Genomic DNA, 112481 nt, shown 5'->3' on the forward strand with positions numbered 1-112481 from the left:
CCTCACCAAACTTATAAACACCAACCGCACCACTGACGTTTATTTAGAGCCGGTGGTTTTCCGTGGTGGGGGGGTTAACCCCCGCGGGCGCCCCACACTTTTTGGTGCGGCCCGCCGTCGTCGTTGGGGTGCTGTGGGATGGCGCGGGGTTAGCCGACCAGCATGGTGCGGAGGTCCTTCAGGATCAGCTGGGCACCTGTGGGGCCGAGGCCGAGGAACCAGACATCGTCATTCACGGATTTCGCCTGGCCTGCCTTGACTGCACTGAGCTTGGGCCAGACCGCGCCTTCCACCACGGACTTTTCACCCGTCGCCGAGGGTTCGCCGTAGCTGCTGTAGAAGATCCAGTCGGCGTCGCCTTGCTCGATGTTCTCGGCGGAAATCTCAGCTGCCAGCTCGTCGATGTTCTGGTTCTCCGGACGGGCCAAGCCGGCGTCCTTCAGGATGACGCCGATCAGGGACTTGTTGGCATACAGGCGGATCTTGCCCGGCAGGAAGCGGACCAGGGAAATCTTCGGATCGCCCTTCACATCTGCCTTGAGGGCGTCAGCTTCCGTCTGGTAGTCGTTGAGCGCCTTGACGGCCTTGTCTTCCTCACCCAGCGACTTGCCCACCAGGAGGAAGTTTTCCTTCCACGGGAAGCCTGGGCGGATGCTGAAGACCGTCGGCGCGATGGACGACAACTGCTTGTACAGCTTGTCGGCGCGGAGCTTGCTGCCGAGGATGAGGTCCGGCTTGAGCGCAGCGATCGCTTCGAGGTTGAGGTCCTGGATGGTACCGACAGAAGCCACGTCCTTGACCTTGTCAGCCAGGTAGGTGGGCACCGGGTTTGCCCCTTCGGTGGTGGCCATGCCCACCGGAGTGATGCCGAGGGTGACGACGTCGTCGAGTTCGCCGGTGTCCAGGACCACCACGCGCGTGGGCTTCTTGTCCAGGGTGGTTTCACCATTGGCGTGCTTCAGCGTGCGCGGGAAGACGCCGGGAGCAGCATCCGTGCCTAGCTTGGCCGTTTCCTGGTCCGCGGTGGTGAACTTGGAGCCGCCGGTTGCGACGTCGGCGTTGCCGGCACCGGAACCAGAGCCGGAACCTGAGCCGCTGGTGCCGCAGCCTGCGAGGAGGCCCACCAGCAAGGCGCCACCCACAACCTTCATCGCAAGGTTTCGTACACGGGAGCGCTTGGGCGGCCGAACTTCAAAATCGTCATTTTTCACTGGGTAAGGCTAACCTAATTAGGGCACACTTCTGTGACGTTGTGACAACAGTCACGAATTGCCCCGCTTTCCTTGCCCCTCTCCGAAATGGTCCCTGTTGTGTCCCGACTGATGGCTCCCGCTCCCAGACCCCCTGCCGGCGAGCCAGCAACCACCGCCCCTCCGGCCGACGTCGCGGGCCCGGGCCACGGCGTCGTAAAGCGGCCCGGTTGGCGGATACTCTTCCTGGTTGTCGCGGCCGCAGTCCTTCTTGGAGCCGGGCTGCTGAGCCTGGGCGTGGGTGCCAAGTTCATCCCGGCTTCCACTGTCCTCCAGGCGTTCGTAAACCCGCAGGACACCGCCGATCACGCGATCATCCTGGAGAGCCGGCTGCCGCGCACGGTGATGGGAATCGTCGTCGGGGTCGCATTGGGTGTGGCCGGTGCGCTCATGCAAGCCATTACCCGGAACCCCTTGGCCGATCCCGGCATCCTCGGGGTCAATGCGGGTGCCTCGTTTGCGATGGTGCTGGCCATTGGCGTCTTCGGCGTTGGTTCGCTTGGCGGGTACATCTGGTTCGCATTCGCCGGCGCCGTCCTCACCGCGGCCGCCGTGTATCTGATCGGGACTTCGGGACGGAACGTGGTGAATCCCATCCGGCTCACGCTGGCTGGCGTCGCACTCGGCGCTGTCCTCACCGGTGTCGGATCCGGGCTCACACTGCTGAACCCCAAGGCCTTCGACCACCTGCGTTCGTGGAGCATCGGCTCATTGGACACGCGCACCATGGACTCTGTTGCCACGGTAGCGCCGTTCATCGCGACCGGGCTGCTGCTCGCGCTCTTGTGTGTCCGGGGCCTGAACGCCATTGCCTTGGGTGACGACCTCGCCACGTCCTTGGGCGCCAACGTCAACCGCACCCGCATCCTGGGCGTTGTCGCCATCACCCTCCTCAGCGGTGCAGCGACAGCCGGAGCCGGGGCCATCGGTTTCGTGGGACTCATGATTCCCCATGTGGCCCGATGGATCGTGGGTCCGGACCAGCGTTGGATCATGGCCACGACGGTCCTGCTCTCCCCCATCCTGCTGCTGGTGTCCGACGTCGTAGGCCGGGTCGCTGCCCCGGGCGAACTCCAGGTGGGCGTGGTGACCGCGTTCATCGGCGCTCCGGTGCTGATCGCTTTGGCGCGCCGACGGAAGGTGAGTGGGCTATGACGCGCTTGGATTCCATCGACTTCGGCCGCCCTGTTGCTGTGCTCCGCAGCCGGTCACTGAGCATTCGCTTCGACGTCCGCAGCATCCTCGTCTGCCTTCCGCTCCTTCTCGCCGCGCTTGCCGTCGCTGTGGTGTCCTTGGCAACAGGTGACTACGACGTCTCCATCCAACAGGTTCTCCAGGCCTTCACCGGAGATGCCCCCGGGCTCGCCCAGACCATCGTGATGGAGTGGCGGCTCCCCCGCGTGCTGTCGGCACTCGTGTTCGGCGCGGCATTGGGAATGAGCGGGGGCATCTTCCAATCCATGACCCGCAATCCACTGGGCAGCCCGGACATCATCGGCTTCAACACCGGCGCGTATACGGGCGCGCTGATCGTGATGCTGACTGTCGGCGGCGGGTACGCGGGGGTCGCTGCCGGGGCCCTTGCGGGTGGCGTCCTCACGGCACTCGCCGTGTACCTGCTGGCCTACCGACGCGGATCCCAGGGCTTCCGGCTCATCATCGTGGGCATCGGCATCAGCGCGATGCTCGCCGCTTTGAACCATTGGCTCATCCTGCAGGCCGAACTGGAGGCCGCGCTGGCAGCCGCCGTCTGGGGAGCCGGGTCGCTCAACGGCATCACGTGGGAGCAAGCGGCGCCTGCCGCCGTCGTTGTTGTTGTGGTCGGCTTGGCCACGCTGGTTGCCGCGCGCCGGATGCAGCTTTTGGAGATGGGCGACGACGCCGCTCGCGCCTTGGGCGTGCGGGCGGAACCAACCCGTTTGCTGCTGCTCATTCTGGGCGTGGCGCTGACGGCGGCCGTGACTGCCGTCGCGGGTCCCATCGCGTTCGTGGCCCTGGCCGCACCCCAGTTGGCCCGCCGGCTGACCGGAAGCGCCGGCATCAGGCTGCTGCCCTCAGCGGTGATGGGTGCGTTCCTGCTGGCGGCCAGCGACCTTGCCGCCCAGCGTCTGTTCGCTCCGATCCAGCTCCCTGTCGGTGTTGCGACGGTGTGCATCGGCGGTATCTACCTCGTCTGGCTGCTGGCCAGGGAAGCAAGGAAATCATGAGCACTCTCTCCATGGCGCCGCAGCTCCACGCCGAAGCGTTGACTCTCGGCTACGAGCAACGGGTGATCTCCGAAAACCTCACCGTGCGCATCCCGGAGGGGCAGTTCACGGTGATCGTCGGGCCGAATGCCTGCGGTAAATCCACGCTGCTCCGCGCCCTGGCCCGGCTGATCAAGCCCCGCAGTGGGCAGGTGTTGCTGGACGGGAAGTCCGTGACCTCATTGCCCGCGAAGGAACTGGCGCGGCGCCTTGGTTTGCTGCCGCAGTCCTCCATCGCCCCTGACGGCATCACTGTTGCCGACCTCGTGGCCCGCGGTCGCTATCCCCACCAGAAGCTGCTGCGGCAATGGAGTGTGGAGGACGAGTCCGCGGTTGTTGCCGCCATGGAGGCTACCGGGATTTCCGCACTGTCCGGACGGCTGGTGGACGAGCTCTCAGGTGGTCAGCGGCAGCGCGTGTGGGTGGCCATGGTGCTCGCCCAGCAGACGCCGCTGCTGCTACTGGATGAGCCCACCACGTTCCTGGATATCGCGCACCAGATCGAGCTGCTGGAGCTCTTCCGCGAGCTCAACCTGGACAAGGGCCACACCCTGGTGGCCGTGCTCCACGACCTCAACCACGCCAGCCGCTACGCCGACCACATCATTGCCATGAAGGACGGGGTAGTGGTTGCCGAAGGCGCTCCCGCGGACGTCATCACCGAGGCCTTGGTGGAGGACGTGTTCGGGATGGCGTGCCGGATCATCGACGACCCCGTGACACACACCCCGCTGGTGGTCCCCCTGGGCCGCCCCCGCTTACCCAACTGAGTAACAGCAAACGCTCCACTGACGCTTCATTGGAGCATGTGCTGTCACCCAGTTGGGCGGGTTGACGACGACGGCGACCCTCGCCTATTCGGTGAGGGCCGCCGTCGTTTATTCTTTTGTCGCGTCAGCCTAGCGGGCTTCGAGCGCTGCCTTGGCCTTGGGGTCCGAGTCGTTCAGGAACTTCTCGATCCGCTCCGGTTCGTCAGCTTCGCCGATCGCAGACGCTGCCCGGCCCAACGCGTAAAGCGCCCGCAGGAAGCCCTGATTGGGCTCGTGCTCCCACGGGATGGGTCCGACGCCGCGCCAACCGTTGCGTCGCAGGCTATCCAGGCCGCGGTGGTAGCCGACGCGGGCGTAAGCGTAGGACTCGATGGTCCGGCCCTCGGCCCAGGCTTCCTCGGCGAGAATGGCCCACAGCAGTGACGATGTGGGGTTCTGGGCCACGAGGTCCAGTGCTTCCTTGCCCAGGGCCAGGTGCTGGTAGATCTCGTTTTCGGCGGGCAGGAGCGTGGGCTCCGGCCCCATCAGGTTCTTCCGGAATTCGTCGGACATTAGAAGGTCTTGCCAACCGATCCGAGCTGCTGGGCTGCCTCAACGATGCGCGCGGCCATTCCGGCCTCAGCCGAAGCGCCCCATACGCGGGGGTCATAGGTCTTCTTGTTGCCCATTTCGCCGTCGACCTTCAGGACGCCGTCGTAGTTGGAGAACATGTGGCCGGCAACCGGGCGGGTGAACGCGTACTGGGTGTCGGTGTCGATGTTCATCTTGATGACGCCGTAGGAAACTGCGTCAGCGATTTCCTGCTCCGTGGAGCCCGAGCCGCCGTGGAAGACCAGGTCAAACGGGTTTTCCTTGCCGATCTTGGCGCCGACCTCAGCCTGGATCTGCTTGAGCAGTTCGGGGCGGAGCTTCACGTTGCCCGGCTTGTAGACGCCGTGCACGTTGCCGAAGGTCAGGGCGGTGAGGTAGCGGCCGTTTTCGCCGGCACCCAGGGCCTCGATGGTGGCCAGTGCGTCCTCGGTGGTGGTGTAGAGCTTCTCGTTGATCTCGTTCTCGACACCGTCTTCTTCGCCACCAACGGTGCCGATTTCAACCTCGAGGATGATCTTGGCGGCCGCGGCGCGCTGCAGCAACTCGCGACCGATGCGCAGGTTGTCTTCCAGGGTCTCGTGCGAGCCGTCCCACATGTGCGAGTTGAAGATCGGGTCCTTGCCGGCCTTGACGGCTTCCTCGGAAGCTGCGAGCAGCGGGAGGACGAAATCCGCCAGCTTGTCCTGCGGGCAGTGGTCCGTGTGCAGGGCGATGTTGACGTTGTAGTTCTTGGCAACTTCACGGGCGAACGCGGCAAAGCCGAGGGAACCGGCCACCATGTCCTTGACCGAAGCGCCGGACCAGTAGGCTGCGCCACCGGTGGAAACCTGGATGATGCCGTCGGATTCGGCCTCGGCGAAACCGCGGATCGCAGCGTTCAGAGTCTGCGACGACGTCACGTTGACCGCGGGGAAAGCGAATCCGCCAGCCTTTGCGCGGTCGATCATCTCGGAGTAAATCTCTGGGGTTGCAATGGGCATGGTGACTCCTATGCTGAATTCGTCTGTGGGTTGGTAACCCTGGAGTAGACCGCTTACGGCTAGCACCCATCCTAGCGATATCCGCCGGGACGCCGTGTTTCCGGTCACTGGGATCCTTAACACTTCCGCCGAGTTGGCACTTAATGGCAATCCGGCGGCCCTGGATTGTCATTAAATGCCACCTCGGCGCGGCGGTTGCTCACCTCTCCGCCAACCACGGCTTTGGAGCGCGCGGCGGACTTTATGCACGACGGCGGGCATGTCACCTTGGAGATCGTGCTTGGAGATCCGGACCTCGAGCCAGCCATGGGCGAGGGACTTCTCCTGCCGATCAATGTCTCTCAGGTGCTGTTCGGCGCCGCCATGATGCTGGCCGTCGTATTGGAGTGAGACCCGCTGTTCGAGATAGGCGGCGTCCGGCCACAGCACGGCTTTACCAAAGGGGTCGCGGACCACGAAGTTGAGCACAGGCTCGGGTAGCCCTGCGTTGATGAGTGCCATGCGCATCAGGCTCTCCGGTGCGGAGTCAGCTCCTACCCGGATAAGTTCCAAAGCTGCCCGGGCTGTCCGCACTCCCCGCATGCCAGGGTGGCGGTTCACTGTTTCAGTAAGCTCTTCGATGCTGCACACAGGGTCCTTGGGAACAGGAAAATCGGAACCGTGGGAACACACCAGATAGTCCCCGGCAGCCACCAGGTCCTCCACGGACAGCACCTTGGCCAAGTCGAGCCAGGTCCGCGGCGGCGAGGTGAGCCTGACGTCGTCGTGCTCCGCCGTTTCCTCCGGAAGAAGCGTCAGGAGGTGACCCACAACGTTCACCCGCCGTGGAAAGCTGAATCCACGTCGCCGGGCAAGATGGATGCGCCAATCCCCGTTGAGCACTCCAGGCAAAGGGATCCCCCAGAGCCGCGCCGCTGAGAGCGACACCAGGACGGAGGAGTCGTCCAGGTCCGTGTAGGCCCGCAAGGCGGCTGCCCCCGATGCACCAGACGCCGCCGGGACCCTGACTCCCCGGGACACCAGCACCAAATCCTTGGCCAAGGTCCGGGACCTGGGCACGCCGGCTTTGTCCGATGCACGCACAGAAAACGAACCTGTCGTGAGGTGTTGAGGTAGCTCTTTCCTGCGCATCCCCCATTCTGGCCTGTCCCGCGAAAGCCGGGCTGGGTTATCCACAGCTTTGCCCGTCAACCCCTCCGCGAGTTGGCATTTAATGACAATCCGCGGCCTCGGGATTGTCATTAAATGCCATCTCGGCGGGGGGGCGGGGGGCGGCGGCGGGGGTTACACGGGCTGCTGGAACACGTGCCGGCGCACCCACGCGTGCATGGCGATCGCCGCCGCGGAAGCCGCATTCATGGACCGCGTGGAGCCGAACTGCTCGATGGACAGGGTCGCGACGGCGGCATCGTGCACCTCAGGCGTGAGGCCCGGGCCTTCCTGCCCAAACACCAGGACGCACTTTTTGGGGAGGTCGTAAGTCTCCAGCGGCACCGAATCCGGGAAGATGTCGATCCCGATCACAGCCAGCCCCTCCCCCTGCGCCCACTGGACGAAATCCTCAACGGTGGGGTGGTGACGGACGTGCTGGTAGCGGTCGGTGACCATGGCTCCGCGACGGTTCCACCGCCGTCGTCCAATAATGTGCACTTCTTTGGCGAGGAAAGCGTTGGCCGTCCGCACCACGGTGCCAATGTTGAGGTCGTGCTGCCAGTTCTCAATGGCGATGTGGAATTCGTGCCGCTTGGAGTCAAGGTCGGCAACGATTGCCTCGTGCTTCCAGTACCGGTACTGGTCCACCACGTTGCGCCGGTCACCATCCCTCAACAGGTCCGGGTCCCAGTGCTCGCCTTCCGGCCACTCGCCTTCCCAGGGCCCGACGCCGACCTCCGGTTTCGCTTCGGCCTCACCTTCCGCAGTGGTCTCCCCGGGAATTTCGGCAGAGGTGGGCAGGGCTGTATTGGGGGGAAGGTCAGTCACACCTCAACTTTAGCCCTGCCCGCCGGGCCCAGGATGAGCAGGGACTTAGCCCATCTTCCACTTGTTGATGCAGTACGAGTTGCCCAGCTGCTCGAAAAGGCCCGGGTGCGCATCCCAATATTCCTTGTGCCCACTGACCCCAAGCATCTGCGGGGTTCCCCAAGGCGTCACAGAGAACAGGTTCACAGCCTGGATCGCTTCGCCGCGGGCGTTGGTGCAGGTGAAGCCAATGACCACAGCGGCACCGCGACGGAACTCGCGGATTTCCGGCATGGTGGTCTTGAAGTCGGACGCGCACTTGTGGCCCACCAGATTCTGCGGCAGTTCAGTGGCCGTCATGCCCTTGTACCTGGCCTCGATGTCCTCCAAAGCCTTCTTGATGTCCGCCGGGTCCTTGCCGAACTTGCCCTCCTCGGACTCGGCAAAGAACGCGTACGCGAGCGCGATACCGTCGCCGTCGGTCTCCACAGTGCCTTGGGCCTTCTTCTGGATCTCTTCGCCCGTGGTGGGATCCTTGGTGATGCCGAACGACTCGTCGTGCGTCCATTCCGCCAGGTACTGGAAGGACGATTCTCCCGTGACCCACTTGCTGAACAGCGGATCGCCGTCGGCAGGAACGTTGCTGGGGCCGGCGAGCTCTTCCCACGTTGCCGGCAACGGAATGGCGCCTGCGGGAATGTCGCTGGATCCCGAGGCCTCGCTCGAAGGTGACGCTTCCGCGGAGGGTTCAGCTGCGGCATCGGAGGCTTCGTCCGTAGCCGTCACGGAAGGTGACTCCACCGCAGTGGGTTTGGTCATCGACGGAATCAGCCAGGTGAACGCCACCACCAGCGCAATAATGACGACGACGGCGACGCCACCCAGGATGAGGAAGAGTGACTTTTTGTTGTGGTCGCCCGGGTTGTGGCCGGGTCCGGCCGGCTGGCCCGGGTAACCGGGATAGTCCGGCTGATTCGGCTCCGCCTGCGGATAGCGGTGGACGGTCTCGGCATACTGGCCGTCGGGGTTGTTGAAGGGTTGTCCCTGCTGCGTGGGGAAGGCCTGCGTCGGCGCGTCCTGCGGCTGGTCGGGCCGCGGCTGGCCCTGCTGCGCTTCCGGCTGGTACATGGGCTGAGTCTGCCCCGGCTGGTACTGCCGGTACTGCTCCTTGGCCGTGTCATAGCGCGGCTGCGGCACGCCGTCCGGATTGTAGGGAGGCTGGGGTGTGCCGTTGTTGTTGCTCATGACAAGGCCCTTTCACATGCTGTGGGCACCGGAGCATCTTGCGGACGCAACCGGTGGTCTATCCGGAACGAGGGACCTGCGCAAGCGCGACTATTTTGAAACGCACCGTGCCGATCCCCCGACCCACGGCGTTGCCCGGCCCACGGCATTACCCGTACCGCGCAGCCCCAAGCGTAGTGCAGGTCGCCATGCGCGGCACAAGTCAAAGCCCCTGGCGCACATGGGCAGAATTACCCACCTGTACGGGAATTCCGGGACGCCTGCTTATCAATTACTCGAAACGGGTGGCCGTCAGGGCAGTGTTGCCGCGGGCCAGACCGAAAGTGCCCGCCACGGCGCAGCACGCAAGGGCCAGGCTCATCCCCAGTGCAACAAAGTAGCCGGGCTCCGGCCAAGTCACGTGGTAATCGTGGTTGATTGCCGTCACCAGGAGCCAGGCGGTCAGGAAGCCAAGGCCCACAGAGAGCAACAACACGCTGAGGAGCGGGACGGCTGCTTCCCGGACGACGATTCCGCGAAGGACGGATGTCGGCATTCCCATCAGCCGCATCAGTCCCAGGACTCTTCGCCTGTCCATGATGGCAGCGGCAGTCCCGACAGCCAGGGATAACCCGGCGATCGCTACCGAAACGAACATGCCCAGGTATGCCAGGACGGCCAGGCCTTGGACCAGCCGGCGGGAGGACTGCAGTTGAGTGTCCGGAGTTGCACTGGCGGGAGTGGCTGTCACGCCCGAGCTGTCCAAGACGGTACGGGCGCGGTCCATGGCTTCAGGCGTACCGTCCGTGCCGAGCACCAACACCACCGGGACCATCCCTTCCAAGGCTCCGCTGGGCGCCGGTTTCAATGCCAGGGGTTGCGTAGTCCAGAAATAGAGGAACGTGCCATCCACGGCGACGGTCTCGGAGGAAGGTATGTCCTCAAAGCCCAATGCGCGGGCGTCAGCGGGAGTGAAGAACAGCTCAGGTCCGGCACCTTCAGCAGAGAACGCGGCGGGGCCGTACCCCGTCACAGCGTTGCGGATGCCAGGCTTTGATGTGGCGTCCATGACGGTCTTGGCCACAGCCGCCTGGAGCTCTCCCGATGGTGCCGATTCGCCGGAACGCAGCGTAGCCATCAGGCTCGAAGGATGTAGGAGACCGGGACGTGCCACAGGCTCGTCGGTGGATTGGATGACGCTGGATCCTCCGGCAAAAACGGACACCACGAACACCGCGATAACCAGCCCGGAGACAGAGCGGAATGTGGCAACAGGGGTGCGCTGGATCCGGCTTGCCGCTATGACCGCGGCCGCTCTCCTGGCGTGCCGCAACCCTCTGCGGCTCACGGTTCTGGTCAGCCAAGGTCCGATCACCACGATGCCCGCCAGGACAGCAAGGAAGCCAACCACCAGCATGGGTGACTCGAGCCATGGCAGCCGGATCTCCAGGACACGGATGGTCACTACCGCCGTCGCCATGAGGGCAATGCCCAGCAGCAGGGGCACAGTTCGCCAAGCCGTGAGTACCCTTTCGTGCACGGCCCGGTTCACCCCCAGGGGTCCGACGTCGGCACGGGCTGTCCGGACGCCGGCCACAAGCGCAGAAGCTGCCACCACCACCGCCACAACCATCACTGCGGCAAGCCACCCCGCGTGGAGGTCGGAGGCGAACATCCTGGTCCCGTTGACAGGAATCTCCGCCGCTGCCGGGGTCAGCAAGGCGGCCAAACCCACGCCCACCATCGCGCCCGCAAAGCTTGGAATGGCGACCTCGACGGCGGCGATCCACGCGACCGTGCGTGGCGGCGCTCCCATAAGCCTCAACGTTGCAAAGCGTTCCCGACGCTGCGCGGCCCCCAGCCCAGTAACGATGCTGATCAGCAGCAGCACGGGAAAGAACACCGCAATGGCGCCGATCGTCAGCACTGTGACGTAACTGGCGGCACTTCCTCCGTAAGGGTTGCTGGTGAAATCTGAGACAAGGGACGCGTTCCCGCCGCCCCGAAGCTCGGACTCCGGTGCCCCCGTGATGACAATCAGGGAGTCCGGGCCAGGAAGCGCGGAGGAGTCAATAATGCCGGCAAATTTGCCGAAGCGATCTCCTAGCTGGTCCGCCGGCGTCGATTCAATGAGCCGCTGCAGGGCAGGCGAGGCGTAGTAGCTGCCAGGCTCTGGGGGCTTGCCGATCCCGGGGACGCGCACGGTTGCCGATGGCAGCGCGGCAAAGTCCCTGCGTTCAATGAGTTGGTCCCGGAAAACCTCGGCGCCCCGGGTGCGCATGAGGGCGGTCCCGGGTGTCAGGGGTATGGGCGCCAGTGCTCCCGAAGCATCGAGGGAGGCGGACATTGAGGGGTTCCCCGTTTCGCGCAACCAAGCACCGCGGTCATCGCGGGCTTGGAGGCCGTTCGCTCCACCCCAGAGCAGCAACAGCAGGCAAACTCCGACTGCGACTCCCCCAGCGATGCCGGCGAGCCTGCCGTAGGCGGACCGGCCGCCAAGCACCGCGACGCGGAACAGTCCCGTGTTCGGGCGGAACTTAGCGATGCTCATGGAGACACCCGGTATCCGGCACCCAGGACTCCGTCGCGGACCACGACTTCCCTGTCGGCGTAGGCAGCAGTACGGGCATCGTGGGTGATCATCACTACGGTGGTTCCCGCCTGGCGCACAAGTTCGAGCATCAGGGTCAGCACGTTTTCCGAGGCCAAGGAATCGAGCGCGCCGGTGGGTTCGTCCGCGAACAACACAGCAGGTGAGGTCACCAGTGCACGGGCAACGGCCACCCGTTGGGCCTGGCCGCCGGACAGTTCTCCGGGGAGCTTCCCGCCCATTCCGCCCAGTCCGAGTTGCTCCAGCAGATTGGCGGACTTACGGAGCGCTTCTGGGCGGCTGACCCCGTCCAAGAGCAAGGGGAGGCTGACGTTGTCCACTGCTGTGAGCTCCGGCAGGAGTTGGCCGAACTGAAAGACGAATCCGAACTCTTTCAGCCTCAGGCGCGAACGCCGGGGTTCACGCAAGGAACTGAGTTCCAGGGGATCCAGCCCGGCAGGTCGGTAGGTGACGGAACCGGCGTCGGGCGTCAGGACGCCTGCCAGGCAGTGCAGCAGTGTGGACTTGCCGGACCCGGAGGGGCCCATGACGGCGAGTACTTCACCCGCGTGGACATCGAGGTCGATGCCACGCAGTGCCTCGGTTGGGCCGAAGGAGTGTTGCAGTGCGCGCGCACTGAGGATGGGTGTTGTGGTGTCGGTGATCATGCGCTCTGCAGTTCCTTCTTGAGTTGGGTCAGCCGGGCGCTGGTGAGGTCCATCCACCGCAGGTCGGCCTCGATGTGGAACAACCCGTGGTCGCACATCAGGACTTGCACTATGTCGGCATCCTTTTTCAGGCGGGTGAGTTCTCGCATCCGGGCCATGTGCTCGCTGCGCTGCAGGTCCAGGAGGTGCTCGGCGTCGTCGTGGAGTAGCAAGGCGATCACCGTCTTGGCGAAGAGGTTGCTTTGCAGGGACTCCGAAGGGACGTCCGGGGTAAACAGCCATTCGCGGACCTTGGCCTGGCCGGCAACGGTGATCTCGTATTTCTTCCGGTCCGGGCCTCCCCCGGTTTCTTCACCCAGCGCCCGGATCAGTTCGTCGCGGACCATGCGGGCAAGCGTGGAATACACCTGTCCGAAGGCCAGCGCCTTTCCGGCGCCGAAGTACCGGTCATAGGAGTGCTTGAGGTCGTAGCCGTAGCTGGCTTCGCGGTTCAAGAGACCCAGGAGGGTCAGGGAGTTGTTCACGACTTCATCTATACACTCAGTTTATAGTTAAAGCCACTACCCTCCCGGGATGTCCCCGCGCCCGAATAATGAAAGACTGGGTGACAGTGCATGAACAACCCCAGCCGGAGGTAAATATGGCAGAAGAAACCACGCCCCAGACGTCCACATCGGTTTACCGCAACGGCCACGAGATCGAATGCTGGCTCACGGACATGGACGGCGTCCTGGTGCATGAAAACCAGGCGATCCCCGGCGCAGCGGAGCTCATCCAGCGCTGGGTGGATACGTCCAAGCGCTTCCTGGTGCTGACCAACAACTCCATCTTCACTCCCCGCGACCTCGCTGCCCGTCTCCGGGCGTCCGGCCTCGAGGTTCCGGAGGAGAACATCTGGACCTCGGCGCTGGCCACGGCACAGTTCCTCAAGGACCAGGTCCAGTCCTCGGATTCGGGCAACCGCGCCTACACGATTGGTGAGGCCGGGCTCACAACCGCGCTCCACGAGGCCGGTTTCATCTTGACCGATACCGAACCCGATTTCGTGGTCCTCGGCGAGACCCGCACCTACTCCTTCGAAGCGATCACCATGGCCGTCCGCCACATCCTGGCCGGCGCACGCTTCATCGCCACCAACCCGGACGCCACCGGCCCGTCCAAGGACGGCCCCATGCCCGCGACCGGCGCCATCGCTGCCATGATCACCAAGGCCACTGGCCGCGAACCGTACGTCGTTGGCAAGCCCAACCCCATGATGTTCCGCTCGGCCATGAACAGGATTGACGCCCATTCCGAAACCACGGCCATGATCGGCGACCGCATGGACACCGACATCATCGCCGGCATGGAAGCGGGCCTGCACACGGTCCTGGTGCTCAGCGGCATCACGCAGCGTGAAGAGATCGTTTCCTTCCCGTTCCGGCCCAACCAGATCCTCAATTCCGTGGCCGACCTCAAGAGCCAGATCTAAGAAGGTATAACCGTGGCTGTCCTCAATCTGCGTCCCCTCGCCGGTGGACGGATACTTAGGGGGAGCCAGCCGTTCGGCTTGGACGCCGCTGCAACGTCGGGTTTCCTGGCGGAGCACGGCATCCAAGCCATCGTTGACCTGCGCAGTGAGCTGGAGCGGTCTCTCGTTCCGTGGTTGGTTCCGGAGAACGTGAATCACGACGGCGGCCACGCACCTGCCGCGGTAGTCCCGCCCGCCGTCGAACTCATCAACAACCCGCTGGACCCGAACGCCATAGCCGGTTCGCTCCAGGCCGTGCAAACTGCCGAGGACCTGGGCGAGCTGTATTTGGGTTGGATCCGGCTTCGACCCGGCTGGGTTGCTGATGCCCTGAGACCTGTGGCGCAGGGCAAACGAACGTTGGTGCACTGCTCGCTGGGCAAGGACAGGACCGGCGTGGTGTCCGCGATCGGGCTCCTTGCCGCCGGCGGGACCGAGGACGAGGTAGTGGCGGACTACGCCGCAACAACTACCAATCTGCCGGATGTCCTGAAGATCATGGCGGAAACGTGGCGCCTTAGCGTGCCCTCCACGCCGGCGGAGTATTTCAGCCCGGACCTCATGATCCTGCAGAGCCCTGAAGCTGCGATGCGGCATTTCCTGGCAGGATTCGCCAAAGAATTTGGTGGCGTCGGCGGCTTCTTGCGGGAGGCGGGCCTGACCGCCGTCGAAGTTGAAGCGCTGCGCTGACGCCCCTTACACGGGCCTGATCACCTTGCCGTTTGGCTCTTGGTAGAAAGGCTCCTCCGGTTCCGGCGGCAGGGGAAGGAGCTCATTCTGGATCTGTTCCAGCAACGGCCGGTACACGCCGCCGTTCCACTGGGGGCTGGCATGCGCGGGCCGTGCGCCCTCGGTGCTGAGCGTGGGCATCACCATGTTCGCGCCGAAAACCTTGCTCCACCCGGCACGTGCCGATTCGTAGTCCACGGTGCCGTCGTTGGAGTTGCCCATGAACGCCATCTTGACCCCGCCGATCTTGCCCGCGAACCGCAGTCCGTCAAAGTGGTAGATGTAGGCCGACTCCGTCTGGATGAGCACGCTGGAGGGAGCAATGGGCGACAGCTGCTCCGTGGTCTGATCCAGGATTTGCCGCCACGTGCGCTCGTCCTTATGGACCACGCGCTCCCCCAGCTCATAGCCTCCGCGCAGCACGGACGGTATGCGGAACCCATTCTCGTAAAGGAACACGACGCCGTCGAACCAGCTTTGGTCCAGAACGTCCGCACGGCTGAACGGACTCGAATCCAGGACAATCACTTGCGTTTCCATACCGTGCAGTTCCAGCAAGCGTGCGGCCACCTGGGTTGCCAGCATTCCGCCGAAACTGTGCCCGTAAAAGTACAGCTTCTCCAACCCAAGCTCGCGGACATGCAGGATGATCTCGCGGACCACCTCGTCCACGTCCAGGCCCAGGTTGGAATACCCGACGGCGGCAAGGCGGGCACGTTGGTGCAGTGCGGGACGCAGTGAGTTCAGGATCCACTGGGCCTCTTCCCAGCTGGTCTTGTACCCGGGAAACAGGATCCAACTGGCTTTGGGAAAGTACAGGTCCGAGTACGGATCGGGCACGCGCAGTATCTTGGTAGCCCGGCGCTCGGCCTGGACGCGGCGGGTGAAGAGCATGTCCCCGGCAAGCGCGGCGGAGATGCCTGCGTAGGTGAGGAAGTTCCGGCGCGAGGTCTTCTTGAGCCGGGCAGCGTAGGGCAGGATCCTGGCCCAGGCGGCCGGATCCTGTTCCTTGTCCGGTTCCGGAATCACGGGCGCCGGAGGGTTTTGACCCACCTCCGGCGGCGCCGTGAGCTTCCCTACTTGAACGTCCACGCAGCAAGCATAGGCTTCAACGCGGGCACCTCACATCCCCGCAGTTTGTGTACAGCTAATGCCCTTAAGATGCGCTCATAAGGGCATTAGCTGTACAAAAACTCGCTAGTTGAGGCCGAGTTCGTCCTTGCCGAAAGCGAAGAGGTAGGGAACGCCGGTTTCAGCTTCGATCTTCTCTTTCGCGCCGGTGTTGCGGTCAACGATCACGGCGACGGCCACAACGTTGCCGCCGGCCTTCCGGACACCTTCGACGGCGGTCAGTGCGGACCCGCCCGTGGTGGACGTGTCTTCGAGGACCACAACGTTACGCCCTTCAACCGAGGGGCCTTCCACCTGGCGGCCCATGCCGTAGGACTTCTGGGCCTTGCGGACAACGAAGGCGTCCACGGCACGGCCGGCGTCGGCGGCAGCGTGCATCACAGCGGTACCGACGGGGTCGGCACCCATGGTGAGTCCGCCCGCGCACTCAACCTGGACACCGGCGTCGTCGATCATTGCCAGCATGACCTGGCCCACCAGCTTGGAGGCCTCGTGGTGCAAGGTGATGCGGCGGAGGTCGATGTAGTAGTCAGCTTCCTTGCCGCTGGAGAGGATCACCTTGCCACGGACCACCGCCAGCTCTTTGATGAGTTCAAGAAGGCGGGCACGGGCAGCTGAGGTGTCAGGCGAGGAAGTCATGGCTCCTAGTTTAGTGTGCCGCGTTTAGTGTGCGGAGTTCAGTGTGACGGCGCCGCCGTTGTGGCCCGGATGACCAGGCGCGGATCCACGATCTGGTCACGGGTTCCCTCCTCTCCTTCCACCTGGCGCAGCATCTCTTCCATGCATTTGCGCCCGAGTTCTTCGAAGTCCTGTTTGATGGTTGTCAGCGGCGGCATGAAGAAGCCGGCTTCCGGCTGGTCGTCGTATCCCACCACGCTGAGGTCGCCCGGAACTTGGCGTCCGGCCTCCTGGACAGCACGGAGGACCCCGACCGCCATCTGGTCGTTTGCCACGAAGACGGCGGTCACGTCGTCGTGCTGGATCAGTTCCAACCCCGCCCGGTAACCGGAGGCAGCATCCCAGGCGCCCTGGAGCAGGACGTCCGCTTCAAGTCCCGCCGTCTCCAACGCTTCCCGCCAGCCTTCGATGCGCTCCGCGGCGTCGATCCAGTGGGGCGGACCGGAGATATGCGCGATGCTGCGATGGCCCAGTCCGATCAGGTGCTCAACGGCAAGCCGGGCGCCCAACCGCTGGTTGAGGGATGCCCCCTTCAGCGGGTTTCCCGCACCTGCCCCCACGGCCACGATGGGCACGGGAACTGAGACGTCGCGCAAGGCCGCCAGGACATCCGGATGCGGGACCAGGATGACGATGCCATCAACTGACTGGCTGCTGAAATGCCCCATGGCATCGTTGATGCTTTCACTGGTCACCTCGCGCAGGCTCGCAATACTGACGAAATACCCGGCTTCCCTTCCCGCCTGCTCAACCCCAAGGAGTGTGTTGGCTGGCCCGAACTGCCCCGTTTCGCAGGCCAGGACACCGATGGTTCGGGATCGCCGCGTCACCAGGCTTCGCGCCGCCGTGTTCCGCCGATACCCGAGCCGGGCTATCGCGGCCTCTACCCGCTCCCTGGTGTTGTGGCTGACGTTCGGGTGGTTGTTCAGGACCCGTGAAACCGTTTGATGCGAGACGCCGGCCATCTTGGCAACATCCCCCATGACCGGTGGCCGGGGTGAAGAATCGGGCGCGGCCCCGGGCAGTACCCGGGGCCGCGTCGTGGGCGGCTGTTCACCGCGTGGCATCGGAGGCTACTTCGCGTCTACGCCTACAGGCTCCGCTTTTGAAGCGGGGGCCGCTTCGGTAGCTGGAGGCGTGGTCTTCCACTTGAAGCGGCGGCCCATCCCGGATCCTCCGCCGGCACCGGTCCGGTTCTTGTTGAAGATGTCGAAGCCGACGGCCAACAGGAGCACCAGGCCCTTGATGAGCTGCTGGTAGTCAGTGCCCAGGCCGAGGATGGACATACCGTTGTTCAGGACACCCATGATCAGGCCACCGATCATGGCTCCGGCTACTGTGCCAATGCCGCCCTGGACAGCCGCGCCACCAATGAACGCTGCAGCAATCGAGTCCAGCTCGAACCCGGTACCACCGGCTGGCTGAGCCGAGTTCAGGCGTGCGGTGAAGACCAGGCCCGCGAGTGCGGCGAGGACGCCCATGTTGACGAACAAACGGAACGTGACCTTCTTGGTCTTGATGCCGGAGAGCTCTGCGGCGTGGAGGTTGCCACCGATGGCGTACGTGTGGCGGCCGAAGATGCTGTTGTTCATCAAGGCCGAGTACAGGATCACCAGGACGGCCAGGACGATCAGCACAATCGGAGTTCCGCGGTAGCTGGCCAGCAGGAAGGTGATGATGAGCATCAGGACGGCGATGAAACCGTTCTTGAGGGCGAACCAGGCCATCGGCTCGTTCTCGAGGTTGAACTTGCGGCGGACGCGGCGTTCCTTCAGTGCCTGGAAGAGGATGGCTGCCGTGCCGCCAACACCCAGGATCACCGTCAGCCACTCAAGGACGGAGGCGCCACCGGAAATGTCCGGCAGGAAGCCGCCGCCCAGCGCACGAAGTTCGTTCGGGAACGGGGTGATCTGCTGGTTCTTCAGTGTAATCAGGGTCAAACCACGGAAGATCAGCATGCCTGCAAGGGTGACGATGAAGGCGGGGATGCCGACGTAGGCGATCCAATAGCCCTGCCATGCACCCACCAAGGCACCGACCAGGAGGCACGCCGGGATGGCAAGCCACCAGGCCCAGCCCCAGTGCACGATCATCACGCCTGCCACAGCGCCGATGAAGCCTGCGATGGAGCCGACGGAAAGGTCGATGTGCCCGGCGATGATGACCATCACCATGCCGATGGCCAGGATCAGGATGTAGCTGTTCTGGACCACCAGGTTGGTCACGTTCTGGGGCTGGAGGAGGATGCCATCGGTGAGCACCTGGAAGAGGATAACGATCAGGATCAGGGCGACGAAGATGCCAACCTGGCGGAGGCGGCTTGTGAGGAAGCCAAGGGATTCTCGTAGGGCGGACATGGTGCCTATTCCTTCTCTTGAGTCATGTAGTGCATGAGGGTTTCCTGGGTCGCCTCGGCGATGGGGACCTCGCCGGTGATGCGGCCCGCGGAGAGCGTGTAGATCCTGTCGCAGATGCCCAGGAGCTCGGGCAGTTCGGAGGAGATCACGATGACCGCTTTCCCGGATGCCGCCAGCTCGGCGATGATCGTGTAGATCTCAAATTTGGCGCCGACATCGATTCCGCGCGTGGGTTCATCCAGAATCAGGACATCGGGATCGGAGAACATCCATTTGCTGAGCACCACTTTTTGCTGGTTTCCGCCCGAAAGCTTGCCGGTGATGGCAGCAACCGAGGGAGCTTTGATGTTCATGCTCTTCCGGTAGTGGTTGGCCACCGCGGTTTCCTCATTGCTGTCCACCCAGCCGCGCTTGGCCAGTTTGCCCAAGGCGGCCATGGAGATGTTCCGCTTGATGTCCTCGATCAGGTTCAGGCCGTAGTGTTTCCGGTCCTCGGTGGCGTAGGCAATACCGTGTTCGATCGCATCCGAAACCGTGGAGGTGTTGATCTCCCGGCCGTACTTGTAGACCTTGCCGGAGACGGCACGGCCGTAGGTCCTTCCGAAAACACTCATGGCCAGCTCGGTCCGGCCCGCGCCCATGAGTCCGGCGAGGCCAACCACTTCGCCCTTGTGTACTTTCAGGTTTGCGTTGTTGACGACGGTGCGCGAGTGGTCCTGCGGGTGCTGGACGGTCCAATCCTCGATGCGCAGGACTTCTTCGCCAATGTTGGGGGTCCGGTCCGGATAGAGGCTTTCGAGGTCGCGTCCCACCATGCCGCGGATGATGCGTTCCTGGGTGATCTGCCCTTGGTCCAGGCGCAGTGTCTCGATCGACTTGCCATCGCGGATGATGGTGACGGCGTCGGCCACTTTGCGGATCTCGTTGAGCTTGTGGCTGATGATGATGCTGGTAACGCCCTGGCCCTTCAGGTGCAGGATAAGGTCCAGCAGGTGGTCTGAGTCTTCGTCGTTCAGTGCTGCGGTGGGTTCATCCAGGATCAGCAGCTTGACCTCTTTGGACAGCGCCTTGGCGATTTCCACCAATTGCTGCTTGCCAACGCTGATGTGCTGGATGGGCGTTACGGGGTTCTCGCTCAGGCCCACACGGGCCAGCAGCTTGGCGGCTTCGAGGTTGGTCTTGCGCCAGTCCACCCAGCCGTTCCTGGCTTGCTCGTTGCCGAGGTAGATGTTTTCGGCGATCGACAGGTACGGGCTCAGGGCCAGTTCCTGGTGGATGATCACGATGCCGCGCTTCTCGCTGTCCGTGATGCTCGAAAATTCGCAGGGCTCATTCTCGAACAGAATGTCGCCGTCGAAGGTGTTGTGCGCGTAGACGCCCGACAACACCTTCATGAGGGTGGATTTCCCGGCGCCGTTCTCACCGCAAATGGCGTGAACCTCACCTCGGTTGACGTCCAGGGTGACGTCCTGAAGGGCTTTTACACCGGGGAAAGTCTTGGTGATTCCTCGCATTTGAAGAATGGGTACGTTCATCGTCAATTCCCGCTGACTGGTTGAAAACTTGGCCGGGCCGAGGACTCGACAGGCTCTGGGGATGCTGTGGCCCCGCCGCACTGCGCTCAGGACGGTGGGGCCACAGGGGGAAGATGGTTACTTGACGTCGGATTCCTTGTAGTAGCCCGAGTCGATGAGTTCCTTCTTGTAGTTGTCCTTGGTGATGATGACGGACTTCAGCAAGTAGGCCGGAACAACCTTGACCTTGTTGTTGTAGGTCTTGGTGTCGTTGGTTTCAGGCTCGTTGCCCTTGAGTACTGCGTCTACCATTTTCACGGCCTGGGCGCCGAGCTGGCGGGTGTCCTTGAAGATGGTGGAGTACTGCTCGCCGGCGATGATGGACTTGACGGAACCCTTTTCGGCGTCCTGGCCGGTGACGACGGGGAGCTTGCCGGTGGAGTAACCGCCGGTGCTGGTCAGGGCGGAGATGATGCCGATGGACAGACCGTCGTACGGCGACAGCACGCCGTCGAGCTTGGTGCCGGAGCTGTAAGCGGAGGTGAGGATGTCTTCCATGCGCTTCTGGGCTACGGGTGCCTGCCAGCGGAGGATGGCTGCCTGCTCGAACTTGGTCTGGCCACTGGGGACCTTCAGGGTGCCTGCATCCAGGTACGGCTTGAGCGTATCCATGGCGCCGGTCCAGAAGAAGTTGGCGTTGTTGTCATCCGGGCTGCCCGCGAACAGTTCAACATTGAAGGGGCCCTTGCCCTCTACTTTGTTGCCGCTGGCGTCAACCAGTCCCAGTCCGGTCAGCAGTGACGTGGCCTGCTGGACACCGACGGTGTAGTTGTCGAACGTGGTGTAGTAGTCCACGTTCGGGGTGCCGTTGATGAGGCGGTCGTAGGCGATGACCTTGACGTTCTGTTCCTTGGCCTTGGCCAGGACATCCGTCAGCGTCGTGCCATCAATGGCCGCGATGATGAGTGCCTTCGCACCCTTGGTCAGCATGTTTTCGATCTGGGAAACCTGCGTGGGGATGTCATCGTTGGCGAACTGCAGGTCTGTCTTGTAGCCAAGATCCTTCAGGGACTTTTCAACGTTGGCGCCATCGGCGATCCACCGCTCCGACGTCTGGGTCGGCATGGAAATACCCACCAGCGAATCGCTGGGTTTGGCAGCGCTGCTGGAGGGCTCCGCCGCGCCTCCCCGGCTGCCGCAGCCGGTGGCTCCGACGGTCAAGGTAAGGACAACCGCTACGGCGCCCAGGAGTTTTTTCAATCTCACGATGCTCTCCTTCCGCGGCAGCAGTGCCGCGAACTCTGATGCAGCCGGAGCATCTGCGCGTCCGGCACGGTGAAGCTGGGTGCGGCCTGCATGCTGGGGGCTGTACAGGCCATCGAAAAGGTATTGCGAATGCCATTGTGAACGCTAACAACACGGGCGGTCAAGTGCTGCGGATCTCAAAATGATTGCAGCTCATTAGCCCGTCAAGAGTACTTGATTTACAACGTTGTTAGCGTTCACAATGCCCCTCGCCGCTGTCCGGACGCAGAAAAGCCCGGCACCGCCGTCGTGGCAGTGCCGGGCTTTCGGCCCCTAGGCCTGGAGCAGGGACCCCGCCAGGGATGCCTGCACGTCGCTGACGATGACCTCCACCGGAGAGGTAATGTCCGCCGCGATTCCGGCTTCGTCCTCCTGCAGAGGCTCAAGGGTAGCCAGCTGGGAATCGAGCAAGGCCGCCGGCATGAAGTGTCCCGGCCGGGAGTTCATGCGCTCGTTGAGAACCTCCCGAGGACCGTGCAGATGCACGAACACCACGGACGGGTCACCGCTGCGGATGATGTCCCTGTAAGCGCGCTTGAGCGCGCTGCAAGCGATCACAAGGGAAGCGTCCGACGCCGGGAAGCGCCTGCCGATCTCGGCAAGCCAAGGTGCCCGGTCGTCGTCGTTCAACGGGGTGCCGGCGGCCATCTTGTCGATGTTCGACTGCGGGTGCAGCGCGTCGCCGTCGAGAAATTCGGCGCCGAGCCGTTCGGCGAGGGCGGCGCCGACCGTGCTCTTGCCACAGCCGGCCACCCCCATGACCACGATGTGATGCGGTTTACGAGTCATGGCCAAATCACCAGTCATGGACAGTGCCATCCACAAGCCGGTTGTAGGGCAGGTAGGCCTGCTGGTACGGGTAGGCCGCGGCGGCTTCCTCGTTGAATTCGACGCCGAGGCCCGGGTTGTCACCCGGGTGCAGGTAGCCGTCGGTGAAGGTCATGGACTGTTCGAAGACCTCGTTGGTCTTGTCCGAGTGCTGCATGTACTCCTGGATGCCGTAGTTGTGGATCGCCAGGCCGACGTGCAGCTGGGCGGCGAAGCCCACCGGGGAGATGTCCGTGGGCCCGTGGAAGCCCGACTTGATCTGGTACTGCGCGGCGAAGTCCATGACCTTCTTCAACGGCGAGATGCCGCCGAAGTGGGTGGACGCGGCACGGACGTAGTCGATCAGCTGTTCCTTGATGAGCGTCTGGAAGTCATACACGGTGTTGAAGATTTCACCGATGGCCAGCGGAGTGGTGGTGTGCTGGCGGACCACCCGAAGTCCCTCCTGGTTTTCGGCCGGCGTGCAGTCCTCGAGCCAGAAGAGGTCGTACGGTTCCAGGGCCTTGCCCAGCTTGGCTGCCTGGATGGGCGTCATGCGGTGGTGGCCGTCGTGCAGCAGCGGGATCTCGGGGCCGAACTCGTTGCGCACGGCTTCGAATACTGTGGGCAGGTGGCGGAGGTAGGCGCGGGTGTCCCAGTCCTCCTCGAGGGGGAACGCGCCACGGCCGGCGGGTTCGTAGTCGTACCGCTCCCCCGAAGCCTGGGCCTGCGCCGCAACACCGTACACGGCCTTGATGCCGGGAATGGCGGTCTGGATACGGATGGACTTGTAGCCCAGCTCCAGGTGCTCGCGGACCGAGTCAAAGAGGGACGGGATGTCAGAACCGGACGCGTGTCCGTATGCCCGCAGGCCGTTCCTGGAAGCGCCGCCCAGCAGCTGGTACACCGGCAGCCCGGCCACCTTGCCCTTGATGTCCCACAACGCCATGTCGACGGCGGCAATCGCCGCCATCGTGACCGGACCCCGGCGCCAGTAGGAGCTGCGGTACAGGAACTGCCAGGTGTCCTCGATCCGGTGCGGGTCCTTGCCGATCAGCAGTTGCGCGACATGCTCCTTGAGGTAGGCGGCGACGGCGAGTTCCCGGCCATTGAGCGTAGCGTCGCCGATGCCCGTTACACCATCTTCGGTGGTGATGCGGAGCGTGACGAAGTTGCGGGTAGGGCTGGTCACGAAGACTTCAGCGGCAATGATTTTCATGGGTGTGGCGTTCCTTCCAAGGGTTCAGGCGTGGGTGCTGGCAGCGGCAATGCCGTCCTGCTGCCGGTGAAGGTGGGTAACCAGGGCATTGTCCCCGGCAAGGTCAGGGCTGATGAGGGCCAGCAGAGCAGCGGTGCGGTGTTCGCCGTCGTGCTTTTTTGCGGTCCGGATGTCCTCGGCCAGGGGGTCCTGGAAGTCGTCCGTGGCGGAAACGTAGGCGATCCAGGCCGCGATCATGCGGGCAGCACCGTCTCCGGGACGGCCATCGGCGCGTTCGGCGGCCAGCACGGGCAGGGCGCGCATGCGCAGCTTGGTGGTTCCATCCATGGCAATCTGGGTCAGATGGTGGGCGATCCGCGAATTGCCGAACCGTTCCAGCAGGGCTTGCCGGTATCCCGGAATGTCCAGGCCTTCCTCCGGCAGGTGCCGGGCAGCTTCATCCCAAAAGGACTCGACGGCGGACCGGCAGACGTCGTCGGACAGGGCTTCCGCCACGGTCGAGTGGCCCCTGACCAGGCCCGCGTACGCGAGGATGGAGTGCGCTCCGTTGAGCAGCCAGAGTTTGCGGTTCTCGTACGGCTCGATGTCGTCCACAAAAACCGCGCCGGCATCTTCCCAGCGCGGACGCCCGCCCGGGAAGTCACCGCTGAGGACCCAGTTGCTGAAGGGCTCAGCCACGACGGCGGCCTCGTCCCGGTAGCCGCACTGTTCGGCCACTTCCACGAGGTCATCAGGCGTGGTCCGCGGCGTAATCCGGTCCACCGAGGTGCCAACGAAGCTCACCTGTGCACTGATCCATTCAGCCAAGGCTGGGTCCAGCGCTTCCGCGATGGCAAGTACCGCTTTGCGGGCAACCGGGCCATTGTCAGCGAGGTTGTCGCAACTGACCACGGCGATGGGTCCGGCACCGGCATCCTTGCGGGCCGCAAGCGCGGTGACCAACCGGGCCAGCGGGGTGTGCCCGCCCGTGGCCGCATAAGCGGCTTCCGTGATGGTCAGCGTGACAACCGCCGTCGCGGGCGCGGCCACGAGCTCGGCGAGCCGCTGGACGTTGGCACCATCCACCGCTTCCACGATGCTGCCGATGACTTCAAATGCGTCTCCGGTACCGGACCTCTCCACCACGGTGAACACGCCGTCCTGTTCCGCAAGGACATCCGCGGCGTCGGGCCGGCGCCCGGTGAACGCCGCAATGCCCCAGTCGGCTGCGTCCCCCGCGTGGTGGGTGTACCAGGCCTGGTGGGAGCGGTGGAAAGCCCCGAGGCCCAGATGCACCATCCGGACCGGGGGCGAGGCCTGCCCTGGAAATGCGGCGGCACGGTTGAGCCGGGGAGGCCCCTGGTGGGCACTCATAGCTTGAAGACCCGTCGCGGGGAAGAATCGACGACGTCGACAATCAGCTCGTGCGCGCGGTCCTCGCTGAGGCGGTGCTCGGCAACGAGCCGCGCCAGGAACGAGGCTTCGATCCTGCGGGAGGCGTCGTGCCGGGCCGGGATGGAGCAAAAGGCCCGCGTGTCATCGATGAACCCGGAGGACCGTGAGAAGCCAGCGGTCTCCGTAACGGCGGAGCGGAAGCGCAGCATGGCGTCCGGCGCATCCAGGAACCACCACGGAGCCCCGATGTAGACCGAGGGGTAGAAACCGGCCAGCGGTGCGAGTTCGCGGGAGAAGACGGTCTCATCCAGGGTGAACAGCACCAGGTGGAAGTCCTTGGCTGTACCGAAGTCCTGAAGCAGCGGCCGGACGGCCTCGGTGTAATTGACGGCGAAGGGGATGTCGTGGCCCGTGTCCGCGCCGAAGGCCTCGAACGTGGGCTGGTGGTGGTTGCGGTACGAGCCTGGATGGATGGTCATCACCAGGCCGTCTTCCACCGACATCCGCGCCATCTGGTACATCATGTGGGCCTCGAACGCGTCGCGGTCCTGGGCGTTTGCTTGTCCCGACACGGCCTTGTCGAACAGGGCCTCCGCGTCGGACGGGTCCAGCTTGAGGGTAGCGGGAGTCCTCACACCATGGTCTGCCGATACGGCACCGTGGTCCACGAAGTACCGGCGGCGATTCTCCAGGGCGGTGAGGTAGCCCCGGTAGCCGCTGCCGCCGTCGGACGCCTCTGCGAGGAGCCGTTCCACGTTGGCCCGCCAGGACGGGTGCGCGATGTTGATGTACGCGTCCGGGCGGAACGTGGGCAGTACGCGGCCATGGAACGACGCGTCAGCGGCGAGCGCACGATGGCTGTCCAGGCTGTCCAAGGGATCGTCCGTGGTGGCCAGGACCTCGATGTTGAAGTCCTTGAACAGCTCACGCGGGCGGAAACCCGGCTCCGCGAGCTTGGCGGAAATCGCGTCGAAACTGGCGTCCGCGGTGTCCGCGGACAGCTCGCCCTGCCACCCGAACACGGACTCGAACTGGGTCCGCAGCCAGTACCCGGACGCGGTGCCGTCGAACAAGGGCCACGCCTGGCAAAAGGTCCGCCAGATGTTGCGTGCCCCTGCCTTGGGCTGGAGCTTGTCCAGTGGAACTCCGGAAGCGTGGATCAGCCGGGTGACGTAATGGTCGGGGGTGACCAGCAACGCAGCCGGATCGGGAAAGGGTGTGTTCTGCTCGATGACGGCCGCGTCAACATGACCATGCGGAGAAATGATGGGCAGGTCCTGGACCCGCTCCAGCAAGGCACGCGCGATGCTGCGCGTCCCCGGATCCGCCGGAAGCAAGCGGTCCGGGTGGGTGGCAAGGGTCTTGGACATGGAGTCAGCCTTTCGGGGTGGAGCCGGCGGAGAGATCGGCACTGGCAGGAACCGTCAGTCCTGCCAGCTCTGCCACCCGGCGCAAGTACTGGAGGTTGCCTGCCGTACGCTCGGCCAACGGAAGGTCGGTGGAAAAGTCCTCCACGGTGACCCAATCGTCGTAACCGACCTCGGCCAGGGCCCTGAAGTACGCCAGGACACTCCCCTGGCCTTCAGCCAGCGGGGCCCACTGGTTGACCCACACGGCGGCTCCGGATTCGTCGCGCTCCGGTTCCTGCACCCAACGGGCATTCTTCACATGGACGTGCGCCAGGTACGGTCCCAGGAGTTCGAGGGCAGGCAGCGGAGATTCCCAGCCCTCGATCAGCAGGTTGCCGAGGTCGTGGATGACGCCCACGTGCTGGGGATCCAGGCCCTCCAGAAGGCGGCGGGCGGCCGAGGCGGACGCCGTCACAGTCCCGTGGTGCAGCTCAACGAGTGCCTTGACTCCATGGTGGGCCGCTCGGGAGGCAACCCACTCATAGTGTTCGCGGGTGGCCGCAAACAACTCCGGGTAGGACAGGCCGCTGGGTTCGCCCCCGCCCATGGTGGAGTTGCCCAGCGGCAGGACGTTGACCCTGACCTGGCGTGCACCCAAGGCGGCTGTGGCGGCGAGGACGCGCTCGACGTCGTCGTGGTTGTCACAGCGGGCGTACCCGCCAAGGCCTGAGTATTCCAAGCCGGCGTCGGCGGTGAGCCGGGCGATCTCCGGCAGCGACTCCTCCAAACCGGTCATGGGCCAGGTGGCCTTGTTGCCGGCCCAAAAGCCGGGCTCCGGGGATTCGGCCTGGTCGGTGACCCGCCATTCGATGCCGTCCCAGCCCTGTGCGGCGAGCTCAGTGGCGGCTTCCTGCGGAGTCCAGTCCGGCGTCGAGGCCGTAAAGACTGAGAACTTCATGCGCTGACCTCCTCGAAGTGTCCGTTGCCGGTGCGTACCTCAACGTCGTTGTACTTGCCCGCAACCACGTCGGCTATGAGCACGGGGCGGCCTAGCGTGGCCGAAACGTACAGGGCGCGTACGGTGGCCAATGCACGCACGGCGTCCTCGATGGTGACGCCCGCGCGACGGCCGTTCCGGATCGCATCCACCACGTCCCGGTACTGACGGATGTGGCCGGCGGGGTAGACGGTGGGGTCCAGGTTGGTTTGCGGTGCCGGTTCTGCGAACCGGGCCAGCTCCTCCTCCGCCTGGTTGCTCGCACCGGGCATCCCCATGGGTCCGCTCTGCGTCTCTTCTTCGGAAGCTGCAGCGTGGAAGAACTGAAGGTTGTCACTGTCGATCACGGCCGAACCCTTGCTGCCCATGACCTGCAGCCTGACGCTGAGCCCTGGGTACGCGGCGGTGGTCGCGTGGAGTACTGCAAGGGCACCGGATTCGAACGTCACGGTGGCCACTGCGGTGTCCTCGACTTCGACTCCTGTGTGCGCCAGAAGGGCTGTCTTGGCACTGATTTCCACCGGGGTGCCCAGGAACCACAACAGCAGATCAACGGTGTGAACGCCTTGGTTCATCACCGCCCCGCCGCCGTCCATGGCCCAGGTGCCACGCCATGCGCCGGAGTCGTAGTAACCCTGGCTGCGGTACCAGCTCACCGAGGCAATGGCCGAGGTCAGCTTGCCAAAGCGCCCGGCGCGGCGGGCTTCGTCCACCACAATGGACGCAGGATCGAAGCGGTGCTGGCTGATGACACTGGCCACCAGCCCCTTCGCTTCTGCCGCTTTGGCTGCCGCCATGATCTCATCGGCACGGTTCAGGTTCACGTCCAGCGGCTTTTCGATCACCACGTGCTTGCCCGCGTTGAGTACCTCCAGGGCCTGCTCGATGTGCAGTCCGCTGGGGGTTGCGATGATGGCAAGGTCGACGTCGGCACCCGCGAAAGCTTCCTCGAGGCTTCGGAAGGTGGCCGGCCGGGCGGCGCCCTGGTCCTCGATGTGCTGGGCCAGGGCATCCGCGGCGTCGGTGATCTCATCCACCAGCGCCGTGACCTGCAGGTCCTCAATCTCGGCAACAGAGGCCGCATGGGTGCGTCCGATGGTGCCGCATCCGGCAATGGCGACGTTGATCGTGGGCTTGGACGTTTCGGTGCTCACTTGGTTTCCACTCCTGCTTCGTTAACGACTTTGGCAAAGGCACGGGCTGCCATCCCGAAAGCGGTCGGTCCGGAGAAACCGCCCAGGCCATGGGCGCCGGCCAGGTGCGGTTCCAGGCTTGCGAAACCAACGAAACCGTCCGCTTTCAGCGCCTCCACGGTGCGGAGCAGATCACCGTCGCCCTCACCGGCAGGAACCACGACGCCGTCCGCGAACCGCGCGTCCTTGACCTGCAGGTATTCGAGGTGGGGACGGAGTTTTGCGTAGCCCTCGTCGAAGGGCTTCACGCCCACCTGGACGAAGTTGGCCGGATCCCAGGCCACTTTCAAAGCCGGCGAGTCTACCGACTCGATGATGTCCAGCACGCGGTCGGGGGTGTCTCCGAAAATGTCTTTCTCGTTTTCGTGGAGCAGAACCACTCCGGACTGTTCGGCAACCTCGGCCAAGGCACGCATGCGCTCAATGACGTCGTCCCGGATACTGTCCACCGCCACGCCTTCCCCGTAGTAGAAGGAGAAGATGCGGATGTAGCGGGCGCCCAGGACCTGTGCTGCGTTGGCGGCCCGGCGGAGGCGCTCCACCTCGTGCTCCACGGGCAGCGTGACATCGACTTTGCCGATGGGCGACGCGATGGCTGAAACGCCCATGTCCGCCGCGTCCAGGAGCTTCTTCAGTTCGGTCAATTGCCCGGACGTCAGGTCCACGATGTTGGTTCCCCACGCACTGCGGACTTCGATATGGTTCGCGCCCAAGGCCTGGAGTACGGCGATCTGCAGGACCGGGTCGTCGTCGATCTCGTCTCCGAAGCCCGAAAGCGTCCACTGGACTGTTGCTGGTCCGGTCATTGCTACTTAACTCCTCCGGCGGTGAGACCGCCCACTAGGTAACGTTGGAAAATGAGGTAGAGAATCACGACGGGCGCCGCGCAAACCAGTGAGGCCGCCATCATCTGGCCGTACAAGGGAATTGCTCCACCCTCCTGCGAAGCTCCGAAGACCTGAAGGGCTACGGCTGCCGTCTGGCTCTCCGGTCGGGTCATTACCGAGGCAAAGAGGACATCGTTCCAACCCAACAGGAAAGCGAAGATGCCCGAGACCACGATGCCGGGCCAGCTGAGCGGGAGGATGATCCGGACCAGCACGCCCACGTTGCTGGCGCCGTCGATCCTTGCCGCCTCTTCCAGCTCACGCGGCAGGCCACGCAGGTAGGTGACCATCACCCAGGTGGAGAAGGGCATCGCGAAGGTCAGGTAGGTGATGAAGAGTCCCCACTGCGTTCCGATCACCTGGACGCCGAGGTAGCTGGCGGCCGAGGAGAAGAGCACGAACACCGGAAGGACCATCAGGGTACCCGGGACCGACTGCAGGGCCAGGAGGCCGCGAAGGATGGTGAGCCGCCCGCGGAACTGGTAGCGGACCAGGACGTAAGCGATGGATACGGACATGGCTGCCGATACGACAGCGGTGGCACCGGCTACCAGGACACTGTTGGCAAGGCCCGTCGCCAGGCCGACGCTGGACCAGATCTTGGTGTAGTTCTCCAACGAGAAGCTGGAGGGCCAGAACTCGCCGTTTGCCACGCCGATGTCTGAGTTCACCGACGCCAGGAATATGTAGGCAACCGGGATCAGGACGATCGCGCTCAGGACCGTGAGGATGATGGCCAGCATCGGGCCAGGCAGGAGCCGGGTGACTTCGTGCTGCCGCTTTGAACCGGGCCGGAACGTGGTCCCCGACGGATCCGGACGGGAGGTGCCGCGGACCGAGGTGGTTGATGCGCTCACTTCTTGCCTCCCGGCGTTTCGGCGTCGTCCAGTTTCACGGCGCGAAGGTAGATGAACAGGGGAATGGCGATCAGCACCAGGGACACGAACGCCATGGCGGCGCTGAGGCCGAAGCGGAAGCTCTGGAAGCTGGTTACGTAGGTGAGGATCGGAAGTACTTCGACGTCGGACGGGGCCGGAACGCCGAACAACACGAACGGGAGGGTGAAGTTGTTGATGTGGTGCAGCATGCCGATCAGGAAAGCCAGCGACAACGGGCCCTTGAGGTACGGGAAGATGACGTACCGGAGCTTGTTCCACCACAGTGCACCGTCCAGGGCCGAGGCCTCGTGGACTTCGTGGTCCACCGATTGCAGGCCGGAAAGTGCCAGCAGGTAGATGAACGGCCAGGAGGCCCAGATCTGGACAAGGATCAGAGTCCAATACGTTTGGGGTCCGTTGAGCCACAGTCCACCGTCCACTCCGAAGACACCCAGGGCCGAGTTGACCACTCCGTCAGGCTGGAACATGGTCCGCCACACGGTTGCCACCACGAAGGACGGCAGCACGTAGGGGATCAGGAAAATCGAGCGGATCAGCGCCCGGCCCTTGAAGGCGTTCTGGGTGGCGACAGCCGCTGCGATGCCCAACGGCAGCGTCACCAGCATCGCGATCAGTGAGTAGCTCACGCTCAGCCACACCGAGTGCAGCAGCGGCGAGTCAGTCAGGGCCTCCACGAAGTTCTCGACGCCGATGAAGGGCGCGCTGACCCACTTGCGGAGCGAGTACTGGTCGAGGTTGAGCGCTGACATGTAGATGCCGAGGAACAGCGGGACCACGATGATGACGAACATCAGCAGGCCGCCGGGGATCAGCATCCACAGTGGACGGTTACGCTCGCTCAGGCCCTTTCGGCGGGCAGGTTTCCGGCCACCGCCTGCCGGCGGGAGGGTTCCGGTGCCTGCGGGCGGCGAGGCACCGGCGTCGGGCGCTGAAGCCACGGGTTTCATTTCCCTGAAGGAATCAGTGGACATGGGAGACCCTGCCTAGGACTTCGCAGCCCGGTCGAGGGAGGCCTGGCCCTTGGACTGTGCGTCCTTCAGCCGTGATTCAAGGGCGCTCTCATCGACAGATCCCTTGGCCAGGTCCGGGATGGACTGGACGGTCACGTTCAGGAGGCCCAACTGGATGTCGCCCCAGGCTCCGGTGAAGGGAGTTGCCTTCGACTTGCCGGCAGCATCGGCAATCGGCTTCAGCTTCGGGTCAGTCAGGGAGGCGAGTGCCTCGGCGTTTGCGGGAAGCTCGCCGAAGGTCTTTTGGTAGTTGAGCTGCTCGTCCTTGGACGTGATCAGCTCGATGTAGGCGAACGCCAGATCCTTCTGCTGGGAGTAGTCCGCGACCACTACGTTGTCACCGGAGAGGATGCTGGCGGCCTTGTCGCCGTCGCCCTTCGGGGAAGATTCGCCCGGAGCCGTGGTGGGCATGAGGGCGTATTCGTACTTGCCGGCGACGGCGGACTTGTCCAGGGTGGGGATGGAGCTGGACGTAGTCATCATCAGGTATCCGGCTTTGCCGGAGGCGAAGGCTGCTACGGCGTTGCTGTTGCTCCAGCCGATCGCTGCCGGGTCCACCACCTTGTCCTTGGTGAGCCAGCCGAAGTAGGTCTCGTAGGCCTTCTTGACTGTGGGATCGTCCATCTTCAGCTTGTTGCCCTCAACCAGCGGGTTGCCTGCCTGCACGGACATGGCCCAGATGAACTTCCAGGGATCGAAGTTGTCCTTGTAGCCGGTGGCCAGACCGTAGGTCCCGGCGCTGGCGTTGGTCATTTTCTTGGCTTGCTCGGCGAGCTCATCCCAGGTGGTGGCGGGCTTGTCGATGCCCGCGGCTGCCAGGATGTCCTTGTTGTAGGCCATGACGAACGGGCGGCTTACGAATGGAATACCGGCCTGGTGCTCGGCGTCGGGGCCGGAGATTCCCAGCGCGGCCGGGTTGAACCGGTCCTTGCCGCCTATCTTCTTCCAGTCGTCTTCGGAGAGTGTCACGAAGGCTTTGGTGGCGTAGGCGGTTGGTGTGAAGGTGGTGCCCAGGCTGTAGACATCCGGGCCCTGGCCGGAAACAACGGAAGTCTGGATACGGGTCAGTTCATCGTTGGCTGAGGCGAAGGTCTCGAACTTCACTTCCGCGCCGGTCTTTGCCTTGAACTTGGCAGCAATGTCGCTCTGCCACTTCTTCTGTTCTTCCGGGTACTGGTTGTTGATGCCGGTCAATACATTCAGTGTCTTGCCCGCTCCGTCGACGGCACCCCCGGAGCTGGCTGACGTGCCGCTGTTGCCGCTCCCCCCACAGGCTGTCAGTGCCAGTGCAGCAGTCAAAGCGACGGCGGCCAGCTTGGCAGATGGTGCAAACCTCATTGTTTCCTCCTTGGATACACAGCCCGATAGTGGTCTACGTCACAGGGGCTTTCGGCAACGAGTCTACGAGCCCGGCAACTGTGCGGCAAGCGGTTGCCAAAAGTTGCCATGGGATGGTGCAATCTTTTTATGGCTGAGACAAACGCACGGGGATCCGCACCCACAATCCGGGATGTTGCCGCCTTGGCGGGAGTGGCCACTTCCACCGTCTCCAGGGCCCTTTCCAACCCGGACCGCGTGAACAGGGCAACCCGCGAACGCATCGAGAAAGTCGCCGCCGAGCTTAACTACGTCCCCAGCTCGCAGGCCCGCAGCCTCAGCTCAGGCCGCACCAACGCCATCGCGCTCCTGGTCCCGGACGTCACCAATCCGTTCTACTTCGACATCATCCGCGGCACCCAGAACCAGCTGAAGGCAGCCGGTTACACACAGTTGCTGGTGGACACCGAAGAGTCGGCCGAGATGGAGGCCGATGCCCTGCAAAAGATGCAACGAACGGCCGACGGCTTCATCCTCGCCGCTTCCCGCCTCACCGACACCCAGATCCTCGAGGCGGCATCGTCGCAGGCAATCGTCACCATCAACCGCTCCTCAGCCAACGCTCCCACCGTGGTCATCGACACCCCCGGCGCCGTCGTACAGGCACTGGAACACCTGAGCTCGCTGGGCCACTCCAGCATTTGCTACGTTGGCGGGCCGGCGTCTTCCTGGTCCAACGCCAAACGCTGGAAGACCTTCGAGGAAGAAAGCCGCGACCGCGGACTTACCACCTCCCGGGTGGGTCCCTTTACCCCTAAGACGACGTCCGGAGCGGCAGCCGCAGATGCGGCGGCACGAACCGGGGCAACGGCCTGCATCGTTTTCAACGACCTCCTGGCGATCGGCATGCTGCAGCGTCTCCGCGAGCGCGGCATCCGGGTCCCGGAGGACATGAGCATCGTCGGTTGCGATGACATCTTCGGCGCCGACTTCTGCAACCCGCCCCTGACCACCATGGCCTCCCCAATCGAGCAGGCCGGGCGGGTGGCGGTCTCCATGCTCCTGGCACAGCTGGATCCCCTGAACGCCGGATCCAGCCGCCGCCTCGCGGTCATGCCCACCCATCTGACCGTGCGCGGCTCAACAGGCCCGGCACCGGATTAACGTCCTGTAGCTGAATCACCACGCAATATGGTTGAGCCTTCGCGACGCGCCTGACTAGTGTGGAACACATGCGCGAACTCCAGGCCAAGATCATTGAGGAAATGGGCGTCCAGCCCCGGATCGATCCTGCGGAGGAGATCCGCAAGCGGGTTGCCTTCCTGAAGGATTACTTGAAGGCAACAGGGACCAAAGGCTTCGTGCTGGGAATTTCCGGCGGCCTCGACTCCACACTCGCGGGCCGTCTGGCCCAGTTGGCGGTTGAGGAACTGGAGGCCGACGGCGTGGACGCCAACTTCGTGGCGGTCCGCCTCCCCTACGGCGTCCAGCACGACGAAGAGGACGCCCAGGCAGCCCTGGACTTTATCCGGGCCAAAACCGAGTGGACCTTCAACATCTCCCGCGCCGTCGACGGCTTCGAGGACGAGTTCCTCAAGACCACCGGTGCAGAAATTTCAGACTTCCACAAAGGCAACACCAAGGCCCGCGCCCGCATGATCGCGCAGTACGCCCTGGCTGGCGAGCACAACTATCTGGTCATCGGCACGGACCACGGCGCCGAGTCCGTCACGGGCTTCTTCACCAAGTACGGCGACGGCGGTGCGGACATCCTGCCGCTGTTCGGGCTGGACAAGCGCCAGAACCGGCAAGTCCTGGCAGAGCTGGGCGCGCCCGAGCGACTGTGGAAGAAGGTTCCGACAGCCGACCTCCTGGACGACAAGCCCGGCCGCACCGACGAAGACGAACTCGGCATCACCTACGACCAGATCGACGACTACCTTGAGGGCCGCGAGGTGCCCGAAGGAGTGGCCGAGATCATCGAACAGAAGTTCCTGCGCACACGCCACAAGCGCACCGTCCCTGTGACGATCTTCGATACGTGGTGGAAGTAGCGCCTAGCGGCCGACAGCGTAAGGCGTCACAGGCAGGGCCGTAGCTTTACCGTCGATCAGGTCAGCCAGCATCTCCGCTGATCCACAGGCCATGGTCCATCCCAGGTGGCCATGGCCTGTGTTGATGTACAGGTTGCTTTCGCCTGCCCTGCCAATGATGGGTGGGCCGTCCGGGGTCATGGGCCGCAGGCCCACCTTGTAGGTGGCCCGGCCCAAATCCAACACCCCCGGAAACAATTCGTTACCGGCTCTGAGGATGTTGGCGAAGTCCTTCTGCGAATACTGCTGCGAGTAACCGGCAAACTCGGCGGTGGCAGACATCCGCAGTTCATCCCCGAACCGTGACCATGCAACGAGGGACCGCTCGTCAATGCCTCCCAAGCAGGGGGCGAGTGCTCCTTCTTTGATGGGAGCGGTCAAGCTGTACCCCTTGGCTGGATAGACCGGGAGGCGGATACCGGCCGTCCTGGCAAGGCGGGCGCTCATCGGACCACCCGCAAGGATGTACCGATCGGCCGCCAGTTCACCTCGAACGCTTCGGAGCCCTCCCACGTGGGTTGCACCAGGCCGGGAAGCCTCCATCCGGAAGCCTTGGACGGCCGTGTCGAAGGTGAAGCGAACCCCCAGGTCCTCGCACAGCTTTCGAACTTCCGCCGCAAATTTGGCGGGGTTTCCGGTCGCATCGGTTTCATCGTGGACAGCTCCCACGAACCTGACATGGCTGTTCGCCAGGGCCGGTTCCAAGTGGAGCAATTCCTCGCGGGACACGGGCCGCTGGGCTTGGCCGTTCTCCCGCATGATGGTGCCGTGCGCCATCGCGCGCTTCAGGGCCTCGGCATCCCTGTAGAGGTAGAGGACGCCGCCTCCGGATGGACGGAAGTCCATGCCCTCCCCAGTTATCATCGCATTGAAGAGCTGTTGGCTCCGTTGGGCGAGACGAAGTTTTGCCAGGGTGTTTCGGCTCGCCCGCGGCCCGGTACATTCGCGGAGGAACCGAAAACCCCAGGACACGAGTTCCGCATCGAGGCGTGGTTTCACCCGGATGGAAGTATCGGAACTGAAGAGGGACCTCAGCAACTCCTTGGGTGCCGACGGTGAAGCCCAGGCAAACGAGTGCCCCGGTGCGACTAAACCCGCCGTAGCGTCGCTGGTAGCCAGCGTTTCGGAAGCCTCCCTGTCCACCACTTCAACCTCGTGTCCACGCCGGGCCAGCTCATAAGCCGTGGTGACACCGATGATCCCGGCGCCCACTATCAGGATCTTCATTTCCCTGCCTCCGCCCGGACAGCCCCGGTCTGGGGCAGGCAGGCAATCGCCTGCACTTCCACCAGGAGCCTGGGGTCCAGCAGTTCGGCAACAACAGTGGCACGGGACGGCCTGTGTCCATCAAAAGCCGACACCCAGGTTTTGTTGAAAGCATCGGCCAGCACAGCGTCCTTGAGGTAGACGGTGCAGGAAACGACGTTCGCCAGGCCGGCGCCGTAAGTCGCCAGTACACGGCTCAATCGCTCCAGGGAACATTGGGTTTGTGCCTCGATGTCCCCCTCCCCCACCACCAACCCGTCGTCGCTGAACGAAACCTGGCCCGAAACGTAGAGGGTTCCTCCGGCGAGCGTGGCCGCTGGATAGGGAGAAGCCTCGGTTGTGATGCCGGGGACATCCACGGTCCGGACGGGGATTTGAATCGAAGTCATGGTTCTCTTTCACGGAAATCGGGCGCGTTTGAGCCTGGCGTGGCACAAGTGGGTGACAGGCGACGCGCGCTGGTGGGGAGGAAGGCTAACTGTCCGAGTTGTAGGAGCGCAGGAACGCCTTGGTGCGTTCCTCCCGCGGGTTGTCGATGACCGCGGAAGGTGGACCCTGTTCGATGATGTGGCCGCCGTCTATGAAGACGATCTGGTCCGAAATCTCCTTGGCGAAGGGAACTTCGTGGGTGACGATGACCATGGTCATGCCGGAACGGGCCAAGCGGCGCATGACGGCCAGCACGTCGCGGGTGGACTCAAGGTCGAGTGCCGACGTCGGCTCGTCAAACAGGAGCAGGCTGGGGCCGAGCGCCAATGCCCGGGCTATCGCTACCCGCTGTTGTTCACCGCCGGACATCTGCTCCGGGAAGGCCAGGGCCCGGTGGGACAACCCCACTTCGGCCAGCAACTCCAGTGCCGTGTGGAGGGCCTGCTTTTCGGGGATCTTCAACCCCTTCATTTGGGCCAGCATGACATTTTCCACAGCAGTCAGGTGGGGAAACAGGTAGAAGCGCTGGAAGACCATTCCAACCTGCTGCCTGAGCTTGGCCAAGTCCCTGCACACCGTCTTCCGGCCGGCGAAGACTGGGGCGCCTTGCAACGCAATGGATCCGGAGTCGGGTTGTTCGAGGAGGTTGATGCAGCGCATCAGGGTGGTCTTGCCACCGCCGCTTCGCCCGATGATGCTGACGATGCTGCCTGGGTCCACCGTGAAATCCACGTTGTCGAGTACGGTGCGGCCCGAGAAGGACTTCACCAGGTTCTTGATCTCCACTACTGGACGGACGTTGTTCACCGTTTGGCCTTTTGTCTCGGTTCTTCCGATGGTCATGGCTTTACCTCCGAGTATCGCTTGGGTTCCGCAGCCGCCAGAAGGGCGCGGGCCTGAGCCAGCCTGCGATGCCTGCGGAGGGACAGCGGCGCCCCTGCCTGTACTCGGCGTTCAAGCCTGAGCACAAGCTGCGAGAGCGGGTAGCAGACCACAAAGTAGATCGCGGAAATGACGATGTAGACCTCAAGGGCGCGGAAGGTTTCGCTGGCTATCAGTTGGGCCTGCGACATAAGCTCAGCCGCCGAAATCACTACCAGAAGGGAAGTGGACTTCAAGAGGTCCACCAGCATGGTGCCGGTTCCAGGCAGTGCCAGCCTCAGCGCCTGCGGGAAAATAATGCCCGTGAAGGTCACGGTCGGTCCGAGACCCAGGGCTTGACCGGCTTCCCGTTGCCCGGCGTGAACGCCGAGCAACGCGGACCTGAAAATTTCCGAGAGGTACGCCCCGTAGAAGATGACGAGGCTGAGCGTGCCGGCTTGGAAGGCATTGAGCCGGATACCAATGGAAGCCAGGCCAAAGTAGGTGATGAAAATGATGGCCAGCAAGGGGATGTTCTTGAACAGTTCCGTATATACGGCTGCCGGTATCCGAAGCAGGCGTCGGGAACTGATACGCAGGAGCGCGACGCCGAGTCCGATCACCACTGCGCCGGCAAAGCCGGCCGCCGTGTAGCCAAGGGACCTCAGCAGGCCATCAGCGAGTGCCGGCAGGTACTCCTGCCAGGGCACCTGAAACAGGCCGGGTGCGGGGTTCATGATTAATCCTGTCCGTTGGGAATGATTGCCGGGATCGCTTCACTTTGAGGGGGCGGTCCAGTCGGCCGGGCGGTCCGTGCCCTGTCGGTCCGCGGCCATCGACGGCGAGGGCTTGAGGTATTGGTCAGGATCGCCGCCGTATTTCGTGATCAGGCCGGCAAGCTCCCCGTTGGCATACATCTCGCGGATGACGCCGGAGATTGCCTTCTCCAGTTTCGGCGCCTCCTTGGGAACATAGAAGCTGGTCATGTAAGGCTGGAAATAGGCCAGATCAGGGGATTTCTGCACTTCCTCATCCGTGGGCGGGGTCAGGTACTTTGTCTGGATACCCAAATCGGGACGCTGGGCCTGGGTGTAGGAAATCAACAGGGGATCCACGAACCCCACGTCCACCCGGCCGGAGCCGACGTCCGCGAACAGGCCATTGGCGTCAGGGAACGAGCTGAGTTTGGCATCCGGCACAGCCTTGATGGACTTCACCCAAACGTAGCCGGTGACCGTTCCGAGGTTCTTCCCGCGGAGGTCCGCCAGCGTCTTGACGTCCTTGTCGCCCTGAACGGCCATCGCGGGTGGGGAGTAGTACGGAGGATCGGTGAACAGCCCCGCATTCGCACGTTCCTTCGTCCAGGCGATACCTCCAATGGAAATATCGACGCGCCGGCTTTGCACGCCTCCGAGCATGCCGTTGAAGTCGGTAACCTGCGGTTCGATCGTGAGGTTCAGCTTCTTCGCTGCTGCCTGCAGAATCTCGGCATCCAAGCCGACCATCTGGCCGTCCTTCATGGCGGTGTATGGCATGTAAGGCTGGATGGCTACCTTGAGTTTTCCTGCTTCGATGGTGTCCAGACCGTCTGTATTACTGGCGACGCCGTTGCCGCCACAGGCTGTCAGAGTCAGGGTCACAGCACCAAGGGCCGCGACGATGGAAGTACGAAATGGTTTGGGGATGCGACGAAACATGGTGGTCGCCTTTCACTGGGTTCAATGCTGATGCAGAACGGCTTCTGCTGTTCGGCTTTGCGCCGCTTAGTAACAACCGTAGGCTTGGGTGTGATGAAAGTCATTGGACTATTCATCCATATTCCGACCAAACAACGCCCACTTTTCTGTACGAAATGACCGAAGGGAATCCCCCATGGCAGTGACCACCGCGCGTCCTGGGGCGGGACCTCTGACTCCTGCCCTTGCCCAGCAAATCGCCGGCGACACCAGCGAAATCGTAGGGTTCAACATCCTGATCACCGACGCCCATGGCACGGTGATCGGCAGCGGCGACACGAGCCGCGTTGGCAGTTTCCATGAAGCGTCCTTGGAAGTGATCCGCACGCGGTTGTCGGCCACCCATTCCGCAGCCCAAGCCCGTGCGTTGGAGGGGGTCAAGCCCGGGGTCACGCTGCCCATCCTCCTCAATGGCCAAGCGGTGGGTACGGTCGGAATCACCGGCTCCCCGACCCAAGTCACCCGCTTTGGCTTGATGGTTGAACGCCAGACGGAAATCTTGCTCCACCAGGCCTCACTGCTGCGATCCACTTTGCAGCGCGAGCGCGAGCTGGAGGACCTTGTACGCAGTATTCTTGCCTTTGATCCGCAGGTGACCGAAGCAGCAACACTGCTGGACCAGGCCAACGACCAAGGCGTGGACCTTACAGCCCGTAGGATCGCGGTGGTCGCCCATCTTCCCGGCCACACACCGGCTCCTTCCACCACGTCAGAGTGGCTTCCGAGGGCATTGGTACTGCTCCGTGAGAGCTTTCAGCACCGCCAGACAATCGCCGCTTCAATCGGCGCCAGCCGCTACGTCGTTTTCGCGCACCCCACGGCCGATGGAATGGGCGGAATACTTGCCCAGGCAAGCAATTGCGTGGAACAGTTCCGTGCTCACTTGGGCCTGGACGTCGAAATCGGCGTCGGAACCGAGGGAGCCGGGCCCGCCCACCTGCGAACAGCCTATGAGGACGCCTCCGACGCCCTGCATTTGGGCAGGCGGATCACCCGACGCAGCGTCACCACCATCGACGAGGTCAGGATGGAACAGTTACTCTCAGGCGTCAGCCTCCGGGCCAGGCAGCGCTACGTAGCGGCTGTGGCCGCGCCGCTGGCGGCCTTGGGCGATTGGAGCACTGTTCGGAGCACCGTCATTGCGTGGTGTGAAAGCGGATTTTCCTTGGTGGGCGCTGCCGGGCGTCTTCATATTCACCGGAACACGCTGATTCACCGGCTGGAGAGGATAGAAAAGCTCCAAGGCTGGTCAGAACGAACGGCAGTTGCCTATCTCGCGTTGTATCTGGCCTGCAAGACCAACGAGTTCGACGCCGGACCGCACCTGACGCCCGACTCCTCCAGCGCGCGATGAGGCTTAGGCGAGGAAGCCCCGCAGCAGAGAGGCCGTTCCCTCCAGGTGCTCCATCGTGGCCCTTTCGGCGGCGGGGGCATCACCGCGCAGGATGGCTTCGGCGATCTCCGTGTGCTGCTCGTTTGCGTGCTCGAGGTTGGTTCCCAGCAGCGGAATCCGGTCCAGCAAGTCATTAAGCCTTGCCCGGGTCTCCGCCACGGCTGAAACGAGGCTTGAGGAACCGCACATCTCGGCGATGGCAATGTGGAAGCGGGAGTCCCGGGGCCGGTAGCCGGCTGCCGTCGCCGCGCCCACTTCAGACAGGCACACTTGCAGATGCCTTCGTGCTGCTGCGGACAGATCAGCCTTGGCCGCCAATCCCGCAGCGGCGGGCTCAATGATTGACCGGAACAGCAAGACGTCCTCGACCTCCGCCGGGTCGAGCGGCCCATGGTCCGGTTTCCGCTGCACAGTATCCGTGGAGACGTAAGTTCCCCCATACCGGCCCCGCTGCACTTCCAGGTAACCGGCGCTCTGCAGTTCCCCCAAAGCATCGCGCAGTGTCGCCCGGGAAACCCCAAGCTGCTCAGCAAGTTCACGCTCAGGCGGCAGCTTCTCGGCAGGGGCAAAAATTCCGAGTTTGATGGTCTGCAGGATGTGTTCGATGGTCTCTTCGAACGCATTGCCACCCCTGACAGGGCGCAGCATTGAGAACGACGGGCCAAAGACAGGGTCCGGCACGGCAGCTCCTTTCACCGGAAGCGCATCACCCCAAGGAGATGCTGCTGCCTTCATGCTACCCATCCCCCACCCCAAAGGTCGCGAAAGAAACCATTAGCGGACGACTAGCGGGGGACTTGAACCGCACTTTTCCAAGGAAAGTCTTGACGTGCGTCACCTCACAGTCCAAACTGTGAAACACGTAATGGACTAAAAACAGTCCTTTAGGATCGGAAGATCCTCCCAATTACTTTCCCACAAGCATTCCTCAAACGTAAGGAACACGCATGGAAACAGTGGAACGGCCGTCCGGTGGCGAGGACGAATATTTGCAGCATCGGCGCCTCAAACGAGGGGCAGCGGGCTGGGTCCTGCTCGCCGGCTTGGGCGTGGCCTACGTAATTTCCGGCGACTTCGCCGGTTGGAACCTGGGGCTCGCCCAAGGAGGCTGGGGTGGCCTGCTCATCGCCTTCGTCCTCATGGCCGTGATGTACACGTGCATGGTCTTCGGACTGGCCGAACTCTCCTCAACGCTGCCCACCGCCGGCGCCGGATATGCCTTCGCACGCCGCGCCCTTGGGCCGTTGGGCGGCTTTGCCACCGGAATGGCTGTGCTCATTGAGTACGCGGTGGCCCCGGCAGCAATCGCAACTTTCATCGGCGGCTACGTGGAAGCATTGGGCCTCTTCGGCCTGACCAACTCCTGGCCGGTCTACCTCGTCACCTACGTCATCTTCATCGGGATCCATCTTCGTGGCGTCGGCGAAGCCTTGAAGATCATGTTCGCCATCACTGCCGTGGCTGCAGTCGCCCTGGTCGCAGCGGTGGTTGGCCTCCTCCCCAAGTTTGACCCGGCCAAGCTCTTCGACATCGTCCCCGACGGATCAGCCGGCTCCAATGCTTTCCTCCCCATGGGAGTCAGCGGAATCCTGGCAGCCCTTGTGTACGGAATCTGGTTCTTCCTTGCAGTTGAAGGCGTTCCCCTGGCCGCGGAAGAAACGTCCAACCCCAAGCGGGACATGCCGCGCGGCATCATCGTGGCAGTCATCATCCTGGTGGTCTTTGGAGCACTGATGCTGGTCCTGGTCCCGGGTGCTGCAGGTTCACAGGCAATGAGCGGTTCCGACAACCCCCTCCCCGAAGCCCTCCGGATCGCGTATGGCGGCAACACCTTCCTGGCCGACTTCATCAACTACGCCGGGTTGGCCGGTTTGGTGGCCAGTTTCTTCTCCATCATCTACGCCTACTCCCGTCAGTTGTTCGCCCTCTCCCGCGCTGGCTACCTCCCCCGCTGGCTCTCCCTTACCGGCGCACGCCGGACCCCCTACTGGGCGCTGATTGTTCCCGGCACCATCGGATTCCTGCTCGCAGCCGTTACTCAGGACGGTGCCCTCCTGATCAACATCGCAGTCTTCGGAGCCACGGTTTCCTACGTCCTGCTTAACCTCTCGCACATCGTCCTGCGCAAGAAGGAACCCAACCTTGAACGCGGGTACCGGACTCCCGGTGGCACCGTCACTACGTCGATCGCCCTGGTTCTTTCCGCCGTGGCAGTCGTGGCGACGTTCGTCGTCGACGTTCTTGCCGCCTCCATCACGGCAGCCATCTTCGCTGCCGCACTTCTCTACTTCTGGCTTTACAGCCAGCACCGGATCGTGGCGGGCGCGCCCGAAGAAGAGTTCGCCCAACTGGCCATGGCCGAAGCCGAGCTGAAGTAACAACCCAGCTCATGCAACAACAACGTCCAACCACAAGAACTGCGGAGACACCATGAATGACCAAAGCAAAGAACACTTCCCGGACCAGCAGCTCACCGTCGAGCAGCTGCGGGAACTCGTCGGCCGTGGCGAGATAGATACGGTAATCGTCGCCATCACCGACGCCCTCGGCCGGCTGCAGGGCAAGCGCTGCGGAGCGCGCTCGTTCCTCGAAGACGTCCTGGGCCACGGCGCGGAAGGTTGCAACTACCTCCTGGCAGTCGACGTCGATATGAAGACTGTTGACGGCTACGCCATGTCCTCTTGGGAGACCGGCTATGGAGACATGGTGATGATGCCGGATGTCTCCACCCTGCGTCGCGTCCCTTGGCTGGAAGGTACTGCAATGGTGCAGTGCGATGTCCTGTGGACTGACGGTACGCCGGTTGTCGCTTCGCCCCGCCAGATCCTGAAGGCCCAGATTGAGCGGCTCGAAAAGCTCGGCTACCGGGCATGCGCCGGCACCGAACTGGAGTTCATCATGTTCGATGACTCCTACTCCCAGGCCTGGGAGAAGAATTACAGCGGCCTCACTCCGGCCACGCAGTACAACGTGGACTACTCGCTGCTGGCCACCGCCCGTCTGGAGCCGGTGATCCGCTCTATCCGCAACAACATGGAAGCCGCGGGCCTGGTGGTGGAATCGTCCAAGGGTGAATGCAACCTCGGGCAGCAGGAGATCACTTTCCGCTTCGACCAGGCCCTGGCCGCCTGCGACAAGCACACGTTCTACAAGAACGGCGCCAAGGAGATCGCCGACCAGCACGGCAAGAGCATCACCTTCATGTCCAAGTTCAACGAACGCGAAGGCAACTCCTGCCACATCCACTTCAGCCTCACCGATCTGGACGGGAACCCGGTCCTGGCGGGCGACGGCGAACACGGCTTCAGCCCCGTCATGGAACGTTTTGTGGCGGGACAGTTGACGGCGCTGCGCGAGCTGACGTACTTCCTCGCGCCGAACATCAACTCCTACAAGAGGTACGTGGAAGGCAGCTTCGCACCGACGGCTGTCGCCTGGGGACTCGATAACCGCAGCTGCGCACTCCGCGTTGTGGGACATGGCAAGGGCCTGCGCACCGAGAACAGGATCGGTGGCGGGGACGTGAACCCCTACCTCGCCGTCGCGGCAATGATTGCGGCGGTCATCCACGGCATCGAAAACGACGTTCCCCTCCAGCCCATCACCAGGGGCAACGCCTACGAATCCGACGCAGAGCGCCTGCCCACCACGCTGCGGGACGCCCGCGACCTCCTCGCCGAAAGCAGCATCGCGCGGAAGGCATTCGGCGACGACGTGGTGGACCACTACGTCCATGCCGCCACCGTGGAACTCACCGCCTACGACTGCGCCATCACAGACTGGGAGCGGACACGTGGCTTCGAACGACTCTGAAAACACTTACCGGCCCAGGATCGCGCTGACCAGCTACCTTCAGGAGGCCTCCTGGGGCGTCTGGAATACGACGGCGGCCATCCTCCCGGCAACGTACGTGGAGGCGGTCGTCGCAGCCGGGGGCACACCGCTCCTCCTCCCACCTGCGGGAACCGACCCTTCGGTGCTGGACCTGGTGGACGGCCTGATCGTGGTGGGAGGACCCGACGTCGATCCTTCCCTTTACGGGCAGGAACCGCATCCCGCAACCCGGCCACAGCCCCTCCGGGACGGCCACGATACCCAGCTCCTGAGTGGGGCGTTGGACCGAGGGCTTCCGCTGTTCGCCATTTGCCGGGGTGCCCAGCTGCTGAATGTGGTGCTGGGCGGCACGCTCGTCCAGCACATTCCGGACATCAATCCGGAAGCCAATTGCCAGCCGGCTCCGGGCGTTTTCGGTGAAGCCAGCTTTACGACCGAGCAGGGCAGCGTGATCCACGATCTCCTGGGCGACTCCGCGACGTCTCCGTGCTACCACCACCAAGCCCTGGACTCCGTACCCAACGAACTGCGCGTAACAGCCCGTTCCGGCGATGGCATGGTCCAGGCTGTCGAATCCACGGACGGCAGCTGGGTGTTGGGCGTCCAGTTCCACCCCGAACAGAACCCGGACGATGTCCGGCTCTTCCGCGGCTTCGTGGAGGCCGCCTCCCATTACCGGGCCGACCACACCGCAACCATGAAAGCGATGTCCCCAGCATGACCTCAACTGTCTTTGACGTGATCAATCCGGCCACCGAGGAAGTCATCCAGACTGTGCCCCTGGCCGGCTTGGCCGAAACGGATGCAGCCATTGCGAAGGCTGCCGCCGCCTACGAATCCTGGCGGGCGGTAGCCCCCGCCGACCGTGCGCTGCTCCTGCGCAGGTTCGCCGCCGCCGTCGACCATGACCTGGAGAACCTCGCGCAGCTCGAGGTCCGCAACGCCGGACACACCATCGGCAACGCCCGCTGGGAGGCCGGCAACGTCCGCGATGTCCTCAATTACTACGCGGCGGCTCCCGAACGGCACTTCGGCCGTCAGATTCCGGTGGCCGGAGGCGTCAACATGACCTTCCACGAGCCCCTTGGCGTGGTGGGCGTGATCGTGCCGTGGAACTTCCCCATGCCGATCGCAGGGTGGGGTTTCGCTCCGGCCCTGGCCGCCGGCAACACGGTGGTGCTCAAACCTGCGGAAGTAACTCCGTTGACGGCGATCCGCCTGGGCGAGCTCGCCCTGGAGGCCGGCATTCCTGAGGGCGTCTTCCAGGTACTTCCGGGCAAGGGCTCGGTGGTGGGGCAGCGGTTCGTCACCCATCCCGCTGTGCGCAAGGTGGTTTTCACCGGCTCCACCGGGGTTGGCAAGCAGATCATGGCCGGCTGCGCGGACCAGGTGAAGCGGGTGACGTTGGAGCTTGGCGGCAAGAGCGCAAACATCGTGTTCGACGACGCCGACCTTGAACTTGCGGCCGCGGCGGCACCGGGCGGCGCGTTCGACAACGCAGGCCAGGACTGCTGCGCCCGCTCGCGGATCCTTGTCCAGCGCAGTGTGTACGACCGCTTCCTGGAGCTGCTGGAACCTGAGGTCCTCGGGATGCGCGTGGGCGATCCGGCGGATCCGGCCACCTCCATGGGGCCGCTCATCTCGGCACAGCAGCTGGGTACGGTTTCCGGCTTCGTGCCCGACGGCGCCCCGGTCGCCTTCCGCGGGAAGGCACCCGAAGGCCCCGGCTTCTGGTTCCCGCCCACCGTGCTGACTCCGGAGCTGGACGCACCTTCTTTCACGGACGAAATCTTTGGTCCGGTAGTCGCCGTCGTGCCTTTCGACGACGAAGCGGAGGCCATCAGGATCGCCAACAACACCGAATACGGCCTGTCCGGATCGATCTGGACGTCCAAGGTGGATCGCGCGCTTCGCGTGGCACGCGGGGTCGAGTCCGGCAACCTGTCCGTTAATTCCCACTCGTCCGTCCGTTACTCCACGCCGTTTGGCGGCTTCAAGCAATCAGGCCTTGGCCGCGAACTCGGCCCCGACGCCTTGGATGCGTTCACGGAAGTCAAGAACGTCTTCATCTCCACGCAGTCCGCTTAGTCTTTCCCACCGTTACCTAGGAGCAATCATGCAATCAGTAGTTTCCAACCGTCTCGCAGGCCGCAGCGCAGTCATCACCGGAGGTGCCAGCGGCATCGGCCTGGCTACCGCGCGCCGCATGGCCGCCGAGGGCGCCAATGTGGTGATCGCGGACATCGAACCAACCTCCGGCATTGCCGCCGCCAGCGAGGTAGGTGGCCTGTTCGTGAAGGTCGATGTCACCAGCGAGGAAGAGGTCCGCAACCTCTACGCCCAGACAAAGGAGACCTACGGCAGCGTCGACATCGCGTTCAACAACGCAGGCATCTCCCCCGCAGACGACGCCTCCATCCTGGACACCGGCATCGACGCCTGGCGCAGGGTCCAGGAAGTGAACCTGACGTCCGTCTACTACTGCTGCAAGTACGCCATCCCGTACATGCAGGAACAGGGCAAGGGTTCCATCATCAACACGGCCTCGTTCGTGGCGGTCATGGGTGCTGCGACGTCCCAGATTTCCTACAGCGCTTCCAAGGGTGGCGTGCTTTCCATGAGTCGTGAACTCGGCGTGGAATTCGCCCGCCAAGGTATCCGGATCAACGCTCTCTGCCCGGGACCGGTCAACACTCCCCTGTTGAAGGAACTCTTCGCAAAGGATCCGGAGAAGGCAGCCCGCCGCTTGGTGCATGTGCCGTTGGGGCGCTTCGCCGAGCCTGAGGAGCTTGCCGCAGCCGTGGCTTTCCTCGCCAGCGACGACGCCTCGTTCATCACGGCCTCCACCTTCCTGGTGGACGGCGGCATCTCGGGAGCCTACGTCACGCCGCTTTCCTGACGCCAAAGAAACCACGACGGCGGGTGCGGACTTAGCGATAAGTCCGCACCCGCCGTCGTTCTTTAACGCCCGCTCACATCCCCCGCGCTTCCACCAAACCCTCACTCACAAAGTCTTGACGTTCAGATATTCACCGATATATCGTTAAGTATCGCCGATACTCCTTCGGTGATATCTATCGAAAGGACGATGCTGTTATGAAAGGCATCCACAATCACGAAGAAAACACCTTCCCGGAGCATGGCGAAGGCCCCAACCCTCACGGTCGCTTCAATCGAGGCAAGGGCCGGCGCGGTCCCGGTGGACATGGCGGATTCGGGCCGGGTCGCGGCCCAGGATTCGGCCCCGGCGGCTTTGGCCCTGGCGGATTCGGTCCCCGCGGCTTCGGCCCTGGCGGTCCGCGGCGCAACCGCGGCGACGTCCGCGCCGCGATCCTCTCGCTCCTCGCCGAAGCTCCTTCGAACGGCTATGGACTCATCAAGACCATCGCCGAGAAGACCTCCGGCGCATGGCGACCCAGCCCCGGATCCGTTTACCCCACCCTGCAGCAGCTGGTTGACGAAGAGCTCATCACGGCCGTAGGAGAGGGACGGCGGACCGAATTCACCCTCACCGATGATGGCCGCGCCTATGTAGCCGAACACGAGGAAGAACTCGCCAACGCCTGGAACACCGAGGCTGATGGAAACATGCAGGAATTCCACCAAAGCATCGGCAAACTGATGGGCGTCATTCACCAGTTCCGTGGCGCGGCAACCGACGAACAACGCCGGGCCGCCATCGAGAAGCTCGACGAAACACGTCGCGCGCTCTACCTGATCCTGGCCGACTAATGGCCCCCACGCTCCCCTTGACCTTGACGTAACGTCAACCTTTACTGTCGAAGAACAAGCAAGGGGACGGAGGACAGATGGACTGGTCAATCCAGGAAATCGCAAGGATCGCGGGAACCACCAGCCGCACGCTGCGCCACTACGATGACATCGGGCTGCTCACACCGAGCCGGACCGGTCATAACGGCTATCGCTACTATGACGGTCCGGCCTTGGTCCAGCTCCAGCGCATCCTCCTGCTCCGCGAACTGGGGCTCGGCCTCCCGGCGATCGCCGAAGTGCTGCACCAGGAAACGGACACCGTCAAAGCCTTGAAAGGCCATCTGGAGTGGCTCGCCAATGAGCAGGAACGCTTGGCGCGGCAGATGGCCTCCGTTCGGCAAACAATCGACACAATGCAAGGGGATGGAAAGTACATGGCACAGGACATGTTCGATGGCTTCGACCACACGCAGTACAAGGACGAAGTTGAGGAGCGCTGGGGCAAGGATGCCTACGCCGCCGGCCACTCCTGGTGGCGCGGCATGGGCGCCGATGAAAAGCAGCAATGGAAGGAACGCGTCCAGAAGCTGGGCGCCGACTGGATCGCGGCCGCAGAATCCGGCGCGGCGCCGGACAGCGCCGAAGCACAGGAACTTGCCAAGCGTCACGTCGAGTGGCTCCGCGGCATCCCTGGAACGCCGACGGCGGCACCTGGCGGAGACGTCAAAGGTTACGTCACGGGACTCGGCGACATGTACGTGGCAGATCCGCGGTTCGCCGCCAACTACGGCGGGGAAACAGGGGCCACTTTTGTGCGGGACGCCCTGAGGATCTACGCGGAAGGAAACCTCTAAGCGGCCAAGATGCGCTGGCCTTGGATTGGCAATAGTCTGGCCAAATGGGTACAAGCACCGCTAAAACCGGCGAACAGGCTGACAGGCAGACACGCATTCTCGAAGCGGCCTTGGAACTTCTGTCGCGCCACGGCATCTCGGGCATCAACATGCGTGCGGTGGCCCGCGAAGCGGGAGTCGCCCTGGGGCTCGTGAACTACTACTACGAAGACAAACCCAGTCTGATCCGCGCGGTCCTGCACCAGATTGAGGAACATGACCTTCTGCTGGTGGAGCCGTCCCCTTCCATGGGTCCCGACGAACGACTCCGGGAATCCCTGCGGCGGGTCGCCGACCCAGACCTCCTGACCACCCCGTACCTCTCCCTCCGCCTCCATCTGTGGGCCCTGGCCCAGGCAAACGAGGAATTCGCAGAAATCAATGCCGCGGCCTTCGACCGGTACCTTCAGGGACTCGCGGCACTGATCGGGAATGCCGTTCCCGGGCTCTCCCCCGAAGAGTGCAAGGATCGGGCGGCCGACGTCGTGGTGGTGCAAAACGGCATGTGGCTCACCACCCTACTGGGCATCGACAAGGCAGCCATCGAGAGGGGCATCGCCCGCACGGAGCAGATTGCGTTTGGCTCCGCGCTTCAGGACGAGCGCCACTAACGGGAGGGCTCATGGGCACTCAGGGAGCGCCAGTTGTCGGTGGAGCCGCGGGGCCGGGGCCGACGAGTTGCGTCCTGAGTCTGACGGGGATGCCTTGGGCGGCGAACTCGGCGTCCATGGATTGCTGGGCCGTGGCGAACTTCTTGTCTGGATCGTTCTGAACCCTAAGGGATTGGAACTCCCAGTTGTAGACGCTGCTCCACAACTGAGCGAAGTCGGCTAGGTACCGGCCGTTGTCCTGCAGTCTGGCGATGTTGTAGTAGACGTTGCCGCCATCCAGGCCGATCGCTCTGATCCCTTCGTCTGAGATGGCGTATGCGAGCCAGCCTTCGGCGCAACCAAGAACGGTGTAGTACTGCTGCTCGTTGGCCGGGATGGGTTTGATGGCCTGGACGGTGTCGTTCCGCCGGATGTCGATGTTGTCCGGGGTGCAGGCGCCGGCAGCGGGGCCGGCAGGTACGGTGGCTGGTGGTGCCGTGGTCGGCACGGGCGGGGTCATGACCGTGGTCGGGGTTGGCGTAGGGCTCCACACCGGGGTTTCTGTAGGGGTGGTTGTCGGCGTGGGGCTGGTCGTGGCGGACGGCGTAACCGTGGGCGTCGGCGTGGGGGTGGCCGTGACAGTCGGGGTGTCGGTAGTGGCCGGCGCCGGCGCCGATTCCGGGACCAGGTTGTCCGCTACAACGACTGCACCGACGACGGCGGCAGCGGCAAGGACCACACCCGCCGTCGCCGCCCAACCCGTCCGGCGCGATTTGCGGCCGGCGAGGGAAACGATGTTGGGATCATCGGAGAAGACGTGCGAGCGGCCCGGAATGACACCCGGGGTGGTTCCAGGCTCCGGGACGTTGGGTTTCGCGTTTTTCATGAGTTGTTCGATGCGGTCCATGGTTAGACTTCCCGTTCTGTCATGAGGTGTTGTGGTGCGGCTTTCGCAAAGGCTTTACGGGCCCGGTGGAGCCTGACCGCGGCAGCGGAGGCTGTGCATCCAAGGCTTTCGGCCAGTTCTGCGGTGGTCAGGTCATCCCAGTAGGAGAGCATCAGGATTTCCCGGTCGCGGTCCTTGAGCTTGGAGAGAATCTCCGCAACGCTGGCCTGCTGCTCATCGTCATCGGTGGTGACGGCCTGGACCCGGGCTTCTTCAGCCAGACGCTGCATAAGTTGATCGCGACGGCTCCGCCCTTTGTATTCATTGCCGAGCACATTCCTGGCCGTAGCTATCAGCCATCCGACACCGGGCGGCTCCGGTGGTTGTTTTTCCCAGACGATCCGGAACACGTCATTGGCCAATTCCTCGGCCCGTTCGCGGTCATTGATCCGGTACGCGATGTACTGGTAGATGCGGCTGAAGTGCTCAGCGTGAAGAGCAATCAGTTCCTGCTCTCTGGTAGCCAACATCCTTGTTCTGTTCCCCCGGGGCTAGTGCGATGTGATGAGTCAACCCTTTAGTGTCCCGGGAAGCGGCGTTTCTTACACAATCGGCGAAAAAGTTTCAGCTTTCTGTTCCGGTAACCCCCTGGGAACACAGCGATACCCGGCAAACTCCCCCAATGAGTGTGCCGGGTATCGCCTCTAGAGCCGCTGCGCGGCCAGGTCGTGGCCGCTACGTCGTTGCCTGCCTGCGTGATGGGCAAACCACACGCTTCTACAGGCATGCACGGCCAGGACGACGACGAATAACGCGGCCACCAGAACAACGGCCGAAACGGCGACGACTATCACGCCGATGAGATGAACCAGCAGTACCCCGAAGATCACCACAGAGTGGGCGTCGATAAATTCCATGATCAATTTCTTGTGCCTGGAGTAGGGGCGGTCACGGAGTGCCGGTTGCGGGGCCGGAACCAACAAGCTGTTCCCGAAGGCGAACGGGAATGCCGTAGGTGGCGAATTGATCGTCCATGGCCTCCTGCACGGTCGCGTATCTCCCGTCCCGGACGTCAAAAGCGAGGAATTCCCAGTTGCGGACGGTGGACCACGACTGTGCAAAGTCGGTCAAGAAGCGGCCATCATTCTGGAGTCGGGCCAGGCTGTAGTTGACGTTGCCGCCGTCCAGCCCGGCGGCTTTGACGCCTTCGTCCGAGATGGCGTATGCAAGCCAGCCTTCGGCGCAACCGAGGACCGTGTAGTGCTGCTGCTGCTCGGCGGGGATGGGCTTGATCGCCCGAACCGTGTCGTGGCGTTGGATATCAATGTTCGCCGGGGTGCATTCGCCCGCGGCGGGGCCGGGTGCAGGGGCGGCTGGTCCTACGCCGACGAGCTGTTCCCGAAGGCGGACGGGAATGCCGTAGGTGGCGAATTGATCGTCCATGGCCTCCTGCACGGTCGCGTATCTCCCGTCCCGGACGTAAAAGGCCAGGAACTCCCAGTTGCGGACGGTGGACCACAACTGTGCAAAGTCGGTCAAGAAGCGGCCGTCATTTTGGAGTCGGGCCAGGCTGTAGTTGACGTTGCCGCCGTCCAGCCCCGCAGCTTTGACGCCTTCGTCCGAGATGGCGTATGCAAGCCAGCCTTCGGCGCAACCGAGGACCGTGTAGTACTGCTGCTGCTCGGCGGGGATGGGCTTGATCGCCCGTACCGTGTCGTGGCGTTGGATATCGATGTTCGCCGGGGTGCATTCGCCCGCAGCGGGGGCGCCGGGTGCAGGGTCGCCTGATGGGGCGACCGGCGGAGTGGTCTCCTGCTGGGCAGCGACCGGAGGCGCAACAACAGCAGGAGCGGGTACCACCTCCACCAGGACCGGGGCGCTCTCCCCCTCAGCGACAGCCGGCACCGCGGCAGCCGGCACCGCGACAGCCGGCGCCGCGGTACTGGGCTCAGGCGAAGGCAGTATCTGGTCAACAAGAGCCGCAGGCGACTCGGTGATGGCGCCCAACGCCGCCTCTGATACTGCCTCTGTGGTTGAAGTACTGGCCTGCGGTGTTGCCTGTATGCAGGCTATGAGCGTCACTACCAGCGCAAGCGATGCAAAAGTGGCGGACTTGGCATGGCGCATTCGGTGGTACTTCATTGGTCTGGGTCCTTCCCCCGTGGAGCAACTGAGCAGAATGGCCTGCTCGTACATGTTGTTTCCGGGGCCGGACGAATAATTACACCGAAAGCAAAAACTTTCTACTCCACCGTCACCATCACCGACGGCCAGCCCGAGGCACCATCCGGCACGGGATCGGCACGCTTCTCCGTCTGGACTTCGCCGGTCCCGTCGGTGGCCCGGGCCTTGACGTAGTGGATGCCGGGCGTGGCATCCCATTCAAAGGACCACTGACGCCATGTGATGGTCGATGCTTCGTCGGAGAGCGTTGCTTCCATCCATTCGCCGTCGTCAATCTGGACTTCCACCTTGGTGATGCCGCGCGTTTGCGCCCAGGCGGTGCCGCCCACGGCGACCTTCCCCGGGGGGAACTTCGCGAAGGACTTCGGCACATCCACACGCGCCATGGTCTTGATGGGGCCGCGTTCGGACCAGCCGCGTTCAGTCCAGTAGGCCTTGGCGTCCGCGAACCGGGTGACTTCCAGCTCCACCACCCACTTGGTAGCTGAGACGAACCCATAAAGCCCCGGGACCACCATCCGCACCGGGTAGCCGTGCTCCACCGGGAGCGGCTCGCCGTTCATGCCGATGGCCAGCATGGCGTCGCGGTCATCCTGCAACACTTCCAAGGGAGTGGAGGCGCTGAAGCCATCGATGGATTTGGAGAGCACCATGTCCGCACCCTCCTTCGGCTTGGCCTTGGCCAGGACTTCGCGTATAGGCAGGCCCAGCCACTTGGCGTTTCCTGCCAATTTTCCGCCCACCGGGTTGGACACGCAGGTGAGTGTGACGTGGGATTCGATCAGCTCGGCGTCGAGAAGGTCCTGGAAGTTCATGGTGACCTCCTGCTCAACCATGCCGTGCACGCGCAGTTCCCAGTCATTGAGGTTGATTTCCGGAACGCTAAGGGCAGTATCAATCCGGTAGAACTCGCTGTTCGGCGTCAGCCAGGGGAAAACTCCCGCAACCGGGGACTGAACGCCCGCGGGCACAGGCGGCGCGGCCTTCATTGGCGCCGGCAGCCGGAGCGCGTCCCGGGCCTGGGCAATGTTGCTGCGCGCTGCGCTCAGCAGTCGCCCACCGGTTGCCGCGATTCCGGCGGCCACTGCGGTGATCCCGGCGGCAGCGAAAAAACGACGGCGGCTGGTACCGATGCTTCCGGCGTCGGCCGCTTGATCGGCGGGCGCCTCAGGCCATGGCTTCAGCCCCCACAACGGCACCATCAGTCGGCGCAGGACCAGGAGACCGGCAAGGGTTCCCAGGATGGACGGGATGGCATTGAGTGGTCCGACGCCAGCGCGGGTCAGGACACAAGCCACAATCACCGCGCCCATGAACAAAACACCCAGCACGCCCAGGGCCCATTTGCGGTAGGCCACAATGCCCAGCACGCAGGCAAGCACGGCGATCGTCACGCCCATACCGACAAACAGGGCGGCTTTGTCGTTGGTGCCAAAGGTGGCAATCGCAAAGTCCTTCAGCCACGGCGGGGTGAAGTCGATGAACGTCGACCCCAGCGCAAACAAGGGGGTTGCCCTGGCAGTGAAGAACGCACCGATCAGCTCCGCGACAGCCAGTACGACGCCGGCGGACACCACACCTGCCAGCGCTGCCATGGTGCGGGTACCTCTGGTCCGGGATCCAAGCTTTTCCATGTCACTGATTCGTAGCCGCGGCGGACAGGGATGGGTCCAGCCAGCAACGCCCAACTAACCGAGACTTGAACATCTGTTCATAATTTTCCTTGAACAGATGTTCAAGATGAACTAACCTGCTTCGTATGACCCAAGCCACATTTTCCGACTCCGCCGCTACGCTTTTCATCAATGGCTCCTGGGAGCCGTCCGCGTCCGGCAAAGTCCGCCACATCCACAACCCCGCCGACGGCGAGGTGGTCGCTACCGTGTCCGAGGCCGGCCCCGACGACGCAGAACGTGCCATCGCCGCAGCCCGCGCGGCCTTCGATTCCGGCGTATGGTCCTCCGTGCCGGCACCTGAGCGCGGCGCATTCCTGCTCAAGGTTGCCGCCGGGCTGCGTGAACGCCGCGAGAAGTTCGCCCGTGCAGAATCCCTCGACACCGGCAAGCGCATCGTCGAAAGCCGGATCGACATCGACGACATCGCCGCCTGCTTCGAATACTTCGGCAGGCTCGCAGGCCAGCAACCGGGCCGCGTCGTCGACGCCGGAAACCCCGACGTCGTCAGCCGCATCGTTTACGAACCCGTAGGCGTTTGTGGGCTCATTACGCCATGGAACTACCCCTTGCTGCAGGCAGCCTGGAAGATCGCCCCAGCACTGGCCGCAGGTTGCTCCTTCGTCCTCAAGCCGGCGGAACTCACACCCTCGACTGCCATCCTCGCCATGCAGCTGCTGAAGGATCTGGGCCTCCCCGACGGCGTCGCGAACCTTCTGACCGGACCCGGCCGGAAGGTGGGCGCACCGCTCACGGAACATCCCGACGTCGACCTCGTCTCCTTCACGGGTGGCCTGGAAACCGGCAAGAGCATCGCCGCTGCGGCCGCCGCCACGGTCAAGAAGGTGGCGCTCGAACTGGGCGGCAAGAACCCCAACGTCATCTTCGCGGACGCTGACTTCGATGCCGCCGTCGACAACGCCCTCAACGGCGCCTTCCTCCACTCCGGCCAGGTCTGCTCAGCTGGCGCCCGCCTCGTGGTGGAGGAGTCCATCGCCGAGCGCTTCGTTGACGAGCTGGTCCGCCGCGCCGAAGCCATCCGCCTGGGCGGCCCCTTCGACGAGGACGCCGAGACCGGCCCGCTCATCTCCGCCGAGCACCGCGCAAAGGTCCACGAGTACGTCCAGCGCGGCATCGCCGAAGGCGCGCGGCTGCGGACCGGCGGTTCGGCACCTGAAGGCGAAAAGTACGACGCCGGCTTCTACTACCAGCCGACCATCCTGGATCGTGTCAGCCGGGGAATGTCCGTAGTCACCGACGAGGCGTTTGGCCCGGTGGTGACTGTGGAAACGTTCAGCACGGAGGACGAAGCCGTGGCCATTGCCAACGACACCATCTACGGCCTGGCCGGAGCCGTCTGGACCCAGGACGCAGGCAAAGCACAGCGCGTGGCAGGCCGGCTCCGCCACGGCACCATCTGGATCAACGACTACCACCCCTACCTCCCGCAGGCAGAGTGGGGCGGATTCGGCGCATCGGGAGTGGGCCGGGAACTCGGCCCCACCGGACTGGCTGAGTACCAGGAAGCCAAGCACATCTGCCAGAACACCAAGCCCCAGGTGACCGGCTGGTTCGCTGACCACGGCAAGGAGAACTAGATGCACTTCGACAACATTGAGGACCTCGGCGAGCGCGCCTTCGACTACGTCGTCATAGGCGGCGGGTCCGCGGGTGCAGCTGTAGCCGCACGGTTGAGCGAGGATCCGGATGTCACGGTCGCGCTTGTTGAAGCAGGCCCGGACGACCGCAACTTGCCCGAGATCCTGCAGTTGGACCGCTGGATGGAACTGCTGGAATCCGGCTACGACTGGGACTACCCGATCGAACCGCAGGAAAACGGCAACTCCTTCATGCGTCACGCCCGCGCCAAGGTCATGGGCGGCTGCTCCAGCCACAACTCCTGCATTGCTTTCTGGGCGCCCCGCGAGGACCTGGACGAGTGGGAATCGAAGTACGGCGCGGCAGGATGGAACGCCGACGCCGCCTGGCCGCTGTACAAGCGCCTTGAGACCAACGAGGACGCCGGACCGGACGCTCCGCACCACGGAGACTCAGGTCCCGTACACCTCATGAACGTGCCGCCGGCCGACCCCGCTGGCGTCGCCCTGCTGGACGCCTGCGAACAGTCGGGCATTCCCCGGGCGAAGTTCAACACCGGCACCACCGTGGTCAATGGCGCGAACTTCTTCCAGATCAACCGCCGCGCCGACGGAACCCGTTCCTCCAGCTCGGTGTCCTACATCCACCCCATCGTCGATCGCCCCAACTTCACCCTCCTGACCGGCCTGAGGGCCCGCCAACTGGTGTTCGACGCCGACAAGCGTTGCACCGGCGTCGACGTCGTCGATTCGGCCTTCGGCCGCACCCACCGCTTGTCCGTCCGCCACGAGGTCATCCTCTCCACGGGCGCCATCGATTCGCCAAAGCTGCTCATGCTTTCGGGCATCGGTCCGGCAGCGCACCTCGCGGAGCATGGCATCGAGGCACTGGTGGACTCCCCCGGCGTGGGTGAGAACCTGCAGGACCACCCCGAGGGCGTGGTCCAGTTCGAGGCCAAGCAGCCCATGGTCCAGTCCTCCACCCAGTGGTGGGAAATTGGCATCTTCACCCCTACCGAGGACGGCCTGGACCGCCCGGACCTGATGATGCACTACGGCTCGGTCCCTTTCGACATGAACACGCTCCGGCACGGCTACCCCACCACCGAGAACGGTTTCAGCCTCACCCCGAATGTCACGCACGCACGCTCCCGCGGCACCGTACGCCTGCGCAGCCGGGACTTCCGCGACAAGCCCATGGTGGACCCGCGTTACTTCACGGATCCGGAGGGCCACGACATGCGCGTCATGGTTGCCGGCATCCGCAAGGCCCGCGAGATCGCCGCCCAACCTGCACTGGCGGAGTGGACGGGCCGGGAGCTCTCCCCCGGCGTCGAGGCCCAGACGGACGAAGAACTGCGGGAGTACATTCGCAAGACCCACAACACGGTCTACCACCCGGTGGGAACAGTCCGGATGGGATCGCACGACGACGAGATGTCGCCTTTGGATCCGGAGTTGCGGGTCAAGGGAGTCACCGGCCTGAGGGTCGCCGATGCGTCCGTCATGCCGGAGCATGTCACGGTTAACCCGAACATCACCGTCATGATGATTGGTGAGCGTTGCGCTGACCTCATCCGCGCCGGCCGCTCGGCAGAAAGCACGACGGCGGATGCGGACTTCAGCTTGTCGCTTGCCTGAGCCGTAACACCGCAAACTTTTGAACATTTGTTCATGCGATCTCTTGAACGCCTGTTCAAACTGAACTAACCTGCTTTCTATGACCCACGCCACACCTACAGGGTGATGGCCTGGCGGACCTGGCCCGGGCGCCGACTACATCGAGCGCCTGGCCAGCCACGCAACATCAACGGGGAAACAGCCGGAGGCACGCAGTGGTGCCCGGCCTTTTGATTCGACTGCGTCCAATGGCGGCCGCAAGTCATCACCATTCGTGCATGTCTGAGTTAGGAGTTCGAATGTTAGAACCCAGCAAATCAGGACCCAGCAAGAGCGATACAAGCGGCATGGACGAGTTTGGGTATGCCCAGACCCTCGACCGCAGCATCGGTAAGTTTGCCAGCTTCGCGGCCGGCGTCAGCTACATCTCCATCCTCACCGGCGTCTTTCAACTGTTTTACTTCGGATTCTCCACGACCGGCGCTGCGTATGCGTGGTCCTGGCCCATCGTCTTTGTCGGCCAGCTGATGGTCGCGCTGTGCTTTGCGGAGTTGGCCGGACGCTACCCGGTGGCCGGTTCGGTCTACAACTGGGCCAAGAGGCTCTCCACCGGAACGTGGGCCTGGCTGGCGGGATGGTTGTTGCTGCTGTCCTCCATCATGGCCTTGGGCTCCGTGGCCCTGGCCCTCCAGATCACCTTGCCGCAAATTTGGAGCGGCTTCCAGATGGTGGGCGATGGAACCGGCCCGTACGACTTCGCCGTCAACGGCGTTCTCCTGGCCAGCATCATGATCGCCATTTCCACCCTCATCAACGCATTCGGCGTAAAACTCATGACCATGATCAACAGCGTGGGCGTGTTCGTGGAACTGGTTGCGGCCGTCCTGCTCATCGTGGCACTGATCTGGCACGCAGTACGCGGACCGGAGGTCCTCCTGGATACCGCTGGCTTCGGCGAAGGACACCCTCTGGGCTTCTTCGGCGTCTTCCTTATCGCCGCCATGGCGTCCGGCTACGTCATGTACGGATTCGACACCGCGAGCTCGCTGGGCGAAGAAACCAAAGACCCCAAACGGACAGCCCCCAAGGCGATCCTCCGCGCTGTGACGGCATCCTTTGTGCTGGGCGGGCTGCTCCTCCTTGGTGGAATCCTCGCAGCCCCGGACTTGTCCGATCCCAAGCTCGGAGCTGCCGACGGCGGCCTGCAGTACATTGTGCTCTCCGTGCTGGGCGGGCCCTTCGGCAAGGCCTTCCTGGCCTGCATCGTGGTGGCAGTAGTGGTCTGCACCCTGGCCGTCCACGCAGCAGCCATCCGGATGATGTTCGCCATGGCCAGGGACAACAACCTTCCTTTCAGCCGCCAGCTCAGCAAAGTGCACCCCACCCGGAAAACCCCCACGGTGGCCGCTATCGTCATCGGCGTAGTCGCTGTCATTCCGCTGATCGTCAACATCTCCCAGCCGGCCATCTTCACCATCCTCTCCAGCATCAGCATCGTGCTGATCTACCTGTCCTACCTGCTGGTGACGGTACCCATGCTGCGGCGCCGGTTCCTCAAGAAGTGGCCACTGAAGGACGACGGATCTGAACCCGGATTCAGCCTTGGCAAGTGGGGGCTGCCCATCAATATCCTGGCCGTCCTCTGGGGCGGGGCCATGACGCTGAACCTGGTGTGGCCGCGACCGGAGATCTACAACTCCGTCCCACCCTTTGAGTGGTACCTGCAGTGGGGCGGCGTGATCTTTGTTGCCGCAGTTGTGGTGGGCGGGGCGCTTCTCTACCGCCTCCGCATCAGGCACAAGACCGGAGTCCTCGCCGAACACGCCGCACCGGCGCCTGCCGCCGCCACCGCGGAACCGGCCGACCCCGCGCCGGTGGAACCGGCGGCCTCCGCTTCCACCCTGTCCGCGACCCGCATTTCCTAGCACCAAGGGCATCCCCTCGCCAATGCACTACCGGCGAGGGGATGCCCTTCCCCTTTTAAACGAACGCCGACTAAACGAACGCCGACTTTCCCGTCACCGCGCGGGCCACGATCATGGAGTTGATCTCGTAACTGCCCTCATACGTGAAGAGGATTTCGGCGTCGCCAAAGAGCTTGCCCATCTCGTAATCCGTGGTGATCCCGTTCCCGCCCAGCAGCGAGCGGCCCATCGCCACGGAGGAGCGCGCCAAGCGGGTGGTGGTGGCCTTGCACATGGCGGCTTGGACCATCTCAAGCCTGCCTGCCTGCTGGATACGCGCGAGTTCAACCATCATGGACAAAGATGCATTGGCGTTGCCCAGGATGTCGGCGAGCTGCTGCTGCACCAGCTGGAACCGCGCGAGTTCCTTACCGAACTGCTTCCGCTCCAAAGCGTAGGCCCGGGCTATATCAAAGGCAGCCAACTGGATGCCGGCAGCCTGCCACCCCACCCAGGCACGGGAATCCCGCAGAAGGTCATTGGCGCGTGAAAACTCGCTTGCGCCGGGCAGCAGGTTCGACGCCGGGATGCGGACCTCGTCCAGGACGATGTCCGCGTTCTGCATGATGCGCAGGCCGATCTTGTTGGAGATCTTCGTGGCGGAGTAGCCGGGGCGGTCGGATTCCACAATGAATCCCTTGATGTGGCCATCGGAATGATCGCGGGCCCAGACCAAGGCGAAGTCGGCAATCGTGGCGGCCCCGATCCAGCGCTTGGCACCGTTGATGACCCATTCGCCGCCGTCGCGCCGAGCCGTCGTCGAAAGTCCTCCGGCGATGTCCGAACCGTGGTCCGGTTCGGTCAACGCAAAGGCTCCCAGCTGTGTGAACGCCTGCAGGCCGGGCAGCCAGGTGCGCTTTTGTTCCGGGGAGCCGAGCTCGTGGATCATGCCGACGATGAGTTCATTGTGGATACCCACCAAGGCCGAAAGCGAGACGTCGGCGCGGGCCACCTCGGTGTACATCAGGCCCTTGAACAGCTGGGAAGAACCGTCGGTTTGCAGCCCACCCAGCCCGTACCCGGCCATTTCCGCGAGCAAGCCGAAGGGGAACTCCTCCCGGTTCCAGTATTCGATGCTGGCTCCGCGGATCCGCTCCTGCAGGAACTCCCTGGTGCGCAGATACCGCTCGCGCTCACCCTCGGGCAGCAGATCAATCACGTGCATGAGGTCCGCCTCCGGGTAAGGAGGGAGGACGCGTTCCGACGCTGGACCGCTGGTAACGGTGGCGGCAGCTTTTTGATCGAGCATTAGACCCCTTCGTCATGTGCCGGGAGGCTCTTCCAAACCCTTGGATGTCCTAGTATATTGCAAGGTGATGTGGATCACTAGGCGGGATGCCAAGGCAACGGTGCCGGGCAACCCGAAGGCGAAAGGCGGACTATGACAGTCACAGAGGACTTCCGTGCGGCCCGCGACCGGCTGCTGGAACTGCGCGAAGACTACGCAACGGCCCACAAGGAATTCCAATGGCCACGGTTCGAGGAGTTCAACTTCGCCCTCGACTGGTTCGACCAGCTGGCCGCCGATCCTGGCAGGGGCGAGCAACCCGCCCTGGTGATTGTCGAACAGGACGGCAGCTCCACGCGGCGCACGTTCAAGGAACTCTCTGAGCGGTCCTCCCAGCTCGCCAACTGGCTGCGAGGACAGGGCGTCCGACGCGGCGACCACATGATCATCATGCTCGGCAACCAGGTGGAGCTTTGGGAACTCATGCTGGCCGGCATCAAGCTGGGCATCGTCATGATCCCCACCACCACCCTCATGGGCGCCCGGGATCTGCAGGACCGGGTTGAGCGCGGCGGCGCGGCTTGGGTTGCCGTCGGCAGCGCAAACATCGGCAAGTTTGCCGCCGTCGAGGGTGACTACCAACTGATTGAGGTGGGTGCGGAACGCACCAGCCCGGAGGCCAAACACTACGCGGATTCGTACGACGCCGGCACGGACTTCACGCCGGACGCCCCCACGCGCGCGGATGAGACGCTCCTGCTCTACTTCACGTCCGGGACCACCTCCCGCGCCAAGCTGGTGGAGCACACTCACACGTCCTACCCCGTGGGCCACCTGTCCACCATGTACTGGATCGGCCTGGAACCGGGCGATGTCCACCTGAATGTGGCCTCCCCGGGTTGGGCCAAGCATGCGTGGTCCAACGTCTTCACACCTTGGATCGCTGAGGCCACGGTCTTCATCTACAACTACGACCGCTTCGATGCAGCGGCACTCATGGCTCAGATGGGCCGGGAGGGCGTGACGAGCTTCTGCGCGCCGCCCACCGTGTGGCGGATGCTGATCCAGGCTGACCTGAAGCAACTCACCAACCCGCCGCGCAAAGTTGTCTCGGCCGGCGAGCCCCTGAACGCGGAGGTCATCGGCCAGGTGGAAGAGGCGTGGGGCGTGACCATCCGGGACGGCTTCGGGCAGACCGAGTCCACGGTCCAGATCGCCAATACGCCGGCCCAGCCGGTGAAAATCGGCTCCATGGGGCGCCCGCTCCCCGGGTACGACGTCGTCCTGGTGGACCCGCTCACCGGTGAAGAAGCCGACGACGGCGAACTCTGCTTGCGCTTGGACCCCCGGCCTGTGGGGCTCATGAAGAGCTACTTCGGCGACGAGGCCAAAACCGCCGATGCCTTCCGGAATGGTTACTACCACACGGGCGACATGGCCAGCCGGGATGCCGACGGCGTCATCACCTACGTGGGTCGGGACGACGACGTCTTCAAGTCCTCGGATTACCGCTTGTCGCCTTTCGAGCTCGAAAGCGTATTGATCGAGCACCCCGCAGTGGCGGAGGCCGCCGTCGTACCGTCCCCTGACGCAGTGAAGTTGTCGGTTCCGAAAGCCTTCGTGGTGCTGGCCGCCGGCTACGAACCCGGTCCTGCGGTGGCGGAAGACATCCTGCGATACTGCCGCGAACACCTGGCACCGTTCAAGCGGATCCGGAGGCTCGAGTTCGGCGAGCTGCCCAAGACCATTTCGGGCAAGATCCGTCGCGTAGAGCTCCGTGGATCTGAAGTCCAGCGGCATGGAGACGGCCCCTTGCCTTCAGGTTTGGGCGTGGAATATACCGAAGAAGAGTTCCCGAATCTGAAAGACTAGGCACGTCGAGCAGCCGGCACCCCACCTTTAGGAGGCCCATGGGCACCCCACTCCCCCGCGATCCCATCGCCGACGCCCAGCGCAACTGGGAGCGGCACGGTTGGGGAGACGTCGCGGCGCCCATGGCCGCCATCACGGCAATCATGCGGACGCAGCAGATCCTGCTGGCCCGCATCGAAACCGTGCTCAAGCCCTTCGGCCTGACCTTCGCCCGGTACGAACTCCTGGCCTTGCTGAGTTTCGCCCGCAGCGGCGCGCTGCCCATGAACAAAGCAAGTGCGCTCCTGCAGGTGCATCCCACCTCGGTGACCAACGCCGTCGACCGCTTGGAAAAAGCCGCCCTCGTGGCCCGCTCCCCGCACCCTACCGATGGCCGCACCACCCTGATCGAGCTCACGCCTGAGGGCCGCACCGTGGCAAAGAAGGCGACGGCGGCGCTGAACACCGAGGTTTTCGGCAAGTCGGGCTTCAGGGACGACGACGTCGATCACCTCATCCGCGTGTTGGGCGCCTTCCGCAGGGATGCCGGGGACTTCGAGGACTGAGAGCTGAACGAGCGTTTTACGTTCTGGAGGGGCGGTCCCCGGGAAGGGGCGGGGCCTTTGACAGGTAGCTATGCCCGGTGGGGGTCCTGATTTCGAGGGTCTGAACGTCAGCGTGTACAGCTTGGGTGGCCCACCCCGGCTGCTCCTTGGTGTGGTTGCATGCTTCACACAGTCCTGCACCATTTGCGAAGTTGGTTTTGCCCCCGGAACGCCAGGGCACGATGTGGTCGATATGCCGGATGGGCGCGTCACAATAGGGCGTCCGGCAGGTATGGTCCCGGGTCTCGATGAAGCGACGGAGCCGCCCGGTAAAGAGCCGGGCCTTGGAATCAGTGGCCAGGAGCTCCCCCGTGGCCGGCGCGGTGTAGAGGCGGCGAAGCCAGACCTGGAACTCTTCGTCGGGGACGGCTGGTTCCCCACCAGCGACCTGTTCTCCACCGACGGCCGCTCTCGCCCATGCGGCAGGGACGATCCCGTAACCCTGAAGCCGCGCGGGTTCGCTATCGCCCTGGAACAGGGAACGATCCGTCATGACGAGGTCCAGGTTGATCCCCGTGTACCCGCCCGGCGTTCCGGTGACGCGTTCAACCAGCGTGTCAGCCATGATCTGACCGCGGGTGGGGACAACCCCGCCAGACTCCACAGGCCGGGTGGAACGGGCCGAATCTGCAGCGCGGTTCAGCGCGGCGTACACCGCCACTCCTTGGGCGACAGGTAGCAGGGCGGTCAGGTAGGTCATTGTGTCCGGCGCCGGTCGCAGGCTGACGGTCCGCTCGGAGGCAGCGCGACTGGCACGTCCAACGACCGACCGCGGATCGCGACGGTACGCGGCAGCTTTTGCCGCCGCGATGACTGCCCTATCCCCTTTGCCTTCGAAGGTCCCGGTGTCCGGCGCGAGTTCCTCATCCACCGCGACCCGATCCTCCACGCTGAGGCAGGCTGTCTCCTTGACGAGCAGCGTGGCGCGCCATTCGTTCAGCTGGCCGGAGTTCAAGGCCGCCAAGGTTCGCGGCATCTCCATGACCAGGGCTTTCGCCAAACCAAGCAGTCGTGATCCACGGTTGGGCGATTCACGACGCGCCAACGCAAGCTGTGCACCGACGCCCTTGCCACGCTCCGATGCAGGGATACCGGCTTCGGCTTGTTCGGCGCGCTGGGCAAGATCGAAAGCGACAGCAACCCGCGCCTGCAAACCGCAGATAGCCGACTTCATCTCCTCCAAGACACGCAGCTGCTCGATGAGGTCGGCGCTGACGGTGCTGGCTGAACGACCGCTGGAGTGAACGGAATCCATGGCAGCGCGAGGGCGCCCAAGCGCCACTTCTGCGCCCGCTTGCCTCTCCTCGATTAGCTCCATGACCTAACTCTGGCAGGAGGCACTGACAATATAACGTCCGTGAACCGAAGGCTGCCTCGGTGGCGGTCGGGCTACGCTGCTAGGCTCCGAATGCAGATAACTGAGGAGGAAACACGTGGGCTTTGCCGAGGAACTCAAGCACGAGTGCATCAACAACTGGGATGCCGCGGTCAACCATCCGTTCGTGAGCCAGTTATTGGACGGGTCCCTTTCCGATGACCACCGGCGCCATTACCTCGTCCAGGACTACCAGTTCTGTGATGCCTTCACAGCGCTTCTTGGACAAGCGGTCGCGTCCGCCCCGTCGCTGTCCTCGCGGTTGGTGTTCGCACGGGTCCTGGGCGCCTTCGCTTCGGATGAAAACACCTACTTCCAGGACTGCTTCGATGAACTGGACATCCCTGAGGCCGACCGGACTCAGCCCGCGCTCGGAAGTGTGACCCGCGACTTCGACGCCCTCATGCGAAGCGCCCTGACCAGCCGCTCCTACCCCGACGTCCTGGCTGTCCTCCTCGTTGCCGAGTGGCTCTACGGAGACTGGGCGGCACGGGCAGGGGATCCTGCCTCGTGGCCGGCCGCGCCGAAACACTCGGAATGGATCCGTCTCCACAACAATCCCGAATACAACGCCTGGGTGACGTGGCTGCGGGAGGAGTTCAACGCCGTCGAACCCGAATCGCCGGAGATCCGCGCGCGCGTCACAGAGACGTTCCGCGAGGCGGTCCGGCTGGAACTTACGTTTTTCGACGCCGCCCTGGACCCGTCGGCCGCCCCGGCCTGAGGCGTGAAAACTACCTGGCGTCGGGGCCTGGTGTCCTGGTTTGGCCATTGCCTCCGGAGCTGACTTCGACTCGATGCCCACGTTTATCCCGGTGGAACGACGCGGTACGTACGAGGAGGAGCCTGTCAGACGTCTTCAGCGATTCCTGGGTGGGGGCGATCAACGAAGTAGAAAGGCGCGGCCTTGCCGTCACGCTCGTTGTCGTATTGGATGATGCAATTCTTCGCTTGATACACGGAGATCGCGCGTGGAAATCCAGGTTCGGTTCGCTGTTCACGCAACCGTTCCAATGCCCCAACGCGGTCTCCAGTCTTCTTATCCGTTCGCACGCCGATATCGGCAGTTAGGATCCGAACACCTTCCGGGTCACGGGCGATGAAGCCCTCCAGACTGAAGTGCAGCTCCAGGGTCAGATACTTACTCGCCATAACCGCGCGGGCCAAGTCCTGTGTAGTGCTGGTGAAGTGTTCTAGGGCAACATTCGGAGGCTTCTGAAACATGACCCATTCATACCATCCCGCTAAGACAAGGACGCTCATAGGAAAATCGCCGCCCTATTCTTCGCTCCCGGGCGCGCGCCGATCCTGTTAACGGGACGGATGGGCCTGGCCTATGCGCAAAGCCAGAGGCCGTTGGTCTCGCAGCGTAGGTCAGGAATTTTCTTGGGGGGTCTACCGTCGATTCCAGCCGCTCTCACCTTCCTGCCTCGACCTGCTATGCCGTTTCCCTTTAGGCAATCCGCATTTCGTATCTCACACTGATCTGATGGACGAATCATGGACCCGAATACTATGGCTCGGGGAAGGCTCATGGCTTGGTCTTGTCGGCGACGTCCTTTATGTCGGGAATGAAACGAGGCCTCAAAGACAGCTGGATACGGAGACACCGACTGGGTTGGTTGCGTGTCTGGAACGTCCTTATGAAGTCGTCAGAGCAGAACTGGGGGCTCGAGAAATTGAGCTGTCCATGGCGCCTGGGACTCTGCTTGCGACAGTTCCGCTGGCAAGCATTCCATCAGCGGCGGTGTTGACCATAAGATCATCGTCGCTATCGAAGAATCCTCTTGGGCTAGCCAATCAAGCAAGCACCGTGCCGCCAGCCTTCGACGGCGCAGCAGCGAATAAGCCCTACGGCTTCCCGGTGATCATCCTTAACGCATTCCTGACTTTGCCCGTGAGCAGGGATGGCCTACCAAGTAATGAGGACCCAGTCGCCAGGAAGATCATCTTGGCTGAGGACTGATACTGCAAAGGCGCGGGCTTCTTCCACATCGGATCCTGTGTAGGACGCCCAAGGTACCTCGATGAACGTGCCGTCATTCTGGTAGTCCCGAATATCCAGTCCTAGAACCAGCCGCCCTGAGCCGGCAAGTCCCTCGATGGCGGCAGTAGCTTGGGAAATCGGCCAACTCACTTCACCGTTCGGGTCGCACCGAGCTCCACGTTGAAGGTCCTCAGTAAGGAACGAAAGGTCCGTAGCAGTCATACCCGGATCATAGGGTCCGCTCCATGCAGAAGTCCTATCTAGAGCGCCCGCAAGCATCAGTCCTCCATCGGCCGTATCCGACGTGGGCGGATCGAACGACCGAAGTTCTGAATGCGGCCTCAGAGCTACCGGTGCCTGAACTCCGGCTGGCGCTTCTCGCTGAACGCGGCCATCCCTTCCTTCTGGTCCTCGGTGGCGAAGAGTGAGTGGAAGATCCGGCGTTCAAAGAGCACGCCCTGCGCCAGGCCGGTTTCGAAGGCCGCGTTGACCGCTTCCTTGGCCATCATCGCCACGGGTTTGGACTTGGAGGCAATGACCTCTGCGGCTTTGACGGCTTCATCGATGACGTCAGCGGCCGGCACGATCCGGGACACCAGTCCGGCGCGCTCAGCCTCTTCGGCATCCATGAAGCGTCCGGTAAGCACCATGTCCATGGCCTTGGACTTACCCACAGCCCGGGTGAGGCGCTGCGAGCCGCCCATGCCCGGGATCACGCCAAGGTTGATTTCAGGCTGGCCGAATTTGGCGTTGTCCCCGGCGATGATGAAGTCGGCCATCATGGCCAGCTCGCAACCACCGCCCAGGGCAAAGCCTGAAACCGCGGCGATCACGGGGATCCGCAGGCGGGTAAGGTCCTCCCAGTGCCGGAACCAGTCCGCCGCGTACATCTCCATGTAGCTGTTGGACGACATTTCCTTGATGTCGGCGCCGGCCGCGAATGCCTTGGCGGAACCCGTGATCACTACGGCTCCAACCTCCGGATCGGTATCCATGGCCCGCACGGCGTCAACGAGTTCGTTCATCAGGGCAGTGTTCAGCGCATTCAACGCCGACGGCCGGTCCAGGGTCACCAAGCCCACCCGCCCACGCCGTTCCACCAGAATGTTGTTGTACTGCTCCGTCATGTTCTCCCTCTCAACCAAGCTCGTCATCAGTTCAGTTCCAACCTCTCACACAGACTTGTCGCGAATGTCCGTAATGATGCCGGAGAAGTCCCGTCCAGCGCCCTCGCCGGCAGCAAAGGCATCGTAGATGCGGGAAGCCAATGGCCCCATCTCCGCAGAGACGCCCGTGCTCTCCAGCGCATTCACGGCCAACCGCAGGTCCTTGGCCATCAAGGCCCCTGCAAAGCCGGGCTGGTAGTCGCGGTTCGCCGGGCTGGTGGGGACCGGCCCGGGAACAGGACAGTTGGTGGTCAGCGCCCAGCACTGGCCGGAGGCATTGGACGCGACGTCGAACAACGCCTGATGCGTCAGCCCCAACTTCTCGCCGAGCACGAACGCTTCGGCGACGGCGATCATGGAAACACCCAGGATCATGTTGTTGCAGACCTTCGCCGCCTGCCCGGCACCGTGGTCGCCGCAGTGGACAATCCGCTTGCCCATCAGTTCAAGGATCGGCTTGACGGTCTCGAAGTCCTCCGGCAGCGCACCCACCATGAACGTGAGCGTGCCCGCTTCGGCCCCCACCACGCCGCCGGAAACAGGCGCGTCCACGGATCGGTGGCCGGCTTCCAAGGCGATCTCCGCGGCTTGGCGGGCCTCGTCCACATTGATGGTGGAGCAGTCCAGGAACAAAGTGTCCGGCTTGGCGACGCTTAACAAACCGGGCCCGTCCACACCCCGGTACGCGTCCAGCACGTGCTTGCCGCTGGGCAACATGGTCAATACGACGGCGGCCTCCGCGGCAGCCTCATGCGCCGATGACGCCATGGGAATTCCATGGGCTTTGGCGGCCTCGACGGCGGCCGGAACCGGATCATAGCCAACAACGTCGTGGCCGGCCTTGATCAGGTTGGCGGCCATGGGTCCACCCATGTGGCCCAGGCCGAGGAAAGCGATGAGCCCCGTGGCCGATGCTGCATTCTCTGTCATGTCGTTTCCTTCAACTCAGCTGGGCTTGCCGAAAGACCCAGTTCGCGGTCACCAAGCGGGGCAAAATAGCCCTCGACGTCGGACTCCGTTACGTCGGCGAGGGTGGCGGGCTTCCAGTGCGGGTTCCGGTCCTTGTCCACCACCTGCGCGCGGATTCCCTCACGGAAATCGGGTCCGGACAGGCATCGGAGCCCCACGCGGTACTCCTGGTCGAGCGCTTCCTCCAGGGACAGCCCCCGGACGCGCCGCAACGATTCCAAGGTGACTTTGACCGACGTCGGCGACTTGGCCTCGATCGTCTCTGCCGCTGCAACCGCTTCAGCCCCAGCGGAACGCAAACTCCGCACAATTTCCTCGGCGTCATTGCCCGCGTAGCAGTCGTCGATCCATTCCCGCTGGGCCGCCAGAGCCGAGTACGGCGCGGCTTGGGCAAAACGCTCGACGGCGACCTCCGCCGTCGAGCTTTCCAGCGCTTCCGCCAGCGCGGGGAGGCTTTCGGACGGGACGTAGTAATCCGCGAGCCCGAGGAACAAAGCATCCGCCCCGGACAGGTGCGCACCGGTCAACGCGGCGTGGGTACCCGCCTCCCCGGGTGCGCGGGACAGCAGCAGCGTCCCGCCGACGTCTGGCACGAAACCGATGGTGGTTTCCGGCATCCCGGTACGGGTCCGTTCGGTGACCACCCGGTATGAACCGTGCGCCGAAATGCCCACGCCGCCGCCCAGCACCAAGCCATCCATGAAGGCGACGTAGGGCTTGGGATAGTTGGCGATCAGGGCGTTGAGCCGGTATTCGTCGGCCCAGAAGTCCGCCGTTTCCGAGCCACCGTGGAGCATGTCCTTGTAGATGGCCACGATGTCGCCTCCGGCGCAGAGGCCCCGGTCCCCGGCACCGCGCACCAGCACGGTCTCCACTGATTCGTCGTCCGCCCAGGCACGCAGCTGTTCCAGCATGGCCAGGACCATGCCGTGGTTCAGTGCGTTGACGGCCTTGGGCCGGTTGAGCGTCACGACGCCGAGGTGGCCACGGCGCTCAAAGAGAACCTCTTCTTCTGCGGTGTCAGGCGCTCCCATCAGCTGCCCGCCGGCATCACGAAGCTGGCGCCCTGGCGGATGCCGGAGGGCCACCGCGAGGTGACGGTCTTGGTCTTGGTGTAGAAGCGGAAGGCGTCCGCGCCGTGCTGGTTCAGGTCGCCGAAACCGGACGCCTTCCACCCGCCGAAGGTGTAGTACGCGATCGGCACGGGAATTGGCACGTTGATGCCCACCATGCCCACTTCGACGCGGCTGGCGAAGTCGCGGGCGGAGTCGCCGTCGCGGGTGAAAATTGCGACGCCGTTACCGAACTCGTGCTCGCTGCAGAGCCTCAGCGCTTCGTCGTAGTCGGCAGCGCGCAGAACGCTGAGGACCGGCCCGAAGATCTCTTCCTTGTAGATCTTCATGTCCTTGGTGACGTTGTCGAAGAGTGTGGGACCTACCCAGAAACCGCCGTCGTACCCCTCCACGGTCAGTCCGCGGCCGTCTGTAACCAGCGTTGCGCCCTCGTCCACGCCCGACTGGATGTAGCCCTCAATGCGCTCCTTAGCGGAGGCAGCCACGACGGGTCCGAAGTCCGAGTCCTTGTCCAGGCTGTGGCCGACTTTGAGTTCCTTGACGCGCTCGGTCAGCTTGGCCACCAAGGCATCGGCGGTCTCCTGGCCCACCGGCACGGCAACCGAAATGGCCATGCAGCGTTCGCCTGCGGAACCGTACCCGGCACCAATCAGGGCGTCGGCAGCCATGTCCAGGTCGGCGTCGGGCATGATCACCATATGGTTCTTGGCGCCGCCGAAGCACTGCGCGCGCTTGCCGTGCGCAGCGGCGGTGGCGTAGATGTACTGCGCGATCGGAGTCGATCCTACGAAGCCGATCGCCTTGACGCGCGGGTCTTCAAGCAGGGCATCCACGGCTTCCTTGTCACCGTTGATGACGTTGAAGACGCCGTTGGGCACCCCGGCCTCGCTGTAGAGCTCGGCCAGACGCAGCGGCACGGACGGGTCACGCTCGGACGGTTTGAGGATGAAGGCGTTGCCTGCCGCGAGCGCGGGCCCGGACTTCCACAACGGAATCATGGCCGGGAAGTTGAACGGGGTGATGCCCGCGACGACGCCCAGGGGCTGCCGCAGGGAATGGACGTCAATACCGGCACCGGCGTTGTCGGAGAACTCGCCCTTGAGCAGGTGCGGCGCCCCTGCGGAGAACTCGACCACCTCGATGCCGCGCTGGATGTCGCCCTTGGCATCGGCGAACGTCTTGCCGTGCTCGGAGGACAGGAGCCTGGCGAGCTCGTCCATGTTGTCGTTGACCAGGTCCACGAACTTGAGAAGGATCCGTCCCCGGCGCTGCGGGTTCATGGCCGCCCATTCGAGCTGCCCCTTCTCGGCATTTGCGACGGCGTTGCGGACCTCGTCCGCGCTGGCAAGCGGGAGGCGGGCCTGGACTTCGCCCGTGCAGGGATCGTAGACGTCGCTGAAGCGGCCGGATGTACCCTCAACCCTCTGGCCATCTACGTAGTGTGAAAGCTCGCGCACCATGATGGAAATGCTCCTTTGCATCGTGAATGACTGACCTTCCCGGAGTGCTGGGAATCGGCGGGAACACGTAAGGAACTGTGATCCAGGTCATTTCTAGACCCGAATATACTCGGACTTCCTACTAATTTCCAGAGGGGTATTTCCCGGGTCGTACATCCCCGGCTATGCCGTCCGTGCGAGCCGGCCAGTGCCCGGTAACCTGATGGAAGTCGATGGCGCGCAAGAGCGGCGTCATGTCGAAGGCCCTGATATTCAGGCTGAGCTTGACGCCGTTTACCCACTTGACCGTCAAATACGGCTGCCCTTTCAATGTCTGGAAGCTGTAGCGCGCAATGTCGCTGTAGCAAAGAAGGTGTTCCTTGCCGAACACGCTGCGAAAGGCCACCTCATGTTCCCGGGCAGCCACATAGAAGTTGCGGTACATGAGCACGAAAACCACGCCACCCACCACGATGGCCACGGATGCGATGCGGAAGGGCAGCGGATCCCGCGCATGGTCGGAGGTGAAGGCGACAAGTCCCATGAGCAAGCCCACGGCAATGAAAAGCCAGCCCACCCCGGGCACGACCTTGGGCATCCGAACCCGTTCCGGGTACTCCTTGGACCGGTTGGGGTGTTTCCGGGCCCACCACGCGACAGCTGCGATGAACATGGCCACCACAACCATGATGATGATCTTCAGAACAAGCTCAACCGACATTCAGCCAGCCTACTCAGTGAACCTCTTTCATCCCCTTGTAGGCTTCCAATGCCTCGGCGCGCGTCGTCTTGAGGTCTACGATCTCCTCCGGGTATGCGGGGGTGCCGAACTCCGGAATCCAGTGGGCGATGTACTTCCCCTGCGGATCGAACTTCACGCGCTGGGCTTCGGGGTTGAAGATCCTGAAGAAGGGCGAGGCATCCGCACCGGATCCCGCCACCCACTGCCAGTTCGCCGGGTTTGATGCCGGGTCCGCGTCCACCAGGGTGTCCCAGAACCATTGCTCACCAAGCTGCCAATGGATACCGAGGTTCTTCACCAGGAAACTGGCAGCAACCATGCGGACGCGGTTGTGCATCCAGCCTGAGCTCCACAATTGCCGCTGGCCCACGTCCACCATGGGGAACCCGGTGTTGCCTTTCTGCCAGGCACGCAGTTCTTCAGGAGCGGACTCGTGGCCGGGATGCCGGCCATTGCTCCCGTTGCTTCCGGGCCATGCCCAGGGAAAGCGGTCGAATTCCGGGCGAAGGTTGGCCGTGGCCAGGTTCGGGTTATGGAAGTACTGGTGCCAGCAGAACTCCCGCCAACCCAGCTCCGAGGCAAAGATGCTGGAACTTTCGGATTGCCTGGAACCCAAGGCATGCCACACCTCGAACGGGCTCAGCTCTCCCCACCGAAGATAGGGCGAAAGCCGGCTGCTGCCCTCGGTGTCCGGCCGGTTCCTGCCCTCGCTGTAATTGGACAGTCCGTCCGCCACGAACTTCGCCAGTACCCTGTGGCCTGCCGCGGAGCCCGGTGTCCAGCTCTCCGCCAATCCCCCGGACCAGTCCGGCTTGCTGGGCAGCAGTTCCCAGGAGTCCAGCTCATCGTAGGCCGGGAGCTTGCCGGTAAACCCATGCCCCTGTTCCGGCACGGCCAGAGGTTCCCGGAATTCCTGCGCCGACACTGCCCGCCAGAAGGGCGTGAAAACCTTGTACTGGCCGCCGGTCTTGGTGGTAACTTCCCAGGGCTCGTGCAGCAGGGACGCCTGGAAACTGGAAACATGCAAACCGGCCTCGCCCGCCCAGGCCTTGATCCCGGCGTCGACCGTCCGCTCAGCCGCACCGTACCGCCGGTTCCAGTACAGCGCGCCCGCACCAAGCGTCGTCGTAGTCTTCCGGACAACGGAGGCGGCATCGCCGCGGCGCAACAGCAGGGGGATGCCGAGCGCGGCGAGGTCTTCGCGGAGGGCAGCCAGCGAATGGTGCAGCCACCAGCGGGAAGCTCCGCCGTGAGGGCGAATCCCTGGCGATTCCTCGTCGAGGACGTATAAGGCGACGGCGGCGCCGTCGTCCACGGCGGCACGCAAGGCAGGATTGTCGGCGACCCTAAGATCATCCCGGAACCACACAACAGACGGCTTCACGTAACCCCTCTCAGACGACGACCCCGGAAAACAGGAACAGCCCATGCCCCTCTTGGCATCCTAGGGGCATGGGCTGAAAAGCTGTTATCGGCAGTGCCGGATCAACGGGCACGCGGGTCAAGCGATGGCAGCGACTGCTTCCTCGTCGTCGCCCAAGAGCACCGGGGCGGTGGCGTTGGCAGATCCGGTCCACATGGGGACGTTATTGACGACGTAGTCCCTGGCGGCCGGTCCCACCATGGACATGCCGGGATAGATCCGAAGGCCGTTTTCCTTGGTGGGCTTCAGACCGTGCAAGGCCAGGGCAGTTTTGAAAGCGGAATCGGGGACGGGGACTTTGCGGCCAAGAACGCACCAACTGATGTACAAGCCGTAGAGAGTGTCAAAGTCCAGGCCCTTCTCAGTGTCGTCCTCGAACACCACGGAGTCGCGCAAAAAAGTGCTGATTTGGGTGTCGGTCATTTTTGGGGCCTCTACTTAGAGAAGTTAGGGCCGCCGGGCTGCATCAGCGAATGTCCTATTTACCCACTATAGACCCCTTTGGGGTTCCCGGAAGCGAAAACAAGGTTAACTCTCAGCGCAGGCGGTTGCACGTGGCGGGGTATGGCGTCCCTATTCCTGCGGGCGTACCGTCGTATCCATCCCCACTGATGGACGGACGCCCGGCGTCCGGCACAGCTCAGGCTCACGGATAAGGAGCATCACGTGGCTGGATGGAATGCTGACACGGCAGCCGGCCCCCTCGGCTCAGGCACGGTCACTTTGGTTGAAGGCTCATCCTTCTGTATTTCCGCGGCAAACGGGGATATCCATTCGGACGTCCCGCACGGCGTCTTCCATCTGGATACCCGGATCCTGTCCACGTGGGAACTCACCGTCAATGGACAGGTGATCGAACCCTTGGCAGCAGAGACCAGGGAGCCCTACCGCGCCTTCTTTGTAGGCCGGGTGCCCCGCCCCGACGGCCATGCGGACAGCCCGTTGCTGGTTGAGAGGCTGCGTGAGGTAGGAAATGGAATCCGCGAAGAAATTACTGTCCGGAATTATTCCAACCAGGCGACTCAATGCCGCATCCTGCTCTCTGCGGACTCGGATTTTGCTGATCTTTTTGAAGTGAAGGAAGCCCGGATAACGCGCCAATGGACAGAAACGCACCTGCCCGACGGTGATTCCATTGAAATTCGGGGAAAATGGGAGGACATCCGGAAAAGTGTCGTCATTCGCGCCGACGGCGCCGGGGCCGGGTCAAAAGCCCTGGGCTTTACGGCGAAAATACCTGCCTACGGGAGTTGGAGTACCCGCGCCAGCGTAGTGCCGAAAGCGCATGGCACTGGATCGGGGGCTACCTTCACCCACCAGAATCAGGGGGGACTCTCGCCCAGCGACCAGCGCCGGCAGGACTGGGTGGACCGGATCCCCGTTGTGCAACTGAGCAACCGCTCGATCGAAGACACCCTTCGCCGCAGCTACGAGGACCTCGGCGCCTTGCGCATCCAGGACCCGGACCACCCCGAGCGGGTGGTTGTGGCCGCCGGTGCCCCGTGGTTCATGACGTTGTTTGGCCGGGACTCCCTGTGGGCTTCCGAAATGGCGCTCCCCGTGGACCCTTCCCTGGCGTTGGGCACCCTGCGCACCTTGGCCGACCGCCAAGGCACGGTAGTGGATGAGGCCACCGAGGAAGAACCCGGCAAGATCCTGCACGAAGTCCGGCTTGGCGTCTCCGGAGGCCTGGCCCTGGGCGGCAAGTCAGCGTACTACGGCAGCGTGGACGCCACGCCGCTGTTTGTCGTGGTGCTGGGTTCGGTCAGCCGCTGGGGCTTCGGCAAGGACGCCATCGCGTCCCTCCTCCCCCATGCGGACAGGGCACTGGAGTGGATCCGGACCTACGGGGACCGCGACGGCGACGGTTTCGTGGAGTACGGCCGGCCCAACGAACACGGGCTCATCAACCAAGGCTGGAAGGACTCCTGGGACGGCATCAACTTCGCGGACGGCACGCTCGCCCAACCACCGCTGGCGCTCTGCGAAGTCCAGGCCTACGTGCACGGCGCCTATGTGGCGCGCGCCTGGATGGCGTACGACGACGGCGACCTCGCCTTGGCGGAAAGCCTGCGGCAACGCGCGGAAGACTTGAAGAGAAGGTTCAACGAGCAGTTCTGGTTGCCGGACAAGGGATACTACGCCGTGGCCCTGGACCGCGACAAAAGGCCGGTGGACGCTTGCGCCTCCAACATGGGCCACTGCTTGTGGTTTGGTTTGATCGACGAGGACAAGGCGCCTGCCGTGGTGGAGCGGCTGATGTCCCCTGAAATGTTCAGTGGCTGGGGTGTCCGCACCCTCGCCAAGGACATGGGCGCCTACAACCCCGCCAGCTACCACAACGGCTCTGTATGGCCGCACGACAACGCCCTCATTGTTTCGGGCCTGCTGCGGTACGGCTTCGTGGAGGAAGCACAGCGCATCGCCACGGCGATGCTTGAAGCGGCGGAAATCTCCGGCGACCGCTTGCCCGAGCTCTTCTGTGGCTTTGACCGCTCGCAGTTCCGCGAGCCTGTCCCCTACCCAACGGCCTGTTCGCCCCAGGCATGGGCCGCCACCACACCCATCCACCTGGTCATGAGCCTGATGCGCTATGACACCCACATCTCCTTGGGCGGCATCTGGCTCGATCCCGTGCTGCCGGCGTCGTTCGGGGACCTGCACATCCGCAACGCGCCCATGGGCAATGCCCGGATCACGATTGACGCCTCCGGCACCGAAGCCTCGGTCCAAGGCATCCCCGAGGGCCTGACAGTCCACCACGGGCAACGTCCGTGGATGTCGGAGTTGGTCGAGCGGGCGCACCACAGCAAGGAGCCCGGGAAAACGCCCTCGTGAGGACGTCTTCCCGGGCCATCTGGCGGTGGGAGGCCGCAGTTGACTCTGGAACCGGCAGTTACTGGATGGCTGCCTTGAGTTCCTTTGCTGCCAATTCGGGGTCCGAGGCACCGTAGATCGCGCTGCCTGCAACGGCTACGTCGGCACCGGCCAACTGCACCGCGGAAATGGTGGATGCGTTGACGCCACCGGCAACGGAGAACGGCACTCGGGCCTCTTCCCCGGCGTTGAGGAGGCCGCGCAGGTCGTATCCCGGCTGTGCTTGCTCGTCCAGGCCGGCGTGGAATTCGATGAACTTGGCCCCCAGCGCCCTGGCTTCCTTGGCACGGGAAACCTTGTCGGCCACGCCGATCAGGTCCACCACGATGCCCTTGTTGTGGGATTGTGCAGCCTTGACCGCACCGGCAATCGTGGAGTCGTCCGCAGTTCCCAGGACAGAGACCAGATCGGCGCCGGCCTTGAAGGCGATGTCCGCTTCGAGTTCACCGGCGTCCATGGTCTTCATGTCTGCGAACACGATCTTGCCGGGGTGGGCTTCCTTGATGGCGGTGACGGCGGCCAGGCCCTCAGCCTTGATCAGGGGCGTACCCAGTTCAATGATGTCCACGTGCTCGGCTACCTTGCCGGCCAGTTCCAGGGCGTCGTCGATGGTCAGGAGATCCAGTGCAACCTGCAGTTTCATGGTGTTCTACTTTCTTTTGTGGTGTGGCTGGGGAAAAGATCAAGGGCGCTTACTCGAGGTTGGCGTGACGCAACCAAAGCTTCTCCGCCGGCTCGGCCGTGGCTTCCCAGAGGGTTTGGAAAACCGACTCGGTCACCAGGAAAAGGGACTGTTCAAAGAGACTGCCGGAGTATTGCCGGGAGACAGACGAACCGTGGTCGGTCTTTTGCGCAGCCGGAATAACCACCAGCGTGTCGGCCAGCCCTGCCAGGGCGGACGAGGGGTTGGTGGTCACCGCAGCTACCCCTGCCCCGGCCGCAAGTGCGGTCTCGGCTGCTTTGACCACACCGGAGGTGGTCCCGGAACCCGAGGCCACCAGCAGCAGGTCACCTTCTGTGATGGCAGGGGTTGTGGTGTCGCCTGCCACGTGGACCGTCAGGCCCAGGTGCATCAGCCGCATCGCGGCCATGCGAAGCACAAGCCCACTCCGACCGGCGCCTGCCAGGAAGACCCGTTCGGCCCCGCTGACTTTGTCTGCAAGGCGTGCGAGCTGTCCGAAGTCCAGGCCGGAGGCGACGCGGGCAAGCTCGTCGAGAATCAGGGACGCGTTGCCGGCGACACTGTTACTCGAGGTTGTCGTTTGTTCTGCGATGACGTGCACTGCTCACTCCTTTGCGGTAGGTGATGCGGGTATCTGCGGCAATACAGCAATTCTTCCGGCTGGGAAGGGTGGGCGTAATGCCGAAAAAGAGCAGTCTTAGCCACCCCTTTGGGTAGGCAATGATGCCACCCGCCCTCTAGGCTGGATACATGTCGCAGCCCTCAGCCCTCCCCTGGCAGCTTTTGGACGCCGTCGCGGACATCTCCCGAGCACCCCTGTCACGAATAGCCGACAGCCTGCGGACCGCCCTCTCGCCGTACGTCGCAAGCAGCGCGCTGGTGATCTTCACCGAGGACTGCACGGGGCGGCCACAGAAAAAGGCCGGCGCCGAGGAAATCGTCAGCCGCGTCTCCATCCCCGAAATGGACGACGTCCGGGCGGCCATGGACGGGAAGGGGCCGTGGCGTACACGCGCCGTGATTGCAGGACAGGAACGCGACATCCTGGCCCTCACCTACCCACCGAGCAACGCACTCCTCGTTTTGACGGACCCCGTCCCTGCGATGGACGACGAAGCGCTGCGGGTTCTCTCTTACCTCTGGGAACTCACAGCAGCCCGCATCCAGGAGAAAGTCAGCGACGCGCCGCCGTCGTATCTTTTGGAATCCCGGGCCGCGTCCGCGGAACGGATCCGCGTGACAGCGGAACTGGTGGACCAGCACTCCACAACCCTCGAAACAGTGCTGGCAGCATTGCGGTCCAACTCCATGGATGACCATGCGGCACGGGCCTTCGTGACAGACCTGACCGTCAAGGCGCTGATCAGCCTCCGGACCCTGAACGACCGCACAAGCGATCTGGTGGAAGAACCCGTCAGCTCAGCGTTCGAAAGGCTTCGTGAGGACCTCCGGCCGCTGATGCACTTCAGCAACATCGATATCCAGTTCATTGAGCCGCCAGCCAACGGACGGGCCCTCCCGGGAGAAGTGGCCCACGCAGCCAGGGCGGTGGTTCGCGGCCTGGTCCTGGCGATCGCCGAACAACCGGACGTACACCGGGTCCGGGCCCAGTGGGACTGCGACGGGGAGAGCCTGCTGATAAATGTCCGGGACGACGGGCGGGGCGATCTGTCGCCCGATGCCACAAACATGGAACGGCTCCGCCAGAAGGTGCAGGCACTCAACGGCAAAATGAGCGTGGATGTCATGCAGGGGTGGGGAGCGGACATCTCCGTTGCGTTGCCGCTGGATCCACCGTCAGCGCCTGCAGGGGACGTTGCGGCATGGGGCCTGGCCTCCAGGGAACTGGAAGTCCTCCAGTCCCTGGCTGCCGGACAACGCAACCGTGCCATCGCCGCAGAGCTGAACATCAGCGAAAACACCGTGAAATTCCATCTCCGGAACCTCTTCCGGAAGCTGGATGTCCGGTCCCGCACCGAGGCCATTGCGCTGGCCCACAGTGCGGGCCTCCGCTAAGCGTCGATCACCATGTCCGTGGTTGCCGTGGAGCAGCACGGCAGGAACTTGCCGGCGTCGATTTCCCTTTTACGGATACCGCCCTGGTGGTTCATCTCGACCTCGCCTGACAGCTTGACCACCTTGCAGGAACCGCACATCCCTTCCTTGCAGTTGGCGCCGATCCGCACGCCGGCCCGCTGGGCCACCTCCAGGATGTGCTCGCTGGGGTCGATCCGCACATTAACGCCGGTGCGCAGGAAGGACAGGGTGAGGCTTCCGGTTCCCACGGTATCGAAACTCGAAGCATCCGGGGTTTCGGGCGCCGCCTCCGGCGAGGCGACCGGACCGGCGTCGTTGGCTTCCGCAACGGACGTCGTCGCGTCGGCGTCGAGCGCTTCAAGCGGCATGCCCGAAGCCTCCAAGGTGCCGTCCGCGTCGTATCCGGGCTCGTAGAGCCCGAAAGCCGCTGGCTGGCTTTCGAAGTAGTCCTCCGCCGAGTCTGCGATTTCCTCGGCAATTTCCTCTGCGATGTCTGCGGCCAGGGCCACTTCAGCCGCGTATTCGAGGAGCGTCTGGCGGTCACCCGAGAAGAACTCCATGTAGATGGAGGTGTCGTCCACTCCCACCTTTTTCAGGAGCTCCGCGGCTGTGTTCAGGTAGCCTTCGGGACCGCAGGCGTACACCTGTCGTCCGTTGGCATCCGGCGCCACTTCATCAATCATGGCGGCGGTCAGGCGGCCGCTGAGACCTTCCCAGTCCTCGGGCTTGTTGCGGTCACCCAGTGAGTAGAAGACCCGGATGCGCGAGTCCACCGAGGCGATGTACGCCAGCTCCCGGTGGAAGGCGAAGCCGCCCGCCTCCGCACCGTGGTAGAGGACAACGACGTCGGCGTGCCCCGGCAAGGAGTGGACGGTCCGGACCATGGACATGATGGGAGTGATGCCCGCGCCCGCGGCCAGCAGGAGGTACCGGGCGCGCCGGTCGGCGTCGGGCAGGTGGAAGGCTCCCACCGGCCCAAGCATCTCCAGGACCGTACCGGGCTTCACGTTTTCATGCACCCACGGCGAAACCAGTCCGCCGGCGTCGCGTTTGACGCTGATGCTGAAGGTCCAGGGTTCAGTGGGTGAACTGGACAGCGAGTAGCTGCGGTCCACCGGGTCCTGGTCCTCGCCGTTCACGGGGAAGGCGATGTTGACGTACTGCCCTGCACGGAACGCAAGGGGGGCACCGTCGCAGCGGCGGAAGACGAACGTCATGAGGCCGCCCGCTTCAGGTACGGTCTCCACGCATTCGGCCATGAACTCCTGCGGGTGCCACGGTCCCAAGGCACGGGCAGCGCGGGCGGGCGCCTCGGTGCTGCCCATGACACGGTTCCATGGCATCTCAAGGCCGCGGATCCGCTGTGGCTCCTGGATGGCTGTTTCGGTCAGGAGTTCAATCATGCCAAGTGCTCCTGCACGCGCTGCACGTACCAGTTGATGAAGGCCTCAACCTGGTATTCGCTCTTCATGTAGGGTCCGGGCTCGTAGGCCGGGCTTCCTGCACCGGTCTGGCACAGCTCGACGAACGCCTTGTCCTGGATGTTGGTCTGCTTCCAGGTGTAGGTGAGCTTGTCGAGGTCGTAGTCCACACCTTCAACCGCGTCATCGGCAACGAGCCAGGTGGTGCGGACCAGCGACTGGTGTTCGTTGATGGGGAAGACGCCGAACGTGATGACGTGGTCGCCCAGGAAGTGGAACCAGCTGTTGGGCTGCAGGTGCATCGAGCAACGTCCGAGGCGGAAGTCCGGCAGGTCGCCCAGCAGCTTCTTGGAAAGGCGGCGGCCGTCTGGGGAGAATGATTCGCCCTCGCCGTCCAGGGATTCACGGGAGATACGGATTCCGGCGATGCGGGTGTCGAGTTCCTCGACCACTTCGTAGGGCAGGCCGTAACGGCGGCAGCGCTCTTCCAAGGAGGACTGGGCTTCCTTGTTGCGGTCCCACACCTCTTCAAGGTGGGTCGGGATCAGTCCCTCGGTCAGCCCCCAGGTTGGGAAGAGGGAACAAGCGAGCTCCGGGTGCCCATCACAGTGGTAGCACTCACGGTTGTTCTCCATGACGAGCTTCCAGTTGCCCTCTTCGATGATGTTTTGCTGGTAGGCAATCTTCGTCTTGGACAGATCGTGGGGTGCAAGGTAGGGCTCGAAGATCTTGGAGGTCTCGTCAAAATCCGTGGGCGGCTCGTTCGCGATGCACACGAAGATGAGTCCGGCCACCTCGCGGCTGTGGGCGCGCTTGAGGGCGAAGCAGTTCTTGTCGAACTTCGCCTCACCGGGAGCCGAAGCGTGGATCAGGTTGCCCTCCGGCGAGTAGGTCCAGGAGTGGTAGCCGCACACCAGGTTGCCCGTGGAACCGGCAGCTTCGGTAAGGACGCGGGCACCGCGGTGGCGGCATACGTTGTGCAGGACGTTGACTTCGCCGTCGTCGTTGCGGAGGACGATCAGCGAGTACGGGCCGTAGTCAACCGTGATGTAGTCGCCCGGCTCGGGCAGTTCGGCGACGCTTCCGGCAAAGATCCAGTGCTGGCCGAAGATGGCTTCCATGTCGATCTTGAAGATCGTGGGGTCCGTGTAGAAAGGGGCGTCGAGGGAGTAGCCGGTGCGCCGGAACTCGAACAGTGCGCTGATCTCGGCCAGCTGCTCCGCAGGCAATGTCGAGGCGAGTTTTCCGCGTGAATTCAGGGGTGCGTTCACTTGAGCAGTCATGGGTTTCCTCCCGGGAGGCTGGGTAAATGTCTGATTCGTTGGGGCCGCGGATGCATCGTCGCAAGCGGCGTTATCGAAGTCTTCGTAGTAAGAGATTAGGGACGATTGAACTGCAACAAAAGCGCAATATTTAGGAGATAACCCTGCACAATGGGTGCATGATGGTCCCATGATCGATCAGAGGCTGGTTACCCTCCGTGTGTTCGCCCGCTGCGGCACTGTCGGGGCCACAGCCGAACTCACGGGATATTCCCCCTCCGCCGTCTCCGCGCAGCTTCGTGAACTCCAGCGCGTACTGGGAATGCAGCTCCTCACCAAGGACGGCCGGGGCGTGCGGCTGACGGCCACGGGACGCTTTCTGGTCAACGGTTCAGACAGCCTGATTGCCGAATGGGAGAGCCTGCGCGCAGCGGCCATGGAAGCCGGCGACCAGGTGCAGTCACATTTCGGCCTCGGCGGATTTTCGACGGCGGCCGCCCAGTTGCTCGCGCCACTCGCCGCCACGCTGCGCTCGAGCCGCCCTCTTCTGGAGGTGCAGGTTCTGGAGGCAAATCCGTCCCGATGCTTCGACTTGCTGGTGGCAGAGCGCATCGATCTTGCCGTCATAGTTGCCATGCAGTCCGACACATACGGCGAAGACGACCCCCGGTTCGAACAAACCGTCCTCCTGGACGATCCCTTGGATGTCATCATCCCCGGCAACCACCCCTTGGCAGCCCGGCAAACCGTGACGCTCGAAGAGTTGGCATCAGAGCCCTGGATCACGGAGGCCGCGGGGTCCACTTACCACTCGCTGTTCACCGCGGCATTCACCGCCGTCGGCGTGACGCCCCGGATCGCGCACGAGGCCGTGGAGTGGGAAACCCAGATCGCCTTCGTGGGGGCAGGGCTCGGCGTCGGCCTGCTGCCGCGGCTGGCACCCCTGCACAGCGCCGAGAACGTGGTCCGGCTCCGGATTACCGGCAAAGGAAAACCGGCCCGCCGCATCGTGGCGGCCGTACGCAGGGGCAGTATCGCCTCACCCCTTATCAAGGAGTCACTGGAGATCCTGCAGAAGCGGGCGCAGAGGATCCTCACCACCAGGCCCGAGGACGAGGCCCCCTAGGCCCACACCTCGTACCCGGTGGACTGGTCGAAGAGCTTCCGCCGGTCGGCGCCATGCGCTGCGATCCACAGGACGGAGTCATCGGCGGCCGCCTGCTCCACTATCCCTGTGGTCACCCGATCCCCCTTCAGCCACACTTCCACCACGTGGCCCGTCAGCTGGGCCCAATCCTTGCGCAAGGCCCGCCCCTCCGCGGTCCTGGCCGGCTTTGCCTGTTCCGGCTTTGTCTGTCCCGGTTTTGTCTGTCCGAGCACGGCTACCACCCCCGCTCTGCGAGGCGGTGCGGTTGCGGGATTTCGTCGACGTTGATGCCGACCATCGCTTCACCCAGGCCGCGGGAGACCTTGGCAATCACATCGGGATCGTCGTAGTAGGCAGTGGCTTTGACGACGGCGGCGGCGCGCTCTGCCGGGTTGCCGGACTTGAAGATACCCGAACCGACGAACACACCATCGGCGCCGAGCTGCATCATCATCGCAGCATCAGCCGGGGTCGCGATGCCACCGGCGGTGAACAACACCACCGGAAGCTTGCCCGTGGCGGCAACTTCCTTGACCAGCTCGTACGGGGCCTGCAGCTCCTTCGCCGCGACATACAGCTCGTCCTCGGGCAGAGCCGAGAGCTTCGCGATCTCGGCGCGGATCTTGCGCATGTGACCGGTCGCGTTGGACACATCTCCCGTGCCGGCCTCGCCCTTGGAACGGATCATCGCAGCGCCCTCGTTGATGCGGCGCAACGCCTCACCCAGGTTGGTGGCACCACAGACGAACGGAACAGTGAAGTTCCACTTGTCGATGTGGTTGATGTAATCCGCCGGGGTCAGGACCTCGGACTCATCGATGTAGTCCACACCGAGGGACTGCAGGACCTGGGCCTCGACGAAGTGGCCGATACGGGCCTTGGCCATCACCGGGATGGACACCGCGGCAATGATCTGATCAATCATGTCGGGATCGGACATGCGGGACACGCCACCCTGGGCGCGGATATCAGCCGGAACACGCTCCAGCGCCATGACAGCCACGGCACCGGCATCCTCGGCGATGCGGGCCTGCTCGACGTTAACGACGTCCATAATGACGCCGCCCTTGAGCATCTCCGCCATGCCCCGCTTAACGCGGCTGCTGCCCGTGAGTGGAATGTGTTCGAAAAGAGGGTGTCGTATAGTCACGTGATATGCCCCTGATATCCGGGTGATATATTAGTGAGGTCCAGTATGCAATCGAGCCGGGCCGTCGTCAACCACCCAGTCCGCGCTGGAGGGATGCTTAGCTAGGCTGCGAACAGCGCCTGGCGAACCGCCTGCTCGAACCCATTGACGTGAATCCGCGCAAGCTCCGCGGCCTCTTCTTCGTTGCCGTCAATGACAGCCCGCAGCAGGTCCAGGTGCTCGCGCACGTGGTGTTCAAGATTCGGCAACCGGTCCAGCACCATGCACCAGATGCGGGTGGCCAGGTTGTCGTAGCGGATAAGGATGTCCTCGAGGTGAGGATTCGCAGCGGCAGCGTAGATGCCCTGGTGAACGCTGGCATCCAGGCGCAAGGTCTCCACAACTGAAGCCGCTTTGACATCAAAACCCTCCACTGCACGCATGACACCCCGCAGCTGCTCCCTGGTGGCAGCGGACGCAACCCGCGCGGCACGGGCCGCCGCAAGTGGTTCCAGCTGGGCCCGGATTTCGGAGATAAAGGCGAGGTCGGTCACTTCCACCCGTGTAGCGAACGTTCCGCGCCGCGGATAGGTGATCACCAAACGATCGAGCTCCAGGCGCTTCAGGGCCTCGCGGACAGGCGTCCGCCCGACCTCCAGTTCCTTGGCGAGCTGATCGTCATTGAGGATGTCGCCGGGCTTGATATCAAGCATCAGGAGTCGATCACGCAACCGTTCATAGGCCACGTCAGCCAGAGATTTCCTGGTGGCATCGCCGATGTTTGCAAGAGTTCCAGTAGCCACAGCGCCAACTCCTTCTTCAAAACCGGGAAATCTATTGACCTGCCCGGGACACCAGTATACGCTGATTTCCAATCCTAATATATCAGTTCATATCCCAGGAATATATCTAGGCAAACACCTAAGGAGGACACATGACCCTCGTAGCTTCAGACTCACACCTCAGCACTCTTCCAGCTGAACGCGGCCAGCTCAACGGCGAGCAGGCGCAGAAGTTCGTACTCACATTGTCGTGCGTCGAACAGCCGGGCATCATGCAGGCAGTCACCACCTTCCTCTTCGAACGCGGCTTCAACATCGAAGAACACCAGCAGTTCGACGACAGCCTGCGCCAGACCCTGCACCTGCGCACCGCATTCTCCGGTTCACAGAGCTTCTCCCCGGAGGCCCTTGAGGACGAGTTCCGTTCCATCGCCGAGCGCTTCGACATGAAGTTCAGCTTCCACGACGAGACCAAGCCGCGCGTCCTGGTGATGGTCTCCAAGTTCGGGCACTGCCTCAACGACCTCATCTTCCGCTGGCGCGGCGGAAGCCTTGGCGGCGAACTGGTGGCAGTGGTTTCCAACCACGAAACCCACCGGGCCATGGCCGAGGCTGCAGGACTGCCCTTCATCCACGTTCCGGTCACCCCGGACACCAAGGCTGAGGCAGAACAGAAGCTCCTGGACCTGGTAGACGAATACCAGGCGGACCTGGTGGTCCTGGCCCGCTACATGCAGGTACTCTCGGACGACCTCTGCCGCAAGCTCGAAGGCCGTGCCATCAACATCCACCACTCCTTCCTTCCCGGCTTCAAGGGCGCACGCCCCTACCACCAGGCCTACGACCGCGGCGTGAAGCAGGTAGGCGCTACGGCCCACTACGTCACGGCAGACCTGGACGAGGGCCCGATCATCGAGCAGGAAGTCATCCGCGTGGACCACAGCTACGGTCCCACGGCCCTTTCCACCGTCGGCCAGGACGCGGAAGCCCTCGCCCTGTCCCGAGCCGTCCGCTGGCACTGCGAACACCGCGTCCTGCTGGACCAGACCAGCACCGTCGTCTTCCGCTAAGCGCCCCGCACAAGCCCCGCCCGAATCACCGCAGGAGAAACTTTCATGGCAACCACGCCCCGCATTGTCATCATCGGAGCCGGGATTGTCGGCACCAACCTCGCCGACGAACTGGTCACCCGTGGCTGGAACAACATCACCGTCCTGGACCAGGGTCCCCTGAACATGCCTGGTGGTTCCACCTCGCACGCACCCGGACTGGTTTTCCAGACCAACCCCTCCAAGTCCATGGCCCTTTTCGCCAAGTACACGGTGGAGAAGCTCCTGTCCCTGACCGAGGACGGCCAGAGCTGCTTCAACCAGGTGGGCGGCCTTGAAGTTGCCACCACGGAAACCCGCCTGGCAGATCTCAAGCGCAAGCTCGGCTACGCCCAGGCATGGGGCATCGATGGCAAGATCCTCTCCCGTGAAGAGTGCAAGGAGCTCTACCCGCTCATCAACGAGGAAGACATCCTCGGCGGCCTTCACGTACCCACCGACGGACTGGCCCTGGCTGCCCGTGCGGTCCAGCTGCTCATCAAGCGCACCGAGGCTGCCGGCGTGAAGTACATCGGCAACACCGAGGTGACCGGTATCGAGCAGTCCAACCGCCGCGTCACCGGCGTCGAAACTGCCGACGGCGTGATCCCCGCGGACATCGTGGTGTCCTGCGCTGGCTTCTGGGGCGCAAAGGTGGGTGAGCTGATCGGCATGTCCGTACCGCTGCTCCCGCTGGCGCACCAGTACGTCAAGACCACCCCGGTTCCCGCCCAGAAGGGCAAGAACGAACTGCCCAACGGCGCCCGGCTGCCCATCCTGCGCCACCAGGACCAGGACCTTTACTACCGCGAGCACGGCGAGCGCTACGGCATCGGCTCCTACGCACACCGCCCCATGCCCGTGGACCTGGACGAGCTCGGCACGTTCAAGCCGGAGAGCATCAGCGAACACAACATGCCCTCCCGTCTCGACTTCACTCTTGAGGACTTCCTGCCGGCGTGGGAGGCCACCAAGCAGATCCTCCCGGCACTGCGCGAAAGCGAAATCGAAGACGGCTTCAACGGCATCTTCTCCTTCACCCCGGACGGTGGCTCCCTGGTGGGCGAGTCCAAGGAAGTGGATGGCTTCTTCGTTGCCGAGGCCGTATGGGTTACCCACTCCGCAGGCATCGCCCGCGCCGTGGCCGAGCTCCTGGTGGACGGCAAGTCCAAGATCGATCTCGGCGACTGCGACATCCACCGCTTCGAAGAGGTCCAGCTGACTCCCGAGTACGTCAGCGAGACGTCCCAGCAGAACTTCGTGGAAATCTATGACGTCCTGCACCCGCTCCAGCCCAAGCTTTCCCCGCGGAACCTTCGCGTCAGCCCGTTCCACGCCCGCCACAAGCAGCTGGGCGGCTACTTCCTTGAAGGTGCCGGTTGGGAGCGGCCGTACTGGTTCGAAGCCAATGCCGAACTGCTGAAGGAAATGCCGGACGAGTGGCAGCCGCCGGCCCGCGATGCCTGGTCCGGCATGTTCAGCTCCCCCATCGCGGCAGCCGAAGCCTGGAAGACCCGTACCGCCGTGGCCATGTACGACATGACCCCGCTCAAGCGCCTGGAAGTTTCGGGTCCGGGTGCCCTGAAGCTCCTGCAGGAACTGACCACCGGCGACCTCGCCAAGAAGCCCGGCGCCGTCACCTACACCCTGCTGCTGGACGAAGCCGGTGGCATCCGAAGCGACATCACGGTGGCACGCCTGGACGAGAACACCTTCCAGCTTGGCGCGAACGGCAACATCGACACCGCCTACTTTGACCGCGCAGCCCGCCACCAGACGGACAACGGCGGCGCCGAGGACTGGGTCCAGGTCCGCGACACCACTGGCGGCACCTGCTGCATCGGCCTCTGGGGCCCCTTGGCCCGCGACCTCATCAGCACCGTCAGCAGCGACGACTTCACCAATGACGGCCTGAAGTACTTCCGCGCCAAGAAGGTCACCATCGGCGGCGTCACCGTAACAGCCATGCGCCTGTCCTACGTTGGCGAACTCGGCTGGGAGCTCTACACGAGCGCCGACAACGGCCAGCGCCTGTGGGATGCACTGTGGAAGGCCGGCCAGCCGTTCGGTGTCATCGCCGCCGGCCGCGCAGCCTTCAGCTCGCTGCGCCTTGAAAAGGGCTACCGTTCCTGGGGCTCGGACATGACCACCGAGCACGACCCGTACGAATCGGGCCTCGGTTTCGCTGTGAAGATGACCAAGGAGAACTTCGTCGGCAAGGCCGCCCTGGAGGGCCGCAGCGAGGAAACCTCCAAGCGCCGCCTGCGCTGCTTGACGGTCGACGACGGCAGGAGCCTCGTGTTGGGCAAGGAACCGGTGTTCTACAAGGACCAGGCGGTTGGTTACGTGACCAGCGCGGCCTACGGTTACTCGGTCCGCAAGCCGATCGCGTACGCCTACCTGCCCGCAGCTGTCTCACTGGGAGACTCCGTGGAGATCGAGTACTTCGGCCGCCGAATCCAGGCGACCGTCACCGAGGATCCGCTGTACGACCCCACCATGAGCCGCCTCCGGGGCTAGTCGGTCCTGCTGCCGCACCCGCGGCCCCCAGACACACGGCCCGGACCCCCTTTCCCTCGCAACCGGGTCCGGGCCGTTGTCTTTCCCCTTATCTTTCTCCAGCCCAGGAAGACACATGATCAGTTCAGAAACAGTCAACGATTACCTGGCCAGGCTCGCCGCCCGCCAACCCACACCGGGCGGCGGAGCAGCGGCGGCGTTGCATGCTGCCCAAGGTGCCGCCCTTGTGGCCATGGTTGCCCGGTACACCACGGGCGAAAAGTACGCAGAGCACGAAGGACTGGTTGCCCGTATCACCAGCAGCGCCGATCACCTCCGGGCCGAAGCGCTCCGGCTGGCCGATGCCGACGAACACGCTTTCCAGGGCGTCATAGACTCCTACAAGCTTCCTTCCGACACCCCTGAGCTGAAGGCCGCGAAGAAGGCGGCCATTGACGCTGCCCTGGTCCAGGCCGCACAAACCCCGGCACAGCTCATTTCAGTTGCCGGCGGAATCGTGGACCTCGCTACGGAACTTTTTGAGGCCGCCAACCCCAATGTCATCAGCGACGTCGCTGCTGCCGCCGACGCAGCACGGGCGGCCGCCACTACCGCACGCATCAACATCGACATCAACCTGGTGGCCATCAAGGACGATGCTGTCCGGACCGGACTTGCCGGGCAGACCGACGGGCTGGAAGAGAAAGTTGTCCTGGCCGCCGACACCCTGTCCCGCCGCGTCCGCGAAAGGATCCTCGCATGAGCGCAGAAGTGCTGTCCGGAAAGCCGCTGGCGGGCCTGATCAAGCAACGCGCCCAGGAACAGGCCCTCGCTCTGGACAGCCAGGGCATCCGCCCCACGGTTGCCGTAGTGGTGGCCACGGACGACGAATCGACCCTCTGGTACGTACGGTCCATCGAACGCGCTGCCGAACGGGCCGGGATCGGCTGCCGGATCGTGGACCTTGGCCACGACGCCACCGAGCAGGTCCTGGCCTCGGTCCTCCTGGACCTCAGCGCGGAGTCTTCGGTCCACGGCATCATCCTCCAGACTCCCCTGCCTGCCGGGGTGAAGGCGGATTCCTTGGTGGGACTCATCGCCCCCGAAAAGGACATCGACGGCGCCAACCCCCTCAGCCTTGGTCGCCTGGCTGTCGGGCAACCGGCCTTTGCCCCCGCAACAGCACGGGCCGTCGTCGAGCTTTTGGATCACTTTGAGGTTCCGACGGCGGGACGCAACGTCGTCGTCGTCGGACGTTCCGCTGTGGTGGGCAAGCCGCTGTCCTTGCTGCTGCTCGCCAAGGATGCAACCGTCACCGTCTGCCACTCCCGTTCAGGTGCGCTGGAGCCGTTCACGCGGCCCGCCGACGTCGTGGTGGTGGCCGCCGGCCGGACGGGGTTGTTGACCGGCAGCCACGTTACGGAAAAGACGGTAGTGATCGACGTCGGCACCAATGTTCTGCCCGACGGCTCACTTGTGGGCGACGTGGACGAGGCGAGCGTCAGCGGCGTCGCGGCTGCCTTAACCCCCGTGCCCGGGGGCGTCGGTTCAGTCACCACCGCGCTGCTGCTCCTGCACACTGTCGAGGCTGCGAGCCGGCAGGAACCCGCCCAACTGGCCGCTGCCGCATCCGCTGCCCGGATCTGAAGGGAAACCGCATGGCTACGAAAGCCCCCGACGGAAACATCGACGAGTCAAAGCTGACCGTCACCAAACCCAAGACCAAGGCCGTGGGCATCCCGGCTGTTGCGAACGCGCTGAAGATCTCCCTGGAACAGATGGGTCCGGTGCGCAGCGTCCAGACCCTGCTGGCAGTGAACCAGCTGGACGGGTTCGACTGCATGGGCTGCGCCTGGCCCGAGCATGAAAAGCGCAACGCCGCGGAGTTCTGCGAGAACGGTGCCAAGGCAGTGGCTGAGGAGGCTACCCGACGCCGGGTCACGCCGGAGTTCTTCGCAAAGTACTCAGTGGAAGAACTGAAAACCCGCGATGACTACTGGCTGGGCCAGCAGGGCCGCCTGACCCACCCCATGGTGTTGGAAGAGGGCGCCACCCACTACAAGCCCATCAGTTGGGACGACGTCTACGAGCTGATGGCTGAGGAACTGCGCAGCCTGGACAGTCCTGACCAGGCCGTCTTCTATACCTCGGGCCGGACCTCCAACGAGGCCGCGTTTGTCTACCAACTCCTGGTCCGTGGCCTCGGCACGAACAACCTGCCGGACTGCTCCAACATGTGTCATGAGTCCTCCGGCTCCGCCTTGGTGGAGACCATCGGGATCGGAAAAGGCTCCGTCAGCCTGACCGACCTCGAGACGGCGTCGTTGATCTTTGTGGCAGGACAGAACCCCGGCACCAACCACCCCCGCATGCTCAGCGCGCTGGAAAAGGCCAAGAAAAACGGGGCGGTCATTGTCTCCGTCAACCCGCTTCCCGAGGCCGGGCTCCTTCACTTTGAGAATCCGCAACACGTGGCCGGCATGGTGGTGGGAACCCAGCTCACCGACGACTTCCTCCAGATCCGCGCCGGCGGCGACCAAGCCCTCTTCCAAGGCCTGGGCAAATACCTTCTGGAAGCTGAGGCGGAAGGCCGGGCAACTCCCGGCCTGGAGACCGTGCTGGACCACGCCTTCATCAATGACCACACAGTTGGCATCGATGAATACCTGCGCTACCTGGAGAAGGTGGAGTGGGACGACATCGTCGAAGCCACCGGACTTACACTCGAGCAGCTCCACGCGACCGGCGAGCGGCTGCTCGCCTCCAATGCCACGATCGTTTGCTGGGCCATGGGACTGACCCAGCACAAGCACTCCGTTCCCACGCTCAGGGACGTTGTGAACGTGCTGCTGCTCCAAGGAAACATCGGCAAGCCCGGCGCCGGCGTGTGCCCCGTGCGTGGGCACTCCAACGTCCAGGGCGACCGCACCATGGGCATCTTCGAGAAGATGCCGGAGACCTTCCATGACCGCCTGGACCAGGAATTCGAGTTCCGCTCACCCCGGGAGCACGGCTTTGACACCGTGGCCGCCATCCGTGCGATGCGGGACGGACAAGTCCGCTTCTTCATGGGGATGGGCGGCAACTTCGTCCGGGCTGCCCCCGATTCGGAGGTCACGGAGCAGGCCCTTGCAAACACCCGGTTGACGGTGCAGATATCCACCAAGCTCAACCACTCACACCTGTCCACGGGCCGTCGCGCGTTGATCCTGCCGACCCTCGGCCGAACCGAGAAAGACACCCAGCGCACGGGCGACCAGCGGGTCACCGTTGAGGACTCCATGAGTGCGGTGCACTCTTCCCGCGGCAGGCTCAAGCCCGCCAGTGAGCACCTCCACTCTGAAGTCGCGATCGTCTGCAACCTCGCCGACAAGTTGTTCACAGACGGCCACCGTCGCCTGCCCAACACCCCCAAAGCCTCCTGGTTGGCCATGAGGGACGACTACACGCTCATCAGGAAGCACATCGAGGCTGTGTTTGATGGATTCGAAGATTTCGAAGCCCGGATCCAGCACCCCGGTGGCTTCGTGTTGCCACACCCGCCGCGCGACGCCAGGAAGTTCCACACTGCCTCCGGGAAGGCCCACTTCACCGGCAATGAGCTTGAGTACATCAAGGTCCCGGCCGGCAGGCTGGTCCTTCAGACCCTGCGCTCCCACGACCAGTACAACACCACCATCTACGGCAAGGACGACCGCTACCGGGGCATCCACGGTGGCCGGCGCGTGGTGCTCATCAACGCCGAGGACATCAATGAACTCGGGTTTGCCGATGGAGACATGGTCCATCTGATCTCCGAATTCCAGGGGATCGATCGCCGGGCCGAGGACTTCCGCATCGTCTCGTACTCGACGCCGAAGGGCTGCGCCGCTGCGTACTACCCCGAAACCAACGTCCTGGTGCCCCTGGATTCTGTCGCTGACACCAGCGGCACGCCTACCTCGAAATCCGTGATCATCCGGCTGGAGAGGGCCTGAATGCTATAGAAAACGTCCATTTGTCCGCATGACCAATCGTTCAACGGTCCGTGAATGGTGCTTCGGTGTCCTGAAACCTGGGGAGGTATTTCTCACCGAAGCACCGCTCTCGGACCGTTGGACGGGCAGTTCAACAACAGCAAGGAACAGGGAGTAACCATGTCAGGAAACAGAGCAGTCGCCTACAAGGAACCCGGCGTCGTTGAGATCATCGACACCGACTACCCAACGTTTGAGCTCAAGGATGGGCCCGGCGTCAACCCGGCCAACGTCGGCAGGAAAGTCCCGCACGGTGTCATCCTGCGGACAGTCACCACCAACATCTGCGGTTCGGACCAGCACATGGTCCGCGGACGCACCACCGCGCCGAAGAACCTGCTCCTCGGCCACGAAATCACCGGCGAAGTAGTGGAGGTGGGACCCGACGTCGAATTCATCAAAGTAGGTGACATCGTCTCGGTGCCGTTCAACATCTCCTGTGGCCGCTGCCGGAACTGCAAGGAGCAGAAGACCGGCATCTGCCTCAACGTCAACCCCGACCGTCCCGGAAGTGCCTACGGCTACGTGGACATGGGCGGCTGGGTAGGCGGCCAGGCAGAGTACGTCCTGGTCCCCTACGCTGACTGGAACCTCCTGCGCTTCCCGGACCGCGACCAGGCCCTTGAGAAGATCATGGACCTGACCATGCTCTCGGACATCTTCCCCACCGGCTTCCACGGCGCTGTCACTGCCGGCGTCGGAGTCGGTTCCACCGTGTACGTGGCCGGAGCCGGTCCCGTTGGTATCGCCGCCGCCGTCGGGGCCCAACTGTTGGGGGCCGCCGTCGTGATTGTGGGCGACATGAACGAAGACCGCTTGGCCCAGGCCAGGTCCTTCGGTTGCGAAACCGTCAACGTGTCCAAGGGCGATCCGAAGGACCAGATCGAGCAGCTCCTCGGCGTGCCCGAAGTGGACTGCGGCGTTGACGCCGTGGGCTTCGAGGCCCGCGGACACGGCAAGGACGCCTCCCACGAAGCCCCGGCCACCGTGCTGAACTCCCTGATGGACATCACTGCAGCCGGTGGCGCCCTGGGCATCCCCGGCCTCTACGTCACCGGCGATCCGGGCGGAATCGACGAAGCCGCCAAGCACGGATCCCTCTCGCTGTCCCTGGGCACCGGCTGGGCCAAGTCCTTGTCCTTCACCACCGGACAATGCCCGGTCATGAAGTACAACCGCCAGCTCATGATGGCGATCCTCCACGACAAGGTCCAGATCGCCAAGGCAGTCAACGCCACAGCCATCCCGCTTGAGGACGCACCCCGCGGTTACGCGGAGTTCGACGCCGGCGCGGCAACAAAGTTCGTACTGAACCCCAACGGCTACGTGAAAAACTAGTTACACCGGGTTAAGTACGTACCCAACAGATGCCGGGGACGGCGCGGCAGCATTACGGGAAGGCCGTGCAGTCCCCGGCATCTGTGCCCCATCACAAAAGCACCACCCAGGAAGCGGACACCCATGCTTGCACACAAGGAGTTACCGGTCCGGCGGAGCCATGCAACCTCGTGGGAAGAAGCACGTCAGCTGGCCTACCGTTGCGCTGTTCCGCTGCCTTCCGCGACCACAAGCCTGGACCTCGCCGTCGGCTGTACCGTGGCCCACGATGTCGTTGCACGCCAGGACCTCCCCCACTACGCGTCCTCGGCCATGGACGGCTGGGCCATCAACGGCGCGGGACCGTGGGCAATCGTCGGTGCCGGGCGTCCCCTGTCTGCGGGCGAGGCCAGTGTCATCGCCACCGGCGGCCTGATTCCGGCTGGCGCCACCAGTGTTCTCCGCAAGGAAAGCGGACGGATGGACGACGACGGACTTCTCGCCCTTCTGCCCGACGCTAAACCGGGCGAGACACTTCCCGGGCGGCACATCCGTCCGGCCGGCGAAGAAGCCACGGCCGGGGACACCCTCATACCCGCCGGAACGGTACTCAACCCGGCACACCTTGCCCTGGCCGCAGTGGCGGGACACGACCACCTGCAGGTGCAGCGCAAGCCGGGGGTCGCCGTCGTACTGACTGGTTCGGAAGTCATCACTTCCGGTGAGCCGGCGCCCGGACAGGTGCGCGACGCTTTCGGGCCTCAGCTCGCTGCGGTAATCCCGCAGCTCGGAGGGGTTCCTCTGGGGCAGACGCGGATCGGCGACTCGTACGAAGAATGGCTCACCGCGCTGGCTGGCGCCGGTGCCGGCCAGCGGCCCGAGGTCACCATCACCACCGGCGGGACCGGCAAATCCGGAACGGACCACTTCCGTGCGGCCATCGAAGCCCTCGGCGGGCGGCTCCTGCTGGACGGCGTTGCCATGCGTCCGGGCCACCCTGCTGTGATGGCCGAACTTCCCGATGGCCGCTTCATCCTCGGGCTGCCGGGGAATCCGCTGGCGGCCATGTTGTCACTCATGACCCTGGGGGAGCCGCTGCTCGCGGCCCTGGGAAACCGGCCTTTCCGGGAAGCCACGCCCCTGCTCTCCGGCGCGGACGTCGAGCCCTGCCCCGGAAAGACGCGCCTCTTGCCCTGCAGCATTGTCCACGGCCTCGTGTTCCCCGCCTCCCACACGGGTCCAGGGATGATGCGCGGGCTCGCGTGGGCCGACGGGTACATGGCAGTGCCGCCGGAAGGAGCAGCAGCCGGCGAGCCCGTTCCCGTCCTGCCCCTGCCGTGGACAACCCCCGGGAAGTCCGGAGAACTCCGTCTAGGATGAGGGAGGACGAGGGCGCAGGCCGCTCAGGGCTATGAAGCCCGGGGCTGCCTGCCTGGATAACGACACACGAGGCACCATGGCCGCACGCAGCAACCCGGACTTGGACGCGGATTCCCAGGGCGGAGGCGTCCAGTCGGTGGACCGCGCCCTGCAGATCCTCGAGATCCTGGCCCGTGAAGGCGATGCCGGAGTCAGCGAAATCGCCGAGGAGATGGGCGTCCACAAATCCACCGTGTCCCGGCTGGTCGGATCCCTGGTTAGCCGGGATATGGTCCGGCAGAACAGTGAGCGCGGCAAGTACCAGCTGGGTTTCGGCATCCTCCGGCTGGCGTCCTCCATACCCGGCAGGCTCAGCGTGGTGCACGAGGCCCGGGAAGTCCTGGAAGCCCTTGCCCACGACTACAAGGAAACGGTCAACCTTGCCGTTCTGAGGTCCAATTACGCGGTCAACGTCGACCAAGCCATGGGGCCCTCAACGCTGGCCACCTACGACTGGGTGGGGAGCCTGACGCCGTTGCATGCCACCTCCAGCGGCAAGGTCCTCCTGGCTGCGCTGACGGCGGACGAAAGAACCCAGGTCTTCAAAGCGGTCGGGCTGCCGGCCCGGACGCCGCGCACCGTGACGAACCGCGGGGAATTGGAAAAGCAGCTGCTGGAGGTGGCCCGCAATGGGTATGCCATCGTCCATGAAGAGTTTGAAATAGGACTCACGGCGGTGGCCGTGCCTATCTACAACCACACAGGCAGCGTGATCGCTTCGGTGAGTATTTCCGGCCCGGCGTTCCGTTTTTCGCCGGAGGACCAGCCGGGGCTCATCGACGGGCTGCGCGAAGCCGGACTGACCATCAGTGCCCGGATGGGGTACAGGCACCGCGAGGTGTAGCCAATGCTCCACCTCAAGGCCAATTGATATATCAATTTGCCGTCAAAGAGCCGAAAAGCCTTGACTTTGACGTGTGACGCGGCGCACTCTGTTGCTTAGCGCGAATCTTGTTGATTCATGCGGAACGACCCAATCTCCCTTCGAATGCAGGCCGTTTAGGGCATTCATCAAGCAAAAACCATGACTCGCCGAGCAAAGGACCCGCTCATGGCTACAAACAGTGACACAAAATCCTTAACACCGGAGGAGTTACCAGCCGACGATCGTCCGGCAGGTAGTTCAGCAGCCCACCCCGTCCATGTGGAGGTTTCCGAGGAAAACATCAACACCTCCCCCGATGCACGCAATCAAACAGCCCTCAATGACGAGGACGGGGGCGCAGGAACCCTCCCCGATGCTGAAGAATACGAACAGATCCTGGTGGAACTGCGCCACGCCAAGACCGAGCAGGCCGTCACGGCCCGCCGGAACCGCAAACTTACGCTCGACAAAGTCACCTTCGGGATCACGGGCGCCATCGCCGTCGCCTTCGTGGTCTGGGGCTTTGTGGGACGCGACAGCCTTTCGGAAACGTCCAAAGGCGCCTTGAACTGGGTCATGGAATACACAGGCTGGCTGTTCATGGTCCTCGCCTCCTTGTTTGTCGTCTTCGTCCTGTGGCTGGCATTGGGCAAATTCGGCAACATCCCGCTGGGCAAGGACGGCGAGAAGCCTGAATTCCGCACTGTTTCCTGGGTAGCCATGATGTTCGCGGCAGGCATGGGCATCGGCCTCATGTTCTACGGAGTGGCCGAGCCGCTCTACCACTACATCTCTCCCCCACCGGGAACCGTTGACGGCCGCACACCGGCCGCCATCCAGACCGCAATGGCCACCTCGATCTTCCACTGGACCCTCCACCCCTGGGCCATGTACGCAGTGGTCGGCATCGCCATGGCGTACGGAACGTACCGGCTGGGCCGCAAGCAGTTGGTGTCCGCGGCGTTCACTTCCCTGTTCGGTATCCGGATGGTTGAAGGGCCCGTTGGCAAGTTCATCAACATCCTGGCCATCTTCGCGACGCTCTTCGGCACCGCCGCTTCCCTGGGCCTTGGCGCCCTGCAGATCGGCAGCGGCATGACGTCGAACGGATGGCTCGGTGAGGTAGGCACTCCCGTGCTGGTGGTCATCGTGGCTATCCTGACCTTCTGTTTCGTGGCATCGGCCGTCTCCGGCATCAGCCGTGGAATCCAGTGGCTCTCCAACATCAACATGGTGCTGGCCGTGGTGCTGGCGCTCATCGTGTTCGTTGCAGGTCCCACCCTGTTCATCCTCAACCTGATCCCCTCCGCGATCGGCGACTACGCCCGCGACCTCGCTGAGATGTCATCCCGGACTGAAGCCGTGGGCGACGAGGCGTTGCGCAGCTGGATGACCAGTTGGACCATCTTCTACTGGGCCTGGTGGATCTCCTGGACGCCCTTCGTAGGCCTCTTCATCGCCCGCATCAGCCGCGGCCGCACCATCCGCCAGTTCGTCACCGGCGTGCTGCTGGTGCCCAGCATCGTCAGCGTTATCTGGTTCGGAATCTTCGGCGGAGCCGCTTTCAACATCCAGCAGGAAGCTGACAAGGCAGGCACCCCCGGCCTGGTGACCACGACCAATGGCGTACCTTCCGTCAACTTCGACGGCGCGCTCTTCGATCTGGTCAAGAACCTGGGCATGCCCGGATGGGCTACTGCCGCTGTCATCGTGCTGGCCATGGTGCTTGTGGCAATCTTCTTCATCACCGGTGCCGACGCGGCATCCATCGTCATGGGATCGCTCAGCTCCAACGGGGCAGAGCACCCGCGCCGCGCCGTCGTCATCTTCTGGGGAAGCCTCACAGGTGCCGTCGCCGCCGTCATGCTTTTGGCTGGTGGTGACGAACCATCCGAAGCGCTGGCCGGGTTGCAACGAGTCACTATCGTGGCGGCGCTGCCGTTCGTGATCGTGATGCTGCTGCTCTGCTTCGCACTGACCAAGGACCTCCGGCGCGATCCGTTGTCGCTGCACAGGCGGCTGGCCACGTCCGTGGTGGACCGTGCCATCCGCACAGGTGTGGAACAACATGGCGGCGTGCAATTCGACCTCGTCACCAAGCACGAGTGCGCGGAGAAGTGCAACGAATCCGATTGTCCGGGCGGAACGGCCACGGGAACCATTCCGCTGGTTGGCAAGCCTCCGCTGAGCTCCACCGACAAATAGCCCACTCACCCCCAACACAGTCAGGTCCCCCATGTCCTACGTAACCACCGAAGGAACCGTCCGGCTCAGCAGCCAGTCAAACGATGTGACCCTCACCTTGGACGCGTCCAAACCCATGACGGTCCGGATCCAGCTTGACCACTGCCCCTGCGGTTCCGAGCACAGCCGCCCCGGCTCATACGTCGACAGCGAGCTGAATAGCTAGCACCAACTGAACAGCAAAGCAGGCGCCGGGATTCCGGCGCCTGCTTTTTTGTGCTGTTTTTCGTTGGGCCAAGGCCTACTTGGGCATCAGCACTGAGTCGATCAGGTATACCGTTGCGTTGGCCGTGTGAACGCCGCCGCAGATGACGTTGGCGCCGTCGACCGTGAGGGCATCCTTCGTGCCTGCAACGGTGACTTCGCCACCCTGGACAGTCTTGTGGGTACCCACGATCTTGTCCGGGCTGATCTGACCGGGGACTACGTGGTAGGTCAGGATCTTGCTGAGCGTAGCGTCATCGGTCTTCAGCGCCTCGATGGTGGCGGGGTCGATCTTGGCGAACGCGTCGTCAACCGGTGCGAATACTGTGAATTCGCTGCCGTTGAGGGTGGACACCAGGTCCACCTTGGGGTTGAGTTTGCCTGAAACAGCGGCGGTCAGGGTCTTGAGCAGCGGGTTGTTGGAGGCGGCCACGGCTACGGGATCCTGCGCCATGCCCGTAACGGAACCTGCGCCGTCGGGAACTTGGGCGGCGTAACCGGCGCAACCGGGGCCTACGAGGTCACGGGCGGGGTCCATGGCAGTGCTTGCCGAGGAAGTAGCGGACGGCGACGGTGCCATCGATGACGGAGCCGCGGAGGAGCTCACCGGAGCGGGTGCCGAGGAGGAAGCCGAGCTGGAGGAGCCGGATCCACCACAGGCAGTGAGCCCGAGAAGGGTAGCTGCAGTGAGGCCAACGAAGGCGAGGGCGGGGCGCTTTGTGGACAACATGTCATTCTCCTTGTTTTCGGAACCAGGGCGTTGGATCCATCGGGTGGTGGGACACGGGCCGCAAGTACCGCTCTTGCCGTACCTCCGGTTTGTGTCTCACCAGCTATTCGGAGGATGGGACGGGGTGGATGGGTGCGGATTGAAAAACTTTTTTGAACCCAAGCAACGCGGGGTCACTTATGGCCCATTGAGGGCGTATTTACGGGCCATAAGTGACCCCGCGTTGTTCTAGAAGTACGGCTTGGTCCGTATTGGTCTCACCTGGCCGGGTCATCTGCGGATCGGCCCAATGTTCGACGCCGTTATCCACCAGTTGCTGGTAGGCCCGGTCAAAGTGGGCCTCGTCCACCAGGAAGGCGTAGTGCTGCATCTGGATCTCCACCGGTGGTTCGGCAAATTGCAGCATCACTCCGCCGGCCAATGAAAGGTTGGTGAACGGACCCCAGGAGGGAGCTTCGTCGGCTTCGAGGATGGAGCGGTAGAACTCTGCTGACCCGGTGCGGTCACGCGAGGCGATGATGGTGTGGTTGAAAAGTGCGGGCATGCATGTCTCCTTTGTTGGGTGGAATTTTCGATGGGTACATCGATCCACAAGGAGGTGCGCGTGCAGCACCCGCGAAGCGCGTCAGAGGTCGGCCGGGTAGCCGATCCGTGCAGGGCCGCGGCCCGATCCGGTCATCACGCTGGACAGTCTAGCGGAGCGCCTGCGCCGATGGCACGATGGGCTGATGGCTATCGAAGTCCGGCCCGCGACAGAGTTCGACGACGTCAAAACGATGGTGGGACCAAAGCGCCCCGATTCCAACGTGTGCTGGTGCCTGAGCTACAGGATTCCGTCCAAGCTGAACCTGAGCCTCCAACGGCAGGAGCGCGGGAAGTACGTCGAGAAGTTGGTTGCCGAGGACCCGCCTCCCGGTGTTTTGGCGTACGACGGCGACGAAGTAGTTGGGTGGGCGGCCGTCCACCCGCGTGCGGACACAAGTTTCGCAACGAACCGGAAAATTCCGCATGCCGATGACTCCGATGTCTGGTCCGTGTGGTGCATCCGGGTTCGACCGGGGCATCGGGGGAAGGGGATCTCGCACGCACTCCTGCAAGGCGCCATCGAGTTCGCCAGGAGCCACGGCGCCCCGGCCATTGAGGGCTATCCCGTGGACAACAAGGGCGGGAAGGTCGACCTGACCATGGCGTACGTCGGAACGCGAAGGCTCTTTGAGAAAGCGGGCTTCACCAAGGTCGCCGAAACCACGTCCGTGCTCAACGGATTCCCTCGGGTACTGATGCGCCTGAACCTCAGCTAAAGCACCCAACTGAGTAACAGCAAACGTTCCACTGAGCCCTCATTGGGACGTTATCTGTTACCCAGTTGGGTCAGGGGGACTGCAAACGGGCCGTCATCCGGTGCGCTTCCTCGAGCAACAACTTGCCGAGGAACTCCTGGCGGTCCGGGCGGAAGCGGGGTTCGATTCCCGTGAGCGAGAGCGCCCACGCCGGCCGTCCCTGGGTGTCGAATACAGCCGCACCCATCCCCCAACTGCCCTCCAGGATCAAACCCGGGTTGACGGAGTACCCGGACAGCCGGGTCTTCTCCAGGTTGCCCCTGACGACGTCGGCGGGATGGCCCGCAGCGAAGTCGCCCGCGTGTGTGGCCCAGTCCCCCAACAGCGACTCCTGCTCCTCCTCCGGCAGGAACGCCATGATCGCAGTCCCGGCAGAGGCTACCCCCAAAGGAAACCGCACCCCTTCATGCAGCACGAAGGAGCGCACGGGAAACGAGCCTTCCTCCCGCAGCACACAAACAGTTTCGTTTCCGCGGCGGATGGAGAAGAAGGCGCTCTCCCCTGTTTCCGCGGCCAAGCGTCGAAGGGAGGGGCGGGCTATGTCTTCCATGGGAAAACGTGCCGCCGCCACCGAGCCCAGCAGGAACACTTCCGGCCCCAGCACCCACTTTCCCGTGCCGGAGTCGTGTTCAAGCAGGCCTTCCGCGGCCAGGGAACTCAGGAGCCGATGAACCGTGGGCCTGGTCAACCCGGATTCCCGCACCAAGCCAGCCAACGAGGTCCCTTCCGGCTTGCGACCCACCAGGCGCAGCAGCAACGCCACGCGGCCAACCACTTGGGCTCCCTGCACTGCCACAACAACTCCTTACAAAGATTTCATCCACAATATGGACAAGTCACAGCGTAGCGTCCATACCCTGAGTAGCCAACAGCATTGGCCATTGACGCCTACACCGCTGCAAACCTAGGCTCCAAAGCAGAACAAACCTACGTCCACAAAGTGGATACCAACTCAATGAGGAGCCCAGCATGTCCAAACTCCACGCGAGCGCAGCCCAAGCGCTCCATGACCTTTTGGCAGACGGCCAGACCATCGCCGTCGGCGGTTTTGGCCTCAGCGGCATCCCCGCCGACCTGATCGACGCCGTCCGCGAGACGGGCGTCAAGGATCTCACCATCGTCTCGAACAACATGGGCATCGACGGCAAGGGCCTGGGCGTCCTCATCGAAGCGGGTCAGGTGCGCAAGGTCATTGCCTCGTACGTTGGCGAGAACAGGCTGTTCGCCGAGCAGTACCTGGCCGGTCAGTTGGAGGTCGAGTTCACGCCGCAGGGCACCCTCGCTGAACGCCTCCGCGCAGGCGGCGCCGGCATCCCCGCCTTCTACACCCGCACCGGCGTGGGCACCTTGGTGGCCGAAGGCAAGCCGCTGGAAGAGTTCGACGGCGTCAAGTACGTCCGCGAGCGCGCCATCACCGCGGATATCGCACTGGTCCACGCCCACACCGCGGACACCGACGGCAACCTGGTCTACCGCTACACGGCGCGGAACTTCAACCCGGTGGTCGCGACGGCGGGCACCGTGACCATCGCCGAGGCCGAGGTCATCGTGGAGCCCGGCCAGCTGGACCCGAACCACATCGTCACCCCCGGCGTCTACGTCCAGCGGCTGGTGCAAGCCACGGACCGCGTCAAGGACATCGAACAGCGCACGGTCCGCCAGCGCCTCGAAACCGCGGCCGTCTAACCCAGCCGCCCAAGAAAAACCAAGGAGCACAACCATGGCATGGACACGTGACCAGATGGCTGCCATCGCGGCCGAAGAACTCAACGACGGCGACTACGTCAACCTCGGCATCGGCATCCCAACGCTCGTCGCCAACAACCTGCCCGACGGCGTGCGGGTGGTCCTCCAGAGCGAGAACGGCCTGCTCGGCATGGGCCCGTTCCCCTACGAGGGCGAGGAGGACGCCGACCTCATCAACGCCGGCAAGCAGACCGTCACCATCACCCCCGGCGGCAGCATCTTCGACTCGGCCACGTCCTTCGGCATGATCCGCGGCGGCCACGTGAAGGTTGCCATCCTCGGCGCCATGCAGGTCTCCGGCAGCGGGGACCTGGCCAACTGGACCATCCCCGGGAAGATGGTCAAGGGCATGGGCGGGGCCATGGACCTCGTCGCCGGCACACCCCGGGTGGTGGTCCTGACCGAGCACAACGCCAAGGATGGCTCCGCGAAGATCGTCACCGAATGCACGCTGCCGCTCACGGGCCTGAAGTGCGTGGACCGGATCATCACGGATCTCGCCGTTTTCGACATCGAGGCAGATGAAACGCACGACGGCGGCACGCGCCTGCTGCTGACCCGGCTCGCCCCGGGCGTCACTGTGGAGGAGATCAGGGAGAAGACAGAAGCGGCCTTCGAGGTCGCGCTCGAGGACAGCGCGGCTGCAGAAGCAGCAGCACTGGAAGGAGCCACGGCATGAGCCTCAAAGACCAATTCGGTAAGGACATCCTGCTCACGGGCTGGGGCCACAGCAAGTTCGGCAAGCTCACGGACGACACCCTGGAGACGCTGATCGTCCAGGTTGCCGGGGAGGCCATCAAAAACTCAGGTCTTGAACCCAAGGACATCGACGAGATCTACCTTGGCCAGTTCAACTCCGGCATGCAGCCCCTGGGTTTCACGTCTTCGCTGGCGCTGCAGCTCTCGGCGGATCTGGCCAACGTTCCGGCCACCCGCACCGAGAATGCCTGCGCTTCAGGTTCTGCGGCATTCCAGCAGGGAGTGAAAGCACTCCTCGCAGGCACGGCACGGAATGTCCTGGTCATCGGGGCAGAAAAGATGACCGACGCCGGTGCCGACGTCGTGGGGGCGGCCCTCCTTGGCGCGTCCTATGAGATGGCGGGCAAGCCCTCGACCACCGGCTTCACGGGCTTGTTCGCGGAGGTAGCCCAGCACTACGACAAGCGCTACGGCTCGTCGATCAGCGGCCCGGGATTCGAAGCGGGCCTCGGCGATGTCCTTGGCTCCATTTCGGCCAAGAACCACCGCAACGGCATGGATAACCCCTATGCCCAGATGCACCGCGACTTCGGTATTGAGTTCTGCCGCACCATTTCGGACAAGAACCCCATGGTGGCCGAACCCTTGCGCCGCACTGACTGTTCGCCGGTCTCGGACGGGGCTGCCGCCGTCGTGCTCTCCACCCAGGCGAGCAACGGCGCAACCGACGCCGTGCGCCTCGCCGGTTTCGGCCACGCGAACGACTTCTTCCCGGCCGAAAAGCGCGATCCCACCGAATTCGCAGCAACCCGGGCTTCGTGGGAGCGGGCGTTCGGCATGGCGGGCGTGGGGGTAAGCGGGCTGGACTTCGCGGAGGTGCACGACTGCTTCACCATCGCCGAACTCATCATGTACGAGGCCATGGGCCTGGTCCCCCGCGGCGAAGGCGCACAGGCCATCAAGGAGGGCTGGGTGTATAAGGACGGGAAGCTGCCGGTCAACGTGTCCGGCGGCCTGAAGGCGAAGGGCCACCCGGTCGGCGCCACGGGAGTTTCGCAGCACGTGATCGCGGCAATGCAACTCAGTGGCACCGCCGGGGACATGCAGCTCCCGAATGCCCGGCGCGGAGCCGTCCAAAACATGGGCGGCGTGGGCATCGCGAATTACGTGAGCATCCTCGAAGCCCTCTAGGAACCCAACTAGGTAACAGCAAACGTTCTACTGGGCGTCCAATGGAACAAGTGCTGTCACCTGGTTGGGCGGGCTGGGCTTAGCGGTTCCGGATCAACGCCACGATCTCCGTGAATCCGAGCCGCTCCGCGTTCTGCAGCGCGGTCCTGCCTTCGGGGTCACGGATGTCCGGATCAGCCCCGGCCGCGAGCAATTGCCGCACCACGTCCTGTTGGTTCGGGCCGCCGTTGTTGAGGAGGATCGCTTCCTGCATCGCGGTCCAGCCCAGATTGTTCACGTGGTCCACGGGCACACCGGCGGCAATCAGGATCCGCACCGTGTCCGTGTGCCCGTGCTCGCTGGCCGGGATCAGGGCTGTGCCGCCGTACCTGTTGATGCTGCGGACATCTGCCCCGGCGTCCAACGTCAGCTGCAGGACCTCGTTGAATCCTTCGGCCCCTGCATAGAGGAACGCGGAATCCTGGATGGCGTCTTTCGCGTTCACGTTCCCGCCCGCCGCGATCAGCTCGCGGACCCGGGCGGGATCGTTGGCTTTCGCGGCGAGGATCAGGAGCCGGTCGGTTTCCATTTGCGCCTCCGGTGACAGTGGGGTTGGGGCCACCACGGCAGGGGACGACGACGCCGGGCCGGGTGTTGCGTCCGAGGCTGCGGTTGAGCTGGGGGCTTCGGGAGTCGTGGCCGCGCTGGTAGGCGACGTGGCCGCCGTCGAACATCCCGCCAGCAACCCCAGCAACACCACCAAAGCCGCAGTTTTTGTACACATAACGCTCCTAAAACGCCTTCTAAAGGGCATTATCTGTACAAAAACTCCAAGAGGGGGCATGGTTACTTCGCCGCTGCCAGGGCGTCGGCTCCGGCGGTCGCGCAGGCTTCGTCGAGGGCACCGTCAGGAGCGCCGCCGACGCCGATACCCGCTACCGATACTCCGTTCACCTTCAGCGGCACGCCACCGGAGAGGAAGAGGGTACCGGGGAGGTCGGCAATGGAGGGGCCGTTGCCGTTGATGCGCTTGGCCAGCTCGCTGGTGGGTGCACCGAAGGCCGCTGCGGTGTAGGCCTTCTGCTTGGCGGCTTCGATGGTGTGCTCGGCAGCGTTGTCGCCGCGGAGGATCGCTTGGACAGTGCCGAAACGGTCAACCAGGGCAACCGTCACGAACGGCAGCTTGTCAGCCTGGCACTTGGCGAGCGCGGCGTTGACGGCCTTGCTGGACGCGCCAACGGTGATGCGGTTCTGGGCTACGACGTTCTCCGGTGCCGGCTGGACGTCGGCGGCAACCTTAACGGGAGCAGCAGCCTCGGGGGCAGCCGAGGGGGCAACGGCATTGGCGACGGCCGTGACCCCGCCGGTGAGCAACAGTGCTCCGGCAGCAGCGGCGGCAAGCATCTTGTTGGGCTTCTTCATGGGTTCTCCTAGGAAGGCTATTGGGTACAACTCCATGCTTCCGCGGGCCCCAACAATCCACATCGGCCCAACGCAGTCCCCTGCCTCAGCCTTTCCGCCGTCGGTATCAGCCAAAAGGTGGAGAGACCTGCAGCAGCCCGGGACCTAGCATGGAAAGAGCGCCATCAACCGAACGGGACATCCATGACACCAGGCACCAGGCCGCCGGCCAACGGCCAGCAGGACGGCCGCATCGATGTGGTGGTGCACCTCGGTTTCGCGGTGCTCATGGTCGCTTCGGGCGTGCGGTACATCATGCGCCACTCCCCCGCCGACAACCTGTGGACCGTGGCCCTGGCCGCAGCAGTCTGCGCACTCTACGCCGTGACGGCCGCTCTTGCACACCCCCGGCACAGGCCCCGGAGGCAACGCCGGAACCAGTGGATTCCATGGATGATCGCCTTGGTGGCGGCATGGTCTACCCTGGTCATCGTTGCCCCGAGCTTCGCTTGGTGCTCCTTCGCCATCTTCTTCCTGGCGCGCAGGGCTTTCCGCGGCTGGGCGGGCTACGCGGCCAGCGGCGTGACCGCAGCGGCCACCGCCGTCGGGCTGTTCCGGATGAGCGGCTGGACGGACGTGGCCATGCTGCTCGGCCCCCTGGCCGCCGGTGCCCTCCTCACCCTGATCTACGACAAGATCGAGCGCGACCAGGAGCAGCTGGCCGCCACCGAACGGGAAGCGGGCATCGCCACCGAACGCGAGCGCGTCTCCCGGGAAATCCACGACACCGTCACCCAGGGCCTCGCCAGCAGCCTGCTCCTCCTGGAGGCCGCGCAGCGTTCGTGGCCCGACGGTTCAGCCCAACGGGACGTAGCCAAGGCGTCCGAACTGCTGAGACGGAACCTCGCCGACACCCGTAGCCTGGTGCACGAACTTTCCGCGCCCGGCTTGGAATCGGGGCCCCTTCCGGAGGCTTTACAGCACGCCGCGCGGCAGTATGTGGACACCATCGACGTCCACGTCACCGGCCAAGCCCGCCCCATCCCCGTCGAGGTCCGCCATGCCTTGCTGCGCGTGACCCAGAGCGCAGCCGCCAACATCAAGCTCCACGCGCACGCGGCCCACGCCAGCGTGACACTGGGGTACCTCCCGGAGGCGGTCACCCTGGACGTGTACGACGACGGCCGCGGCTTCGATCCCGGAGCGGTACCTTTACCATCGGCAACCGGAGGGTACGGCCTGCGGGCAATGCGGCAGCGGGTGGAACAGCTGGGTGGAGAATTGTCAGTGGAGAGCTCACCGGGTGAAGGGACGATTATCGCGGCGCAGCTTCCGCTCGGCCCTCGGACCGGGCCGTCAAGGGAGGGCATGTGACCACCATTTCGGTGCTGCTTGTGGACGACCACACCGTAGTCCGCAGCGGGCTCAAGGCGCTCCTGGGCACCCAGGCCGACATCGCCGTCGTCGGGGACGTTTCCTCGGGTGAGGAAGCGCTGGAAGCTGTCCAGGAACATTCGCCCGCCGTGGTGCTGATGGATCTGTCAATGGGCGCCGGGATGGACGGCATCGAGGCCATCAAAGAGCTGCGGCAACGCAACCCCAAGCAGGCGGTGATCGTCTTCACCACCTACGACTCCGACGCCGACATCGTCCGGGCCGTGGATGCCGGCGCCATGGGCTACCTGCTCAAGGACGCCGCGCCGGAGGAAATCTTCGCGGCCGTCCGTGGTGCCGTGCAGGGCAAGAGCGTCATGAGCGCCCCGGTGGCCTCGAGGCTGTTCCAGCACATGCGGAACCCCGACGAAGTGCTCACTCCCCGGGAGGCGGAACTGCTCAGCCTCCTGACCCAGGGACTCAGCAATCGGGACCTCGGCAAACGGCTATTCATCTCCGAAGCCACCGTCAAGACACACCTGGCCCACATCTACGCCAAGCTCGGGGTGGAGACCCGGGCGGCAGCCATCGCCACAGCCATCCGCCGGGAGGGGATGCGGTAACGTCACCCGTTGGTTACGCTGACCGTATGTCGGACACAACGGGTCGCAGAATGTTCACTACTCCAGGGACGGCTTTGTTGGTCCGCGGGGTCCTCGCCATACTTTTTGGGCTCTTGGTGCTGGTGTTGCCAAATGCCGCGGTCTTCGCCGTGGTGGTGGTGTTCGGATTCTTCGCGATCATCGACGGCGTCACCAGCGTGGCCCACTATTTTTACGATCCAGCCGGCCGCTCCGTTTGGAGCCTGGTGGGCGGATTTGTCTCCATCGCGGCAGGCATCCTGGCCATCGCTTGGCCCGGTATTACCGCCGCCGCGATCGGCATCCTCATCGGCTTGTGGGCCCTGATGCTGGGAATCTCCCAGATCATCCTCGCGCTGGCCGCACGCAGCTTCATCCGCAGCTGGGGCCTGTGGCTGCTCACCGGCCTGATCACCACGGTTTTCGGGATCGTCGTCCTGGTCAACCCCGGTATTGGGCTGCTGGGCCTCACCGGAATGCTGGCGGTCTTTGCCATCGTGACAGGGCTGCTGCTCATCGCCTCCGGCATCGGGCTGCGCAAGCTGGCCTCCACCCGGACGTTGTACGGACACTAGGTCCGGGCGCTGGCTGCCCGGCGCGGGCACGCTGCCCGCCCGGTGCCGGCCCTCTGCCGGCCCGGTAAAAAGCCGTAGGGGGATGCGCTCAGCGCCAAGTTCGGTAAGTTAGTGGCTGTGAAGATAGCTACCTGGAATGTGAACTCCCTCCGTGCCCGAGCCGACCGTGTGGAAGCTTGGCTTGAGCGCAGCGACTGCGACGTCCTGGCCATCCAGGAGACCAAGTGCAAGGACGAGAACTTCCCGTGGGAACTGTTTGAGCGCATGGGGTACGAGGTAGCGCACTTTGGCGTGAACCAGTGGAACGGCGTGGCCATCGCCTCCCGCGTGGGACTGGAAGACGTTGAACGCACCTTCGTTGACCAGCCTGCTTTCGGCAAGGCCGGCAAGGATCCGGCCCAGGAAGCCCGTGCCATCGCTGCAACCTGCGGCGGAATCCGTGTGTGGAGCCTCTACGTTCCCAACGGCCGCTCCCTGGACGACGAACACATGCCGTACAAGATCAAGTGGCTCGAAGTCCTCCGCGGACAAGCGGCCGAATGGGTCCAGGCCGACCCCAACGCCCAGATCGCGCTCATGGGTGACTGGAACATCGCCCCCTTCGACGACGACGTCTGGGACATCGAACTCTTCCGTAACAACAACTACACCCACGTCAGCGAACCCGAGCGGGCAGCGTTCCATGCGTTCGAGACCGCCGGATTCACCGACGTCGTGCGTCCTTACACGCCGGGTCCCGGCGTTTACACGTACTGGGACTACACGCAGCTGCGCTTCCCCAAGAAGGAAGGCATGCGAATCGACTTCTGCCTCGCATCGGCCCCGCTCGCTGCAAGGGTCACGGGCGCGTCGATTGACCGTGAGGAGCGTAAAGGCAAGGGCGCATCCGATCACGCTCCAGTGATTGTGGAGCTCGCAGACTAAGCACCACTGACTCGTAATGAAAGGGGCTGGCCGGACATGAGTGGAAAGCTGTACAGGGGTCAGGCCGGCCTGCCTTTTTCTTCGTCGCTTCGCGTGTACGAACCCCTCGAGGCGTTCCCTCCCGAGCAGCAGCGCCAGCTCGTGGCGGAGGGCAGCAAGGCAGGTTCCCGGGCCGCCGTCGAAAATGCGGAGCTACAGGCCTCGCTGGGACGCATCACGCGCTCCGGAGGCGATCCCTTCCCCACCGGCCGCACGGACCTGGTCAGGATGACGCGCGTCCCGATTGGGCGGCACGCCGCGCCGGCCACTGAAGAGGACGACGCCGGGCGGGTACTTTACTGCCCCAGCCAACTGGTGATTCGGGCCGGCTTGGCAGCCAACGCACTCATGGACGGGGTCCACAGCCCGCTGGCTGATCTGCTCATCCCCGTCTCGCAGCGGGACAAGCACCAGATGCGGATCGACCGGATCAATGCCCGGGAAGATGCCAAACGCGTCCACACGCGGGCCTCCACCTGGGGAATCCCGTTCAGCTGGTTCTCGCTTTTTGCCGAGTCGGACCGCAAGGACGTAGTGGAATCCGAGGGGCGGATCCTGACCGTGCGGGTGTGGACGCCGCTGACCGAGGCCTTGGAACGGGCGCGGTTTTCCGTAGCCCACCTTGCGCTTGCAGCCCCGGACCTGGACATGCTTGACGATCTGACGCAGCTCACCGAATGGCTCGAGCTGTTCCACGCGCAGTCCATGGTGGAGCTGGATTACGGCGCCGTGGCGGACAAGGTGTACCCCGACGATTCCCCCATGGATGTCCGCCTGGGCATCGAATGCCTGGCCGAGGGCGACATGACCGGCGCGGCTGCGGCCTACAGGCGGCTTGCCTCCCGCTGGATTCCCATCCGGCAGTTGGCGCGCGCTTCCTAGTTTGAACTGTAGGGTGGGGCCGTTGTCTCGCGGATGATCAGATGGTGGGGCGCGACCTCCGAGTGCACGGCGCCGGGGTTGCCGTCGAGCTCGTCCAGCAGCATCCGGGTAGCCAGCTCCGCCTGGTTGTCGGGGCGCTGGCCAACAGTGGTCAGGCCGAGCGAGGACGAAAAATCGTGATCGTCAATGCCGATGACGGAGAGGTCCTCGGGCACCCTGACCCCGTGTCGACCGGCCTCAAAAATCACGCCCATGGCCATCTCATCGGACGAGCAGAAAATTGCCGTCGGTTTTCGGCCGGGTTGGCTCCAGAGCCGGTTGAAGGCCTGTTGCCCGCTGGCCACGGTGAAATCGCCCCATTGGTCCCATTCGGGGCGGACTTCCAAGCCAGCGTCCGACATGACCTCCTGGAAGGCGCGGATACGCACGCGGGGAACGTCGAAGTTAAGGTCCGTTTCGTCGTCGCCATGAAGCAAGGCGATGTCTTTGTGTCCCAAATCCAGCAGGTGTTTCACGGCGGTGGACGCGGCGTCGTAGTCGTTGATGCCAATGTAGGCGCAATCCTCGACATGGCCGCCCACCACCACCAAGGGAATATCGATCTTGTGGAGGTGCTCCAATTCATCCTCGGTCAAGGACATGCAGAGCACCAGCAGGGCGTCAATCTGCTTGTAGACCATGGTGGAGCTGAAAAGCCGCTCGCGGTTGCTTCCGTGTCCGCCGAGGTTGAACAAAGAGAGGTTGTATTTCCTTGAATGCAGCTCCCGGTCAGCACCTTCAATGGCTTTGGAGAAAAACCATCGGCTGACGAAGGGAGCAAGGACGCCAATGGTGCGGGTGCGGCCCGTCGCCAGCCCCGAGGCCGACGACGACGCCACATAACCCAGCTCACCGGCGACCCTGAGGATCTTTTCCCGCGTTGCCGGAGAAACCCGAGGCAAGCCACGCACGGCACGCGAGACGGTCGCCGTCGAGACGCCGGCCGCCATGGCAACGTCCTCGATGCTGACGCCGGCATGGCCGCCGCGTTGGGACCGCTCGTTCGTCTTTGCCACTGAAGCCCCCTTTTTGGTGCATGCCGAAAGCCGAGGGCTCGTTCCCGGACGGCACCTTACAGCCTATTCCGCTTGCCTGCCGATCGCCGACTTCGTGTAGCTTGTTTCGACGTCGGTCAGGTATTGGTCTTCTCCTAACCAAGCCGCCGCGTGGTGCGCTGAGGCAATTTGCTGCGTAGACGGAGCATTCCCCAGAGGGCCAACACCACGGCCAGAAGGCCTAAAGCCCAGCCCCAGGCCGACTGTCCCGTGAGTTCCATCGAGACGGTGGCTATCAGGAGCACGACGCCCCAGAAAGCCAGGAACCCAATGATGATGTCGAAGTCCTCCGCGGAACGCACCCGTTTGTTACCGGCATCGGGTTTCGCCGGTGACGCCCGCCGTCGATCACCGTAGCTTGTCACTTGACGGCTCCTGCCGTAAGGCCGGCAACAATCTTGCGCTGGAAGATCAATACCAGTACCACCAGAGGAATGGTGACCACGGTACCCGCGGCCATAACGGCCGTGTACGGTTCCTGGTGAGGCTGTGCACCGGCGAAGTAAGCGATGGCTACAGTGACTGTTTTGGTTGCATCATTCGACAACTGGCTGGCGATAAGGAACTCATTCCAGGAGGCAATGAAGGCCAGGATTGCCGTGGTGAACGTTGCCGGCGCTGCCAACGGAAGAATCACTTTCCGGAAGGCCTGTCCCTGCGTGCAGCCGTCAATCCTTGCCGCTTCCTCGAGCTCCCACGGCATCTCGCGGAAGAACGAGGTCAGCGTGTACACCGTGAGCGGAAGAACGAAGGAGATGTTGGGGATGATCAGCGCTTGGTAGGTACCGAACCAACCGATGTTGGTGAACAGCTGGAACAGCGGGGTTACCAAGGCCACGCCCGGGAACATTGAAGCGCCCAGGATGAAGCCGAGGACCACGAACTTGAACCGGAAGTTCAGCCGGGCCAACGCGTAGGCGGCGAACACGCCAACCAGGAGCGCCACCACTGTGGTGACAGCGCCAACGATGAGGCTGTTCAACAGGTTTCTGCCGAAGTGGTTGCCCAGGCTCTCGTCGAACACCGTGGCAAAGTTGTCCCACGTGAAGTGGGTAAAGAACGGCGTGGTGTCGAACGTGTATCCGACCTCGCGGAAGGCCGTGACAACCATCCAGTAGAAGGGGGCCAAGCACCAGATGAGGATGATTACGGCACTGATGTAAGTGCGCAGTGACCCCCAGTTGAAAGCGCGCTTGGGCCGGTCCACCGGGGCGGCGGATGTCTTGGAAGCTGTGGCTATGCTCATCTCACTTGGCCTTTCCGGACGTTGTGGCTGCGTCCACGGCATTGGCCCCGAGGAAGCGGACGAAGATAAAGGCCACAAGGAAGATCACAAGGAATGTAATGGTCGATAGCGCCGCCGCTGTATTGAACCCTTGTCTGATTTGTTGGACAACCAGGATGGACAGCGTGGTGGTGCCGTTGGCGCCCTGGGTCATGATGGCGGGAAGGTCGTACATACGCAGTGCGTCCAGGACCCGGAACAGGATGGCCACCATCAGTGCGGGCTTGACCAGCGGAAGTGTGATCAAGCGGAAGCGCTGCCAGGTGGACGCGCCGTCAACTTTGGCTGCTTCGTAAACTTCATCGGGAATCAGTTGCAGGCCGGCCAGGATCAGAAGCGCCATGAAGGGTGTCGTCTTCCAAACGTCGGCAATGATGATGGCCCACTTGGCAGGCCATTCCGAACCAGTCCAGAGGATCTGGGTTCCGAACAGCTTGTTGGCGATG

107 protein-coding genes (1 of these 107 running past the window's edge) are annotated in these 112481 nt (G+C 63.7%); 44 read left to right on the forward strand and 63 right to left on the reverse strand.

Annotation, left to right across the window (positions count from 1 at the left end; all coding sequences use genetic code 11):
- Positions 1-149: 149 nt before the first annotated feature.
- A complete protein-coding gene (locus ACFUOZ_RS12505; RefSeq protein WP_377548778.1) occupies positions 150-1151 on the reverse strand; it encodes an ABC transporter substrate-binding protein in 1002 nt (333 codons plus the stop codon).
- Positions 1152-1298: 147 nt separating this feature from the next.
- Here ACFUOZ_RS12505 and ACFUOZ_RS12510 point away from each other — a divergent pair, with 147 nt between their 5' ends.
- The 3 genes from ACFUOZ_RS12510 to ACFUOZ_RS12520 are packed head-to-tail and all read left to right on the forward strand — an operon-like array spanning position 1299 to position 4266.
- Entirely contained in the window at positions 1299-2405 is a 1107-nt protein-coding gene (locus ACFUOZ_RS12510; RefSeq protein WP_377548780.1) for an iron chelate uptake ABC transporter family permease subunit, read from the forward strand.
- Positions 2402-3457 carry an iron-enterobactin ABC transporter permease gene (gene fepG, locus ACFUOZ_RS12515; protein WP_377548474.1) on the forward strand — a complete coding sequence of 352 codons (1056 nt, stop codon included), beginning with the start codon at positions 2402-2404 and terminating at the stop codon, positions 3455-3457. Before ACFUOZ_RS12510 ends, fepG begins: the two co-directional genes overlap by 4 nt.
- Entirely contained in the window at positions 3454-4266 is an 813-nt protein-coding gene (locus ACFUOZ_RS12520) for an ABC transporter ATP-binding protein (RefSeq protein ID WP_377548476.1), read from the forward strand. Before fepG ends, ACFUOZ_RS12520 begins: the two co-directional genes overlap by 4 nt.
- A 129-nt stretch (positions 4267-4395) precedes the next feature.
- Here ACFUOZ_RS12520 and ACFUOZ_RS12525 read toward each other — a convergent pair whose 3' ends face one another.
- The 8 genes from ACFUOZ_RS12525 to ACFUOZ_RS12560 form a co-directional block, all read right to left on the reverse strand.
- Positions 4396-4818 (reverse strand): DUF3151 domain-containing protein, encoded by a 423-nt coding sequence (locus ACFUOZ_RS12525; RefSeq protein ID WP_377548478.1) that lies wholly within the window; start codon positions 4816-4818, stop codon positions 4396-4398.
- Positions 4818-5837 carry a class II fructose-bisphosphate aldolase gene (gene fbaA / locus ACFUOZ_RS12530; protein WP_235519837.1) on the reverse strand — a complete coding sequence of 340 codons (1020 nt, stop codon included), beginning with the start codon at positions 5835-5837 and terminating at the stop codon, positions 4818-4820. Before fbaA ends, ACFUOZ_RS12525 begins: the two co-directional genes overlap by 1 nt.
- Before the next feature lie 171 nt (positions 5838-6008).
- Positions 6009-6920: an endonuclease domain-containing protein gene (locus ACFUOZ_RS12535; protein WP_377548481.1), complete on the reverse strand. Its 912-nt coding sequence runs from the start codon at positions 6918-6920 to the stop codon at positions 6009-6011.
- Between the two features lie 201 nt (positions 6921-7121).
- On the reverse strand, positions 7122-7817 hold the full coding sequence (locus ACFUOZ_RS12540; RefSeq protein WP_377548484.1) for a TrmH family RNA methyltransferase: 696 nt from the start codon (positions 7815-7817) through the stop codon (positions 7122-7124).
- 45 nt (positions 7818-7862) lie between these two features.
- Positions 7863-9041 (reverse strand): hypothetical protein, encoded by a 1179-nt coding sequence (locus ACFUOZ_RS12545; RefSeq protein WP_377548486.1) that lies wholly within the window; start codon positions 9039-9041, stop codon positions 7863-7865.
- Positions 9042-9312: 271 nt separating this feature from the next.
- On the reverse strand, positions 9313-11571 hold the full coding sequence (locus ACFUOZ_RS12550; RefSeq protein WP_377548489.1) for an FtsX-like permease family protein: 2259 nt from the start codon (positions 11569-11571) through the stop codon (positions 9313-9315).
- Positions 11568-12278, reverse strand: a complete 711-nt coding sequence (locus ACFUOZ_RS12555) for an ABC transporter ATP-binding protein (protein WP_377548492.1) — start codon at positions 12276-12278, stop codon at positions 11568-11570. Before ACFUOZ_RS12555 ends, ACFUOZ_RS12550 begins: the two co-directional genes overlap by 4 nt.
- A complete protein-coding gene (locus ACFUOZ_RS12560; protein ID WP_377548494.1) occupies positions 12275-12802 on the reverse strand; it encodes a PadR family transcriptional regulator in 528 nt (175 codons plus the stop codon). Before ACFUOZ_RS12560 ends, ACFUOZ_RS12555 begins: the two co-directional genes overlap by 4 nt.
- Positions 12803-12918: 116 nt before the next feature.
- On the opposite strand from ACFUOZ_RS12560, the gene ACFUOZ_RS12565 reads away from it, so the two are divergent.
- Positions 12919-13749, forward strand: coding sequence for an HAD-IIA family hydrolase (locus ACFUOZ_RS12565; RefSeq protein WP_377548497.1), 831 nt, complete (start codon positions 12919-12921; stop codon positions 13747-13749).
- A 12-nt stretch (positions 13750-13761) separates the two neighbouring features.
- Positions 13762-14478 carry a tyrosine-protein phosphatase gene (locus ACFUOZ_RS12570; RefSeq protein WP_377548499.1) on the forward strand — a complete coding sequence of 239 codons (717 nt, stop codon included), beginning with the start codon at positions 13762-13764 and terminating at the stop codon, positions 14476-14478.
- A gap of 6 nt (positions 14479-14484) precedes the next feature.
- Here the strand turns inward: ACFUOZ_RS12570 and ACFUOZ_RS12575 are convergent, their stop codons facing one another.
- The 16 genes from ACFUOZ_RS12575 to ACFUOZ_RS12650 form a co-directional block, all read right to left on the reverse strand.
- The gene (locus ACFUOZ_RS12575) at positions 14485-15609 is read right to left on the reverse strand and encodes a thioesterase domain-containing protein (RefSeq protein ID WP_377548502.1); all 1125 of its coding nucleotides are present in this window, start codon (positions 15607-15609) and stop codon (positions 14485-14487) included.
- A 105-nt stretch (positions 15610-15714) separates the two neighbouring features.
- Entirely contained in the window at positions 15715-16287 is a 573-nt protein-coding gene (gene pyrE, locus ACFUOZ_RS12580) for an orotate phosphoribosyltransferase (RefSeq protein ID WP_377548504.1), read from the reverse strand.
- A gap of 38 nt (positions 16288-16325) precedes the next feature.
- Entirely contained in the window at positions 16326-17309 is a 984-nt protein-coding gene (locus ACFUOZ_RS12585) for a LacI family DNA-binding transcriptional regulator (RefSeq protein WP_377548782.1), read from the reverse strand.
- Positions 17310-17399: 90 nt separating this feature from the next.
- Complete coding sequence (mmsB, locus tag ACFUOZ_RS12590) at positions 17400-18683, reverse strand: multiple monosaccharide ABC transporter permease (RefSeq protein WP_377548506.1); 1284 nt, start codon at positions 18681-18683, stop codon at positions 17400-17402.
- A gap of 5 nt (positions 18684-18688) precedes the next feature.
- A complete protein-coding gene (gene mmsA, locus ACFUOZ_RS12595; protein WP_377548508.1) occupies positions 18689-20218 on the reverse strand; it encodes a multiple monosaccharide ABC transporter ATP-binding protein in 1530 nt (509 codons plus the stop codon).
- Positions 20219-20335: 117 nt separating this feature from the next.
- Positions 20336-21463, reverse strand: coding sequence for a multiple monosaccharide ABC transporter substrate-binding protein (gene chvE / locus ACFUOZ_RS12600; protein ID WP_377548510.1), 1128 nt, complete (start codon positions 21461-21463; stop codon positions 20336-20338).
- A gap of 312 nt (positions 21464-21775) precedes the next feature.
- The gene (locus ACFUOZ_RS12605) at positions 21776-22309 is read right to left on the reverse strand and encodes a gluconokinase (RefSeq protein ID WP_377548512.1); all 534 of its coding nucleotides are present in this window, start codon (positions 22307-22309) and stop codon (positions 21776-21778) included.
- Positions 22299-23528 (reverse strand): D-mannonate dehydratase ManD, encoded by a 1230-nt coding sequence (gene manD / locus ACFUOZ_RS12610; protein WP_377548514.1) that lies wholly within the window; start codon positions 23526-23528, stop codon positions 22299-22301. The genes ACFUOZ_RS12605 and manD overlap by 11 nt, the downstream gene beginning before the upstream one ends.
- A gap of 24 nt (positions 23529-23552) precedes the next feature.
- The gene (locus ACFUOZ_RS12615) at positions 23553-24881 is read right to left on the reverse strand and encodes a mannitol dehydrogenase family protein (RefSeq protein WP_377548516.1); all 1329 of its coding nucleotides are present in this window, start codon (positions 24879-24881) and stop codon (positions 23553-23555) included.
- Positions 24878-26272: a glucuronate isomerase gene (gene uxaC, locus ACFUOZ_RS12620; RefSeq protein WP_377548519.1), complete on the reverse strand. Its 1395-nt coding sequence runs from the start codon at positions 26270-26272 to the stop codon at positions 24878-24880. The genes ACFUOZ_RS12615 and uxaC overlap by 4 nt, the downstream gene beginning before the upstream one ends.
- A gap of 4 nt (positions 26273-26276) precedes the next feature.
- Positions 26277-27209, reverse strand: a complete 933-nt coding sequence (locus tag ACFUOZ_RS12625) for a sugar phosphate isomerase/epimerase family protein (protein ID WP_377548521.1) — start codon at positions 27207-27209, stop codon at positions 26277-26279.
- A complete protein-coding gene (locus ACFUOZ_RS12630; protein ID WP_377548523.1) occupies positions 27206-28402 on the reverse strand; it encodes a Gfo/Idh/MocA family protein in 1197 nt (398 codons plus the stop codon). Before ACFUOZ_RS12630 ends, ACFUOZ_RS12625 begins: the two co-directional genes overlap by 4 nt.
- Positions 28399-29247 (reverse strand): sugar phosphate isomerase/epimerase family protein, encoded by an 849-nt coding sequence (locus tag ACFUOZ_RS12635; protein WP_377548525.1) that lies wholly within the window; start codon positions 29245-29247, stop codon positions 28399-28401. The genes ACFUOZ_RS12630 and ACFUOZ_RS12635 overlap by 4 nt, the downstream gene beginning before the upstream one ends.
- Before the next feature lie 2 nt (positions 29248-29249).
- Positions 29250-30185, reverse strand: a complete 936-nt coding sequence (locus tag ACFUOZ_RS12640) for a carbohydrate ABC transporter permease (protein ID WP_377548527.1) — start codon at positions 30183-30185, stop codon at positions 29250-29252.
- Entirely contained in the window at positions 30182-31198 is a 1017-nt protein-coding gene (locus ACFUOZ_RS12645) for a carbohydrate ABC transporter permease (RefSeq protein WP_377548529.1), read from the reverse strand. The genes ACFUOZ_RS12640 and ACFUOZ_RS12645 overlap by 4 nt, the downstream gene beginning before the upstream one ends.
- 12 nt (positions 31199-31210) lie before the next feature.
- Positions 31211-32575: an ABC transporter substrate-binding protein gene (locus ACFUOZ_RS12650; protein ID WP_377548532.1), complete on the reverse strand. Its 1365-nt coding sequence runs from the start codon at positions 32573-32575 to the stop codon at positions 31211-31213.
- A 129-nt stretch (positions 32576-32704) separates the two neighbouring features.
- On the opposite strand from ACFUOZ_RS12650, the gene ACFUOZ_RS12655 reads away from it, so the two are divergent.
- The gene (locus ACFUOZ_RS12655; protein WP_377548535.1) at positions 32705-33718 is read left to right on the forward strand and encodes a LacI family DNA-binding transcriptional regulator; all 1014 of its coding nucleotides are present in this window, start codon (positions 32705-32707) and stop codon (positions 33716-33718) included.
- Positions 33719-33786: 68 nt separating this feature from the next.
- Entirely contained in the window at positions 33787-34608 is an 822-nt protein-coding gene (gene nadE, locus ACFUOZ_RS12660) for an ammonia-dependent NAD(+) synthetase (protein WP_377548537.1), read from the forward strand.
- A gap of 3 nt (positions 34609-34611) precedes the next feature.
- On the opposite strand, the gene ACFUOZ_RS12665 is transcribed toward nadE, so the two are convergent.
- The 5 genes from ACFUOZ_RS12665 to ACFUOZ_RS12685 form a co-directional block, all read right to left on the reverse strand.
- Positions 34612-35874: a D-amino acid dehydrogenase gene (locus ACFUOZ_RS12665; protein WP_377548540.1), complete on the reverse strand. Its 1263-nt coding sequence runs from the start codon at positions 35872-35874 to the stop codon at positions 34612-34614.
- Complete coding sequence (locus ACFUOZ_RS12670) at positions 35871-36302, reverse strand: RidA family protein (protein ID WP_377548543.1); 432 nt, start codon at positions 36300-36302, stop codon at positions 35871-35873. Before ACFUOZ_RS12670 ends, ACFUOZ_RS12665 begins: the two co-directional genes overlap by 4 nt.
- 85 nt (positions 36303-36387) lie before the next feature.
- Entirely contained in the window at positions 36388-37185 is a 798-nt protein-coding gene (locus tag ACFUOZ_RS12675) for an amino acid ABC transporter ATP-binding protein (RefSeq protein ID WP_377548545.1), read from the reverse strand.
- Positions 37182-37940 carry an amino acid ABC transporter permease gene (locus tag ACFUOZ_RS12680; protein WP_377548548.1) on the reverse strand — a complete coding sequence of 253 codons (759 nt, stop codon included), beginning with the start codon at positions 37938-37940 and terminating at the stop codon, positions 37182-37184. The genes ACFUOZ_RS12675 and ACFUOZ_RS12680 overlap by 4 nt, the downstream gene beginning before the upstream one ends.
- 39 nt (positions 37941-37979) lie before the next feature.
- Entirely contained in the window at positions 37980-38900 is a 921-nt protein-coding gene (locus ACFUOZ_RS12685) for a substrate-binding periplasmic protein (RefSeq protein ID WP_377548550.1), read from the reverse strand.
- Positions 38901-39075: 175 nt separating this feature from the next.
- Here ACFUOZ_RS12685 and ACFUOZ_RS12690 point away from each other — a divergent pair, with 175 nt between their 5' ends.
- On the forward strand, positions 39076-40293 hold the full coding sequence (locus tag ACFUOZ_RS12690) for a CdaR family transcriptional regulator (RefSeq protein WP_377548553.1): 1218 nt from the start codon (positions 39076-39078) through the stop codon (positions 40291-40293).
- Between the two features lie 3 nt (positions 40294-40296).
- Here ACFUOZ_RS12690 and ACFUOZ_RS12695 read toward each other — a convergent pair whose 3' ends face one another.
- On the reverse strand, positions 40297-41067 hold the full coding sequence (locus ACFUOZ_RS12695) for a FadR/GntR family transcriptional regulator (RefSeq protein WP_377548555.1): 771 nt from the start codon (positions 41065-41067) through the stop codon (positions 40297-40299).
- 212 nt (positions 41068-41279) lie between these two features.
- On the opposite strand from ACFUOZ_RS12695, the gene eat reads away from it, so the two are divergent.
- The 8 genes from eat (at position 41280) to ACFUOZ_RS12735 (ending at position 49384) form a co-directional block, all read left to right on the forward strand.
- Entirely contained in the window at positions 41280-42710 is a 1431-nt protein-coding gene (gene eat / locus ACFUOZ_RS12700; RefSeq protein ID WP_377548557.1) for an ethanolamine permease, read from the forward strand.
- Between the two features lie 52 nt (positions 42711-42762).
- Positions 42763-44145 (forward strand): glutamine synthetase family protein, encoded by a 1383-nt coding sequence (locus ACFUOZ_RS12705; RefSeq protein WP_377548560.1) that lies wholly within the window; start codon positions 42763-42765, stop codon positions 44143-44145.
- The gene (locus ACFUOZ_RS12710; RefSeq protein WP_377548563.1) at positions 44126-44887 is read left to right on the forward strand and encodes a gamma-glutamyl-gamma-aminobutyrate hydrolase family protein; all 762 of its coding nucleotides are present in this window, start codon (positions 44126-44128) and stop codon (positions 44885-44887) included. Before ACFUOZ_RS12705 ends, ACFUOZ_RS12710 begins: the two co-directional genes overlap by 20 nt.
- The gene (locus ACFUOZ_RS12715; protein ID WP_377548566.1) at positions 44884-46254 is read left to right on the forward strand and encodes an aldehyde dehydrogenase family protein; all 1371 of its coding nucleotides are present in this window, start codon (positions 44884-44886) and stop codon (positions 46252-46254) included. Before ACFUOZ_RS12710 ends, ACFUOZ_RS12715 begins: the two co-directional genes overlap by 4 nt.
- Positions 46255-46282: 28 nt before the next feature.
- Entirely contained in the window at positions 46283-47065 is a 783-nt protein-coding gene (locus ACFUOZ_RS12720) for a 3-oxoacyl-ACP reductase (protein ID WP_216922177.1), read from the forward strand.
- A gap of 197 nt (positions 47066-47262) precedes the next feature.
- Complete coding sequence (locus ACFUOZ_RS12725) at positions 47263-47898, forward strand: PadR family transcriptional regulator (protein ID WP_377548569.1); 636 nt, start codon at positions 47263-47265, stop codon at positions 47896-47898.
- Between the two features lie 77 nt (positions 47899-47975).
- The gene (locus ACFUOZ_RS12730; RefSeq protein WP_377548572.1) at positions 47976-48734 is read left to right on the forward strand and encodes a MerR family transcriptional regulator; all 759 of its coding nucleotides are present in this window, start codon (positions 47976-47978) and stop codon (positions 48732-48734) included.
- A gap of 44 nt (positions 48735-48778) precedes the next feature.
- Positions 48779-49384, forward strand: coding sequence for a TetR/AcrR family transcriptional regulator (locus ACFUOZ_RS12735; protein WP_377548574.1), 606 nt, complete (start codon positions 48779-48781; stop codon positions 49382-49384).
- Between the two features lie 19 nt (positions 49385-49403).
- Here the strand turns inward: ACFUOZ_RS12735 and ACFUOZ_RS12740 are convergent, their stop codons facing one another.
- From ACFUOZ_RS12740 to ACFUOZ_RS12760, 5 genes are all read right to left on the reverse strand, one after another.
- Positions 49404-50270: a hypothetical protein gene (locus tag ACFUOZ_RS12740; protein WP_377548576.1), complete on the reverse strand. Its 867-nt coding sequence runs from the start codon at positions 50268-50270 to the stop codon at positions 49404-49406.
- A gap of 2 nt (positions 50271-50272) precedes the next feature.
- Positions 50273-50779: an RNA polymerase sigma factor gene (locus tag ACFUOZ_RS12745; RefSeq protein ID WP_377548578.1), complete on the reverse strand. Its 507-nt coding sequence runs from the start codon at positions 50777-50779 to the stop codon at positions 50273-50275.
- A gap of 174 nt (positions 50780-50953) precedes the next feature.
- A complete protein-coding gene (locus tag ACFUOZ_RS12750; RefSeq protein ID WP_377548580.1) occupies positions 50954-51166 on the reverse strand; it encodes a hypothetical protein in 213 nt (70 codons plus the stop codon).
- A gap of 31 nt (positions 51167-51197) precedes the next feature.
- Positions 51198-52391 carry a hypothetical protein gene (locus tag ACFUOZ_RS12755; protein ID WP_377548583.1) on the reverse strand — a complete coding sequence of 398 codons (1194 nt, stop codon included), beginning with the start codon at positions 52389-52391 and terminating at the stop codon, positions 51198-51200.
- A 101-nt stretch (positions 52392-52492) separates the two neighbouring features.
- A complete protein-coding gene (locus ACFUOZ_RS12760; protein ID WP_377548585.1) occupies positions 52493-54067 on the reverse strand; it encodes a molybdopterin-dependent oxidoreductase in 1575 nt (524 codons plus the stop codon).
- A 125-nt stretch (positions 54068-54192) separates the two neighbouring features.
- Here ACFUOZ_RS12760 and ACFUOZ_RS12765 point away from each other — a divergent pair, with 125 nt between their 5' ends.
- The 3 genes from ACFUOZ_RS12765 (at position 54193) to ACFUOZ_RS12775 (ending at position 59249) form a co-directional block, all read left to right on the forward strand.
- Complete coding sequence (locus ACFUOZ_RS12765; protein WP_377548588.1) at positions 54193-55704, forward strand: aldehyde dehydrogenase family protein; 1512 nt, start codon at positions 54193-54195, stop codon at positions 55702-55704.
- Positions 55705-57345 carry a GMC family oxidoreductase gene (locus ACFUOZ_RS12770; RefSeq protein WP_377548590.1) on the forward strand — a complete coding sequence of 547 codons (1641 nt, stop codon included), beginning with the start codon at positions 55705-55707 and terminating at the stop codon, positions 57343-57345.
- 278 nt (positions 57346-57623) lie between these two features.
- The gene (locus ACFUOZ_RS12775) at positions 57624-59249 is read left to right on the forward strand and encodes an APC family permease (protein WP_377548593.1); all 1626 of its coding nucleotides are present in this window, start codon (positions 57624-57626) and stop codon (positions 59247-59249) included.
- 70 nt (positions 59250-59319) lie between these two features.
- Here the strand turns inward: ACFUOZ_RS12775 and ACFUOZ_RS12780 are convergent, their stop codons facing one another.
- Positions 59320-60537, reverse strand: coding sequence for an acyl-CoA dehydrogenase family protein (locus ACFUOZ_RS12780; RefSeq protein ID WP_377548595.1), 1218 nt, complete (start codon positions 60535-60537; stop codon positions 59320-59322).
- 132 nt (positions 60538-60669) lie between these two features.
- On the opposite strand from ACFUOZ_RS12780, the gene ACFUOZ_RS12785 reads away from it, so the two are divergent.
- A complete protein-coding gene (locus ACFUOZ_RS12785) occupies positions 60670-62388 on the forward strand; it encodes an AMP-binding protein (protein ID WP_377548598.1) in 1719 nt (572 codons plus the stop codon).
- A 38-nt stretch (positions 62389-62426) separates the two neighbouring features.
- The gene (locus tag ACFUOZ_RS12790; protein WP_377548601.1) at positions 62427-62933 is read left to right on the forward strand and encodes a MarR family winged helix-turn-helix transcriptional regulator; all 507 of its coding nucleotides are present in this window, start codon (positions 62427-62429) and stop codon (positions 62931-62933) included.
- Between the two features lie 16 nt (positions 62934-62949).
- Here the strand turns inward: ACFUOZ_RS12790 and ACFUOZ_RS12795 are convergent, their stop codons facing one another.
- Positions 62950-64227, reverse strand: a complete 1278-nt coding sequence (locus ACFUOZ_RS12795) for an HNH endonuclease (protein ID WP_377548785.1) — start codon at positions 64225-64227, stop codon at positions 62950-62952.
- 178 nt (positions 64228-64405) lie between these two features.
- Between ACFUOZ_RS12795 and ACFUOZ_RS12800 the strand changes: the two genes are divergently transcribed.
- Complete coding sequence (locus ACFUOZ_RS12800) at positions 64406-65071, forward strand: TenA family protein (RefSeq protein ID WP_377548603.1); 666 nt, start codon at positions 64406-64408, stop codon at positions 65069-65071.
- A 125-nt stretch (positions 65072-65196) separates the two neighbouring features.
- Here ACFUOZ_RS12800 and ACFUOZ_RS12805 read toward each other — a convergent pair whose 3' ends face one another.
- The 9 genes from ACFUOZ_RS12805 to ACFUOZ_RS12845 form a co-directional block, all read right to left on the reverse strand.
- Positions 65197-65571 carry a hypothetical protein gene (locus ACFUOZ_RS12805; protein WP_377548605.1) on the reverse strand — a complete coding sequence of 125 codons (375 nt, stop codon included), beginning with the start codon at positions 65569-65571 and terminating at the stop codon, positions 65197-65199.
- 688 nt (positions 65572-66259) lie between these two features.
- On the reverse strand, positions 66260-66556 hold the full coding sequence (locus tag ACFUOZ_RS12810; protein ID WP_377548608.1) for a hypothetical protein: 297 nt from the start codon (positions 66554-66556) through the stop codon (positions 66260-66262).
- Positions 66557-66681: 125 nt separating this feature from the next.
- Complete coding sequence (locus ACFUOZ_RS12815) at positions 66682-67461, reverse strand: enoyl-CoA hydratase (protein WP_377548787.1); 780 nt, start codon at positions 67459-67461, stop codon at positions 66682-66684.
- A gap of 45 nt (positions 67462-67506) precedes the next feature.
- A complete protein-coding gene (gene mmsB, locus ACFUOZ_RS12820) occupies positions 67507-68430 on the reverse strand; it encodes a 3-hydroxyisobutyrate dehydrogenase (protein ID WP_377548611.1) in 924 nt (307 codons plus the stop codon).
- Positions 68427-69503, reverse strand: coding sequence for an enoyl-CoA hydratase/isomerase family protein (locus ACFUOZ_RS12825; RefSeq protein ID WP_377548613.1), 1077 nt, complete (start codon positions 69501-69503; stop codon positions 68427-68429). The genes mmsB (ACFUOZ_RS12820) and ACFUOZ_RS12825 overlap by 4 nt, the downstream gene beginning before the upstream one ends.
- A complete protein-coding gene (locus ACFUOZ_RS12830; protein ID WP_377548615.1) occupies positions 69503-71002 on the reverse strand; it encodes a CoA-acylating methylmalonate-semialdehyde dehydrogenase in 1500 nt (499 codons plus the stop codon). Before ACFUOZ_RS12830 ends, ACFUOZ_RS12825 begins: the two co-directional genes overlap by 1 nt.
- Positions 71003-71123: 121 nt before the next feature.
- A complete protein-coding gene (locus ACFUOZ_RS12835; protein ID WP_377548617.1) occupies positions 71124-71702 on the reverse strand; it encodes a hypothetical protein in 579 nt (192 codons plus the stop codon).
- Between the two features lie 13 nt (positions 71703-71715).
- On the reverse strand, positions 71716-73107 hold the full coding sequence (locus tag ACFUOZ_RS12840; protein WP_377548619.1) for a cryptochrome/photolyase family protein: 1392 nt from the start codon (positions 73105-73107) through the stop codon (positions 71716-71718).
- 117 nt (positions 73108-73224) lie between these two features.
- On the reverse strand, positions 73225-73569 hold the full coding sequence (locus ACFUOZ_RS12845; RefSeq protein ID WP_377548621.1) for a hypothetical protein: 345 nt from the start codon (positions 73567-73569) through the stop codon (positions 73225-73227).
- Positions 73570-73812: 243 nt separating this feature from the next.
- Here ACFUOZ_RS12845 and ACFUOZ_RS12850 point away from each other — a divergent pair, with 243 nt between their 5' ends.
- A complete protein-coding gene (locus tag ACFUOZ_RS12850; RefSeq protein ID WP_377548623.1) occupies positions 73813-75984 on the forward strand; it encodes a glycogen debranching N-terminal domain-containing protein in 2172 nt (723 codons plus the stop codon).
- Between the two features lie 58 nt (positions 75985-76042).
- Here ACFUOZ_RS12850 and hxlA read toward each other — a convergent pair whose 3' ends face one another.
- Together hxlA and hxlB are read right to left on the reverse strand one after the other, a co-directional pair.
- Complete coding sequence (hxlA, locus tag ACFUOZ_RS12855; RefSeq protein WP_377548626.1) at positions 76043-76666, reverse strand: 3-hexulose-6-phosphate synthase; 624 nt, start codon at positions 76664-76666, stop codon at positions 76043-76045.
- 49 nt (positions 76667-76715) lie between these two features.
- Positions 76716-77306 (reverse strand): 6-phospho-3-hexuloisomerase, encoded by a 591-nt coding sequence (gene hxlB / locus ACFUOZ_RS12860; RefSeq protein ID WP_377548628.1) that lies wholly within the window; start codon positions 77304-77306, stop codon positions 76716-76718.
- A 149-nt stretch (positions 77307-77455) separates the two neighbouring features.
- Here hxlB and ACFUOZ_RS12865 point away from each other — a divergent pair, with 149 nt between their 5' ends.
- Complete coding sequence (locus ACFUOZ_RS12865; RefSeq protein ID WP_377548630.1) at positions 77456-78721, forward strand: LuxR C-terminal-related transcriptional regulator; 1266 nt, start codon at positions 77456-77458, stop codon at positions 78719-78721.
- On the opposite strand, the gene ACFUOZ_RS12870 is transcribed toward ACFUOZ_RS12865, so the two are convergent.
- Together ACFUOZ_RS12870 and ACFUOZ_RS12875 are read right to left on the reverse strand one after the other, a co-directional pair.
- A complete protein-coding gene (locus ACFUOZ_RS12870) occupies positions 78718-80145 on the reverse strand; it encodes a ferredoxin reductase (protein ID WP_377548632.1) in 1428 nt (475 codons plus the stop codon). The two genes, ACFUOZ_RS12865 and ACFUOZ_RS12870, sit on opposite strands and share 4 nt — an antisense overlap.
- Positions 80142-81446, reverse strand: a complete 1305-nt coding sequence (locus ACFUOZ_RS12875) for an SRPBCC family protein (protein ID WP_377548635.1) — start codon at positions 81444-81446, stop codon at positions 80142-80144. The genes ACFUOZ_RS12870 and ACFUOZ_RS12875 overlap by 4 nt, the downstream gene beginning before the upstream one ends.
- A gap of 169 nt (positions 81447-81615) precedes the next feature.
- Between ACFUOZ_RS12875 and ACFUOZ_RS12880 the strand changes: the two genes are divergently transcribed.
- Entirely contained in the window at positions 81616-82551 is a 936-nt protein-coding gene (locus ACFUOZ_RS12880) for a LysR family transcriptional regulator (protein ID WP_377548638.1), read from the forward strand.
- Here ACFUOZ_RS12880 and ACFUOZ_RS12885 read toward each other — a convergent pair.
- From ACFUOZ_RS12885 to ACFUOZ_RS12895, 3 genes are all read right to left on the reverse strand, one after another.
- The gene (locus tag ACFUOZ_RS12885; RefSeq protein ID WP_377548641.1) at positions 82548-82805 is read right to left on the reverse strand and encodes a hypothetical protein; all 258 of its coding nucleotides are present in this window, start codon (positions 82803-82805) and stop codon (positions 82548-82550) included. The two genes, ACFUOZ_RS12880 and ACFUOZ_RS12885, sit on opposite strands and share 4 nt — an antisense overlap.
- Before the next feature lie 2 nt (positions 82806-82807).
- Complete coding sequence (gene pdxS / locus ACFUOZ_RS12890; RefSeq protein ID WP_377548644.1) at positions 82808-83722, reverse strand: pyridoxal 5'-phosphate synthase lyase subunit PdxS; 915 nt, start codon at positions 83720-83722, stop codon at positions 82808-82810.
- A 101-nt stretch (positions 83723-83823) separates the two neighbouring features.
- Positions 83824-84504, reverse strand: coding sequence for a GntR family transcriptional regulator (locus tag ACFUOZ_RS12895; protein ID WP_377548647.1), 681 nt, complete (start codon positions 84502-84504; stop codon positions 83824-83826).
- Positions 84505-84635: 131 nt separating this feature from the next.
- On the opposite strand from ACFUOZ_RS12895, the gene purU reads away from it, so the two are divergent.
- The 10 genes from purU (at position 84636) to ACFUOZ_RS12945 (ending at position 98097) form a co-directional block, all read left to right on the forward strand.
- Positions 84636-85553: a formyltetrahydrofolate deformylase gene (gene purU, locus ACFUOZ_RS12900; protein ID WP_377548649.1), complete on the forward strand. Its 918-nt coding sequence runs from the start codon at positions 84636-84638 to the stop codon at positions 85551-85553.
- A gap of 45 nt (positions 85554-85598) precedes the next feature.
- A complete protein-coding gene (locus ACFUOZ_RS12905) occupies positions 85599-88091 on the forward strand; it encodes an FAD-dependent oxidoreductase (RefSeq protein ID WP_377548651.1) in 2493 nt (830 codons plus the stop codon).
- Positions 88092-88206: 115 nt separating this feature from the next.
- Entirely contained in the window at positions 88207-88833 is a 627-nt protein-coding gene (locus ACFUOZ_RS12910) for a cyclodeaminase/cyclohydrolase family protein (RefSeq protein WP_377548654.1), read from the forward strand.
- Positions 88830-89717: a bifunctional 5,10-methylenetetrahydrofolate dehydrogenase/5,10-methenyltetrahydrofolate cyclohydrolase gene (locus tag ACFUOZ_RS12915; protein WP_377548656.1), complete on the forward strand. Its 888-nt coding sequence runs from the start codon at positions 88830-88832 to the stop codon at positions 89715-89717. The genes ACFUOZ_RS12910 and ACFUOZ_RS12915 overlap by 4 nt, the downstream gene beginning before the upstream one ends.
- Positions 89718-89728: 11 nt before the next feature.
- Positions 89729-92047 carry an FdhF/YdeP family oxidoreductase gene (locus tag ACFUOZ_RS12920; protein ID WP_377548658.1) on the forward strand — a complete coding sequence of 773 codons (2319 nt, stop codon included), beginning with the start codon at positions 89729-89731 and terminating at the stop codon, positions 92045-92047.
- Between the two features lie 159 nt (positions 92048-92206).
- Positions 92207-93424 (forward strand): formaldehyde dehydrogenase, glutathione-independent, encoded by a 1218-nt coding sequence (gene fdhA, locus ACFUOZ_RS12925; RefSeq protein ID WP_377548660.1) that lies wholly within the window; start codon positions 92207-92209, stop codon positions 93422-93424.
- Positions 93425-93547: 123 nt separating this feature from the next.
- Positions 93548-94783, forward strand: coding sequence for a molybdopterin molybdotransferase MoeA (locus tag ACFUOZ_RS12930; RefSeq protein WP_377548662.1), 1236 nt, complete (start codon positions 93548-93550; stop codon positions 94781-94783).
- Positions 94784-94859: 76 nt separating this feature from the next.
- Complete coding sequence (locus tag ACFUOZ_RS12935; protein WP_377548664.1) at positions 94860-95666, forward strand: IclR family transcriptional regulator; 807 nt, start codon at positions 94860-94862, stop codon at positions 95664-95666.
- A gap of 207 nt (positions 95667-95873) precedes the next feature.
- Positions 95874-97892, forward strand: a complete 2019-nt coding sequence (locus ACFUOZ_RS12940) for a BCCT family transporter (RefSeq protein ID WP_377548666.1) — start codon at positions 95874-95876, stop codon at positions 97890-97892.
- A gap of 31 nt (positions 97893-97923) precedes the next feature.
- Positions 97924-98097, forward strand: a complete 174-nt coding sequence (locus ACFUOZ_RS12945) for a hypothetical protein (RefSeq protein WP_186313620.1) — start codon at positions 97924-97926, stop codon at positions 98095-98097.
- Between the two features lie 75 nt (positions 98098-98172).
- Here ACFUOZ_RS12945 and ACFUOZ_RS12950 read toward each other — a convergent pair whose 3' ends face one another.
- Both ACFUOZ_RS12950 and ACFUOZ_RS12955 read right to left on the reverse strand, forming a co-directional pair.
- Positions 98173-98865 (reverse strand): fasciclin domain-containing protein, encoded by a 693-nt coding sequence (locus ACFUOZ_RS12950; protein ID WP_377548668.1) that lies wholly within the window; start codon positions 98863-98865, stop codon positions 98173-98175.
- A 199-nt stretch (positions 98866-99064) separates the two neighbouring features.
- The gene (locus ACFUOZ_RS12955; protein ID WP_377548670.1) at positions 99065-99409 is read right to left on the reverse strand and encodes a VOC family protein; all 345 of its coding nucleotides are present in this window, start codon (positions 99407-99409) and stop codon (positions 99065-99067) included.
- Positions 99410-99593: 184 nt separating this feature from the next.
- On the opposite strand from ACFUOZ_RS12955, the gene ACFUOZ_RS12960 reads away from it, so the two are divergent.
- Positions 99594-100166, forward strand: coding sequence for a GNAT family N-acetyltransferase (locus ACFUOZ_RS12960; RefSeq protein WP_377548672.1), 573 nt, complete (start codon positions 99594-99596; stop codon positions 100164-100166).
- Positions 100167-100236: 70 nt separating this feature from the next.
- Here ACFUOZ_RS12960 and ACFUOZ_RS12965 read toward each other — a convergent pair whose 3' ends face one another.
- Positions 100237-101001, reverse strand: a complete 765-nt coding sequence (locus tag ACFUOZ_RS12965; RefSeq protein ID WP_377548674.1) for an IclR family transcriptional regulator — start codon at positions 100999-101001, stop codon at positions 100237-100239.
- Between the two features lie 173 nt (positions 101002-101174).
- On the opposite strand from ACFUOZ_RS12965, the gene ACFUOZ_RS12970 reads away from it, so the two are divergent.
- The 3 genes from ACFUOZ_RS12970 to ACFUOZ_RS12980 are packed head-to-tail and all read left to right on the forward strand — an operon-like array spanning position 101175 to position 103841.
- The gene (locus ACFUOZ_RS12970) at positions 101175-101891 is read left to right on the forward strand and encodes a CoA transferase subunit A (RefSeq protein WP_377548677.1); all 717 of its coding nucleotides are present in this window, start codon (positions 101175-101177) and stop codon (positions 101889-101891) included.
- A gap of 34 nt (positions 101892-101925) precedes the next feature.
- Positions 101926-102630 carry a CoA transferase subunit B gene (locus ACFUOZ_RS12975; RefSeq protein ID WP_377548680.1) on the forward strand — a complete coding sequence of 235 codons (705 nt, stop codon included), beginning with the start codon at positions 101926-101928 and terminating at the stop codon, positions 102628-102630.
- Positions 102627-103841 carry an acetyl-CoA acetyltransferase gene (locus ACFUOZ_RS12980; RefSeq protein WP_377548683.1) on the forward strand — a complete coding sequence of 405 codons (1215 nt, stop codon included), beginning with the start codon at positions 102627-102629 and terminating at the stop codon, positions 103839-103841. The genes ACFUOZ_RS12975 and ACFUOZ_RS12980 overlap by 4 nt, the downstream gene beginning before the upstream one ends.
- A gap of 79 nt (positions 103842-103920) precedes the next feature.
- On the opposite strand, the gene ACFUOZ_RS12985 is transcribed toward ACFUOZ_RS12980, so the two are convergent.
- Positions 103921-104604, reverse strand: coding sequence for an ankyrin repeat domain-containing protein (locus ACFUOZ_RS12985; protein WP_377548686.1), 684 nt, complete (start codon positions 104602-104604; stop codon positions 103921-103923).
- Positions 104605-104666: 62 nt separating this feature from the next.
- The gene (locus ACFUOZ_RS12990; protein WP_377548689.1) at positions 104667-105242 is read right to left on the reverse strand and encodes a heme-binding protein; all 576 of its coding nucleotides are present in this window, start codon (positions 105240-105242) and stop codon (positions 104667-104669) included.
- A 183-nt stretch (positions 105243-105425) separates the two neighbouring features.
- Between ACFUOZ_RS12990 and ACFUOZ_RS12995 the strand changes: the two genes are divergently transcribed.
- From ACFUOZ_RS12995 to ACFUOZ_RS13015, 5 genes are all read left to right on the forward strand, one after another.
- Positions 105426-106595 carry a sensor histidine kinase gene (locus ACFUOZ_RS12995; RefSeq protein WP_377548692.1) on the forward strand — a complete coding sequence of 390 codons (1170 nt, stop codon included), beginning with the start codon at positions 105426-105428 and terminating at the stop codon, positions 106593-106595.
- On the forward strand, positions 106592-107218 hold the full coding sequence (locus ACFUOZ_RS13000; RefSeq protein WP_262277041.1) for a response regulator transcription factor: 627 nt from the start codon (positions 106592-106594) through the stop codon (positions 107216-107218). Before ACFUOZ_RS12995 ends, ACFUOZ_RS13000 begins: the two co-directional genes overlap by 4 nt.
- A gap of 26 nt (positions 107219-107244) precedes the next feature.
- Complete coding sequence (locus tag ACFUOZ_RS13005) at positions 107245-107811, forward strand: HdeD family acid-resistance protein (protein ID WP_377548695.1); 567 nt, start codon at positions 107245-107247, stop codon at positions 107809-107811.
- A gap of 117 nt (positions 107812-107928) precedes the next feature.
- Entirely contained in the window at positions 107929-108735 is an 807-nt protein-coding gene (locus ACFUOZ_RS13010; protein ID WP_377548698.1) for an exodeoxyribonuclease III, read from the forward strand.
- 36 nt (positions 108736-108771) lie between these two features.
- Positions 108772-109656, forward strand: a complete 885-nt coding sequence (locus ACFUOZ_RS13015; protein ID WP_377548701.1) for a hypothetical protein — start codon at positions 108772-108774, stop codon at positions 109654-109656.
- Here the strand turns inward: ACFUOZ_RS13015 and ACFUOZ_RS13020 are convergent.
- The 4 genes from ACFUOZ_RS13020 to ACFUOZ_RS13035 form a co-directional block, all read right to left on the reverse strand.
- Entirely contained in the window at positions 109653-110711 is a 1059-nt protein-coding gene (locus ACFUOZ_RS13020) for a LacI family DNA-binding transcriptional regulator (protein ID WP_377548703.1), read from the reverse strand. The two genes, ACFUOZ_RS13015 and ACFUOZ_RS13020, sit on opposite strands and share 4 nt — an antisense overlap.
- 134 nt (positions 110712-110845) lie before the next feature.
- Positions 110846-111115, reverse strand: a complete 270-nt coding sequence (locus tag ACFUOZ_RS13025; RefSeq protein ID WP_377548706.1) for a hypothetical protein — start codon at positions 111113-111115, stop codon at positions 110846-110848.
- Positions 111112-111996, reverse strand: a complete 885-nt coding sequence (locus tag ACFUOZ_RS13030) for a carbohydrate ABC transporter permease (RefSeq protein ID WP_377548709.1) — start codon at positions 111994-111996, stop codon at positions 111112-111114. The genes ACFUOZ_RS13025 and ACFUOZ_RS13030 overlap by 4 nt, the downstream gene beginning before the upstream one ends.
- Before the next feature lies 1 nt (position 111997).
- Positions 111998-112481, reverse strand: the final stretch of a protein-coding gene (locus tag ACFUOZ_RS13035; RefSeq protein WP_377548712.1) for a carbohydrate ABC transporter permease. It continues 536 nt past the right edge of the window; only the last 484 of its 1020 coding nucleotides appear in the window; its start codon lies off the right edge, out of view; the stop codon is at positions 111998-112000.

Source organism: Paenarthrobacter sp. NPDC057355, assembly GCF_042667405.1.
GTDB lineage: Bacteria > Actinomycetota > Actinomycetes > Actinomycetales > Micrococcaceae > Arthrobacter.

Bases quoted from the DNA above. Each gene is read 5' to 3' on its own strand.
- ACFUOZ_RS12715 (WP_377548566.1), top strand. From the start codon at position 44,884: ATGACCTCAACTGTCTTTGACGTGATCAATCCGGCCACCGAGGAAGTC.
- ACFUOZ_RS12635 (WP_377548525.1), bottom strand. From the start codon at position 29,247: ATGACCGGACCAGCAACAGTCCAGTGGACGCTTTCGGGCTTCGGAGAC.
- ACFUOZ_RS12970 (WP_377548677.1), top strand. From the start codon at position 101,175: ATGTCCAAACTCCACGCGAGCGCAGCCCAAGCGCTCCATGACCTTTTG.
- ACFUOZ_RS12790 (WP_377548601.1), top strand. From the start codon at position 62,427: ATGGGCACCCCACTCCCCCGCGATCCCATCGCCGACGCCCAGCGCAAC.
- ACFUOZ_RS13005 (WP_377548695.1), top strand. From the start codon at position 107,245: ATGTCGGACACAACGGGTCGCAGAATGTTCACTACTCCAGGGACGGCT.
- pyrE (WP_377548504.1), bottom strand. From the start codon at position 16,287: ATGACTTCCTCGCCTGACACCTCAGCTGCCCGTGCCCGCCTTCTTGAA.
- ACFUOZ_RS12565 (WP_377548497.1), top strand. From the start codon at position 12,919: ATGGCAGAAGAAACCACGCCCCAGACGTCCACATCGGTTTACCGCAAC.
- ACFUOZ_RS12810 (WP_377548608.1), bottom strand. From the start codon at position 66,556: ATGACTGCTACGGACCTTTCGTTCCTTACTGAGGACCTTCAACGTGGA.
- ACFUOZ_RS12705 (WP_377548560.1), top strand. From the start codon at position 42,763: ATGAATGACCAAAGCAAAGAACACTTCCCGGACCAGCAGCTCACCGTC.
- ACFUOZ_RS12755 (WP_377548583.1), bottom strand. From the start codon at position 52,391: ATGAAGTACCACCGAATGCGCCATGCCAAGTCCGCCACTTTTGCATCG.
- ACFUOZ_RS12920 (WP_377548658.1), top strand. From the start codon at position 89,729: ATGGCTACGAAAGCCCCCGACGGAAACATCGACGAGTCAAAGCTGACC.
- ACFUOZ_RS12670 (WP_377548543.1), bottom strand. From the start codon at position 36,302: ATGACTTCGATTCAAATCCCCGTCCGGACCGTGGATGTCCCCGGCATC.
- ACFUOZ_RS12945 (WP_186313620.1), top strand. From the start codon at position 97,924: ATGTCCTACGTAACCACCGAAGGAACCGTCCGGCTCAGCAGCCAGTCA.
- ACFUOZ_RS12555 (WP_377548492.1), bottom strand. From the start codon at position 12,278: ATGATCACCGACACCACAACACCCATCCTCAGTGCGCGCGCACTGCAA.
- ACFUOZ_RS12980 (WP_377548683.1), top strand. From the start codon at position 102,627: ATGAGCCTCAAAGACCAATTCGGTAAGGACATCCTGCTCACGGGCTGG.
- ACFUOZ_RS12815 (WP_377548787.1), bottom strand. From the start codon at position 67,461: ATGACGGAGCAGTACAACAACATTCTGGTGGAACGGCGTGGGCGGGTG.
- ACFUOZ_RS12960 (WP_377548672.1), top strand. From the start codon at position 99,594: ATGGCTATCGAAGTCCGGCCCGCGACAGAGTTCGACGACGTCAAAACG.
- ACFUOZ_RS12505 (WP_377548778.1), bottom strand. From the start codon at position 1,151: ATGAAGGTTGTGGGTGGCGCCTTGCTGGTGGGCCTCCTCGCAGGCTGC.
- hxlA (WP_377548626.1), bottom strand. From the start codon at position 76,666: ATGAAACTGCAGGTTGCACTGGATCTCCTGACCATCGACGACGCCCTG.
- ACFUOZ_RS12775 (WP_377548593.1), top strand. From the start codon at position 57,624: ATGTTAGAACCCAGCAAATCAGGACCCAGCAAGAGCGATACAAGCGGC.
- ACFUOZ_RS12865 (WP_377548630.1), top strand. From the start codon at position 77,456: ATGTCGCAGCCCTCAGCCCTCCCCTGGCAGCTTTTGGACGCCGTCGCG.
- purU (WP_377548649.1), top strand. From the start codon at position 84,636: ATGACCCTCGTAGCTTCAGACTCACACCTCAGCACTCTTCCAGCTGAA.
- ACFUOZ_RS12680 (WP_377548548.1), bottom strand. From the start codon at position 37,940: ATGAACCCCGCACCCGGCCTGTTTCAGGTGCCCTGGCAGGAGTACCTG.
- nadE (WP_377548537.1), top strand. From the start codon at position 33,787: ATGCGCGAACTCCAGGCCAAGATCATTGAGGAAATGGGCGTCCAGCCC.
- ACFUOZ_RS12915 (WP_377548656.1), top strand. From the start codon at position 88,830: ATGAGCGCAGAAGTGCTGTCCGGAAAGCCGCTGGCGGGCCTGATCAAG.
- ACFUOZ_RS12650 (WP_377548532.1), bottom strand. From the start codon at position 32,575: ATGAGGTTTGCACCATCTGCCAAGCTGGCCGCCGTCGCTTTGACTGCT.
- fbaA (WP_235519837.1), bottom strand. From the start codon at position 5,837: ATGCCCATTGCAACCCCAGAGATTTACTCCGAGATGATCGACCGCGCA.
- manD (WP_377548514.1), bottom strand. From the start codon at position 23,528: ATGAAAATCATTGCCGCTGAAGTCTTCGTGACCAGCCCTACCCGCAAC.
- ACFUOZ_RS12585 (WP_377548782.1), bottom strand. From the start codon at position 17,309: ATGGGGGATGTTGCCAAGATGGCCGGCGTCTCGCATCAAACGGTTTCA.
- ACFUOZ_RS12730 (WP_377548572.1), top strand. From the start codon at position 47,976: ATGGACTGGTCAATCCAGGAAATCGCAAGGATCGCGGGAACCACCAGC.
- ACFUOZ_RS12750 (WP_377548580.1), bottom strand. From the start codon at position 51,166: ATGGAATTTATCGACGCCCACTCTGTGGTGATCTTCGGGGTACTGCTG.
- ACFUOZ_RS12690 (WP_377548553.1), top strand. From the start codon at position 39,076: ATGGCAGTGACCACCGCGCGTCCTGGGGCGGGACCTCTGACTCCTGCC.
- ACFUOZ_RS12780 (WP_377548595.1), bottom strand. From the start codon at position 60,537: ATGCTCGATCAAAAAGCTGCCGCCACCGTTACCAGCGGTCCAGCGTCG.
- ACFUOZ_RS12870 (WP_377548632.1), bottom strand. From the start codon at position 80,145: ATGATTGAACTCCTGACCGAAACAGCCATCCAGGAGCCACAGCGGATC.
- eat (WP_377548557.1), top strand. From the start codon at position 41,280: ATGGAAACAGTGGAACGGCCGTCCGGTGGCGAGGACGAATATTTGCAG.
- ACFUOZ_RS13015 (WP_377548701.1), top strand. From the start codon at position 108,772: ATGAGTGGAAAGCTGTACAGGGGTCAGGCCGGCCTGCCTTTTTCTTCG.
- ACFUOZ_RS12950 (WP_377548668.1), bottom strand. From the start codon at position 98,865: ATGTTGTCCACAAAGCGCCCCGCCCTCGCCTTCGTTGGCCTCACTGCA.
- ACFUOZ_RS13030 (WP_377548709.1), bottom strand. From the start codon at position 111,996: ATGAGCATAGCCACAGCTTCCAAGACATCCGCCGCCCCGGTGGACCGG.
- ACFUOZ_RS12985 (WP_377548686.1), bottom strand. From the start codon at position 104,604: ATGTGTACAAAAACTGCGGCTTTGGTGGTGTTGCTGGGGTTGCTGGCG.
- ACFUOZ_RS12990 (WP_377548689.1), bottom strand. From the start codon at position 105,242: ATGAAGAAGCCCAACAAGATGCTTGCCGCCGCTGCTGCCGGAGCACTG.
- ACFUOZ_RS12830 (WP_377548615.1), bottom strand. From the start codon at position 71,002: ATGGTGCGCGAGCTTTCACACTACGTAGATGGCCAGAGGGTTGAGGGT.
- ACFUOZ_RS12520 (WP_377548476.1), top strand. From the start codon at position 3,454: ATGAGCACTCTCTCCATGGCGCCGCAGCTCCACGCCGAAGCGTTGACT.
- ACFUOZ_RS12805 (WP_377548605.1), bottom strand. From the start codon at position 65,571: ATGTTTCAGAAGCCTCCGAATGTTGCCCTAGAACACTTCACCAGCACT.
- ACFUOZ_RS12655 (WP_377548535.1), top strand. From the start codon at position 32,705: ATGGCTGAGACAAACGCACGGGGATCCGCACCCACAATCCGGGATGTT.
- uxaC (WP_377548519.1), bottom strand. From the start codon at position 26,272: ATGTCCAAGACCCTTGCCACCCACCCGGACCGCTTGCTTCCGGCGGAT.
- ACFUOZ_RS12605 (WP_377548512.1), bottom strand. From the start codon at position 22,309: ATGACTGGTGATTTGGCCATGACTCGTAAACCGCATCACATCGTGGTC.
- ACFUOZ_RS12675 (WP_377548545.1), bottom strand. From the start codon at position 37,185: ATGACCATCGGAAGAACCGAGACAAAAGGCCAAACGGTGAACAACGTC.
- ACFUOZ_RS12825 (WP_377548613.1), bottom strand. From the start codon at position 69,503: ATGGGAGCGCCTGACACCGCAGAAGAAGAGGTTCTCTTTGAGCGCCGT.
- ACFUOZ_RS12795 (WP_377548785.1), bottom strand. From the start codon at position 64,227: ATGGATTCCGTTCACTCCAGCGGTCGTTCAGCCAGCACCGTCAGCGCC.
- fdhA (WP_377548660.1), top strand. From the start codon at position 92,207: ATGTCAGGAAACAGAGCAGTCGCCTACAAGGAACCCGGCGTCGTTGAG.
- ACFUOZ_RS12955 (WP_377548670.1), bottom strand. From the start codon at position 99,409: ATGCCCGCACTTTTCAACCACACCATCATCGCCTCGCGTGACCGCACC.
- ACFUOZ_RS12685 (WP_377548550.1), bottom strand. From the start codon at position 38,900: ATGTTTCGTCGCATCCCCAAACCATTTCGTACTTCCATCGTCGCGGCC.
- ACFUOZ_RS12785 (WP_377548598.1), top strand. From the start codon at position 60,670: ATGACAGTCACAGAGGACTTCCGTGCGGCCCGCGACCGGCTGCTGGAA.
- ACFUOZ_RS12545 (WP_377548486.1), bottom strand. From the start codon at position 9,041: ATGAGCAACAACAACGGCACACCCCAGCCTCCCTACAATCCGGACGGC.
- ACFUOZ_RS12550 (WP_377548489.1), bottom strand. From the start codon at position 11,571: ATGAGCATCGCTAAGTTCCGCCCGAACACGGGACTGTTCCGCGTCGCG.
- ACFUOZ_RS12645 (WP_377548529.1), bottom strand. From the start codon at position 31,198: ATGTCCACTGATTCCTTCAGGGAAATGAAACCCGTGGCTTCAGCGCCC.
- ACFUOZ_RS12665 (WP_377548540.1), bottom strand. From the start codon at position 35,874: ATGAAGATCCTGATAGTGGGCGCCGGGATCATCGGTGTCACCACGGCT.
- ACFUOZ_RS12745 (WP_377548578.1), bottom strand. From the start codon at position 50,779: ATGTTGGCTACCAGAGAGCAGGAACTGATTGCTCTTCACGCTGAGCAC.
- ACFUOZ_RS12695 (WP_377548555.1), bottom strand. From the start codon at position 41,067: ATGAAGGCAGCAGCATCTCCTTGGGGTGATGCGCTTCCGGTGAAAGGA.
- ACFUOZ_RS12510 (WP_377548780.1), top strand. From the start codon at position 1,299: ATGGTCCCTGTTGTGTCCCGACTGATGGCTCCCGCTCCCAGACCCCCT.
- ACFUOZ_RS12940 (WP_377548666.1), top strand. From the start codon at position 95,874: ATGGCTACAAACAGTGACACAAAATCCTTAACACCGGAGGAGTTACCA.
- ACFUOZ_RS12770 (WP_377548590.1), top strand. From the start codon at position 55,705: ATGCACTTCGACAACATTGAGGACCTCGGCGAGCGCGCCTTCGACTAC.
- ACFUOZ_RS12720 (WP_216922177.1), top strand. From the start codon at position 46,283: ATGCAATCAGTAGTTTCCAACCGTCTCGCAGGCCGCAGCGCAGTCATC.
- ACFUOZ_RS12845 (WP_377548621.1), bottom strand. From the start codon at position 73,569: ATGACCGACACCCAAATCAGCACTTTTTTGCGCGACTCCGTGGTGTTC.
- ACFUOZ_RS12905 (WP_377548651.1), top strand. From the start codon at position 85,599: ATGGCAACCACGCCCCGCATTGTCATCATCGGAGCCGGGATTGTCGGC.
- ACFUOZ_RS12725 (WP_377548569.1), top strand. From the start codon at position 47,263: ATGAAAGGCATCCACAATCACGAAGAAAACACCTTCCCGGAGCATGGC.
- ACFUOZ_RS12615 (WP_377548516.1), bottom strand. From the start codon at position 24,881: ATGAGTGCCCACCAGGGGCCTCCCCGGCTCAACCGTGCCGCCGCATTT.
- ACFUOZ_RS12625 (WP_377548521.1), bottom strand. From the start codon at position 27,209: ATGAAGTTCTCAGTCTTTACGGCCTCGACGCCGGACTGGACTCCGCAG.
- ACFUOZ_RS12735 (WP_377548574.1), top strand. From the start codon at position 48,779: ATGGGTACAAGCACCGCTAAAACCGGCGAACAGGCTGACAGGCAGACA.
- ACFUOZ_RS12740 (WP_377548576.1), bottom strand. From the start codon at position 50,270: ATGGACCGCATCGAACAACTCATGAAAAACGCGAAACCCAACGTCCCG.
- ACFUOZ_RS12875 (WP_377548635.1), bottom strand. From the start codon at position 81,446: ATGACTGCTCAAGTGAACGCACCCCTGAATTCACGCGGAAAACTCGCC.
- mmsB (WP_377548506.1), bottom strand. From the start codon at position 18,683: ATGTCCGCCCTACGAGAATCCCTTGGCTTCCTCACAAGCCGCCTCCGC.
- ACFUOZ_RS12760 (WP_377548585.1), bottom strand. From the start codon at position 54,067: ATGGAAAAGCTTGGATCCCGGACCAGAGGTACCCGCACCATGGCAGCG.
- ACFUOZ_RS12525 (WP_377548478.1), bottom strand. From the start codon at position 4,818: ATGTCCGACGAATTCCGGAAGAACCTGATGGGGCCGGAGCCCACGCTC.
- mmsA (WP_377548508.1), bottom strand. From the start codon at position 20,218: ATGAACGTACCCATTCTTCAAATGCGAGGAATCACCAAGACTTTCCCC.
- ACFUOZ_RS12835 (WP_377548617.1), bottom strand. From the start codon at position 71,702: ATGTCGGTTGAGCTTGTTCTGAAGATCATCATCATGGTTGTGGTGGCC.
- ACFUOZ_RS12935 (WP_377548664.1), top strand. From the start codon at position 94,860: ATGGCCGCACGCAGCAACCCGGACTTGGACGCGGATTCCCAGGGCGGA.
- ACFUOZ_RS12930 (WP_377548662.1), top strand. From the start codon at position 93,548: ATGCTTGCACACAAGGAGTTACCGGTCCGGCGGAGCCATGCAACCTCG.
- ACFUOZ_RS12995 (WP_377548692.1), top strand. From the start codon at position 105,426: ATGACACCAGGCACCAGGCCGCCGGCCAACGGCCAGCAGGACGGCCGC.
- ACFUOZ_RS12880 (WP_377548638.1), top strand. From the start codon at position 81,616: ATGATCGATCAGAGGCTGGTTACCCTCCGTGTGTTCGCCCGCTGCGGC.
- ACFUOZ_RS12975 (WP_377548680.1), top strand. From the start codon at position 101,926: ATGGCATGGACACGTGACCAGATGGCTGCCATCGCGGCCGAAGAACTC.
- ACFUOZ_RS12765 (WP_377548588.1), top strand. From the start codon at position 54,193: ATGACCCAAGCCACATTTTCCGACTCCGCCGCTACGCTTTTCATCAAT.
- ACFUOZ_RS12910 (WP_377548654.1), top strand. From the start codon at position 88,207: ATGATCAGTTCAGAAACAGTCAACGATTACCTGGCCAGGCTCGCCGCC.
- mmsB (WP_377548611.1), bottom strand. From the start codon at position 68,430: ATGACAGAGAATGCAGCATCGGCCACGGGGCTCATCGCTTTCCTCGGC.
- fepG (WP_377548474.1), top strand. From the start codon at position 2,402: ATGACGCGCTTGGATTCCATCGACTTCGGCCGCCCTGTTGCTGTGCTC.